The following is a 111385-nucleotide window of genomic DNA, read 5'->3' as shown; positions in this document are numbered from 1 at the left end:
GGCCACGAACGACTGGACGACGGCGTTGAAGGCCGCGCCGATGACCACGGCGATGGCGAGGTCGATGACGTTCCCGCGCATCAGGAACTTCTTGAATCCACTCATGCCAACAGAGAGTAATGGATCGCTCACTCTGTGATGGTGATCGACAGGTGTCCTCCCGCCTGGGCGCCGGCCAGGTCGGCGGCCTGGGATCGCGTGGTGGCCAGGACGACCAGGGCGCCGTGGTCGCTGGGGGCGTCGGGGATGGTGAGGACCGTCACGTCGTCGGCGACGAGCGCGGCGGGGGCGCCGTCGCGGGCGGCCAGCACGCCGATCGTGGAGCCGGGGGAGATCAGGCGCACGACGTCGGGGTCGGAGATGCGTACGGGCGTGGCGACGGCGCCGGGAGGCAGGCGGAGGGAGTGGAGCAGGCGGACGTCCGTCAGCGGCTCGCCGCGGCGCATCGCGCCGGCCAGGACCCGGCCCACCGCGCCCGAGCGCAGGGCGCCGTCGGGCGGGTGGGGGAGCGGGACCGCGCGCAGGTCGCCGGGGCGCAGCACGCCGGGGGCGAGGTCGCGGGCGGCGACCAGCACCGTGGGGCCCGGAGCGGGCCGCAGGGCGACGAAGGCGGCCAGCACGCCCGCCGCGGCCAGGGCGGCCGCGACGAGGCGGCGGCGGCGCTCGCAGCGCCGCAGCCACAGGCGGATCACGGCAGCTCGAAGGGGAGCTTGATGCCGTCGAGGGCCGCGCCGCAGGGGCAGGAGCGCTCCTCGGGCAGGGATCGGACGGCGTCGGCGACCAGCGAGCGCATGCGGGTGACGTTGCGTGCGAAGAACTCCAGGACCTCGTCGTGCGTGACGCCCTGGCCCGCCTCCACGCCGGCGTCGTGGTCGGTCACCAGGGACAGGGACGTGTAACACAGGGCCAGCTCGCGGGCCAGGACGGCCTCGGGGAAGCCGGTCATGCCGACGATGGCCCAGCCGTTGCGCTGGAACCACTGCGACTCGGCCCGGGTGGAGAAGCGCGGCCCTTCGATGACGACCAGGGTGCCGCCGTCGAGCGTCTCCCACTCGCCGGCCCGCGCGGCGGCGACGGCGACCGCGCGGCCGGCGGGGCAGTAGGGGTCGGCGAAGGAGACGTGCACGGCGCCGCCGGTGTCGTAATAGGTCTGGACGCGGCCGGAGGTGCGGTCGACCAACTGGTCGGGCACGACGATCGCGCCGGGGCCCAGCTCGGCCTGGAGCGAGCCGACGGCGCTGGGGGCGAGGACCTGGCGCACGCCGAGCGAGCGCAGCGCCCACAGGTTGGCCCGGTAGGGGATGCGGTGGGGAGGGAAGCGGTGGTCGCGGCCGTGCCGGGGGATGAACGCGACCGGGCGCGAGCCGATGCGGCCCACGGTGACGGTGTCGCTGGGCGGGCCGTAGGGGGTAGTGACCTCGACCTCCTCCGCGTCGTCGAGCAGGGAGTAGAAGCCGGAACCGCCGATGACGCCGATGTCTGCGCGAGTGACCATGGCGCAGACATTAGCGGCGCGCCGGGTGGCCGCCGAGACCCCGAATCGCGTTCTGTGGATAACCGGCAGCGGAACGTGTTCGAATCCTCACGATGAGTATGATCGCAGGCATGCGGCAACGTGGCCTGGGGCTCATCATCGTCGCGCTCATGCTCGGCATGCTGCTGGCAGCGCTCGATCAGACGATCGTGTCCACGGCGCTGCCGACGATCGTGAGCGACCTCGGCGGGCTGGAGCACCTGTCGTGGGTGGTGACGGGCTACATGCTGGCCGCCACCGTGTCGACGCCGCTGTGGGGCAAGCTGGGCGACCAGTACGGGCGCAAGAGGCTGTTCCTGGCCGCGATCGTGATCTTCCTGGCGGGGTCGGCGCTGTGCGGGCTGAGCCAGAGCATGGGGCAGCTCATCGCGTTCCGGGCGATCCAGGGGCTCGGCGGGGGCGGGCTGATGGTGCTGGCCCAGGCGATCGTCGGTGACGTGGTGTCGGCCCGCGACCGGGGGAAGTACCAGGGGTTCTTCGGGGCGGTGTTCGCGGTGTCGAGCATCGTGGGGCCGCTGCTCGGCGGGCTGTTCGTCGACCATCTGTCGTGGCACTGGGTGTTCTACGTCAACCTGCCGCTCGGCGCGGTCGCGCTGCTGGTGATCGTGGCGGCGCTGCCCGGCGACGCGAGCCGCACCCGCCACACGATCGACTACGCGGGCGTGGCGCTGCTCGGCGGGGCGACCACCTGCCTGGTGCTGATCACGACGTGGGGCGGCAACACCTACGCGTGGACCGAGCCGGTGATCATCGGCCTGGCGGTCGCGGCGGTCGTGCTGGTGGCCGGCTGGATCCGGGCGGAGCGGCGGGCCAGGGAGCCGGTGCTGCCGCTCGGGCTGTTCCGCAACAGGGCGTTCGCGATGTCGTCGGTGGTCGGGTTCGTGGTCGGGTTCGGGATGTTCGGCGCGCTCACGTACCTGCCGCTCTACCTGCAGATCGTGCACGGGGTGACGCCGACGCTGTCGGGGGTGTTCCTGCTGCCGATGATGGCGGGGACGCTGACGCTCTCCATCGTGAGCGGATTTGTCATCTCGAAGACCGGCAAATACCGATATTTCCCGATCGCTGGCACCGCGATCGCCAGCGTCGGCATGTTCCTGCTGTCCACGCTCACCGAGCACAGCGGCACCGCCGTCATGGCCGCCTACCTGCTGATCCTCGGCATCGGGCTGGGCATGACCATGCAGGTCCTGGTGATCGTCGTGCAGAACGCCGTCGACTTCAAGGATCTCGGCGTGGCCACCTCCGGGGCGACCTTCTTCCGTTCGATCGGCGGCTCGTTCGGGGTGGCGACGCTGGGCTCGGTCTTCGCGGCCACGCTGACCACCGACGTGGCCCAGGTGCTGCGCACGACCACGCTGCCGCCCGGCTTCGACCCGGCGCAGATCCAGCGCGACCCGACCGCGATCCAGCGGCTGCCGTCCGAGCCGGCCGCCGACTTCCTGCACGTCTACGCCGACGCGATCGCCGCGGTGTTCCGGGTGGCGGCGCCGATCATGCTGGTGGCGTTCGTGCTGACCTGGTTCATCCCGGAGCATCGGCTCCGGCAGACCACCCGGGCCTCCGACATCGGCGAGGGGCTCGGCGCCACGTCGGCCGAGCGGTCGTCGCTGGCCGAGGTCGAGCGGGGCCTCGTCCGGCTGGCGGACGCCGACCTGCGCAAGGGCTACTACGCGCGGATGGGCGACCTGGCCGGGCTGGAGGGCATGCGACCCGAAGGCGTGTGGATCATCGCCAGGCTGGGCGGCGAGGGCTGGGTCAAGGCCGTCGACCTGGCCGAGCGCGCCCAGGTCAGCAGGGCGCGCGGCAGACCGTACGTGGACCGGCTCGTCGCCGACGGCTACGTGGAGCGGTCGGCGGACGAGGAGTGGCTGCGGCTCACCGAGCGCGGGCAGGCGGCGGCGCTGCGGCTGCTGCGCAGCTCGCGCGAGGCCCTGGGCCGGCTGGTGGCCGACTGGGGGCCGCACCCGCAACTGGAGGAGCTCCTCGACCGGATCGCCCCGGAGCTGCTGGGCGCCGCGGGCGACAGGCCCCGCTAGCTCGTCAGTTGGACGCGGCGGCCGGAGCGGGCTTCGACTCGGCGGGCTTCGACGACGACTCGGCCGGCTTGGACTCCGCGGGCTTCGAGGAAGCCGTGGCCGGAGCGGACGTCGACGACGAGCGGTTGTCGGTCTTGTAGAAGCCGGAGCCCTTGAACACGATGCCCACGGCGGAGAACACCTTGCGCAGGTTGCCCTGGCACGCCGGGCACACGGTCAGCGCATCGTCGGTGAACTTCTGAACGACTTCGAGCTGCTCACCGCAGTCGTTGCAGGCGTACTGGTAGGTCGGCACGCGCTCCTCCTTCAGGGGTTTGGCACTCGAGCGATGCGACTGCTAATGGTAACCGATACGGCCAAACGACTATTCCACTCCCCGCTCCCCGTACCATCCGGCGAGCTTGCCGCGGCGGCTGACGGCGCGCATGCGGGTCTCGGCCTGGTCGCGGCAGGCGGCGGTGGTGACGAGCAGGATCTGGTCGTCGACGCGGACGCGGGTGTTGGCGGCCGGCACGAACGACCTGCCCTCGCGGACGATGAGCGTTACCTGGGCGCCGGCCGGGAGCCGCAGCTCGAAGATCTCCACGCCGTGCAGCTTGGAGCCGGGCGGGACCTTGATCTGGAGCAGGTCGGCGTTGAGCTCCTCCAGCGGCGCCGACTCCACCTCCAGGTCGTGCGCCTCGCCCGGCGCGGCCACCTTGAGCAGCCGGGCCGCGAACGGCAGCGTCGGCCCCTGGAGCAGCGTGAACACGATGACGATCACGAACACCTGGTTGAAGATGTCCTTGGAGCCGGGGACGTCGGCCGCCCACGGGATCGTCGCGAGCACGATGGGGATCGCGCCGCGCAGCCCGGCCCACGACAGGAACGCCTGCTCGCGCCAGGTGATCGTGGCCAGCCGGCCCACGCGGGCGACGGCCGCGCTGACCATCACCGACAGCGGCCTGGCCACCAGCGCGAGCACGGTGCCGGCGATCAGGCCGGGCACGATCGCCGACGGCATCTCCTTGGGGCTGGCCAGCATGCCGAGCATGACGAACAGCCCGATCTGCGCCAGCCAGGCCGCCGCCTCCGCGAAGCCCCTGGTCGCCGCCCGGTGGGGGAGCCGCGAGTTGCCGAGGATGAGCGCGGTCACGTACACCGCGAGGAATCCCGAGCCGTGCAGCATGACCGCGCCGCCGTAGGAGGCGAGGGAGAGCGCCAGGACGGCGATCGGGTAGAGGCCGGACACCGGCAGGGCGATGCGGCGCAGCGCGTAGGCGCCGGCGGGGCCGACGGCGAGGCCGACGCCGCCGCCGATGAGCAGCTCCAGCGTCGTCTCCAGCAGGAACGAGCCCATGCTGGGGGTCGGCTGGGCGGCGCTGCTCAGCAGCACGACGGCGATCACGGTGGGGGCGTCGTTGAAGCCGGACTCGGCCTCCAGGGTGCCGGACAGCTTCGAGGGCAGCGGCAGCCTGCGCAGCACGGAGAACACGGCCGCGGCGTCGGTGGGGGCGAGCACCGCGCCGAGGATCAGCGCGGTGGTCAGGCCGACGCCGAGCAGCGCCTGCACGGCCGCCGCGACGACGACGATGCTGACCGCGACGCCGATCGTGGCCAGGATGAGCGCCATCGGGACCGCGCGGCGTACGTGGTTCCAGTTGGTGGTCAGGCCGCCCTCGGCCAGGATCACCGCGAGCGCGATCAGGCCGATGCGCTGGGCGATCTCCGGGTCGCTGAACGGGATGCCGAACCCCGCGTCGCCCAGCAGCAGGCCGAACCCGAGGAAGAGGAGCAGGCTGGGCAGGCCGCTGCGGTGGGCGACCCGTACGGACACGACTGCGGCGATGACGATGGCAGCGCCGAGAAGGAGCCAGACATCAAGCGTCATCCAGTCCCCTCTGTGCGTGCGTAGTCACTTTAGACTAGTCAGTCCCTCCGGGGTGATCGCAAAGCGGACCCGGCGATCGTGCGGCTCGGCGGGCACGTCCTCGCGCAGCTCGCCGTCGTGGAGCAGGGCGACCGTCGGCACATTCGGCCCGACCCTGCTCAGGGCCCGGTCGTACGAGCCCCCGCCGCGCCCGAGACGTACGCCGGTGTGCCGGTCGACGGCCAGCGCGGGGACGATCACCAGCGCGGCCGTGCGGATCGCGCCGGTGCCGCGCCGCGTGTCGACCGGCTCCATCAGCCCGAACCGGCCCGGCGCCAGCGTGTCGGGCCCGTCGTACACCGCCCAGTCGAGGTCGTCGTCCTGGCGCAGGACCGGCAGCATCACGGTCGCGCCGTGCTTCCACAGCGCGAACACCAGCCCGTGCGTCTCCGGCTCGGTGCCGATCGACCAGTAGCAGGCGACGAGCCCGGCCATCTGGACCCACGGCTGGTCAAGGAGGGTTTCGCGGATCTTGATGGAGTTGGCGCGCAATTGGCCGGGAGTGAGGGAGGCACGCGCCGAAATCAGCTCACGGCGCAGGTTGAGCTTGTCCACAGGGTCCTCCACTAGGGTCTACTCATGGCTGACTTCGACCCTGTGACGAAAGCCGTGGTGCCCGCCGCGGGTCTGGGCACCCGGTTCCTTCCGGCGACCAAGGCGACACCCAAGGAGATGTTGCCCATCGTCGACAAGCCCGCCATCCAGTATGTCGTCGAGGAGGCGGCCTCCGCCGGGCTCCTCGACGTGCTGATGGTCACGGGCAAGAACAAACGGTCGATCGAGGATCACTTCGACCGCGCGTTCGAGCTGGAGGAGGTGCTCGAAGCCAAGGGCGACGAGCACCGGTTGTCCCAGGTCCGTGAGCCGGCCTCGCTGGCGACCCTGCACTACGTGCGGCAGGGCGAGCCGAAGGGGCTCGGGCACGCGGTGCTCTGCGCCAAGCAGCACGTCGGCGACCATCCGTTCGCGTGCCTGCTCGGTGACGACCTGATCGACCGGCGTGACCCGCTGTTGCAGCGCATGATCCAGGTGCGCGACACGTTCGGCGGCAGCGTCATCGCGCTGATGGAGGTGCCCAAGGAGCAGGTTTCCCTCTACGGCGTGGCGACGATCGAGGCGACCGACGAGGACGACGTCGTCCGCGTGACCGACCTGGTGGAGAAGCCGCCGGTCGACGAGGCGCCGTCCAATTGGGCGATCATCGGGCGTTATGTCATCGACCCGGCCGTGTTCGAGGTGCTGGAGAACACGCCGCCCGGGCGCGGCAACGAGATCCAGCTCACCGACGCGCTGCGCACGCTGGCCGGGCGCGACTCCAGCGAGGGCGGGCCGGTCCACGGCGTGCTGTTCCGGGGCCGCCGCTACGACACCGGTGACAAGCTCGACTATCTGCGCACCGTGGTGAAGTTCGCCGCGGACCGGCCCGACCTGGCTCCCGAGTTCCTGCCGTGGTTGCGGGAGTTCCTCGATGAAGTCGGTTGATCAGCACCTCGCTGACATCCTGTCCACCGTGCGGCCGCTCGCGCCGCTCGAGGTGGAGCTGGAGAGCGCGCTCGGCACGACACTGGCGGAGGAGATCGTCTCGCCGGTGCCGCTGCCGCCGTTCAACAACTCCGCCATGGACGGCTATGCCGTACGCGCCGTCGACGTCCAGGACGTGCCCGTCACGCTCCCGGTGATCGACGACGTGGCCGCCGGGGCCGGTGAGATGCTCGCCATCGGCCCCGGGCACGCCGCGCGGATCATGACCGGCGGGCCCATGCCCGCCGGGGCCGACGCGGTGGTGCCCGTGGAGTGGACCGACGGCGGCAAGGTCTCCGTCCGCGTCGACCGCGCCGCCGCCGTCGGCAACGCGATCCGGCTGGCGGGCGAGGACGTGCGGGCCGGCGACACGGTGCTCCGGCCGGGCACCGTGATCGGTCCCGCCCAGCTCGGGATCATCGCGGGCGTCGGCCGCCGCCGGGTTCTCGTACGTCCCCGGCCCCGCGTCGTCGTGCTGGCCACCGGGGCCGAGCTGGTCGAGCCGGGGCTGGCGCTCGGACACGGCCAGATCTGGGACTCAAACAGCTTCACGCTCACCGCCGCCGTGCGCGAGGCGGGCGGCGACGGCTTCCGCGCGCCGACCGCGGGCGACGACCCGGCCGCGTTCCTGGAGCAGCTCGACGCCCAGCTCGTCCGCGCCGACGCCGTGATCACCAGCGGCGGGGTGTCGATGGGCGCGTACGAGCCGGTCAAGGAGGCCCTGGCGCCGCTGGGCACCGTGCGGTTCGAGAAGGTCGCCATGCAGCCCGGCATGCCGCAGGGCTTCGGCGTGGTGGGCGACGACCAGGTGCCGGTGTTCGCGCTGCCCGGCAATCCGGTCTCGTCGTTCGTCTCCTTCATGCTCTTCGTACGGCCCGCGCTGCGGCGGATGCGTGGGCTGGAGGCCGGGTTCCCGGAGACGACGGCCGTCCGGCTCGGCGCCGACGTGCGCTCGCCGGAGGGCAAGAGGTCGTTCCTGCGCGGGCGGCTGGCCGGCGACGTCGTCGAGCCGGTGCGCGGGCAGGGCTCCCACCAGCTCGCGGCGCTGGCCTCGGCCGACGCGCTGATCGTGGTGCCCGAGGAGGTCACGGCGCTGACCGCCGGAGAGGAAGTGCGGGTGATCCGGCTTTGAGCGAGTTCACGCATCTGGACGAGACCGGCGCGGCGCGGATGGTCGACGTCTCGGCCAAGGACGTCAGCGTCCGCACCGCCACCGCGACCGGGCGGGTGCTGCTGTCGGGCGAGGTCGTGGAGCTGCTGCGGTCCGGCGAGGTGCCCAAGGGCGACGCGCTGGGCGTGGCCCGCATCGCCGGGATCATGGGCGCGAAGCGGACGCCCGACCTGGTGCCGCTCTGCCACCCGATCGCGCTGCACGGGGTGAAGGTCAGCCTCGACGTGGAGGACTGGGGCGTGGCGATCACCTGCAGGGTGAAGACGGCCGACCGCACCGGCGTCGAGATGGAGGCGCTGACCGCCGTCACCGTGGCGGGGCTGGCGCTGGTGGACATGGTGAAGGCCGTCGATCCGGCCGCCGTGATCAGTGACGTGCGGGTGGAGGAGAAGACCGGGGGCAAGACCGGGATCTGGAGGCGGGGATGATCCGGACACTGGTGGTGACGGTCTCGAACCGTGCCTTCACCGGCGTTTACGCCGATAAATCAGGACCTGTCCTGGTTTCCCTGCTCCAGGACGCCGGATGCGCCGTCGACGGCCCCACCGTGGTGCCCGACGGCGACGCCGTCGAGACCGCCCTGCGCGAAGGCGTCGCCTCCGGCTACGACGTGATCGTGACCACCGGCGGCACCGGCCTCACCCCCACCGACCTGACGCCCGAGATGACCGCCCGGGTGATCACCCGCGAGATCCCCGGCATCGCCGAGACCATCCGCCAGGCCAACCGCGACCAGGTCCCCACCGCCGTCCTGTCCCGCGGCCTCGCCGGGCAGGCCGGCAACACGCTGATCGTCAACCTGCCCGGCTCGACCGGCGGCGTACGCGACGGGGTGGCCGTCCTCGCGCCCATCCTGCGCCACGCCGTCGACCAGATCCGCGGCGGCGACCACCCCGGTTCCTGACCCGTGGCGGCATCGCGCCGGTTGGGGGGATGATGGTGTGGTGGATCGACTACGCGGCTGGCCTGCGGCGCTGAGCGAAGGTCCGGTCGGCCTCCGGCCGCTCCGGCTGGCGGACGTGCGCGTATGGCGCGACACCCGGGTGCGCAACGCCGACTGGCTCCGCCCCTGGGAACCCAGCAACCCGGAGACCCCGCTGTTCAAGACCGGGCTCAGCCCGTACGTCTCCATGGTCGGCACCCTGCGCCGCGAAGCCCGCCAGGGGCTCGCCCTGCCGTGGGTCGTCACGTACGGCGGCCGGTTCGCCGGACAGCTCACCATCGGCGCCATCGTCTGGGGCTCGGCCCGCTCCGCCCAGGTCGGCTACTGGATCGACGGCGCGCTCGCCGGCCGCGGCATCACCCCGACCGCCCTCGCCCTGGCCGTCGACCACTGCTTCTTCACCACCGGATTGCATCGGCTCGAAGCAAACATCCGCCCCGAGAACCAGGCAAGCCGTAGGGTGGTTGAGAAGCTCGGCTTCAGGGAAGAAGGCATACGGCGTCGCCAACTCCACATCGACGGAGCCTGGCGCGACCACATCTGCTACGCGCTGACCGTCGAGGACGTCCCCGGCGGCCTGCTGGTGCAGTGGCGTCGCGCGCGTGAGTCAGCGGCTCACGGTGGTTCTCCGGTTGAAGAGGTTTGACGATCTCGCGACACACCGCACCGAATGCTCGTCAATCAGTGACACGCGGTCTTACGGTGCGTGACGTGAGCACTTTGAAGACGCCGATGACCCACAGGCGTCTTCATGCTGCCCGGAGGTGGCCGTGAGCGGTGCCCTCCTCTACCTTGCCATCGTCATCATGTGGCTGTGCGTCCTGGTCCCCATGTGGCTGCGCCGGGACAAGACGAACCTCGCCGAACTGGCCGAACTCGAGGAACACTACACCGGCGAACACCAGCTCCCCGACCTGACCCGCTCGCCCCAGGACTCGGGCACCGGCCTGGAGGACGACGCGCCGCCGGCCGACTACGTCGACCCCCGCCAGTTCCGCGCCCGCCGCCGCGCGATCATCGTAGCGCGGCGCAGACGGTTGCTGTTCTTCACGCTGCTGCTGGTGGCGGCCTCCATCGCGACGGCCGCCTTCCAGCTCATCCCGTGGTGGGCCGTGGCCCCCTCGGGCGTGATCATGCTCGGCTACCTGGCGTTCCTGCGGATGGCCGTACAGGTCGACCGCGAACGCCGCCAGCGCGCCGCCCGAGCCCGCGAACGCGCCCGCCGCATCCGCGAACGCCGCGCCGCCGAGCTCGCCGCCCAGCAGGCGGAGGCGGAGATCATCGAGTTCGAGGCCCGGCAGGCGGACGTCCTCTTCGACCAGTACGCCGAACCGCCCCGGCGCGCGGTGGGCGACTGACGCGGTGCGCGACCGAAAGGGTGGCGCGAGGACCCTCTGGAGTTTGCTAATCTGGTCGAGTCCTTGGGGATGTAGCGCAGTCCGGTAGCGCACTTCGTTCGCATCGAAGGGGTCAGGGGTTCGAATCCCCTCATCTCCACCCAGGTCAAAGGCCGCTTCCCAGTTGTGGGAGGCGGCCTTTTGCAATGCCGGGTGACTAAGTGAGTGACTATGTGTCCCTGAAGATCTGGTCCATGGCCTCTGCGCCGTCGAGGATGACGGGGCGGAGGTGCTTGCGGTAGACGGTCTCAGTGACGGTGTGGTGCGGTGGCCGACCAGGCGTGAAATGGCCTCGATGGGCATCCCGGAATCGGAGAGCAGCGAGACGAAGCTGTGCCGCATCTCGCGGGGTGTCCAGTCCTTCGGGTTGAGACCGGCCTTTTGAGGACGGCCCGGAACGAGCGGCGGATGTTGTGAGCGTCGAGCGCTGTGCCGACCTTGGAGGCGAACACGAGGTCGTTGTCCTGCCAGCGGTCGCCTGCCGCCTTCACGGACGGAGCGCCAGACCATGATGGACGGCGGTGTGCTGTCCATGTTGACGTGCGACCAGGTGAGCGCGCGGAGCTCTTCCGTGCGGGCACCGAGGAGCAGCGACAGGACGACGTACGCGTGCAGGGCCGTGCCCTCCGATGCCTTGAGAACGGCTTCGGCCTGGGCGAGGGTCAGCGACTTGGACGGGCGGCCGCCCTTGCCCCTCGGGATCTCGCAGAGGAGCACAACGTTCCGCTTTACCTTGTCGCGCGCCTGGGCGCGTGAGTTGAATGCGTAGGTGCCTTCGGGCGGAGGGCTCGTGGTGGTCGTGGGTTTGCCGCCAGGCGAGCAGGTCTGGGCGACGCGGCCGTGGGCGAGCCGGTTCGTCGAGGTCGTCCGGGCGCAGGGTGATGGTGGTCTGGTGGCAGATGTGCGCTGGGTCACCCCTTGCCCCTGGAAGGCAGAATGGGTTCGTCTGCGGGCCCTCTGAAGGCCGCCGATGAGACCTGTCTGATCACCGCGATCAGACAGGTCGGTTCTTTGCGGCAGGAGGGTCAACGCTTCTGCCGCCCTTCGGCCGCTCCTCGGGATTAACTGATCAGGTTCCTGATCGCCGCGGTGACGGCGGCAGGTTGGGTTTCCGGCAGAAAGTGCCCACCCGGCAGCATCAGGGTGCGGACATCCGGCGCCCAGCCGTGCCAGACCGCCGAGGGGTTGAACGGCAACACCATGTCGCCGGGGTCCTGCCAGATCGCCAGGGTAGGGACCTTGACGCGGCGGCCGGCCTGCCGATCCTCGCTGTCGTGGGTCGCATCGACGAAGGCGCTGGCCCGGTAGTCCTGGCAAATGGCGTGGATCGTTTCCGGATTACGCGTTGCGGTCAGGTATGCCTCACGGACCTCGGCGTCGAACGTGCCGGCCTCGGCCCAGGCATCGAGGAAGTAGCCGAAGAACGTGTCGGGGTCAGCGCCGATCATCCGCTCGGGCAGGTCGTTGAGCTGCGCGAGGAAATACAGATGGAAACCGAAGACGCCACCCACGCCCGTCAGCGACTCCCACATGTCGACGGTAGGGATGACGTCGATCACACCGAGGTGATCGATGGCGTCGGGGTGGTCCAACGCGGCACGGAAGGCGACCAGCGCTCCACGGTCATGGCCGACCAGGCTGAAACGTTCGTGGCCGAGATGTCGCATCAGCGCCACCATGGTCGCCGCGGTCACACGCTTGGCGTATTGCTCGTGGCCACCCGCTGGCTTGGCGCTGGCCCCGTAACCGGGCAAGTCGGGGCATATGATGCGGAAGCGGTCTGCCAGCGCGGGAGCGACATGCCGCCAGGTCAGATGGGTCTGCGGGAAGCCGTGAAGCAACAGCAGCGGCGGTCCCTCTCCACCCGAAGTCACATGGAGGTCAAGACCGTCCACCCGGACCGTGTGTTCATCGAAGCCTGAGATCGTTGGGGGCATCGGCCCAGACTGTCATGAGCAACCGACAATTCTTCGCCTCCCACCGCCAGCCTCCAGCCACAGCCCTGCGGGAAACGATCACCTCCGTGCTGGGAAGCGATCTTCAAAGCCCGGCGTTCTGCAAGCTCAACTGCACTCGTGAACGCCCCACCCAGGTCAAAGGCCGCTTCTGAATGATCGGGAGCGGCCTTTTGCGTTGCTGGGTGACTACGGTTCTGATCGATTCTCCGCGCTCAGCCGGAGCGCTTGAGCCGCTTGTGTGATCTAGCGCGCTGGGACCACTCCCACTACTCTCGGCCATCTGTGATCGCCTGACTCCTCCGGCCCTCACGCAGGCGCGAGTCGGCTCAAGGACGGTGAGCGGTGTCCGATCTGAAGTGGCTGAACATGGGTGATCCCGACGCGCGCGATGGGCCCGTGGTGGATGACCGATCTGTCTCGTCCGCCTGGCCCGGCCCGACAGTTTCCCGGGATGGAGATCACGCGATGCCTGATCGCAGGGGCGCCGGAACGTCACCCGGCTTGATGCGGCCGTCATTCCTTCGTCGAAGCCTGTCGTGGATGGCCGGGCTGGCACTCTGGGGAGCGTTGGCCGTCGCTGTGTGGCCTTCCTCGGATCTGCTCGGGCATCACGATGACCCTGTCGGAGCCGTGGCGGTGGGGGAACTGGAAGGTCGGCCGGTGGCTGTGAGCGCCGGCAGCGGCTACGACGACACCACTCTACGGATGTGGGACCTGACCACAGGCGATGCCATCGGCGAACCGATTGTCGCTCACCCGGTCGGCATCGTGACGATGGCGCTCGGGGAAGTGGACGGCCACCTGGTTGCCGTCACTGGCGGCTACGACGACGCTGTACGGATCTGGGATCTGACTACACGCGAACTCATCGGCGAACCGATAAGGCTCGGCAACACCGAACCCGTCGACGCGGTTGCGGTCGGGGAAGTGGACGGCCGGGCCGTCCTCGTCACTGCGGGAGATCGGGGTGATGCCGGCCGGAGATTGCCTGTGCACGTGTGGGACCTGGCTACGCACGAAGCTTTCGGCGAACCGTTGGTCGGGCACACCGGTCTCGTCGTTACCGTGGAGCTCGGAGAGGTGAACGGCCGGGCAGTTGCCGTCACCGCCAGCGTTGACGGTACGACGCGCATGTGGGACCTGGCCACTCGTCAACCGATAGGCGATCCGATGATCAGTGGTGGCGGGGCGGGAGATGTTGTGCTCGGGCAGGTGGACGGTCGACCGGCCGCTGTCTTCGTCGGCCGGGACGAGAACCTCCGGGTATGGGACTTGACCACCCGCCAGCTCGTCGGTGAACCCATACCGACCGGCCACGCCTATGGGGCCCGGACCGTGGCGCTCGGAGAGGTGAACGGGCGGCCGGTCGCCCTCAGCGGTGGCGGTGGCGACGAAGACGGCGGCGGTGCCGTACAGGTTTGGGACCTGAGCACCCGCAAACCTCTGGGCGGACGGATGAGGTACGCCAACTGGGTCGGGGACGTGGCGGTCGCGCATGTGGATGGAAGGGTGGTCGCCGTCACCGGAGACGGTGACGGCGACGTGCGAGTACGGGACTTGAGTGCCCAAGAAAGATTGACAGCCGCGCAGGGCGGTAGGTGATTCCTGCTCGCCCTGCTGCACGTCTTCCGCCGCCTGCGCATCCGTGCCGGCGGCGTCTCACTTCATTGCGTGGCTGCTCCAAGAGCGCCCTTGAAACCGTGTTCCGGCATCGACAATGGCCACGGCCCGAATCTCCCGTTCGGTCATCCCCTGCACCTTCACCAAGTTTGCGCCTCGCAAGTCGGCGCCGCGCAGGTTTGCGTGCCACAGGTCCGCGCCTTGCAGGTCCGCGTTGCGAAGGTTCGCGCCGGCCAGGTAGGCGCCGGTCAGGTCTGCGAAGCGCAGGTCCGCACCGGTCAGGGTCGCGCGACCCAGGTATGCGCCGCGCAGGTTCGCCTCGCCCAGGTTCGTGAGGCGAAGATCCGCTTCGTTGAGGTACGCGTATTGCAGATATGCGGCGCTCAGGTTTGTACGGGGAAAGCGCGCATGGGAGAAGTCGGCTCGCCCCTCCGTGGTGCGAGCCTGAACGGCACGGCCGATGGCGGTGGATACAGTGACTCGCTCGACGGTGCGCGGAGCCAAGCTGGGAGCGATGGTCAGCGCCGCGAGCACGTCGGAATCAGGTCTGGCGAGTGGCATCATCTCGAGGGCCCGCAGGCTTGTGGCGGTGCACTGCTCGGGGAGCTTGCTTCTGCTGTCATGCGAGGTGCAGAGGTCATGGTCTCGGACATACGCGGCCAGGACATTGCGAATGGTGTCACGGTCGGTGGAGGAGTCGGCGGCCAGGCGCTGTAAGGCGTAGATGCCCCCGAGGCGCACACCCTCGGTGGGTGACCCGAGCTGTTCGACGGCCTTGGTATAGCGGTCGGTGATCTGTCCCTGTTCTGCGGTCATCTGGGCATCGCGGGAGGTTTCCAAGGATTTGGCGGTGTACCAGAGGCCCTGGGCGGTGAACACCACGCCGCCGATGACGACCAGGCCGGTGGCGGTCTGAATCAGGGTGTGACGGGCGGCGTTGACAGCCTCTACGCGCTCGTTGGGGGTCAGCTGCCTGCGTTCGGCGGCTGTCAGTGGGGTGGTCTCGCCGGCCAGGCGGCGGGCCGCCGGGCCGATGAGGAACGCGATGATCAAGCTGGCCCCTCCTGCCAAGGCCAGTCCAGCCAGGACCCAGCGCGTCCAGTCCGGGCCGCTCAGCAGCAACGCTGCCGCCGAGCAGGCGCCGATCATGACCACGGTGAGCAGCAGCGTGAGCAGTCGGCGTAGCCGGCGCCCACGGGGCGCGGGATGCGCAGGCGTGTCCTGCGGCGTAGCGCTCGCGGTGGTCTCCGGCGTGTCGCTGGCGGGAGCAGGGGTCTCGGTGGGGGCTCCGCGGCGAGCGCGAACGGCCACGACCGCGACGATGACTGCGGCTGCTGCGATGATCCCGCGCGGCAGCACTCGAGGAGATCGCGACATGCCGTCTATTGCACCAGTCTGTCAGGCAGTGCGCGGGAAAATTGCCGGACGCAACCGAGCGCAAGGGCCTCTGCGGACGACCTCGAACTCCACGCGACCGCCGATCTCCAGCGTCCGGTATTCCGGGGCAAGCATGTTCCTGAAGCGTCACGGCATCGGCTTCCCGGGGTCGCCCTCGGTGAGAACGGGTGACTGCCGCGCGAACCGTTCGCCTTGGACGCCGGGGGTCGTACCCAGTCAGGGTGATCGGAGGAACGTCAGCGCATCGGCTGCGAAGCGCGGGTCGGTGAACGTCGCGCCGTGGCTTCGGCCCGGGTAGACGATCAGCTTGGCGCCGGGGATGCCGGCCGCGGTCTGGCGGGCCAGGTCGAGGGGGTAGGCCAGGTCCTTCTGGCCCTGGATCAGCAAGGTGGGGGCGGTGATCTCCGGTAGCCGGGCGCGCAGGTCGAAGCCGATTTCGGCGTTGAGCATGGTGGCGCCGTCGGTGTGGTCCCCGCGGCCGTCGGCCAGCCAGGCCAGCGCGGCGACGAGAGTCCGGCCGATCGGCGACTCCGTCACCAGGTTGGCCAGAGGGGGGCTCGGCCGCCGGCCCCGCCTGGCGCGCTCGACGTAGGCGCGGTTGGCGCGCTCGCAGATCGGGCCCGGTGCGGCGGCCGTACCGCCCAGGACCAGGCGCGCGACCAGGCCGGGGCGGTCGGCGGCCAGTTGCAGGGCCAGGGAGCCGCCCGTCGACAGGCCCAGCACGTGCACCGGTCCGGTGAACGCGGCCTCGATCCCCTCGGCGTAGTGGGCGGCCAGTTCGGCCATGGTGGTGTCCGGCGGCAGGCCGGGACGCCGGGTGAGGGTGTGCACGGTGAAGTGGTCGGTGAAGGGCTTGGCCAGCCGCATCAGGTAGCGACGGCCCCAGCCGGCCGGCACCGCGGCCTGCGGGGTGAAGAGGAGGACGATCAGCGGCGGTCCTGTCCCGAGGGAGAGGCAGGGCAGTCCGCCCAGGGAGTGCGCAACTTCCATAATGGGGTTACTGTAATATTCGGATTATCGGAAGGGCAAGGTGCTAGCCGTTCGCCCCCAGGCCCGACTCGCGGGCGCGGACGATGGCCTGCGAACGGTCGGCGACCTGGAGCTTGGTGAAGATGGCCGAGACGTGGTTGCGGACCGTCTTCTGGCTCAGCCCGAGGCGGGCGGCGATCTGCGGATTGGTCAGGTGCCTGGCGACCAGGTCGAGGATCTCGCTCTCGCGCTGCGTCAGGCCCGGCAGCGCAGCCCCGGGCCGTTCGCCGCCGCCGCCGCCGCTGAAGTAGTCGGCCAGGCGATGGCCGAGCGCGGGACCGAAGACGGCGCCGCCCTCGGCCACCACCTGCACCGCACGGACGATCTCCGCCTTGCGCGCCCCCTTGAGGACGTAGCCGCGGGCCCCGGCCCGCACGGCCGCGAACACCGAGTCGTCGTCGTCGGACATGCTGAGCACCACCACCCTGATGTGCGGATGGTCGCGGACCAGCAGCTCGGTCGCCGCGATCCCGCCCATGCCCGGCATCTCCAGGTCCATCAGCACCACGTCCGGCTGCGCGCGGCCCGCCAGCGCGAGCGCCTGCTCCCCGCTGCCCGCCTCGTCGGCGACCTCGATCCCGTCGGCTCCCGACAGCAGCGCGCGCAGCCCCGCGCGGAACCCCGGATGGTCGTCAACCACCAAGATCCTGATCATCGCCGTTCCCCTCCCCACCTGCGGGCAGCTCGACCCGGACGCGGGTGCCGCCGCCGGGACGCTCCTCGACGGTGCAGGATCCTCCCAGCTCCAGGGCACGTTCGTGCATCGACGCCAGCCCGACTCCCGAGCCCGCCGCGGCGGACTCCCGCCGCCCGATCCCGCGGCCGTCGTCGCAGATCTCCAGGTTCAGCCTCCCGCCGGCGAGCTCGATCCGCAGGCGGGCGTACGTGGCTCCCGCGTGCCTGCGCGTGTTGGTCAGAGCCTCGCTCGCGATCCGGTACGCGGCGACCTCGGTGGCGGCGGGGAGCACGGGCACGTCGTCCGGGGCGTGCACGTCCACGCGCAGCCCTGAGGGCTGGCGGGCGGCGTGGGCGCGCAACGCCCCGGCCAGGCCCAGGGAGTCCAGCGCCGGCGGGCGGAGCCCTTCCACCAGGGTCCGCACGTCGGCCAGCGCGGCCTCGGCGTCGCCGACGATGTCGGTAAGCAGTTCCCGTACGCGCTCGTCGGCCGCCAGGTCGTGGGCGGCCTCGGCCCGCATGGTCAGCGCGGCCAGGGTCGGCCCGAGGCCGTCGTGCAGGTCGCGCCGCAGCCGGCGCCGCTCCTCCTCGCGGGCCATGACGAGCCGCTCCCGTGACCGCCGCAGGTCGGCGGAGAGCCGTGCCGCGTGCACGGCCACGGCCACCTGCCGGGCCAGGTCCGCCAGGACGCGCAGGTCACGGGGGCCGAACCCGGTCTCCCCCGGCCGGGGGCGCAGGATCAGGCCGCCGACCTGCCGGCCGTTGTGCGTCAGCGGCAGCCGGGTCAGGCCCGCGTCGTCCGTCGCGGCCGGGCCCGGCGCGGTGTAGGCGTGGCGCTCGCCTCCGGCGGTCTCCACCGCCGCGTACGGCAGGCGCAGCGCCTCGGCGATCGACCGGGCGATCCCGGACAGCCCGGCGTCGGGGCCGGCGGCGTTCTCCAGCCTGCGGCCCAGCCGGGTGAGCGCGGCGTACGGGTCGTCGGCCTCGCCGTAGGTCAGCAGGTTGACCCAGCCCTGCAGCCGCTGGCGCAGCGGGGCGAAGGCCAGCGCGACCAGCCCGGCGGCCCCCACGGAGATCGGCAGGTCCTGGGCGGGGAAGAGCGCCCCCAGATAGCCGACCACGAGGACGTACCCGCCGGTCACGCAGCCCGACAGCAGCACGTAGACGAGCGTCCGGTTGATCACCAGATCGATGTCGAAGAGCCGGTGACGCAGGATCGCCACGCCGATGGTGACCGGGACGAGGGCGGCGCCCAGGGCGGCGACCACCTCCCACACGGGGTCGTGAGCGGGCCACACGGAGCCGGGGACGTCATCGGTGAGCCCCGCCACCAGCCTGGCTCCGATCACCAGGGCCTCGATCCCGGCCCCGTAGAGCAGCCAGGCGACCTGGCGGCGTTCGGGGCCGTCGCTGCGCAGCAGCCGCCTGCCCAGCCCGGCGGCGCCTACGGCGAACACCGCCACCAGCACGCCGCCCAGCACCGGCTCAAGCACCGGCGCGACGGGGGCCAGGGCGGGCACGCCGAGCGGGTTGGGCACGCCGGCGCCGGCGCCCACCTGGGTGTCCGGTCCGGGGCGCAGCGCGCTCAGCACGGCGACGACCGCCGCGACGGCCACCGCCGCGGCCGGCCACGGGCGTAAGGAGGCGGAGGGCAGCCGCCCGCCGGGGAAGAACAGCGGCACCAGGGCCGCCGCCGTGTTGGCCGGCACCCACAGCCAGGTCTGCGGCCAGGCCAGCGGCGCGGCCAGCGGCAGCCCCGGATGGGTGATCAGCCCGAGGATCGCGTACTGGCCGGTGGCCTCGTACAGCGCGAAGCAGAACGCGGACAGCGCGAGCAGCCGGCCCACCATGTGCCCGGGCCGCCGGGCGCAGATCAGGCCGCCCACCAGGGCGCAGGCCGTCACGAACAGCAGGTGGAGCACCGGCGCCGGAGCGCTGCCGTTGGCGCCCGCCAGGGCGGAGGCCGTCGCGGCCAGGGCCAGGGTCAGCCCGCACCACCACCACGCGGCCCGGCCCGTCGCCGGCTTCACCTCGGTCGCCGTCACGATCCCTCCGATCAGGAGCCAAGGTAGCCGTTCACGAGCCCGGCGGGGAGGGACGGCGTCCCGGGACACACAGGACATTCATCCCGGCCGGGCGGTCCGGAACGCTCACCGTGCAAGGCGTCGCCGCGTCCGTGACCGTCACGATGGCGCTGGAGGCCCGCCGGGGTCTGCCGGCGGCGCGAAACGGGCCACCCTTTAAGTTGGACGCTCATCGAACTCTAGGGGAGCTGGTATGCGTGCTCTGCGGATCGACCGCTTCGGAGATCTTGACGTGCTGGCGCTGGTCGACGTGCCGGAGCCCCGGCCGGCCGAGGGCGAGGTGCTGGTGCGGGTCATCGCCTCGGCCGTGAACCCGGTTGACGACAAGACGCGGGAAGGGGCCATCGGGGAGGGCACGCCGCCGTTGCCGATGACGCTGGGCTGGGAGCTGGCGGGGATCGTCGTCGACCCGGGCACGAGCGGGCTGTCCGTGGGCGAGCGGGTGTTCGGCATGTCGCACCAGCTCGCGACCGGGCGCGGCTCATGGGCCGACCTCGTCGCCATCCCGGCTGACTCCATCGCCCAGGCGCCCACGTCGATCAGCCTGGCCGAGGCGGCGACCCTGCCCCTGCCGGGACTGACCGCGTTGCAGACCCTGGACTGGCTGGAGGTCGGCCAGGGGGACAAGCTGCTGGTGGCGGGTGCGGCGGGAGCCGTCGGCGGGCTCGCCGTGCAACTCGCGGTTGCTCGCGGAGCGCAGGTGGACGGGCTGGTGTCCAGGCAGGCGCAGGTCAAGGTGGTACGGGAACTGGGGGCCGAGCACGTCACCACCGACCGGACCACCCTGCCGGCGGGCGGCTACGACGCCGTCTTCGACACCTTCGGCGCCTTCGTCACCGACGCCGTGGCCGACGGCGGCCGGTACGCCTCGATCGCCACTCAGGCCGGGCCCGTCCCCGATCTGTCGCATCGTCGGGTGCGCACCACGGTCAACCAGGTACGCGAGGACGGCCGCGGCCTCGCCGAACTCGCCGCGGCCGTGGACGGCGGGCGACTGAGGGCGCGGGTCGACGCGCAATACGCCGTGCAGCACGTGAAAGCCGCGCACGAGCATTTCCGGCGGGGAGCCTGAACGGGAAGATCGCGCTGATCTTCTGAACGGACCACCCGGAAGGGCACGCCGCCGCCCTCTGTCCTTTCGCAGAGGCGGTGGGGTGGATGCCGGGGAGGTTCTGCCGTTCGGCGGATGGGGCGGAGCGGGGCCGGGATCGAGGCTTGAGCCATGAGGAAGGTCATGGTGAAGTGGCCCCACTGGGCCGGGTACGCGGCGGCCGTCTGGGCGCTGGGCTACGGGGCACTCGGGCTGTACTGGGCGCTCGGCGGCAGCGGGTTCCCCTTCGGCAGGAGCGATCCCGACTGGGAGCCGGGGCTGTCGGTGCTCGGGGAGGCGACCCCGGAGCGGGCGGGGCCGGTGATCGCGGTGCTCGGCGTGCTGGGGGCGGTCGCCGGGCTGGCCCTCGCACGAGGGGTGCGGCAGGGCCGTGCCGTGCTGCTGGGATTCGCCTGGGCGGCGGCGGTCGTCCTGACGGTGGTGGTCACCGACAACCGGGTGCTGATGCTGGTGGCCTATGCGCCGCTGCTGGCGGTGTTCGCCTTCACCGGGGTGCCGGGAGGGCAGCCGATGTCGGAGCTGGTGCCGTGGTCGCGGGTCAACCTGTTCATCGTCCTGGTGGGCGGGCTGCTGTGGGCGATGGCGGCGCTGGCCTACCAGCGGCGTACGGCGGCCAGGTGCGTGATGTGCGGGCGGAACGCGTACGGGCCGGCACGCTGGGCCACGCCGCAGGCGGCGCGACGCTGGGGCCGGTGGGCGGTGGTGGTCGCGGCGGCCGTCCCGGCCCTGTACGACGCCAGCCGCTTCGCCTGGGCAGCGGGCATCCCGCTGGGGATCACCGAGGAGTTCTGGCGGTGGCTGGACGAGTCGGGGCTGCGCTGGGGCGGGCTGTTCCTCAGCCTGATGGGCCTGGCCGGGGCGATTCTCACGCTGGGGCTCGTGCGGCGCTGGGGCGAGGTCTACCCGCGGTGGATCTGGTTCCGGGCGGGCCGGCCGGTGCCGCTGATGCTGGCCGTCGTTCCCGCCTCGATCGTGTCGGTGATCGTGCTGTCGGGCGGGCTCACGTACTGGCGCCTGCGCATGGTGCACGGGTTCGACGACTGGGGCATGTGGGCGACGTGGTTGCCGCCGCTGACGTGGCCCCTGTGGGGCGTCGCGCTGGCCGCCGCCGCCCTCGCCTACTACCTGCGCCGCCGCGGGGTCTGCCGGGTGTGCGGAGGCGGTGGGCTCAGGGAAGCCGAGCCGGCCGCCGAGCGTGGTTAGGCTTTCGGCATGAGGGCGTACGGCGAGGCGGCGGGCCGGCGTGGTGACGCGGCACGCCGGCTCCCGGTGGCCTGGGGAGCGGGAGCCGCCGGGGCGCTCTCGCTGGCCGTCACCCTGGCGCATCCGCTGACCGGGACGGTCAGCGGCAGCGCGCCGTTGCAGGTGGGTGAGGTGTCGGTGCTCCTGGTCCTGACCGCTGTCACCGTCCGGCGCTCCCCAGGAGGGCGGGCGGCCGTGTCCGCGGGGCTGAGCGGGCTGGCGGTGGCGCTCATCCTGCTGCGGGCCGTGTGGCAGGGGCCGCCGCAGCTCGCGTTCGGCGCCTGCGCCGGGTGGGCGCTCGGCGCTGTGGCGGCCGTGGGGGCCGGGCTCTACCTGCGTGGGCTGGACGACAAGCGGCGGCGTGCGGTCGAGGAGGCCGAGCGGGCGCAGCGGCTCGGGCTCGCCCGCGACCTGCACGACTTCGTCGCCCACGACCTCAACGGCATGCTGGTGCAGGCGCAGGCCGCCCAGGTGGTGGCCGGCACGCTGCCGGAGCCGGTCGCCGAGGCGCTGCGGCGCATCGAGGACGCCGGGCAGCGGGCGCTGGCCTCGCTGGACCGGGCCGTGCACGCGCTGGGCGAGCGGGGGCCAGGGATCGAGGAGCTGGAGCGCCTGGCGGACGCGTTCTCGCCGGCCGTGCGGGTGGAGCTGGCCGTTGAGCCCGGCATGGCGGTACGCGAGGACGTGTCGTCGCTGGCCTACCGGGTGGTGACGGAGGCGCTGACCAACGTGCGCCGGCACGCACCGCGCACCACGACCGTGCGGGTGGACATTCGTCAGGAAGGGGAGGTCCTGCGCGTACGGGTGGAGGACGACGGCGGGGGCAGGTCGCAGAGCACCAGAGCAGGCGGTTTCGGGCTGGCGAGCCTGGCCCACCTGCTGGAGGCGCGTGGCGGGAAGCTGGCGGCAGGCCCGGACCGGCGTGGCTGGCAGGTCACCGCGCGGATCCCCGCATGACGGCCGGCGGTTACGGATGACGACGCGGATTCTCATCGCGGACGACCAGGAGGACGTGCGGATCGGGTTCCGGCTGATCCTCAACGCGCAGCCGGACATGACCGTGGTGGGCGAGGCCGCCGACGGCGCGCGGGCGGTCGAGCTGGCTCGTCACCTGCGTCCCGATGTGGTGCTGGCCGACATCCGCATGCCGGGCCTGGACGGGCTGGAGGTCACCCGGCAGCTCGCCGCCGAGACCCGCGTGATCGTCGTGACCACCTTCGACCTGGACGAGTACGTCCACACCGCGCTGCGGGAAGGGGCGTGCGGCTTCCTGCTCAAACGGTCGGGCCCCGCCCTGCTGGTGGAAGCGGTCCGCGCGGCGATGGCAGGCGACACGCTGATCAGCCCGCAGGTGACCCTCCGGCTGCTCCGGGGCCTGATCCGAACGGCCCCGCCGCCGCTGAAGGACCCGCTCACCGCGCGTGAGCTGGAGATCGCCCTTCTGGTGGCGCGAGGGCGGACCAACGCCGACATCGCCGCCGAGTTGGTCATCAGCCCGGGCACGGTCAAAACGCACATTGCGCATATCCAGCGCAAGGTGGGAGCCGCCAACCGGGTCGGCATCGCCGCCTGGGCCTGGAGCAGCGGCCAGGTGCGCTGACCCCGGACCCGTCGAGCGGCTCAGGTTCGCGGGTCGTCCGCTTCAGGCGTCCCGGACATGGGTCAGTTGTGCTCTGGCCTCCGCGAACGCCTCCGCCTGCCGGATCCAGTCCCCGCCGTCGAGGCTGAGCCCCACCGTGTCGGCGCCCGCCTCCGCGTAGGCGTGGAGACGGTCGGCCACCTGCGCCGGGGTGCCGGTGACGGGTACGGCTGCCGCTTCCTCCGGGGCCATGCCGTGCACGTCCACCAGGATGCGGGTGAAGGAGGCGACGGCGGCCGGGTCGTCGACGAGGATCGCATGGCCGCCTACCGAGATCGACGGAACCGGGCGGCCCAGCTCGTCGGCGATCTCGCGCAGCCGTACCGCCTTCTTGCGCAGAGCCGCGGGGCTGATCAAGGAGGGCATCCAGCCGTCACCGAGGCGGACGGCGCGGCGCATCGCCGCCTCGGAGTTCCCGCCGACGAGGATGGGCGGGACCGGGGCGGCCGGGCCGAGGGTGACCTCGTCGTCGCCGAGTCGGGTCGCCTCACCACGGATCAGGCCGGGGAGCGCCCGCAGGGCTTCGTCGGCCCGGCGCCCCCGGCCCTGAACGGGCGCTCCGGCCGCACGCCAGAACGGCGAGCCGGGGAAGCCGCCGATCCCGACGCCCAGGGTGACCCGGTTGCCTGACAAGTGCTGAAGTGTCTGTATCTGCGCGGCGATCCAGGCGGTCGGGCGCAGCGGGAGGCTGAGCACGCCGAACTCCAGCCCGATCGTGTCGGTCACCGTTGCGGCGGCGGCCAGGACGAGCATGGCGTCGAAGCTCGGCGTCCCGTCTCCCACGATGAAGTCGGCCATGCCGATCGAGTCGTAGCCCAGGTCCTCAAGGCGCTTCGCCATCGCGACGTCGGGCACGCCGGTCTTTGTCATGGGCAAGGTGGTGCTGATCCGCATGGTGATCCTCCTGGGAGTTCGGACCGGAATCGCAGATCACGCTAGGAACTCAAGGCGGGTTGAGGTCAAATCGCGGGGCGCGTGGGGAGATCGTTCGCCGGGGGACGGAATTTCTCAAGGGAGGGAGTCCGACTGTTCCGGGAACGGCCGGAATTGTTCAGTGAGTTGAAAGCGGGCCTGGTTGGATCTCCCGCATGGCAGACAATTCCGGTGCGGTGGCGGACGTCTGGGCGGAACGCCTGCGGGCCGCGCTGGTCGGAACGTCGGCATTGAGCATCATGGGCACGCGCGTCCTACGCCACCTGTTCACGCTGATGGTGCCCACGACGGTGCTGTCGATCCCGGTCGGCCTGCTGGCGGCGGCGCTGTTGCCGATCGCGGCCGCCGGGCGGCTTCTGGTGGTCAACGGGCGGATCGAGCTGGTCGGGGACGCGGATGTGCCGCTGTTCGCCTGGCTGGGCGTGCTGGTGCTGATCGGCGTGCCCGCCGCCGCGGTCGCCGGGGGCGCGACCATGCTCATGGCCGCGGGCCGGGTGCTGGGCTGGCCGGTGCACTGGCGGTCCGCGCTCCGGGTGGCGGTACGGCGGGGGCGAGGGCTCACCGCGCTCGCCTTCGTCCAGGTCGCCTTCCTGGCACTGACGGCGGCTGCCGGGGTGGCGTTGACCGTGTTCGTGAACCCGTGGGCGGGCATCGCGGCGATCGTGGTCGTCGGGCTGGCCCTGATGCCCGGCCTGCTGGCGATGCCGGCCATGCTGCTGGAGGGACTGGGGCCGTTCGGGGCGCTGCGCCGGGCGTACCGGCTCGTGGCGACGATGCGGTTCACCTCGCCGCTCCTGCTGGCGATCAGCGTGATCATCCTGCCCGGCCTGGCCGCCGGCGGCTTCGGCTGGGTGGCCGGCCGCCTGCCCCAGCCGGTGGACGTCGCGGTGAACTCGGCCGCCGCCGTCCTGCTGTCCGCGTTCCAGGCCGCCGTGCTCGCCGTGGTCTTCCTGAACCGCGTCGCGAAGCAGTGGCACGAGGTGGGCCGTCCCGAACTGCGCGCCATCGTCGACCGGTTACCGGAGCGGGACGGAGCGCGTACCCGGACGGCACCGATCCTGGCGCTGCTCGTGCTGCCTGGCCTGGTGACCGGCGCCGTCGCCACGGTGAACCCGCTGGGGTGGGTGGAGGTCTCCGACCACGTGGCCGCGTTGTCCCCGGCGGACGAGGCGGGCGACGGCGGCGGCGGCGACCGCGGGCCTGTCGTGTGGTCGCGGGACCTCACGGCGCTGTACGTCTCTCCCGGGCCGAAGCTCGCGATGTACATGCAGGGCTTCGACGACGACGCGCCCAGGGTGCTGACCTGCCCGGACCTCACCTGCGCCGACCTGGACATCTTCTACGCGGGCGACAACCGTACCGACCGGTTCGCCGCGACCGCGGCTCTGCCCGACGGCAGGACGGTGGTCGCCTCCTGGGACTGGGACCAGGCGGAGCGCAACTACCGGCTCCGCCTGGCGGCCTGCGACCAGGCCGGCTGTTCGGCTCCCGGGAAGCCGATCGCCTGGTGGTCCCAGGACGACGGGCAGTTCCTGTGGTCGAGGCTGGCGGTGGCGGCCCACCCGGGCGGCGTGGTCCTGGTTCAGGCCGACAGGCCCGACGACGCCAAGACGCTGACCTTCACCTCGTGCCGCGACCTCGCGTGCGCCGATCCGGTGCGGCATACCCCGGTACGGCTGAGGCGTGACATCGCGGGGACCAGCGACAAGCACGCGTTGAAGGTCGCCTTCGGCCCGGACGGCCGGCCTGTCGCCGCCGTTCGCGACGGTGACACCGGCGCGGTCTCCCTGGTGACCTGCGACACAGCGGACTGCGCGTCGGCGACGGTGACCACGCCGGGACCGCCGCTGACGGCAGCCGGGGCCCGGATGCGCGGCCTGTCCCTGGCCGTACGGCGGGACGGGCGGCCGGTCATCGCCTACGGGGACCCGGCAGCCGGCGCGATCAAGCTGCTCGACTGCCAGGACCGGGCCTGTTCCAGGGCGGAGAGCGCCACGCTCGCCGGGGATCGTCACGAGGACCCGCCCGGCCTGGTGCTCTCCGGCGACCGGGCGCTGGTGGCGACGTTCGCCGACGCGCACCTGGTCGTCCATTCCTGCCGGCGCACCGCCTGCCGGGCCACGAGGATCGCCAAGGCGGGGAACGTCCCCCAGCAGCTGGCCATGTCCCTCACCGGCACCGGCCGGCCGGTGATCGCCTGGATCGACGCGAACCCGCGCGAGGACGAGTGGTCCCTGCGGGTGACCTCGCCCCTCATCTGACCAAGCCGGCGACGGTTTGCGTTTGAGCGCGCTCCAACGCCTAGCGTCCACGCCATGACAACACGGACTTGGATCATCACCGGCGCGTCCCGCGGTTTCGGGCGCGCACTGGCGGAGGCGGCGCTCAAGGCGGGCGACCGCGTGGTGGCGGCGGTACGCAGGCCCGGGAGCGTGGCCGACCTGGCGGCCGAGTACCCGGACAGTTGCCTGGTCGCGGCGTTCGACGCCCGGGACGTCGCCGGGGCCGAGGGCCTCGTACGGGACAGCCTCGACCGATTCGGTCAGATCGATGTGCTGGTCAACAACGCGGGCCGGGCCGTGGTCGGAGCGGTCGAAGAGGTCAGCGACGCGCAGCTGCGGGAGCTGATGGATCTGCACCTGTTCGGCCCTGCCGCGCTCATCCGCGCGGTGCTGCCCGCGATGCGCGAGCGGAGGACGGGGACGATCGTGCAGATGAGCAGCCAGGGCGGGCGGACGTCGTTCCCCGGCGTGTCGGCGTACTCGGCGTCGAAGTTCGCGCTCGAAGGCTGGTCGGAGGCCCTGGCCGGGGAGGTCGCGCCGTTCGGCGTCCGCGTGATGATCGTCGAGCCGAGCCGGTTCAGGACCGGATTCAACGGGGGCGACGTGCTGGAGTTCGCCGAGCCGTCCGCGACGTACCGGGACCTGCTCGCCGACGTCCGGGCGGACATGGCCGGGACCGACGGCCGCCAGGAAGGCGACCCGGTGCGGGCGGCCGAGATCATCGTGTCCCTCGCGCACGGCGACGAGGTGCCGCTGCGGCTGCCGCTCGGGCGCGAGGCGGTCGAGCGCATCTCGGGCGCGTACCGGCGCGGCCTGGACGAGGTCGAGCGGTGGGCCGAGGTCGCCCGCAGCGCCGACTTCGAGGGTGTCCCCGCATCGGTACGGCCCGTCTAGGCTCGTGGTCATGGCTACCGACGAGCTGATGGCCAGGGCGCTGGCGGCGCTCGGGGACGACGGGCCGCTGTCGGTCGAGGCGATCCACCGCCTGGCCGACCTGGGCGATCTGCCCGAGACGATGACGATCGCCGAGGTCGCCGACCTTCTCGACATCTCGCCGCACACGCTGCGCTACTACGAGCGGGCCGGGCTGGTCGAGGTGGCCCGTGACAGCAGCGGGCATCGCGTCTACGACGCCGAGGTGGTCCGGCGGCTGGTGTTCCTCACGCGGATGCGGCTGTCCGGCATGCCGATGCGCGACCTGCAGCACTACATCGCGCTCGTCGACTCCGGGGCGCACACGGTGCCGGAGCGGCTCGATGTGCTGGTCGAGCATCGCGACACCATCCGCCGCCGGATCCGTGAGCTCACCCTCTCCCTCACCGCGGTCGAGTACAAGATCGCCACGTACGGGGGCGCGACCGGGCCGGACGTCCAGGACCCCGGCCCGGCATGACCCCCTGACCAGGCATGCAGCCGACGGGATCCCGTCCGATCATCGCGATCGGGCGGGATTCGTCGTTTCAGGACCCCGGCGACGGCACCGGTGAACACTTCCGGCTCTCGTGACAAGACACAGATGACATCTCGAAGGGGGTCCCATGCTGGAAATAGATCATCTATGGTGACCGACACGTCACCAGCGGTGGTGGACTCCGAGATCATCGCAGGCTCGCTCGATGATCCGGAGAAGTTCGCCGCCCTGTTCGACCGCCATGCCGCGACGCTCTACCGGTACATCTCCTTCCGGCTCGGCCCGGAACTCGCCGAGGACCTTGTCGGGGAGACGTTCCTGATCGCCTTCCGCCGGCGCGACGCGTACGACAGCTCCTACCGCGATGCCCGGCCGTGGCTGCTGGGGATCGCGACCAGGCTCATCACCGGCCACCGCCGGACCGAGGTCAGCCGCTACCGGGCGCTGGAGCGGCAGAGCCCGGCCCGGCCCGTCGAGGGGCCGGAAGAGGCGATCACCCGCGAGCTGACCGCCCGAGGGTCGCGGACGGTCCTGCTGAACGCGCTCGCGCTGCTGTCGCGGGGCGACCGCGACGTCCTGCTGCTGGTCGCCTGGAGCGACATGACGTACGAGGAAGCGGCCCGCGCGCTCGGCATCCCGGTCGGCACGGTCAAGTCGCGGCTCAATCGGGCCCGGCGCAAGGTCCGCCACACGCTGGGCGGAGTCAACCCATTGGAGGAGAACGATCATGGATGACCTGAAGACGCTCATCAAGGAACTGGAGCACGAGCCGCCCCACTCCCTGGCCCGGCAACGGCTCCGGCTCGTCCGGGAGGCGACCGCGCCGCCGCCCCGGTTCGGTCGGCGCACCGGGCGGTGGCTCGCGATGGGCGCGGCCGTGGCTGCGGCCGTCGCGGTGGGTGTGGCCGTGCCTCCCCTGCTCGGTTCCGCCGAGCCCGCGTACGCCCTGACGAAGAACCAGGACGGATCGATCAACCTCAAGATCTACGACTTCCGGGACCCCGAGCACCTTGAGAAGGAGCTGGCCGATTGGGGGGTGCGGGCCGACATCACCTACCTGCCTCTCGGCAAGCGCTGCGGAAACAACCGGGCGCCCTTCCTCAAGGGTGACCACTTCGGCGCGACCAGGGAGGAGCTGTCGAGCAACGATGCCGCCACGCAGGCCAGGCTTCGGCAGCGACTGCAGAAGTCGATCTCGTACCAGGCGATTCGCCCGCAGGACGGCATCACCATCTACCCGCGCCACATCCAGCCGGGCCAGATCGCGATGATCGAGGTCAGCGAGAATCCGGTCACGCCCACGGTGGAGCGTCCCGGGGTCGCCTGGCAGTTCAGCGGGCGGCTGACGACCGGGCCCGTCGAGCCGTGTGAGGTCGTGGCGGACCCTTCGGCCGGCGACATCGGTGACGCCACGCCGCCGCCCGGCGGGTGATGTTCAGCTGAGGGCGGTCAGGGCGGTCTCGTCATGGACGCCCGCATGACGGCCGGCGCCGTACGTGACGGCATGCGTACCCTGCCATGTGGCTCACCAGGGGCGCCTGCCGGCCTTCTCCGGCGTGCGCGCCGAGACCACCTCGGCCGCGGGCTCCCTGCACCGGATCCGCACACAGGCTGCGCGTCGTCCGCATACGGGTCTGCTTCGATGACGCCGTGACGGTGCGGCGAAGGCCACAGGCGCGTGAGGTCTACTGGGCGTTCGGCTGCGGGCTCTCCGCGGTCATCGCCCTGGCGTGCGCGACGTTCGGGACGTTCCTCGATATTCACCTGGTGGCTCGGGCGCAGCTCTACTGCCTGGGTGACCTGGGCTCCGGCGAGAACTTCGCCGGCACGGGCTGGGCCCTGAGCCGGCCGGGGGTGCTCCTGCTCGCTCTCACCGTTGCCGGCTCTGTCGCCGGGCCCGTGGCCATGACGGTGTACGACCTGGCGGGCGAGGGCACTCCGGGTGATTGCGTGCTTCCCTGGTGGCCCACGTGGCTCCCCTCGTAGGCCACGACCGGGTCGGCCTCATCACGCCCTGGTCAGCACGCGCTGGAGGATTTCGGCGAGCCGGCTCAGGTCTTCGGGGTCGCAGTGGGCGAACGGGGTTTCGGCGAGCGTGACGTCGATGACGCGTTCGCGGGCCTGCCGGCCTTGCTCGGTCAGCACCACGACCCGCGAACGCCGGTCGCCCGGGTCCACGGCGCGTTCCGCGTATCCGCGATCGGTCAGCTGGTTGACGACGAAGCTGAGGTTGGGGGCGTTGCAGAACAGGCGTTCCGCCAGGGCCTTCATCGACGGCGCGGGCCCCGCGGGGTCGATCGCCCAGAGGGCCTGGGCCGTCGCGTAGGTGAGGCGGAGCTCGTCGAGCGCCTTGGCGATGCGGTCACCGGTCAGCATGAAGAGCTCGTGGTTGGCCCGTACCACCTGCTCCAGCTCCTGCCTCGTCATGCCGTGAGCGTACCAGTTTGTTTCGAGTCTCGAAGCTGATAGCGTCCATTTCGTTTGAGGCTCGAAGTAGATGGGAATGATCATGTACGGATACCGTGGCGTCACCGCGCTTGTCACCGGCGCGTCCAGAGGGCTCGGCACCGCCTACGCCCACGAGCTCGCGCGACGCGGGGCGAACCTCGTCCTCGTGGCCCGCTCCGGCGACGCGCTGGACCGGGTCGCCGGCGAGATCCGCCAGGCGTACCAGGTCGAGGTGACCACGGTGGCCGCCGATCTCGCCGCGCCCGGCGGCGTGACAGGGCTGGTCGAGGAGCTGGACCGGCAGGGTCGTACGGTCGACCTGCTGGTCAACAACGCGGGCGCGGGCGCCGTCGGCCCGTTCCTGAGCAGCTCGCTCCAGCGGAACGTCAGCTCGGTGGAGCTGAACGTCACCGCCCTGATGAAGCTGAGCCACGTGCTCGGCAGGCGCATGGTCGACCGGGGACACGGCGGGATCATCAACGTGGCCTCGACCGCCGCCTTCCAGTCGATGCCGTACCAGGCCAGCTATGCGGCGACGAAGGCGTTCGTGCTGTCGTTCACGGAGGCCCTCGCCGAGGAGCTGCGCGGCACGGGGGTCCGCGTCATGGGGGCCCATCCCGGGGCCACCGACACGTCGTTCTTCGACGGCACCTCCGCCACCATGAACCCGGCGTTCACCGACGCCCCCGAAGGCGTCGCGGCCAGAACCCTCGACGCCTTCGCCAAGGGCGCCGTCAACTCCTACCCGGGCCGTACGATCAACCGGGCGATGACCTGGGCGCCCCGCCTGCTGCCCCGCGTCACGGTCACCCGGCTGACCGGGCGCCTGAACCGGAGCCTGGGTCTCCACCGGGCCCAGGACCTCGGATAGCGGCTCTCAGGCCGCCCGGCGGCTCATGATGAGATCAGCGGGGACGCGTACCGGCAGGCACAGGGTCTGACCGTGCCGGTCGAACAGGTCGTCACGGGAGTCGAAGCAGCCCAGATCGGCCACGACATGCCCGGACAGGTCGCAGGAGGAGCAGGTGCTGCCGTCCCAAAGGAACTCCGGCCACGCCAGCACCACGTGCCGGGGGATCAGCGCCCGCAGCCGCGGGAACCTCGGATACCAGAACCGCCCGTCCAGCAGCAGACCCCTGACCCGGGTGGCGATCCCGTGGCCGCGTGCCACCGTGGTGCAGCCTCGTGCTGCACTGCCGCATCGTCCGGTTTCCGCAATTACGCGCTAGCCCCCCAAAAGGGGAGACCGTCTGTAAGCGCGGAAATTCAGTCAGGTGATTTCGATGTAGTCCAGTTCGGCGAACCTGTCGTGATGCTGGAAGCGCAGCGTGTTCCAGCCCTGGTTCAGCTTCACCGGGAGCGAGGCGGTCGCCCAGGTTCCCCAGCCGAGCGCCGGATATTCCAGGATTTGCCTGTCCTGGCCATTCACTGTCACGAAGTGACGCGCGTGGCCGTCGCCGGCGCGGTAGCGCACGTGCGCGGTGTAGGTGCCCGCGTGGGGCGCCTGTACGCGGATGTCCACCCAGCTGTCCGGCTCGTTCAGATAGCCCATCGAGGCGCGGTTCGACGCGCCGTCGACACCGTTGAGCGGCACTGCCTTGTGGTGCACGCCCGCCTCGGCCTCGTAGCGGGGCGGGCCGCCGGGCAGCGCGATCCAGACGACGGCCAGCACGATCAGGGCCGCGACGGCGGGGACGGCCGCGAGCAGCATGGCCGTACGACGCCGGGGGGCCGGGGTGCCCGCGGGGGAGGGGACCGTGTCGGCGGGTCGGTTCTGGAGTTGGGCGCGCAAGCCCAGGGTCGCGATGACGAGCCCGGCCGCGCCGGTGAACATGCCGATCACGCTGGCCCGTTGGTCCAGCGTCTCCAGCACGTCCTCGGGCACGTGGATCGGGTCGGCGAAGAACCAGGTCAGCGCCGAGACCCCCAGCACCGTGATCGCGGCGATCCGCACGGCCCGCCACGGCTGCGGGCCGGCCGCCCGCCTCTGCTCTGCCGGACTCTTCGACATGGTTCCAGACTGGCCCTTCGATCACTCCTGGGTGCGCGTGGGTAGGGAGAATGTCACCCCCCGTACGTGGGTGGGCGGAGGCCGGGCGTTCTGGCATGGTGGGCGGGTGCGGGCGACTGCGGGTGATCGGGCTGAGCCGATCTCGACGTGCTGGAATTACTGGATCGCGGTTCCCGCCGGTGATCAGGCCGGGGTCATGGCGATCCTGGGGTTGTCGTCGCCTCGGCCGGTCACGTTCGCCGAGGCGCGTGAGGTGATCGACGCTGATGGGCATGGCGAGCCGGGGGACCGTGAGCACCTTTCGCGGGTGTTCGTCTCTCCCGAGGTGGACGGCTGGACCCTGGTGATGGGGGCCTGGTGCGATCCTTGCGGTGAGCGGCATGCGGAGGTGCTGCGGTCGTGCCAGGAGCTCAGTGACCGGTACGGAGCGGCGCAGGCTTACTACTTCGGGGCGCAGGACGACGGGTCGGCCTGGCTGGTGGCGGAGAACGGCCAGGTGATCCGCCGGTACGCGGCAACGGGCGAGCCGGACGACGCCTCGCTCACCCTCGGCACTCCGCTGCCCTGCGAACGGGTGAAGCTGCGGGAGCTCGGGCTGCCGGCCGACGGTGATCTGCGGGCGGCGAGCGCCGAGCAGGTCGAGGAGTGGACGGTGGCGGCCTTCGAGCTGGCTCCCGAGGTCGCCGCAGCCTTCGGCGTCACGCCGTTCACGCTGGGCGGCGACACGAAGGTGCGGGGGACCGGCCTGCTCGCGGTCACGCCCGGCGGTGCTGGGCCGTGTTGAGGAGGGCGTCCAGGAGGTCCTGGGAGGTCTGGAGTGCGGCGATCGCGTCGGCGATGCGGGTGCGTTCGTGGTGCAGGGCCTCGATGAAGGCCGGGCAGCCGGCCGGCACGGGCAGGCCGGTGTCCGTGTCGTGGACGCAGTGCAGGACGCGGCCGATGACCGCGGTGGGGAGCCCGGCGGCGAGCATGGCGCGGATGTGGCGCACGGTCGCGACGTCCGCCTCGCTGTACTCGCGGTAGCCGTTGACCAGCCGGGCCGGGCTGAGGAGGCCCTGCTCCTTGTAGTAGCGCAGCAGCCGCCGGTGCACCCCGGTCCGGTGGGCGAGGTCGCCGATGCGCATCCGGCTCCTTCCGCTTGACCTTCACATCGATGTGACGCCTTACCGTCCCCCATTATCGCTGGTCACGAAAAAGGGGGAGATGTCGGTGTCGAGCGCGGTGATCATCGGGGCGGGGCCGGGGATCGGGCAGGCGGTGGCTCGCCGGTTCGCCAGGGAGGGGCTGTCGATCGCACTGGTCGCGCGGAGCGGGCGGACGTTGCGCGCGGTGGGGGAGGCGGTCGCCGCCGAGGGGGTTCCGGTCCTGCGGCTGGAGGCGGGCAGCACCGACGAGGCCGCGCTGCGCGCCGCGCTCGACGAGGCGGTCAGGGCGCATGGCGTGCCGGACGTCGTCGTGTACAACGCCGCGATCATCCGGGCCGACCGGCCGGGCGAGCTGTCGGTGCGCGGGCACATGGAGGCGTGGGCGGTGAACGTGGTCGGCGCGCTCAACGCCGCAGCCCGGCTCGCGCCCGCGATGGCGGCGCGCGGCCACGGGACGTTCCTCGTCACCGGGGGCATGCCCGAGCCCAAGCCGCAGTACGTGAGCCTCTCGCTGGGCAAGGCGGGCGTGCGGACGCTGGTCACGCTGCTCGACCAGGAGTACGGGCCCGCCGGGGTGCACGTGGCGAGCGTGACCGTGGCGGGACCGGTCGCCCCGGGCACCGACTTCGACCCGGACGACATCGCCGAGCACTACTGGCGGCTGCACGCGCAGCCACGCGCCGAGTGGGAGCGGGAAGCCCTGCACGCCGGTGGCCCCCGGTGACCGGCTCGGCGGAGGCACGGGCTCGTTGCCGTGCCGGTCACCGGAAATTTCGCCATTGTTGTCCCATTGGGGGATTTCGGTCCGTACCATAATCCGCGCGGTGATCACCGGTGAGAGTCTCCGGTGCAGCTGCCGCAGGGAGCTTCACGTGCGCAAGATCGCAGCCACCACCCTCGCCGTCCTCACCCCCCTCACCGGAGCCGCGGCCGTGGCCGGTGCCGGAGGAGCCGCCGCCGCGACCCCGGCCCCCGCCCCGACCGCGGCCGTGGCGGCGGGGAAGCCGGACCGGTCCCAGGTTGTCGTCATCGGCCACCGCGGCGCGGCGGGCCACCGCCCCGAGCACACGCAGGGCAGCTACGAGCTCGCCGTGGCACTGGGCGCCGACTGGATCGAGCCCGACCTGGTGCCGACCAAGGACCACGTGCTGGTGGCCAGGCACGAGAACGAGATCTCCGGCACCACCGACGTGTCCCTGCGCCCCGAGTTCGCCGCGCGCAGGACCACCAAGGTCATCGACGGGCGGAACGTGACCGGCTGGTTCACGGAGGACTTCACCCTGGTCGAGCTGAAGACGCTGCGCGCGGTCGAGCGGCTGCCGTCGATCCGCCAGCGCAACACCGTCTACAACGGCTACTACCAGGTGCTCACCTTCCAGGAGGTGATCGACCTGGCCGAGCGGATGTCGCGCCAGTACGGCAAGCGGGTCGGCGTGTTCCCCGAGACCAAGCACCCGACCTACTTCAGGTCCATCGGGCTGCCGCTGGAGGAGCCGCTGATCGAGACGGTCAAGCGCAACGGGCTCAACCGGCCGAACAGCCCCGTGGTGGTGCAGTCGTTCGAGCCGTCGAGCCTGAAGCGGGTGGCCAAGGACCTGCGCGTGCCGCTGTGGCAGGCGCTCGGCACCAGCGGTCAGCCGTACGACCTGAAGGCGGCCGGGGACCCGACGACGTACGCCGACATGATGAAGCCCGAGGGACTGGCGAAGATCGCCGAGTACGCGCAGTGGATCGGGCCGGACAAGTCCTCCGCCATCCCCGTCAACCCGGACGGAAGCTGGGGCAAGCCGACGACGCTGGTGTCCGACGCGCACCGGGCGGGGCTGAAGATCGGCGTCTACACCTTCCGCAGCGAGAACCAGTACCTGCCGGGGCCGCTGCGCCGGGGCCAGGTGCCGACGGACCACGGTGACGCGCTCGCCGAGTACCGCGCCCACCTGGACCTGGGCGTGGACGCCTTCGTCACCGACTACCCGGACACCGCCGCGCTGGCCAAGGCCGAGCGGGGCGGGCCGCACAAGCACGTGCAGCCGAAGCAGTTCGACAACGGCCTGCCCGAGGAGGGCCAGGAGTAGGAACGCCGGTCGAGCACGATGGAAGAAGCTGACGGAACCGCAGCCAGTGTTAGCTTGCGAAATGTCCAACTCCGCGAAGGTTGACGACTTCCTCGACAAGCTCGACCACCTGCTGAAGGCAGAGATGGCCGCCGTCAGGGCCATCATCAGCGCGCATCCGGAAATCGAGGAAGACGTGAAATGGGGCGGCCCCAGCTTCAGCTACAAGGAGGAGCTGGCCACGTTCAACCCCAGGCTCAAGGACTGCGTCGCGGTCATCTTCCACCAGGGCGCCCTGCTGACCGACGACACCGGCCTGCTGGAGCCGGGCCCCAAGGGCAAGGCCTACGCCAAGCTGCGCAGCATGGACGAGGTCACGGCCGCCAAGGCGACGCTGGAGAAGCTGGTGAACGACTGGATCGCGCTGATGGACGCCAAGTAGCGCGCCGCGCAGAACAGCAGGTTTCGAGAAGGCAGCGCCGTTGACGTGCTGCTGAGCCCGGTGGAAGCCTCGTTCCCGAGCCGGTACGAGGCCTTTCCCTGGAGAAACCATGCGCAAGATGATCTGCGGTCTTTTCATTTCCCTGGACGGCGTCGTGGAGTCGCCGGAGAAATGGCAGGGCCCCTATTTCGACGGCGAGATCGGCGCCGAGCTCGCCAGGCGGCGCGCCGGGGTCGGCGCCATGCTGCTGGGCCGCCACACCTACGAGCAGTTCGCGGCGTTCTGGCCGCACCAGACCCAGTCCGGCAACCCGATGGCCGACGCCATGAACAAGACGCCCAAGCTCGTCGCCTCCACCACCCTGGAGGCGGCCGAGTGGGAGAACTCCACGCTCATCAAGGGTGATGCCGTGGCCGAGGTGGCCGCGCTCAGGCGGGGCGACGGGCCGGACATCCTCACCACCGGCAGCCCGACCCTCGTCAGGTCGCTGCTGCGGGCCGGGCTGGTCGACGAGCTGGGCCTCCTGGTCAACCCCGTCGTCGTCGGCAGCGGGCGGCGGCTGTTCGACCAGGGGTTCGGCGAGTTGCCGCTCAAGCTCCTCGACTGCCGGACGTTCGCCACGGGGGTCGTGGCGCTCACCTATACGGCCGCATAGCGGTTCGCGATACTGGCCGCATGGGGACGGTTCCGGAGCACAGGCGCCTGCTACGCGCCAAGGACCTGATGGACAGCCGCTACGCCGAGCCGCTGGACGTGGCCGAGGTGGCGCGGGCCGCGTACATGTCGAAGGCGCATTTCAGCCGTGAGTTCCGGCGGGCCTTCGGGGAGACGCCGCACCAGTATCTGCTGACCCGCCGGATGGAGCGCGCCGCGGCGCTGCTGCTGACCACCGGCCGGACGGTCAGCGACATCTGCGGGCAGGTGGGCCTGCTCAGCGTCGGCGCGTTCACCACGAGTTTCGGGCGGACGTTCGGCATGTCGCCGACGGCCTACCGGGCGAGGTTCGCCCCCGCCGCGCACCGGGCGCGCGTCCCGGCCTGCGTGCTGCGGGCGTGGGGCCGGCCGGTGCGCGCCGAGGGGAGTGCCTGAGCGATGCGGCTGCGGCTCACGCACGCCAACCTGTGGGTGCCCGACCAGGACGAGGCGCTGGACTTCTACGTCGGCAAGCTCGGTATGGAGGTCCGCGAGGACGTCTCGATGCCCGAGATGAACGGATACCGCTGGCTCACCGTGGGGCCGCCCGGGCAGCCGGAGGTGTCGTTCATCCTGAACGTCCCCCGGCCCCCGGTCGTCGACGACGGCACCGGTGACCAGGTGCTGGAGCTGGTGGCCAAGGGGACGGCGGGCGGGTTCCACCTGGAGACCGACGACTGCCGGGGCGCGTACGAGAAGCTCAGCGGCGCCGGGGTCGAGTTCGTCGAGGAGCCGGAGGAGCGGCCGTACGGGATCGACGCCATGTTCCGCGACCCGTTCGGTCACCGCTTCCGGCTCGTGCAGACGTTCGTCACGCGCTGAGGCCGGGGCCGGACCGCAGCGCCCGGAGCTCGGCTTGGAGACGGGAGCGCAGCGCCAGGCAGAGCAGCCAGGCGGGGGACCGGAGGCGGGGTGCTGGGGTGGAGGCGGTCATGCCGGGACGCTGGAACGTTGACCCCGGCGTCAAGGTCAAGCCCGTTGGGGGAACCGGTCGGGGAGACCCAGGGAGACGGCGGCGACGCGGCGGGCCAGGAGGCGGGCCGGGTCCAGGACGGGGACGGGCACCAGGCGGCTGTCCAGGGCGAGGACGATCTCGGTGCAGGCCGCGACGACCCGTTCGGCGCCGCGATCGGCGAGGGCGCGGGCGACCTCGGCCAGGGCGCGCCGGTGCGCCGGGGTGACGGCGCCGGCCTTGACCGCGGCGATCGCCGCCGACACGCGCTCCTGCTCGTCGCCTGACGGTTCGAGAGGTGCGACGCCCCGGCCGCGCAGCGCGTCCGCGTACAGGCCGGAGTGCAGGGTGCCGGCGGTGGCGAGCAGCCCGGCGGCGGTGACGCCGTCGGCGGCGAGGGCGTCGGCGGTGACCTCGACGATGCTGACGAGCTCGAGCCCGGCCTCGTCGGCGAGGCGGGGGACGAAGGCGTGCGCGGTGTTGCACGGCACGGCCAGCACCTCGCACCCGGCGCGGCTGAGCGCCTGGATGCCCTGCCGGAGCTGCGGGGTCGGGTCCTCGCCGAGGCCGAGCAGGCTCAGCGAGCGGTCGGGGACGCGCGGGTCGCCCCAGATGACGACCGGCACGTGGCTCTGGTCGCCGCGGGCGGGGGTCTCCTCGACGAGCTTGCCGTAGAAGTCGGCGGTGGCGGCGGGGCCCATGCCGCCCAGGACGCCGACCAGGCGCGGCGGACGGGCCGGCCGGTGGTGCGACCGGGTCACGGGATGCGTCCTCTCCTTCGCGGCCGGTGGGACAGCCGCGGGCAACAGGATCGCCGGATAAGGTGACTTTTCGCGAAAAATGCGGCAATCGGTCATCCAGGGAGGCCCGGTGCAGGAATCCGGCAGACTGCTGTCCGAGGCCGAGCTGGAGCTCATCGACGCCCTCCAGATCAACCCGCGCGCGAGCTGGGTGGACATCGGCCAGGCCACCGGCTCGGACCCGGCCACGGCGGCGCGGCGCTGGCAGCGGCTGACCAGTTCGGGCGAGGCGTGGACCACTGTCGCGCTCGGCAAACGGCAGATGCACGAGATGAGCATGGCGTTCCTGGAGATCGACTGCGCGGCGGGCGCGGCCGTCGAGGTCGCGGAGACGCTGGCCGAGGCCAGGCACCTGATCACCGTGCAGCACGTCGCCGCCGGGCACGACCTGTTCGTGATCGCCGCGGCGGCCTCGATGCCGGCGCTGGCCGACTACCTGCTCACCGACCTCCCCCGGGTGCCCGGCGTCGCCAAGGTGCGCACCCACCTGGCGACGCGCGTGTTCGAGGCGTCGTGCCGCTGGCGGCTGCGGGTGCTCCCGCAGGGCGCGGCGGCCGGGCTGGCCAGGCGCAGCGGGCCGCCCGAGTCCACGCGGCGGATGGACGGGATCGACCGGCAGCTCTTCCACGCCCTGCTGGCCGACGGCCGGGCCGGCTACGCCGAGCTGGCCGCGACGGTCGGCACCTCCGAGCGGACCGTGCAGCGCAGGCTCTCCAGGCTCGTCGCCACCGAGGACATCGACTTCCGCTGCGACCTGGCCCGCTCGCACGCCGGCTGGCACTCCTCCGCCGTGCTGTGGCTGCGCCTGCCCGACCGGCTGCTGGAGGAGACCGGCACGGCGCTGCTCGGCTGGCCGGAGACCCGCACCTGCGCCGCCCTGGCCGGGACCAGCAACATGCTGCTCACCGTCGGCCTGCACGCCGTCACCGACCTGCACCCGCTGGTGATGCGCCTGGAGCGGAAGTTCCCGTACGTGACCGTCGCCGACCGGCAGGTCGTGCTGCGCCAGACCAAGCTGTACGGCAGGCTGCTCGACCCGGCGGGACGCTGCACCGGGGTCGTGCCCGTCGATCCGTGGAGCCTGGCGCCGCACCCGTGACGGGTGGGGCGGTCAGCGGGGCGGCGGGATCGCCTCGCCCAGCGACTCCCAGGCCAGCCCGGCACGCAGCACCGCCTCCTCGGACCGGGCGACCAGTTGCAGGTCGCCGATCGCCAGCGCGGGCAGCCCGAGCGCGGACACCACCGCGGTGATCCGGCCGGCCTCGCCCCGGACGGCGGCCTCGTCGCAGCCCGCCCGGGGCGCGGGCCCGCCGAGCGTGGGCATGATCAGCAGGTCCAGCCCGGCCGTGCGGTCGGCGAACCCTGCCCGCGCGGCGCCCAGCGCCTCGACGGCCGCCGCGTAACGGTCATGGCCGATCCGGCCGGCGTCGTCGAGCTTGCGGCGCACGCCGTCGCTGTAGTGATCGGCGTTCCTCGGGTAGGTGGCCTCGTGCGTGCGCCGCGCCTGCGCGCCGACGATCGTCCAGTAGGGGGCGAGGATGTCGTACGGCAGCGCGACCTCGCGGAGTCCGGCGCCGAGCGCGGCGAAGGCGGCGGCCTGCGCGCAGCCCTCGGCGACGCCGACCGTCCACCCGGCCAGGGAGGAGAGCGGGGCGACAGGGGTGCCGGACAGCACCTCCCACACCCGGGCGAGGTCGGCGACCGAGGTGGCCATCGGGCCGACCACGTCGAACATCGGCGCCAGCGGCGCGACGCCCGCGCCCGGCACCGCGCCCGCGCGGGGCCGCAGCCCGACCACGCCGCAGCAGGCCGCCGGCATCCGCACCGAGCCGCCCGTGTCGGTGCCCAGGCCGAACCTGGCGATGCCGGCCGCCAGCGCCGCCGCGGTGCCGCCGCTGGAGCCGCCGGGGGACAGGTGCGGGTGGCGCGGGTTGCGCACGTCGCCCCAGTGCGGGTTCTCGCTGGTCACGCCCCAGGCGAACTCGTGCTGGTTGGCCTTGCCGACCAGCAGCGCACCGGCCGACTCCAGCACCTCGACGCACGGCGCGGTCGTCAGCGCCTCCTCGGCGCCGTACAGGATCGAGCCCCTGGTGGTGGGGAGGCCGGCCACGTCGATCATGTCCTTGGCCACGAACGTCCAGCCGTCGAGCGGCCCGCCGGGCGGCCGGGCGGGGAGCGTGGCGAGCCTGTCGATCACGGGGGCCGGGCCGGCCTCGATGAGGATGTTGTGGTCACCGTGCCGTCTGATGGCCTCGGCCGAAGTGGCGATCGCCGCCGCGCGTTCCATGGATCTCCTGTCGAAGGTGCTGTGCGGAATTGATAGCGCTCAGACCTCCAGGGCGTCCAGGAGCGCCCGCAGCCTGGCGGTCTCGCGGTCCGGCCTGACCAGGGCGAAGATGCTGCGGCTGGTGTTCAGCCAGGGCACGTCGGCGACGACCACGCCGGGGCCGTGCCGGGCCAGCGCCAGGTCGGCGACGAACGCCGCGCCCACCCCGGCCTCGATCAGCGACATCGTGATCTTGAAGTCGTCGGAGTGGCAGGCCACCCGGGGGTGCAGGTCCCAGCGGGAGAACACGCCGTCGAAGAACGAGGCGTCGCTGCTGCCCGGGTGGTGCACGATCCACGGCAGGTCGACGAGCTGCTCGGCCCGGTACGGCGACAGGTCGGGCCAGCTCGCGGGCAGCACCAGCCGGTAGCGGTCCTCGGCGATCCACCGCCTGCTCAGCGCCGACGGCCACGACAGCCCCGAGTTGCCCACCTGGTAGACGATCGCCGCGTCCATCTCGCCGCCCGCGCCCAGGTGCGGGATGAGCTGCGACGGCTCGGCGACCGAGATCCGCACCCCGGCCAGGTCCGCCTGTTCCAGCTGCCCCAGCACCTCGGCCAGCCGGTCGGCGAAGCTCGGGAACACGCCGAGCCGGATCTGCCGCTCGCTGCCCCGGTGCACGGCCTGGACGGAGGCGATCATGCGCTCGATGTCGACGAGGACCGTCTCGGCATGCCTGGCCAGCACCTCCGCCGCGTCGGTCGGCAGCACGCTGTGCGCCGAGCGCTCGAACAGCCGCACGCCGATCTTCTTCTCCAGCGCGGCCATCTGCTGGGAGACGGCCGAGGAGGTGTAGCCGAGCCGGTTCGCCGCCGCGGCGAAGGAGCCCAGCTGGATGACCTCACGCAAAGTGCGAAGGTGTTCCGGCTTCAGCATTAGCGTTCCTTGCTCTCAGGGTTGCTAAATGCCGTGTTTATAGCGCTTCCGCGTTCTTTTAGCTACTCCTACAGTGATGCTCACCGTCACTCCAGCACCCTTGAGAGTCACTTTGAGCATCCGTGTGTACCGCAACGCCGCCATCCACACCGGGGCGGACGGCCGCCCGCCGGCCCAGGCCATGGCCGTGGACGGCGAGCACCTCGTGGCCGTCGGCACCGAGGCCGAGGTCCGCGAGGCCGCGGGCCACGGCGCCGAACTCGTCGACCTGGACGGCGCCGCCGTCCTGCCCGGCCTCTACGACGCCCACATCCACACCGCCCAGTACGCCCACAGCCTCGACGCCATCGACCTGCGCGACGTCCGCTCCCTGGCCGACGCCCTTACCCTGATCGGCGCGCACGTCGCCAGGCTGCGCCCCGGCGCCTGGCTGTTCGGCGGCCGGTGGAACAGCAACACCTGGAACCCCCCGGCCCAGCCCGACCGGTACGCGCTCGACTCCGTCAGCGGCGACCTGCCGATCGCGCTGCCGAACATCGACGGCCACACCGTGTGGGCCAACTCCGCCGCCCTGCGCCTGGCCGGCATCGACGCCACCACCCCCGACCCCGTCGGCGGCGAGATCGTCAGGGACGCGAACGGCGAGCCCACCGGCATCCTGCGCGAGTCCGCCTCCTACCCGCTGCGCGCCCTCATGGTCTCCGACGACCTGAGCGACAAGCTGCGCCGCGCCCAGGACGAACTGCTCTCCCTCGGCCTCACCAGCGTGCACGACATCGACGGCGAGGACTGCCGCGACGCCTACCTGCGGCTGCGCGACGCCGGCCAGCTCAAGATCCGCGTGCACAAGGCGATCCCGACCGTCCACCTGGAAGCGGCCATCGCCGAAGGGCGCCGCACCGGCCAGGGCGACGACTGGATCCGCACCGGGCCGGTCAAGATCTTCAGCGACGGCGCGCTCGGCTCGCACACCTGCCACATGAGCGAGGCGTTCGCCGGGGACTCGGACAACGTCGGCATCGCGGTCACCCCGTACGACGACCTCGTCAAGCTGTTCAGGACCGCGGCGGACGCCGGCATCGCGATCGCCACGCACGCCATCGGCGACCAGGCCAACCACCTCGTGCTGGACGCCTACGAGGCCATCGGCCGCACCCCCGGGCTGCGCCACCGCATCGAGCACGCCCAGCACCTGCGCCCGGCCGACCTGACCAGGATGGCCAGGCTCGGCGTCGTCGCCTCCATGCAGCCCGTCCACTGCACCAGCGACATCGACCTCGTCGACTCGCTGCTCGCCGGCCACGACCTGGCCTCCTACGCCTGGCGCGGCATGCTGAACGCCGGCGTCGCGCTGGCCTTCGGCTCCGACGCCCCCGTCGAGCACCCCGATCCGTTCGCCGCGCTGTACGCCGCGGTGACCCGTACCCGCCAGGACGGCACCCCCGTCGGCGGATGGCAGCCGGAACAGCGGCTGAGCATGGCCGAAGCGATCACCGCGCACACCCTCGGCGCGGCCTACGCGGCAGGCGAGCAGGACCGCAAGGGCCTGCTCGTCCCCGGCATGCTCGCCGACTTCATCGCGGTGGACACCGACCCCTACCAGGAGTCGCCAGACGCGGTGCTGCGCACCAAGGTCATGACCACCGTTGTCGGCGGCGAAGTCCGCTGGCAGCGAGCCTGAAGGAGAGCCACCCCCCGTGAACACCCGTATCCCCACCCTCCTCGTCAGCGGCGCCCTGCTGGCCGCCACCGCCGCCTGCGGCGCCCAGTCCCTCGACGCCGCCGCCGGTGGCGACGCGGAGCCCGCGGCGGAGGTGGTCCTCGACCAGGCCCCCGCCGAGGAGAAGGCGGCCGGCGTCATCAACGCCATCACCCCGGACAAGGAGCTCGCGGCCAAGGTCCCCGCGGACGTCAAGGCCGAGGGGCTGAAGGTCGTCTCCTCCATCGGCTACCCGCCCATGGAGCTGTGGGCGAGCGACGGCAAGACGGCCATCGGCTTCGACCCCGCGCTGGCCAGGGCCATCGCCAGGAAGCTCGGCGTCAAGTACACGCTCACGGACGAGGAGTTCAACTCCCAGATCCCCGGCGTGCTCACCGGCCGCTACGACTTCGTGATCTCCTCCATGACCGACAACGCCGAACGCCAGGCGAAGATCACCTTCGTCGACTACGTGAAGGCCGGCTCCGGCCTGCTCGTCAAGAAGGGCAACCCGGCCGGCGTCAGCACCCCCGCCGACCTGTGCGGCAAGACCGTCTCCGTCGTCGACAACGGCTCGTCCCTGGAGCTCGCCGAGAAGTACGACGCCGACTGCAAGTCCAGCGGCAAGCAGGCGCTGAACATCCTCAAGTTCCCCGGCGACACCGAGGCCATGCTCCAGGTCATCAACGGCCGCGCCCAGGCCACCATCACCGACTACGTCGTGGCCGCCTACAAGGCCGCCGACCCCAAGGTCGAGGTCGAGGCCATCGCGCTCGAAGGCACCGAAAGCCCGTGGGGAATCGGGATGAAGCCCGACAACACCGCTCTCATCGAATCGGTCAAGGGCGCGCTCGACTCCCTGATCAAGAGCGGCGAGTACGGCAAGATCCTCGCCGCATGGAACCTCGACAAGCTCGCCGTCGAGTCGGCCGTCGTCAACGGCGGGAAGTAGCGTGCGCACCGAACCGATCGCCGGCCCGTCGGGGGCCATGATCCCCGTCGCCCGCACCCGCCACTGGGGCCGCGTCCTGTCCGCCGTGGCCGCCCTGGCGATCTTCGGCTGGCTGCTCTTCCTCATCGTCGTCAACCCGCGCCTGGACTGGAGCGCGGTGGCCACGTACCTGTTCAACGAGCGGATCCTGGCCGGCGTCTGGGTCACCGTCGAACTGTCCGTCCTGGCCACGATCCTCGGCCTGGTGCTCGGCGTGGTCATCGCGATCATGCGGCTCGCGCACAACCCGGTGCTGAGCCGGCTGGCGACGCTCTACATCTGGTTCTTCCGCGGCACGCCCGTGCTGGTCCAGCTCATCTTCTGGTACAACTTGGCCTTCCTGTTCCCGGCCCTGATCATCAAGATCCCGTTCACCTCGATCGGCCTCATGTGGGACACCAACCAGGTGATGACCGGGTTCACCGCCGCCATGCTGGGACTCGGGCTCAACCTGGCCGCCTACTTCGCCGAAACCGTGCGCGCCGGCATCCAGGCCGTCGACACCGGCCAGAGCGAGGCCGCCTACGCGCTCGGCATGACCCCGGCCAAGCGCATGCGGGTGATCGTGCTGCCCCAGGCGCTGCGCATCATCATCCCGCCGACGGGCAACGAGTTCATCTCCATGCTGAAGACCACCTCACTCGTGTACGTCGTCGCCGGGCACGACCTGATGACCAACGCGAGCCAGATCTACAAGACCAACAACATGATCATGGAGCTGCTCATCGTGGCCAGCCTCTGGTACCTGCTCCTGACCACCGTCGCCACCTTCCTGCAAGGCCGGCTGGAACGCCGCTTCGGCTCCGACGCCGTCCGGCTCGTCCGCCGCGGCGGCGTCGCCGCCAAGGTCCTGCCCAAGGTGCCCGCGTGAGCCCCGTCGTGCGCGCCACGGGCGTGCGCATGAGCTACGGCGACGTCCAGGTGCTCAACGGCGTCGACTTCGAGGTCGCCGCCGGCGAGGTCAGCTGCGTCATCGGCCCGTCCGGCTCCGGCAAGTCCACGTTCCTGCGCTGCCTCAACGGCCTCGAACCGGTGCTCGGCGGCAGCCTGCGCGTGCTCGGCGAGGAGGTCGGCCACACCCTCCGCGACGGCCGCTACCACCCCTGGTCGCCCAAGGAGTACGCGGCCTTCCGCAAGAACATCGGCATGGTGTTCCAGCGCTTCAACCTGTTCGCCCACCACAGCGCGCAGGAGAACGTCGCCTGCGGGCCCGTCCACGTCCTCGGCACCCCCAAGGACCAGGCCGGCAAGCTGGCGCTCGAACTCCTCGACCGGGTCGGCCTCGCCGACCACGCGCACAAACGGCCGCACCAGCTCTCCGGCGGCCAGCAGCAGCGGGTCGCCATCGCCAGGGCGCTCGCCATGAACCCCGCCCTGATGCTCTTCGACGAGCCCACCTCGGCGCTGGACCCCGAACTGGTCGACGAGGTCCTGGAGGTCATGCGCGACCTGGCCGCCGACGGGATGACCATGGTCGTCGTCACCCACGAGATCGCCTTCGCCCGCGAGGTCGGCGACCGGCTCACCTTCTTCGCCGACGGCGTCGTCGTCGAGCAGGGCCGCCCCGCCGAGCTCCTGGCCAACCCGGCCCACGAACGGACCAGGGCGTTCCTGTCCAGCGTCCGCGGCCCCGGCGCCCCGGAGGCGGCCCTCCGATCGGACGCCTGAGGAGTGGTCAGGCCGTGAACGCCTTGACGTAGGCGCTCACGCGGTCGGTGAGCTGGGGCTCGGAGAGGTCGAGGTGTTCGAGGATGGTGTAGCGGCCCGGACGGGTGCGCGGCGCGTACGCCACGGCCTTGGCGAAGTCGGCGTCCGACAGGCCGAGGTCGGCGGGCGTGCGCGGGAGGCCGTGGCGGCGCAGGCACGCGGAGATGAGCTCGGCCTTGGCGTCGTCGCCGCGCAGGAACGTGCAGAACAGCGCGCCGACTCCGGCGAGCTCGCCGTGGCTGGCCGTGCCGGGGAACAGCTCGTTGACGGCGTGCATGATCTCGTGGTCGCCGCCGCTGGCCGGGCGGCTGGACCCCGCGACGGCCATCGACATGCCCGACATGATCAGCGACTCGGCCAGCACGGTGAGGAACTCGTCGCCGCGCGCCGGGCCCGGCTGGTGCAGCACCACCAGGGCCGCCGACCTGGCCATCGCCACCGCCAGGCCGTCGATCTGCTCGCCGACCTCCGCCGCGGCCAGCTCCCAGTCGGCCACCGCCGACAGGTCGCTGATCACGTCGCCGATCCCGGCCGTGGACAGCGCCGCCGGGGCGGACCGGACGCGGTCGAGGTCCACCAGGACGGCCGTCGGCATGACGACCCCGTAGGAGCCGGTGCCCGATTCGTGGCGCAGCGTGCTGACGGGTGAGGCGATGCCGTCGTGGCCCAGGCTCGTGGTCACCGCGACCATCGGGATGCCCGCCATGTGCGCGGCGAACTTGGCCACGTCGATCGTCTTGCCGCCGCCGATGCCCGCGATCGCCTCGAACTGGCCGGAGCGCAGCCGCTGCCCGAGCTCGACGGCCGATGCCAGGCTGCCGTCGGGGATGCGGAGCACCTCGGCGCCGTCGATGCGCAGCTCGTCGCGGATGGCGTCGCCCTGGCTGGGGCCGACGGCGACGGCCACCCGGCCGCTGCGGGCGATCTGCAGGTCGGACAGCAGCGTGCCCAGACCGGCGACCGCGCCGGCCCGTACGTCGATGAACAGCGGTGCGGCGAGCATGCGGGCCAGCAGGGGCATGGGTGTCCTTGTCGTCGGTGGCCGGGTGTCCGGCCGATCATAGGCCGGAGGTCAGGTCATGAGGCCGTGTTCCCAGGCCCAGGCGGCGATCTCGACGCGGTTGCGGGCGGGGAGCTTGGTCAGGACGGTCGAGACGTGGCCCTTGACGGTGCTGAGGGAGATGGAGAGCGAGGCGGCGATCTCGTGGTTGGTGCGGCCCCGGGCGAGCGCGCGGACGATCTCGGTCTCCCGGTCTGACAGGGGGACACGCGGGGCCGGGGCCCCGGCGGAGGTCAGGTGGTGCAGCAGCCGCGGCGTGATCGACGGGGAGATGAGCGCGTCCCCGGCGTGCGCCGCCCGGACGGCCTCCACGAGCAGGTCAGGCCCGGCGTCCTTGAGCACGAACCCGGCGGCGCCGGCGCGCAGCGCGCCGTGGACGTACTCGTCCAGGTCGAAGGTGGTGACCACGACGACGCGCAGCGGGTCGGGCACGCCGGGGCCGGCCAGGGCGCGGGTGACCTCGACGCCGTCGCGGCGCGGCATCCGCACGTCGACCAGGCACACGTCGGGGCGCAGCCGCCGGGCCAGGGTGATCGCCTCGTCGCCGTCGGCGGCCTCGGCGACGACCTCGAAGCCGGGCCGGTCCTCCAGGATGACGCGCAGGCTCGCGCGTACCATCGCCTGGTCGTCGGCCAGCAGCACGCTGACGGTCACGGCCGCTCCCCGGGCAGGGGGAGGGTGGCGCGCACTGACCAGCCGCCCGGCCCGGGGCGCGGGCCGGCGTCGAGGGTGCCGCCGAGGGCGTCGAGGCGTTCGCGCATGCCGAGCAGGCCGTAGCCGCCGCGGCGCGGGCGGCGGGCGGGGGCGGGCGGGGCGTCGTCGGTGACCTCCACGGTGAGCGTGTCGTGCCCGCGGGTGACGGTGACGTCGACGTGGCGGGCGCGCGGGGCGTGACGGGCGACGTTCGTCAGCGACTCCTGGACCACGCGGTGGACGGTGCTGCTCACCTCCGGCGGCCAGGCCGTCTCGTCACCGGGCAGGCGCAGGCGCACCGGCGGGCCTTCGTAGCGTCCGACCAGGTCGGTGAGGCTTTCGCGGGGCGGCGGGGTGGGCTCGCGCAGCAGGCCGACGAGGCGGCGGGTGGCGGCGAGCGCGTCGGAGCCGGCGTTCTCGATGCCGGTCAGCGAGCCGCTCACCCGGTCGGGCTGTTTGCGGGCGAGCACCTGGGCGGCCTGGGCCTGGAGCACGATGCCGGTGACGTGGTGGGCGACGACGTCGTGCAGCTCGCGGGCGAGCCTGAGGCGTTCGTGGCGGCGCACGTCCTCGGCCCTGGCGTGGCGGCGGGCGTGCAGCAGGCGGACGGCCAGGCCGGTCGCGGCCCCGGCGAGCCACGCGCCGAGGTTCAGCGCCAGCACGGGCGGGAGGGCGGCGGACGGCCGGGCGGTGAGCAGGGTGCAGGCGGCCACCGCCAGCCCGCCGCCCGCGACGGCGGCCGCCTGGCGGACCGGGAGCACCCGGACGGCCGAGCCGACCAGCACGGACAGCGCCAGCGCCATCGCCGGGCCCGGCTCGGCGGGCAGCCCGGCCGACCGGGAGGTCAGCGCGGCGGCCACCGCGACGGCGAACCCGGCGAACGCCGTCAGCCGCCGCGCCCGCCGGCGCGCCAGGGCGAGCCCGCACACGATCACCCCGGCCACGCAGCCGAAGGCCCAGTAGCCGGGGCCCCAGCTGGTGGCTACCTGACGGGCCCAGAAGGCCAGCAGGACGGCGAACACCGCCGCGAGCCCGGCCTCCGCCGCCGCCCGCGCACGCTCGTCCCGTCGGTCCCGGCCGTTCACGCGGTTCAGGGTAGGCCGCCGGTCCCGCCCCGCTGCACCGGCCGAAAGGACGATTCCGCCCGGTTCATGCGGTGGACGCGGTCGGCGGGGTGGCATTCTGGGAGGCGGCCGTCGTAAGGAGACCAGTGATGACGCAGCCCGCGTTCCGCCGCACCCCGCTCACCCCGGACGAAAGGGCCCGGAGTGAGGCGGGCTTCGTGCCGCTGGTCGTCGAGCACCTCACCACGCACGGGCGGTTCCGGGTGAGCGCCGACACGCCCGAGATGGTGGAGCTGTTCCAGGCGGTCGCGCGGCAGGCGGGCGAGAGGCTGGGGCGGCCCGTGGTCAGCTACGCCAACGGCCGCTACATCGTGATCACATCCGCCGGCGAACCGGCTGAACCTCGTCCAGCAGGCCCATGACCAGGGCGTTGACCTCGTCGGGCCGGTCCAGCGGGGCCAGGTGGCCCGCGCCGGGCACGACGGCGTAGCGGCCGCCGGGGGCGAGTGAGGCGGCGCGGCGGACGACGGCCTCCTTCACGGCGGTGTCGTGCTCGCCGTGCACCCACAGCGACGGCGCCGCGAGCCGGTGCAGGTGCGGCAGGTGGTTCAGCCGCATGCGGCGCGGCCCGTACGCGGTGATCTGCCAGTCGTCCAGGGCGGCCTCGCCGTGCGCGGCGCGGGCGCGAGCCTCGGCCTCGGTCATCGCCATCACCTCCGCGAAGTCGCGCGTACGCTCCCCCTCGGTGAGCGCGTCGACCATGGAACGCCGCAGGTAGGCGGAGGAGGCCAGCCACTTCATGGTCCAGCGCAGCGCGGGCCGGGAGCGCAGCGCGAGCCAGGTGACGAACTGCCAGGGGCGCACGTCGTCCAGCCCGCCCGGGTTGACCGCGACGAGCGCGCTGACCCGTTCGGGGCGGGTGAGCGCGTAGCCGGTGGCGAGGCCGCCGCCCATCGACAGGCCGACGAACGGGGCCCGGGCGACGCCGAGCCGGTCGAGCATGTCGTCGAGCACGCCTTCCAGCCGCTGCTGGTCCAGGGTGCCGGTCCAGGGGCGTGAGCCGCCGTGCCGGGGCAGGTCGGGGGCGATCACGTGCCGGGTGCCCGCCAGGGCGGGGATCAGGTGACGCCAGATGAGCGGGGCGACGTCCAGCATCGCGCCGTGCAGCAGGACCACGGGCGGGGCGGCCGGGTCTCCGCTCCGGTGCACGCTGAGCGGGCCGCCGTCGAGTCGCAGCACGGTGGTGGAGGTGGTCATGGTGCTCCCATCTGGGCGTCGAGCCGGTCGAGCAGGGTGTCGTGGGCCCGGCGCACCGCCGCCGCGTCGGCCCCGGCGGGGTCGAGCTCCCAGCCGGCGCTGATCAGCGCGCTCATCTCGCGTACGGCCCGCGCGAGCCGCTCGCGGGGCAGGTCGCCCAGCACGGGGGCGGCGTTGATCAGGCCGACGGAGAAGACGGACATCACCAGCGAGGCCGCGTCGGGGTCGACGTCGCCGCGCAGCAGCCCGGCCTCGCGCAGGTCGCTCGCGTAGCCGGTCAGCCAGTCGAGGCGCGGCCCGTACCGTTCGGGGCCCTTGTCGCGTACGTAGTCGCCGAGGACGGAGGTGTCGGCCAGGTAGAAGGCGAGCATGAGCTCGTCGGCCAGCAGCGCGTCCATGCTGATGCCGTACAGCTCGGAGAGCGTGACGGGGCCGTCGTGACGCTCGACGCGCCCGCGCACGGCGGCGGCCAGCTTCCGCATGGAGCGCGCGAGCAGGGCGTCGAGCAGCGCCTCCTTGGAGGGGAAGTCGAGGTAGACGGCGCCCTTGCCGATGCCGGCGCGCCGGGCGATGTCGGCGATGGTGGCGCGCGGGTAGCCCTTCTCCAGGATCACGGCGCGGGCGTGGTCGAGGATCACCGCGGCGCGGTCGGGGATCGTGGGGCGTGGCATGCGGCCTCCCGGGATCGAGGTAGTGACCACACTAGCAGTTCTGGTCACTACCGCCCGATCCCGGGAGGCCGGCCCGGTCAGTAGGAGCGGCCGAAGACCACCCGCTTGCCGTAGGCGGCGGGCCGGCCGCAGCGCACGCAGACCCCGGTCTCGGCGGCCCCGTCGAGCGGGACGCACCGGGGCGTCGCGCCGGTCTCGGCCTTGATGTCGTCCTCACAGGCGGGCTCGCCGCAGTGCGGGGCCAGCGCCCAGCCCGAGGCGACGGCATCGGTGAACGAGCCCCAGTCGCCGGCCGCCCGCGTGTGGGCGTCGCGGAACTCGGTGGCCCGCCGCAGCAGGAACGCCTGGAAGTCGTCCAGCACCCCCGGCAGCACCTCGGCGGCCGAGTCGAGGGGGATCTGCTGCTTGCCCTCGTCGCCGAGCCGCTTGACCATGACCACCGTGCCGGACTCCAGGTCGCGCGGCCCGAGCTCCAGCCGGACCGGCACCCCGCGCAGCTCCCAGTCGTTGAACCGGTAACCCGGCGACAGGTGGGCGCGGTCGTCGACGTGCACCCGCACCCCGGCCGCCCGGAGCCGCCCGGCGAGGTCACGGGCCGCCGCCGGCACCTCGTCGCCCCGGCCGATCGGCACGATCACCACCTGGTGCGGCGCGAGCCGGGGCGGCAGCACCAGGCCCTTGTCGTCGCCGTGCGTCATGATCACGCCGCCGATCATCCGGGTCGACATGCCCCAGGACGTCGTGTGGCAGGTCTCCTGCCTGCCCGTCTCGGCGGTGTAGCGGATGTCGAACGCCTCGGCGAAGTTCGTCCCCATGTAGTGGGAGGTGCCCGCCTGGAGCGCCTTGCCGTCACGCATCATGGCCTCGATGGTGAACGTGCGTTCCGCGCCCGCGAACCGCTCCCCGGCGGTCTTCTCGCCCGGCACCACCGGCAGCGCCGCGATGTCGCGCGCCACCTCGGCGTAGAGGTCGAGGGCCAGCATCGTCTCGCGCATCGCGTCGTCCCGGTCGGCGTGCGCCGTGTGGCCCTCCTGCCAGAGGAACTCCGTGGTGCGCAGGAACATCCGAGGCCGCATCTCCCAGCGCACCACGTTGGCCCACTGGTTGAGCAGCAGCGGCAGGTCACGGTGGGAGGAGATCCACTTGGCCATCATCTCGCCGATGATCGTCTCGGAGGTCGGCCGGACGATCAGCGGCTCCTCCAGCTCCTTGCCGCCCGCGTGGGTGACGACCGCGAGCTCCGGCGAGAAGCCCTCGACGTGCTGGGCCTCGCGCTGCAGGTAGCTCTCCGGGATCAGCAGCGGGAAGTACGCGTTCTCGTGACCGGTGTCCTTGATCCGCCGGTCCAGCTCCCCCTGGAGCAGCTCCCACAGCCGGTAGCCATACGGTCGGATGACCATGGTGCCCTTCGCCGGCCCCCGGTCCACCAGCTGGGCCTTGGCGACCAGCTCGTTGTACCAGGCAGAGAAGTCCTCGCTCTGAGGTGTCACACCGCGTTCATCACGTCCCATCCACAGAGAATATCGGGCGCTGTCCAGGGATTTTCGGCGCTCCGGCCCGCTGCTAGGGTGCGCGCCCGGCCCGAGGGTCAGGTCAGCGCGTAGCCCAGGACCTGCTCGTGGATGAGGCCCTCGCAGCCGGCCTGGTCGGTGACGAGGTGGTCGCCGCCCGCCGAACGGCACCGGTGCAGGGCGACGGAGCCGGGCACCTGGCTCGTGTGGATGTGGCCGACCGGCCCCATCGCGAACTGGCCCTCGCAGCCCGGGTCACGGGTGAGCATGGTGTGCGCGGCGACCTTGCACTCGTACAGCGGCACGGTGCCGGCCGCCTGGTTGCGCAGCAGCTTCCACACGCGCTCCTGGGTGAAGCCGGGCGGCAGCAGCCGGGAGGTGGCCACGTGCCCCTTGGCCGGGTCGTAGCCGCGCCGGAGCTGGGTGTGAGGCAGCAGCTCGAACCCGCACGACAGCCGGGGCGGCGACAGGTCGGCGCGGTTGGCCAGCGCCCAGGTCGCCCAGGCGGGCTTGGCCGAGCCGTCGGTACGGCGCAGGCCCACGCCGAGGCCGGCGGCCGTCTCGTCCGGGTGGTCGGTCATGCGGTGCCAGATGTAGCTCTCGATGCCCGGGGTGCCGAGGACGTTGCGGAAGCTGTTGCAGAGCTGCGTGGCCTGGGCGGCCTCCGACGAGGGCGACAGGGAGTTGACGCCGCTCTCGGTGAGCTGCACCTGCCAGGCCGAGGGCGTGCCGGGGAACTGCTGCCGCAGCCAGCCCACGAGCACGCCGATGTTGCCGTAGGTGACGCGGGGGAAGTCGTCGGCGGAGAACTGCGGCGCCAGCAGGTTCGGCGGGTACGGGTGGTAGGCGACGCGCCAGGCCCGGTTGCCCGCCCGGGCGGCCAGGCCCTTGAGCACGGTCATGCCCGACAGCATGGCCTCGTGCGCGGCGGGCCGGTCGTAGGCGGTGCCGAAGTAGTGGTCGAGCGAGGTGAGGACCTTGGCGGTGGGCTGCTGGGCCATGACGGCGTCGTAGGCGGCGTTGTACGTGGCGGCGATCGCGTCGAGCCAGGCGGTGGTGTCGCAGGGCGTGCCCTGGCCGCAGCCGATGTCGAACCAGATGTTGCTGTTGACCTCGTTCATGACGACGAAGTCGGCGATGCGGCCGTTGCCGTGCTGCCCGTCGTAGCGCTGGGCGAGCATGCCGGCGAAGCGGCCGTACTCGGCGGGGTCGTTCGGCACGCAGAACTTCTCGAAGCCGGGGGCGTGCGGGGTGCAGGTGCGGCCCTGCCGCGCCCAGGCGGGGGTGCCGTAGACGACGGCGGTGACGACGAGGCCGCGGGCGGTCCAGTCCTTGACGGCGGAGTCGACGGCGGCGTTGACGGTGTAGCAGCGTCCGCCGAACTCCTGGGCGCCCGTGGCGCACGGCGGGGTCCTGACGCTGGGCTCCCAGTCGGACCAGACGAGGTTCATGGCGACGCCGCCGGCGTTGTTGCCGGATATCTCGTTCTTGTCGGGCCAGAAGTCCGGCTGGAGGCCCTTGATGCGGTAGTCGGAGCGGGTCGGGTACGGCAACGCGGCTGTGGCGTCAGCGGGGACGGCGGCGACGAGGAGTAAGAGGAAGGCGACGAGCCAACGCATGGGACCTCCTGGATTTAAACGTCTCAACAATGACGCCCAGAAGGCAGCCCGACAAGACCCGTTTTGCTGCGGGGATCGGTTTTGAAACGTGCCTAGCCGCTCGTCGACGCCCTGACCATGAGCTCCGGCTGGAAGACGATCTCCTGGTGCCAGTGGCCCGAGTCGCCCCGCGCGTCGGTCAGCAGCAGCTCGGCGGCGGCCTGGCCGAGCTGGTGCTTCGGCTGGCGCACCGAGGTCAGCGCCGGCGACAGCAGCGCCGCGAACTCCACGTCGTCGTAGCCCATGACCGCCATGTCGTGCGGAACGGAGACGCCGCGCCGCTCCAGCCCGCGCAGCGCGCCCAGCGCCACCGTGTCGTTGACGCAGAACAGCGCCGTCGGCCCGCCGCGCGCCGGCAGCCGCTCCAGCGCGGCCTCACCCTCGCGTGGGGTGAGCGCGGGCAGCGTGATCTCGGTGATCACCTCGTCGGGGTCGAGCCCGGCCGCGCGCACCGCCTTGACCAGCCCTTCCCTGCGGTCGGCGCACTGCCGCACGATCGGCGGCCCGTTGAGGAACGCGATGCGCCGGTGGCCCAGCGACAGCAGGTGCGCGCCGGCCAGCTCGCCGCCCCGGACGTTGTCGACCGCCACCGCGCACAGCTGGGAGTCGGCGCCCGGCCGGTCGAGCAGCACCATGCCGATGCCGCGCCGGCGCAGCTCGACCAGGTGGGAGATGTCCTGCCCGGCGGGCGTGATGAGGATGCCGGGCACCCGGTGCTGCTCCAGGATCTGCAGGTAGTGGGCTTCCTTCTCGATCGAGTCGCCGGAGCTGCAGAGCACGAGCAGGAGCTGCTCCTGCGAGAGCCTGGTCTCGATGCCGGGCAGCACCTCGGAGAAGAACGGGTTGCCGATGTCGCGCACCATGACGCCCACCGAGCGGCCGGAGCCGCCGCGCAACTGCCGGGCGGGCGCGCTGGGCACGAAGCCGAGCGCCTTGATGGAGGCGCGCACCCGGCGCAGCGTCGGCTCGGCGACCAGCTCGGGCCGGTTGAGCACGTTGGAGACCGTGCCCACGGACACGCCGGCGTGGGCCGCGACGTCGACCATGCTGAGCCGGCGGCGCTCGGCCGGCCTGTGGATGTCGGTCACCGGGGGAAAGCCCTTCTGGTCACCTGGCTGGAAGCGTCCAGTCTACCTGTTGAAATGTTTCAGCCGACCGCACCGTCAGGTCGGACCTGGGGGAGCGGGCATTGACGCGGAGACCTCGGGCTGTTTACGGTGCGCAGATATTGAAATGTTTCAACTAGCTTGGGAGTCCAATGCATCTCGCCGTGACCGATCCGCGGGTGGAAGGGCTGAGCGAGCCCCTGGGCCTGGACGTGCGTGCGCCCGGCTTCTCCTGGCGGCTCACCGGCCCCGGCCGCGGGCGGGCGCAGAGCGCGTACCGGCTGATCGTGGCGCGCGAGGGCGACCCGGTGGACGACGGGGCCGAGCTGGTCTGGGACAGCGGCGACGTGACCTCGGCCGCGACGTACGACATCCCGTACGGCGGGACGGAGCTGCGGCCGCGGACCCGCTACCACTGGCGGGTCAGGGTGGCCGACGAGAGCGGCGCGTGGTCGGCGTGGAGCCCGGCGCACTGGTTCGAGACCGGGCTGGGCGACGCCGGCGGCTGGACGGCCGGCTGGATCGGCACACCTTCCGTGCCCGGCTCGGAGCGGCTGCCGTCGCTGGAGAACGTGCCGCGCGTCTGGGTGGCCGGGCCGCTCGGCCCGTCGCCCTCGGAGAGCGGGGCGTTCCGGACCCGGTTCACCGTGCCGGGCGGGGCCAGGCCGCTGTCGGCGTCGCTGGTGATCGGCGGCGGCACGGCGGTCGAGGCGTACCTGAACGGCGAGCCGGTCGCGGGGGAGACACGCGACGGCGCGTTCGTGGCCGAGGCCGGTGACCTGGTCGCCTCGGGCGAGAACGTGCTCGCGATCAGGGCCGCCGGGTCCGGGCTGTGCGTGCGACTGGAGGTCGTGGTCGAGGGCCGGCCGGTGCTGCCGCAGCTCGTGCCGGTGGCCGGGGAGAGCGCGGTGACCGTCACGTCCGGCGGCCGGTGGCGGGCGAGCGACGAGCCCGGCGACGGGTTCGAGCAGCCGGGCTACGACGACTCCGGATGGTCGCTGGCCGAGGAGGTGGGCCTGCACGGCGACCCGCCGCACGGCCGCGAGCCGATCGGCGACCGGCCCAGCCCCTACCTGCGCCGCGAGTTCGGCGTGCCGTCGCCGGTGCGCCGGGCCAGGCTGTACGCCACCGCGCTCGGCGTCTACGAGGTGCACCTGAACGGCACCCGGGTCGGCGCCGACCACCTGGCCCCCGGCTGGACCGACTACCGCCACCGCGTCACGTACCAGACCTATGACGTGACGGCGCTGGTGTCGGAGGGGCGCAACGCGATCGGCGCGGTCCTGGCCGACGGCTGGTACGCGGGCCACATCAGCTGGTTCGGGTCCTTCCAGTACGGCAGGCGGCTCGCCTTCCGCGCCGAGCTGGAGATCCTGCACGACGACGGCAGCGTGACGCGGCTGTGCACCGATCGCGACTGGCGGGCCGGGTCGGGCGCGATCCGCTACGCCGACCTGCAGAACGGCGAGCGGCAGGACCTGGCCGCCGAGCCGCTCGGCTGGACGGCGGCCGGGTTCGACGACTCCGGCTGGGCGCCCGCGGTGCCGGTGAGCCCGCCCTCGGGCCGCCTGACCGCCGCCGTCGCGCCGCCGATCCGGGTGCACGAGGAGCTGGAGCCCGTGGCCGTGTGGGAGCGGCGGCCGGGCGTGTGGATCGCCGACTTCGGGCAGAACCTGGTCGGCTGGGTCCGGCTGACCGGCCGCGCCGGGCGCGACCGGCCGGTGGTGCTGCGCCACGCCGAGGTGCTCGACCACGAGGGCGGGCTGCACCTGGCCAACCTGCGCTCGGCGCGGGCGACGGACGAGTTCCTGCCGCGCGGAGACGGGGCGGAGACGTTCGAGCCGCGCTTCACCTTCCACGGCTTCCGCTACGTCGAGGTGTCCGGGCTGCGCGAGGCCCCGGCGGAGCTCACCGCCCGGGTGGCCCACGCCGCGATGGAGCCCGCGGGCGAGTTCGCCTGCTCCGACGAGCGGCTGGACAAGCTGCAGCGCAACATCGTGTGGGGGCAGCGGGGCAACTTCGTGGCCGTCCCCACCGACTGCCCGCAGCGTGACGAGCGGCTGGGCTGGACCGGCGACATCTGGGCGTTCGCGCCCACCGCGCTGTTCAACTACGACGCCGCCGCCTTCCTGCGGAGCTGGCTGGCCGACGTGGTCGACGCGCAGGCCGACGACGGCGCGGTCACGCACGTGGCGCCCGACGTGCTGTCGGGGCGCGGGCTGTCGCCCAACGCCAAGGAGGCGGGCTCGCCCGGCTGGGGTGACGCGCTGGTGATGCTGCCGTGGGCGCTGCACCGGCTGCGCGGCGACGCCGGGGTGGTCGCCGCCTGTTTCGAGCCGATGCTGCGCTGGCTGGCGTACCTGGAGCAGCGCTCCGGCAACGGCGTCTTCCCCGAGGAGGGGTTCGGCGACTGGTTGTCGATCGGCGCCGAGACGCCCAAGCGGCTCGTCGGCACCGCCATCTTCGCGCTGTCGGCGCGGCAGCTCGCCGGGCTCGCCGCCGCGCTCGGCCGGGACGAGGACGAGCGGGCCTGCCTGGAGCTGTACGGGCGCGTCCGGCAGGCGTTCCGCGCGGCCTTCGTCGAGGGGCCCGGCGTGGTGGCGAGCGGGACGCAGACCGCGTACGTGCTGGCCATCACGGCCGGGCTGCTGGAGGAGCACGAGCTGCCCAGGGCCGCCGCGCGGCTGGCCGGCGACATCGAGGCGCGCGGCGGCCACCTGTCGACGGGCTTCCTCGGCACGCCGTTCCTGCTGGACGCGCTCACCTCGACCGGGCGGCTGGACGTGGCGTACCGGCTGCTGACGCAGGACACGTTCCCGTCGTGGCTCTACCCGGTCGTGCACGGCGGCGCGACGACGATGTGGGAGCGCTGGGACTCCTGGAGCCACCACCGGGGGTTGCAGGACCCGGGCATGAACTCCTTCAACCACTACGCGTACGGGGCCGTCGGCGACTGGATGTACCGCACGGTCGGCGGGCTGGCCGCCGGGTCGCCCGGCTACGCCGACGTCGTGGTGCGCCCGCGCCCGGGCGGCGGCATCACCTGGGCGCGCACCGCGCACCGCACCCGGCACGGCCGGGTGGAGGTCGCCTGGCGGCAGGGGGACGACGGCTTCGCGCTGGACGTGGTGCTGCCGCCCGGCACGCGCGCCGAGGTGCACGTGCCGGCGCCGCCCGAGCGGGTGACCGAGGGCGGGGCGCCCGTGGCGGAGTCGCCGGGCGTGCTGTTCGACCGGCCCGGCGACGAGGGCGGATCGGTGTTCCGGGTGGGCTCCGGCACGTACGCGTTCCGGACGTTTTAACGTTTCACCATGGCCGCCCGTACATCCCGAAATGTCGGGTTTTGGGCGGCCACGGTGAACAAACCGTTATCCCAGGCTATTGACACAAATAGAGGGGATCGCGAGACTCGAAACGTGTCTGAAACGTTCAAATCAACGCAGGACACGGCAAGGTGAGAGGCAGTTCCATCGTGACCAGCACAAAGGCGCGCCGCCGGCTCCCGTGGGGCGTCTATCTCGTTCTCCTCCCCACGTTCGCCCTGCTCGCGGCGTTCGCGTACTACCCCGCGCTGAACGGCATGGTCCACTCGCTCTTCGAGTGGCGGCCGGGCTTCGAGTCGCCCTTCGTCGGTTTCGAGAACTACCTCACGATGCTCGGCGACGACCTGTGGTGGGCCTCGTTCCGCAACATCGGCGTCATCTTCGTCTGGGCCGTCACGCTCATGTGGGTGTTCCCGCTGCTGGCCGCCGAGCTGGTGATGTCGCTGTCGAGCGAGCGGCTGCGCTTCGTCTTCCGCACGCTGCTCATCCTCCCGCTCGCCTTCCCCGCGGTGGTCAACGTGCTGCTGTGGCAGTTCATGTACGACCCGCGCGACGGCGTCATCAACAGCCTGCTGCGCGCGGTGGGACTGGACGGGGTGGCCGCCAACTGGATCGGCGACCCCGACACCGCGCTGGTCGCGCTGATGACGATCGGCTTCCCCTGGGTGGCGAGCCTGCCGTTCCTGGTCTTCCTGTCGGCCCTGCAGAACGTGCCCGCGGAGATCTACCAGGCCGCCGAGGTCGACGGGGCCGGGCGGCTGCGCCGCTTCTGGAGCATCGACCTGCCGATGATGCTGCGCGACGTCAAGCTGCTGTTCGTGCTGGCGGTGATCTCGGTGCTCCAGTACGGCATGCAGGCGCACATCATGACCAAGGGCGGCCCCGACAACGCCACCCAGGTGCCGGTGCTGCGCATGCTCGACGCCGCCTTCCTGGACACGAGCTGGGGCTACGCCGCCACGCTCGGCACCGTCCTGTTCGCGCTGACGCTCGGCGTGAGCCTGGTCTCGCTGGTTCTCGGCAGGAAGGCGGGAGCGTGAGCCGCACGCGCAGGACCAACCTGGTGGCCGGCGCGGCACTGTCGGTGCTCGCCTTCGCCGGGCTGTTCCCGTACCTGTTCATGCTGGCCGCCTCGGTCAAGGACAACGAGCAGTTCTTCGCCAGCTACTGGTCGCCGGCCTGGCCGGTCCACCTGGACAACTACGCGGTGGCCTGGGAGCAGGTCAGCCCGTACCTGTTCACCTCGTTCGTGGTGGCGGGGCTGGCCATCGCGGGCACGCTGGTGCTGGCCCCCGCCGCCGCGTTCGTCTTCGCCCGCTACCGCTTCCCGGGCCGCGGCGCGCTGTTCGGGCTGATCGCGGCGCTGCTCATGGTGCCGTCGATCACCAGCCTGATCCCGCTGTTCGTGCTGATGCGCGACCTGGGCATCCTGGACAGCCGGCTGGTGCTGATCATCCCGCACGTCACCGGCAACACGGTGTTCGGGATCGTCATCATGCGCACCTACATGGCGCAGATCCCCGAGGAGATCTTCGAGGCGGCGCGGGTGGACGGGGCCGGCGGCGTCCGCCTGTTCCTGGCCTTCATGCTGCCGCTGGCCCGGCCGGTCATCGGCACGGTGGCGCTGATGACCGTGCTGGGCGTGTGGAACGACTACTTCTGGCCGCTGCTCACCGTGCAGACCGACGAGTTCCGGACGATCCCGGCCGGCCTGGCGTTCTTCGCCAACCAGAACGTGCAGCAGTGGGGGCCGCTGTTCGCCGGATACGTGCTGGCCAGCCTGCCGCTGCTGGCGCTGTTCACGTTCCTGTCGAAGTGGTTCCTGGCCGGCATCCAGGGCGGCATCGTCTCCGGCAAGTGAGGTCATGCGGTTGTTTGAAACGTATCAACCACGAAAGGACCCAGCTCTCATGAGAACACCCCCCAAGAGCGGGCTGGCGGGCGCCGCCATGCTGCTCGCCCTGACAGGCTGCGGCCTGCTGGGGACCGGCGACAAGGGCGCGACCGGCGCCGACGGCAAGGTCACGATCACCCTGGCCGGCCCCAACCAGTGGAACTCCAGCGGCAGCACCTTCGGCCCCGCCTGGGAGGCGATCGTCGACTCCTTCGAGAAGCGCGAGCCCGGCATCGAGGTCAGGACCCAGGTGCTGCCCCTCGACGGCTTCTCCCAGACGATCACCACCCAGCTCGCCGCCGGAACCGCGCCCGAACTCGTCTTCAACCAGCCGCCGCACAAGGCGCACGAGGTGCACGCCCTCGACGCCGAGCTCCAGAAGCCCAACCCGTACGTGCCGGGCAACCAGCGCTGGCTCGACGTGTTCAAGAAGGACTACTTCGGCCCCGGCGTCGCCAAGGCGCTCAGCAAGGAGAGCGGGAAGCTGGAGTACATCCCGTTCAACCTGGTCGCGATCGGCCTGTTCTACAACAAGGACGCCTTCGCCAAGGCCGGCCTCGACGGGCCGCCGGCCACCTGGGAGGACTTCAGGAGCGCCTGCAAGAAGCTGAAGGACGCCGGCTACGACCCCGTCGCGCTCGACAAGGGCGGCATGGCCGTGGGCTGGACCTGGGAGTCGATCAGCACCCAGCTCGTCGACAAGTACCACGACGAGTGGAACTTCTTCGACGCCACCGGCAAGCCCGGCAAGGCCACCGTCGCGCCCCTGGTGACGGAGAAGTCGCTCAGCAAGGCGATCAAGGAGGGCACGCTCAGCACGAAGACGCCCGAGGTCGCCGAGGCGCTCAAGCTCTACAAGGAGTTCTTCGACTGCGGCACGCCCAACTGGACGGGCGTGGCCGACGGCGGCGCGACGGTCGGCTACCGCGACTTCGTGGCCGGCAAGGCGGCCATGTCGTGGGGCACCGACTTCGCCGTCGAGGCGCTGAAGGCGGACGCGAAGTTCCCGCTGGCCACGATGCCGTTCCCGACCATCACCAAGGCCACCACGCCGCTGTCGAGCGACGCCCCGGCCCGCTACGGCGCCTCGATCGGCGGCACCAGCTACATGATCCCGTCGACGGTCAAGGGCGAGAAGTACGCGGCGGCGGTCAAGTTCCTGCAGTACATGAGCTCCCCGGCGATCAAGCCGTGGCTGGACGCGACCGGCGGCCTGCCCGCGATCGAGGGCGTCGAGCCGTCGCCCGAGACCGCCGGGCTGCTGGAGGGCGAGTGGGGCAAGACGTTCCGGGTCACCGGGCTGCCCGGCGGGCCCGAGGGGACCTCGTTCCGCGACGTGTTCGACGGCTACCTGCTCGGCGAGCGGTCGCTGGAGGAGGAGCTGGACGACCTGGCGAAGTGGTGGGACCGCGGCGTCGAGGCCGGCATCAAGAAGAACGCCTGGGGCGACGAGGACTGGGCGAAGTAGGAGGAGATGGGATGCTGCGCTTATTGACGGCCTTCGCGCTGGCCGTGCCGATGCTGTTCGCCGGCCTGCCCGCGCGGGCGGCGGCTGCCGGGGTGACCGGGGTGACCGGGGTGACCGGGGTGACCGGGGTGGAGGTCGGCGAGAGCACGGTCACCGTCACCGGCACCGCCTCCGGGCCCGCCCGGCTGTACGCGCTGGACACCTGGCAGGACGGCCACGAGGGTGAGGAGCCGGTGGCGAGCGTCGAGGCGGGCGAGTTCCGCGTCGAGGTGCCCCGGATGGAGGGGGAGCAGGACCGCCTGCACGACAAGTTCGTCGCGGTGGGGGCGGACGGGCCGCTGGGCGAGGTGCGTTACGCCGACAAGCTGACGTTCCGGCCCACCAGTCAGACCCCTTATCCCGAAATTTCGTCCAAAAAGGGTCTGCAGGTGCAGATGACCGATGACGCCGAGGAGATCGGCGTCCAGCACGCGGGCATCAACCTGGCCCTCGACTCGGTCATGATGTCCGGCCCCGGCGCGCCGGGCAACACCATCGAGTTCGTCTCGCAGGGCAGGACCTACTACTTCGACCGGGGCGCCGTCGCCGGGGTGGACTCCCAGGTCAAACCGCTGTCGGACAACGGCGTCCTGGTCAACCTGATCGTGCTCGTCTACAACAGCACCGCGCCGAACTCGGCCGCCCGCACGCTCATCCACCCCGACGCCGAGCTCGGCAAGGGCACCGTCTACGCGTTCAACACCAAGACGGCCGAGGGCGAGGCGCACTTCACCGCCGCGATGGAGTTCTTCGCCCAGCGCTACAGCCGGGCCGACGGCCAGTACGGCAGGGCGTGGGGCTGGATCGTCGGCAACGAGATCGACGCCCAGCAGTTCTGGTACAACATGGGCCCGCAGGACCGTGACGTCTTCCTCGACCAGTACGCCCGCGCGATGCGGCTGACCTGGCAGGCCGTGCGCAAGTCCGACGCCGCCGCCCGCGTCTACACCTCGCTCACGCACTTCTGGACCGGCGCGGCCAACGACGACCCGAAGTACACCTACAAGGGCCGCGACGTGGTCGACGGGCTCAACGCGCTGACCAAGCGGCAGGGCGACTTCGACTGGCACATCGCCTACCACCCGTATCCGGAGAACCTGTTCAATCCGGCGTTCTGGCAGGACAAGACCGCCACGGACAGCTTCGACACGATGCGGATCACGTTCAAGAACATCGAGCTGCTGCCGCGCTACCTCGCCCAGGAGCACCTCACGTACGGCGGTGAGAGACGGCGGGTGATCCTGTCGGAGCAGGGCCTGAACTCGCAGGACTACACCGCGAAGGAGCTGAGGCTCCAGGCCGCGGCCTATGCGTACGCGTACTACAAGGTCGCCTTCGCCGACGGGATCGACTCGTTCATCCTGCACCGGCACGTCGACCACAAGCAGGAGGGCGGGCTGCGGCTCGGCCTGTGGACGTGGGACGAGGAGCACGCCTCGCCGTCCAACGCGGGCGAGCGCAAGCCGGTGCACGAGGTGTTCGCCGCCATCGACACCGCGCGGTCGCTGGAGGTGACCGAGTTCGCCAAGGAGATCATCGGGATCTCCGACTGGAAGGACGTCATCCCCGGGTTCGACCCGGCCGAGCTGGCGGTCCGCAAGCCGCCGGTGACGGTCGGCGCGCAGCTCGACGCCAAGCCGGTGGCCGAGCGGGTGGTGTCCGGCTTCGAGACCGGCACGGACGGCTGGCGGCCCTCGGACAACGCCGCCGCCGTGGAGCGGGTGGCCGCCGACGGCGGGCACGCGCTGCGCGTCCGCTTCGACCGCGACCTGCCCGGCTGGTCCCAGTACGCGAAGTCGTACAAGGGCGCCGACGTGCTGTTCGGCAAGCCGCTCGACGCCTCGCGCACCGCGCGGCTCTCGGTGTCGATCCGGGTGCCGGACAGCGCCGACGACGGCTTCAAGCCGGGCAACGCGTTCTCCGCCAAGATCCGCGTGTACGGGCGCGACGGCGCCGTGGCGGAGGGCGTGGGCGCGATCGACCCCGCGCGCGGCTGGAACAGGCTCACGCTCGACCTGTCCCGCTGGGCCGCGCGTGACGCGATCTCCCGCGTCAAGGTGTGGGTACGCGGCTCGGTGGGCTCCGACTGGGCCGGCTCGTACGAGATCGACAGGCTCAGCCTGGCCGCCGCCGCGCTGCCCGCCCCGGACCGGCGCAACGTCGAGATCACCGCCGCCACGGCCGAGCGCGGCCTGGTCGGCTCCACGGTCACCTTCACCGTGACCAACCGCGACGTGCTGCCGATGGCCGGCCAGGTCAGGCTCACGGCCTGCGACGGCGTCACCGTCGACCCGGCGGCGCTGCGCGTCACCGGCCTGCGCGCCGGCGCGAGCCGCACGTTCGACACGAAGCTGACCGCGTACGGGCCCGCCGACCGGGAGTATCCGGTCGTGTGCGCGTCCTACCTGCGGCAGGAGCACCGGGTGACGTTCCGGCTGCCGCCGGAGGCCGGTTACGTGCCGCCCGCGCCCGACGCCTTCGCCAACCAGGAGCTGGCCGACGGCTTCGACACGGCCGGCGACTACCAGGTGCACCGGGTGGAGCCGGAGAACAAGGAGCTGCCGCGGGTGAGCTACGCGGACGGCGCGCTGTCGGCGGGCAACGCGACGGCGGGCTGGTTCGGGCTGCTGTCGTCGGGCGTGTCGCCGCGCAACCCGGCGTTCAGCACGGCCATCACCATCCGGAAGTTCCAGGGCGACTCCACCGACATGGACACCGTCTACACGGGCCTCGTCAAGGACGGCAAAACGGACGTGGTGGCGTTCTACGTGAACACGCAGAAGTTCGCCGGCTTCGAGGTGCGCGGGCCGCAGGTGCCCGGCGGGCTGGCGGTGTTCGGCATCAAGCAGGGCGTGACGATCCCGGACGGCGGCCGGTTCGCGCTGTCGCTGGTGGGTGACCGGGCCGCCATGTACGCCGACACCGGATCGGGCTGGGAGCTGGTCATCGTGGCGACGCTGGAGCACCTGCCCGAGCTGTCGGACCCGGACGTGCGGGCCGGCTACCGCTACGGCTTCGGCGTCCGCGGCGACGCCGGCGCCTCACCGCTGCTGCTCGACGCCGTGGAGGGCCGCAGCATCTCCTGACCCCTTGTTCCCCCTTTTGGATAGTGCTACTGTCTAGTTCATCACTGGATAGTGCCACTATCCAAGGGGAGGATCGATCATGTTCATCGTCATCGGCGTCCTGGTCGGGGCGCTCCTGCTGTTCAGGCTGCTGGGCGCGCTCGGCGTCCGCCGCTTCGCCACCTGGAAGGTCAGCGCGGCGCACGGGCTCGCGGTCATGCTCGTCCTCACCGCCAGCGCCCACTTCGTCCCGGCGGGCGTCACGTTCATGCCCAACCACGCGTCGATGGTCGCCATGATGCCGCCGTTCGTCCCGTTCCCGAGCTTCATGGTGTACGCGACGGGCGTGCTGGAGCTGGCGGGCGCGGCCGGACTGGTGCTCGGCGCCACCCGGCGGGCCGCTGGGCTCTGCCTGGCGCTGTTCTTCCTGCTGGTGCTGCCGGCCAACGTCTACGCGGCCGTCGCCGACGTGCCGGACGCCTCACCCCTGTGGCTGCGCGTGCCGGAGCAGGTGCTCTACATCGCGGTCGCGCTGTGGGCGGCCGACGCCCATCGGCTCCCGATGGTCAGCCGGCTGCGATCAGCTTGATCAACTGCTCGCGGAACCAGTCGTAATCGTCAAGGGAGCCCATCAGGTGCTCGGAAGCGCGTTCCTCGTGGCGGGCGGCGGCCAGTGCGGCGGCGCCCGCTTCGGTGATCCGTACGAGCATGCGGCGGCGGTCGCGGTCGTCTGGGTGGCGCTCGACGTGGCCGGCCTGGCACAGGTGCTCGACGGTGCGGCTCATCGTCTGGTCGGTCACCCGGCACAGCGCCGCGATCTCCCGCTGCGAGAGCGGGCCCGCCGCCAGGTGGTGCAGGGCGATCAGCCCGGCGTGGGTCAGGCCGTGCGCCTCCAGGAACGCGTGGAAGCGCCCCTCCACGACGCGGGCCGCCACCGACAGCAGGCGCCCGGTCGGCCAGGCGGCGATGTCGCCGCGGATCGCCTCTCCCTCGTCCACCGGCACATTGTCCCGTAGTTCATAATGTTCAGCATGCTGAGCAATCGGGTCGTGCTCTGGGGAGTCGTGGCCAGCGCCGTGCTGACGGGCCTGGTCTGGGTGGCGGGGCAGCGCCTCCAGGTCGCGCTCCTGCCCGACCAGGGCGCGGCCTGGTACTACTGGAAGCTGCCCGAGCCGACCGTCTGGACCCGCCTGTCGGCCTGGCTCGGCTACGCCGGACACCAGCTCGCGCTCTGGGGCGTCATCTACTACGCGCAGACCCGCGTCCGCCGCTACACCTCCGGGCTCCACCGGGTCAACGTGGTGGCGCTGGCGGTCAACTTCGGCTTCATCGTGCTGCACCAGCTCCAGACCCAGGTGTTCTACGACGGTCTCGCCCAGGACGTGTCGATCTTCAGCTCGCAGGGCTCGGTGGTGCTGCTGCTCGTCGTGGTCCTGCTCATGGAGAACCGCCGCCGCGGCCTGTTCGCCGGCCGGCCCGCGCCGATCTCCGCCGGGGTCGTCGACTTCGCCCGCCGCTACCACGGCTACCTGTTCAGCTGGGCCGCCGTCTACACGTTCTGGTACCACCCGATGGAGACCACCAGCGGGCACCTGATCGGGTTCTTCTACATGTTCCTGCTGCTGCTCCAGGGCAGCCTCTTCCTGACCCGGGCCCACACGAACCGCTGGTGGACGCTCACCCTGGAGCTGCTGGTCGCCGCGCACGGCACGCTGGTCGCCGTCATGAGCACCGGGCCCGGCGGGCTGTGGCCGATGTTCCTGTTCGGCTTCCTCGGCGTGTTCGTCCTCACCCAGATGCACGGGCTCGGCCTCGGCGTCCCGGCCCGCTGGGCGCTCGCGGCCGGTTACGTGGCCGCCGTCGTGGCCGTCTACGCGGTGCGGGGCTGGGGCAGCCTCGACGAGGTGGTGCGCATCCCGGCCATCGAATACCTGCTCGTCGCGGTGCTCGCCGCCCTGCTCTGGGGCGGGATGCGGCTGGTCGCCGCCGTGCGCGGCTAGGGTTGAGGAATGTCCCCTTTGCACTCCGCCGGTGAGCAGCGGCGGCGCGAGGAGCTGCGCGACTTCCTCAGGTCGCGGCGGGCCCGGCTGACCCCCGAGGAGGTCGGGATGCCCGGCGGCGGCCGGCGCCGGACCCCCGGGCTGCGGCGCGAGGAGGTCGCGGTGCTCGCCGGCGTCGGCGTGTCCTGGTACACGTGGCTGGAACAGGGGCGCGACATCCAGGTGTCCGGGGACGTGCTCGACGCCGTCAGCCGGGCGCTGCGGCTGGACGCCATGGAACGCGAGCACCTCTACCTGCTGGCCGGGCTCAACCCGCCGCCCCGCGAGGCCGGCGACGACGGTCAGCCGCTGCGCGAGGAGCTGCTGCGGGTGCTGGAGGCGTGGTCGCCCCGGCCCGCGTACGTGCTCGACCGGCACTGGAACTTCGCCGCCGTCAACGACGCCGCGCGGGCCGTGTTCGGCTACGCGGACGAGGACCGCAACTGCCTGATCGCCTTCTTCACCAGCCCCCGCCACCGGGCGGCGTTCCGCGACTGGGCCGCCGGTGCGCCGGGCGTGGTGCGGCAGTTCCGGTGGGACATGGCCCGCTACCCGGACGATCCGGAGTTCGGCCGGCTGGCCGCCCACCTGTCGGAGTCCAGCCCCGAGTTCGCCGCGCTGTGGGCCGAGCACGAGGTCGGCGAGACCGCGCAGGGCGTCAAGGTGATCACCCACCCGGAGGTCGGCGAGCTGGTCTTCGAGTTCACCGGCGTCCCGGTGCCCGGACGGCCCGACCACCGGCTGCTCCTGCACAACCCGCAGCCCGGCACCGGCACCGAGGAGAAGCTGACCCTGCTCGTCCGCCAGGTGCGGCTGGCCGGTTGACTGGTGGTGCCAGACCTAGGCTGAGCCGCGTCTGGATGGGTCCGCCAGGCCGCCCGACAATCGAGCCATGACACGATTTGACGGCAAGGTCGCGCTGGTCACGGGCGCGACGAGCGGCATGGGACTGGCGACGGCGAAGCGGCTCCTGGACGAGGGGGCGAGCGTGGTCGTCACCGGCCGCGACGACGACAGGCTGGCACAGGCGGTCAAGGAGCTCGACGGCGGCGACCGGGTGCTCGCGGTACGCGGCGACGTGGCGAGCGCGGGAGACCGTGACGAGCTGATGCGCCGGATCGCCGAGCGGTTCGGGCGGCTGGACGTGGTGGTGGCCAACGCGGGCGTCGGCATCTTCGCCCCCAGCGCCGACCTCACCGAGGCGGACTTCGACACCTCCGTGGACGTCAACTTCAAGGGCGTGTTCTTCACCGTGCAGAAGGCGTTGCCGCTGATGGGCGCGGGCGCCTCCGTGGTGATCAACGCCTCGTGGACCCTCCATCGCGGGCTGGCGATCGCGTCCGTCTACTCGGCCACCAAGGCCGCCGTGCACAACCTGGCCCGCACCCTCGCGGCCGACCTCGGCGGGCGCGGCATCCGCGTCAACTCGGTCAGCCCCGGGTACATCGACACGCCCATGTTCCGGGGCGCCATGGACGACGACGCCGCCGCGGCGGCCACGGCCCAGGTGGCGCTCGGGCGGCTGGGGCGCTCGGAGGACGTGGCGGCGGCCGTGGCCTTCCTGGCCTCCGACGACGCCTCGTACATCACCGGCCAGGACCTCGTCGTGGACGGCGGGCTTGTCGGGGTCGCGGGGTAAGTTCTGGGGGCATGACTCGAAGATCACGATTATGGTGGTCGGCCGCGCTGACGGCGACGGCGGCGGGGGTCGCCTACCTGCTGTCGCTGACCGGGGAGACCTTGGCGTTCGGATACTTCTCCAGCGGGTTCTGCCCCGGCGCCGACCTGCGCTGGGAGATCCCGGACAGGGTGTGGCCGCTGGTGGAACGGGTGCCGCTGCTCTGGTACAACGCGGCGCCGCTGATCGTGGCGGCCTTCGGGGCGCACTGGCTGACGACCCGGCTGGGGCGGCCCCGGATCGGGCGGGTGCTGGCCCGGGTGACCGCGGTGGCGACCCTGCTCCTGTACGGCCACGGCCTGATCGCGTTCGGCGTGGACATGGCGATCGACCGGCAGTGCCTGGAGATGTGGGGCGGCGTCGAGGGAGCGCGCTTCTTCCTCCAGAACGACGTCGCGCCCACGATCGCCGCCCTCTGCGTGCTGGTCGCCGCGCGCGGTCCCAGGCTCCGGACGCGCAGGATGGTGCGTTCGCGGTGGTTCCGGCGGGGTGTGGCGGGAGCGACGGCCCTGGGGGCGCTGGCGTTCCTCCCCGCCGCCGACCTGACCCCGGGGCCCATCACGACCGGCGGCTGCGAGTCCGGCACGGGCGCCTACCTCTGCGGGCTGCGCCAGGACGGCAGGTTCACGAAGATGGGCGACCACCTCGCCCTCGCCTACGGACGGCAGCGGTGCGCGGCCTTCCGCGGCGAGCCCACGGAGGCGTACGCCATCGCCCCGATCTGCCCGCCGGCGGCCGACGTGCTGCGGCGTGCCCAGGCCGCCGACCAGGCCGCCTGGGAGGCGGAGGAGGCCGCCGAACAGGCCGTGTGCGACCGCGCCAGGCACCGGCCGAGGATCAGGCCGGTACGCGTGGCCCACGACCGCATGCTGACCGACTACGGCGTGATGGAGGCCGACGAGACCGAGGAGGCGCTGGACGACGACCTGCTGAACAGGGCCCAGGACGACGGGCTCGTGGCCGCCCGGCGCGGCCACCTGCTGATCACCACCCACTCCGACTACACCAACTGCCTGACCGGTGAGGCGTACGACCGCCGGCCGCCGGTCGAGACCAAGGGCTGGGACCGGGTCGTGGAGCTCGGCTACGAGAGCCCGACCGGGGTGCTGGAGCTGGTGGAGGCCATGTCCGGGGAGGGGCTGCCGAACCTGGCCGTCCGGGGCGCGGGCCGCTATCGGGTCCGGGTGCACTACCGCGAGCCCGACTGGGAGGCGTGGACCCCGCAGCACGTCCTCGTCATGGTCTACCCCGGCAGGAGCGAGCGGGTGATCGACTATCGGTGAGCGACGAAGACCGTGAGGCCGGACAGCTCCTCCCGGTCCACCCGGTCGAACACGTCGCCGAGCGCGGCCCGTACCCGGTCCAGGTCGGCGTCGGACATGCGCAGGCCGCGCGCCACCCGGGACGGCGCGGAGCCGCCGTGCCAGGCGATCAGCGCCCGGCCGCCCGGCCGGGTGACGCGGTGCAGCTCGCGCACGGCCGGGGCGAGCTCCGGCCAGATCGCCACGGTGTTGACCGAGACCACCCGGTCGAACGCCCGGTCGGGGAAGCCGGTGTCGGAGGCGGTGCCGAGCCGCAGGTCGGCGGCGGGCGCGCGGCGGGCGGCGAGCAGGCGCATGTCGGGTGACGGGTCGACGCCGCACACCCGCGCGCCGGTCGCGCAGAGCAGCCGGGCCAGGCCGCCCGCGCCGTAGCCGATCTCCAGGACCCGCTGCCCGGGCCCGGCGGCGACCAGGGGCAGGATCTCCTTCTGGTGCCGATTCGTCCAGAGCATGAACCGGCCCGCCATCCGGCCCACCCACCCCACCGGATGCGTGAAGGGCGAGTCGTAGGAACGGCCGTCGATCCAGGATGTCGTGGTTGGCATGAATTCAGCCAAGCGGTTCAAGCCGGGTTGAAGTCAAATGGGAGACATGGACCTGATCCCGATCGGTGAGGCGGCCCGGCGGCTCGGCCTGAACGCCTCCGCGCTGCGCTACTACGACGAACGCGGGCTGGTGCGGCCGGTGGGCCGCAGGCAGGGCAGGCGCGTCTACGGCGTCGAGGAGCTGCGCCGGCTGGCCTTCCTGCGGACGGCGCAGCTTCTCGGCATCCCGCTCGACACGGCGGGCGCGGTGCTGGACGCGCCGGGAGCGCGCTGGCGGGAGGAGGTCACCGGCACGCTGGCCGCGCTGGACGCGCTCGTCGCCCGCGCCCGGACCGCCCAGGAGGTGCTGCGGCACGCCCTCGACTGCCCCACCGAGCATCCGGTGCGTGAGTGCGGCTTCCTGATGGGCGAGCTCGACCGGCTGCTCGACGGCGTGTCCCCGCAGCAGCTCGCCGCCGAGCACGGCCTGCGGGGCGCGGGCGGCCCGCCCGGTTTAGCCGCCGAGCCCTCCGGGCAGCCCTGACCTGCCGACTCGGGAGCCGCGGCGGGGATGAGGGGACGATGAGCGACTGTCCGCCGATCGGCGCGTACGCCTTCCTGTCCGACTGCCACACCGGCGCCCTCGTCGGCCCGGACGGCGCCGTCGAATGGATGTGCGCGCCGCGCTTCGACGCGCCCAGCCTGTTCGCCAGGCTGCTCGACCGGCGCGGCGGCGGCGCGTGGGAGCTGACCGTCGACGGCGCATCGGTGCGCGAGCGCCGCTACCTGGACGAGACGCTGGTGCTGCGGACCCGCTGGGAGGGCCCCGACGGCGTCGTGGCCGTGCACGACTTCCTCGCCACCACCGGCGACGGCGGTCTCGAACCCGTCCACCGGCTGGTCCGGCTCGCCACCTGCGAGCGCGGCCGGGCGCTCGTCCGCTCCCGCGTGCTGGCCAGGCCCGGCTACGCCACCCGCGACGCCCGCTGGACCCGGCGCGACGACACGCTCGTGGAGGACGACGGGGCGGTCCTCACCGGCCCGCCCGAGGCGTCGCTGCGCGAGGGCGAGTCCGTGGCGTTCACGCTCGCCTACACCGGCGAGCGCGCCCCCGCCGACGCCCACGCGCTCCTCGACGAGACCGTACGGTCGTGGCGGTCCTGGTCGGCACGGTCCGGCTACTCCGGCGTCGGCGCGGCCGAGGTGCGGCAGAGCGCGGTGGTGCTGCGCGGCCTGCTGTACGACGAGACCGGGGCGCTGCTGGCCGCCCCCACCACGTCGCTGCCCGAATGGCCGGGCGGCCCGCGCAACTGGGACTACCGCTACGCCTGGCAGCGCGACTGCGCGCTCACCGTCCTCGCGCTGCTGCGCCTGGACCACCGCGAGGAGGCGGGCCGCTACCTGCGGTTCGTGCTCGACCGGTGCGCGAGCTGCCACGACCGGCTGCCGCCCATGTTCGCCGTCGACGGGGGCGAGGTCCCCGGGGAGACGACGCTCGGCCACCTCGACGGCTACGCCGGGTCGCGGCCCGTCCGCGTCGGCAACGACGGCTTCCACCAGCACCAGCTCGACGGCTACGGCCACGTGCTCGACGCCGCCCTCGCCTACCACGACGTCACCGGCGACCTCACCGGCGACGAGCTGGACAGCCTGTGGCGGCTCGTCGACCAGTGCGCGGCCCGCTGGCGCGAACCCGGCGACGGCCCCTGGGAGGTGCGCCACAACCCACGCCACTGGACCTACACCACCCTGTACGCCTGGGTGTGCTTCGACCGCGCCGTCCGGCTGGCCGAGGCCACGGGCTCGACCGGCGCCCCGATCGACGCGTGGCGGCGCGAGCGCGACGCCGCCCGCGACGAGATCCTCACGCGCGGCTTCGACCGGGAGATCGGCGCGTTCACGCAGTCGTACGGCTCGCCCGACGCCGACGCGTCGCTGCTGCGGGTGCCGCTCGTCGGCTTCCTCGACTGCCGCGACCCGCGCGTGCTCGGCACCCTCGACCACATCCAGGCCCGGCTCGGCGAAGGGGGCGCCCTGGTCCACCGCTACGACCCGGACGCCACCGGCGACGGCGTCGACGGGCCGGAGGGGGCGTTCCTGATGTGCTCGTTCGAGATGGTGTCGGCGCTCGTGCTGGCGGGCCGTACCGCCGAGGCACGCGACCGGTTCGAGACGCTGTGCGCCCGCGCCCGCCCGCTCGGCCTGTTCGCCGAGGAGATGGCCGCCGACGGCGCCATGCTCGGCAACTACCCGCAGGCGTTCACCCACCTGGCCCTCATCGAGGCCGCCCTGAACCTCGACGCCGCCGGCCACACCGACGCCCTGCACGACTGGGCCTCCCACGCACGCGACGGGTTTGTCGGTCGCCGCGCCTAGTGTGCCCGGCATGACCGAGGCGTGGGCGGCAGTAGGGTCGGCGATCGACGCCGAGGACGCGGCCGCCTCCACGCCCTGCTCACCGGTTGAGACGTTCGGGGGTGCGTCGAAAAGTCTCCGGCTCCGGGGAATGGGTCAGGGGGGCTTGTGGTTATACACCACGTAGCCGGTGTGTCCAGTGTCCCCGGGCCTCACCTATTGCCTTCGCGGACTACCGTTCGGCTGGAGCCGCGTTGTGCCTTTCGCCGAGAGGCGACCTGCACATCGGTTTACACGTCGGGACGCCCGCCTTCCTCCGGGAAGGCGGGCGTTTCGGCGTTCTCAGGTGGAGTTGACGTACTTGCGGGGCCGCAGCGCGTGGGCGCGCAGGGCGGCCAGGGCGGCGAACTGGCCGGTGCGCGTCAGGCGGACGGCCAGGTCGTCGCCGAAGGCCAGGTCGAGGGCGGTGAGCTGGCCGACGAGGGCGTTGATGGGCGCGGACACGTCGTCCAGGCCCGTCGCCGGGTGCCAGCCCTCGCCGCCGACGACCTCGGCGACCCGTTCGCGGAGCTGGGCGGGTGACATGAGGACGCCGTCGGCGAGCAGCATCAGCGCCGCCTCCCGCGCCGACACCTCGAACTCGTGCTCGCCCCGGGCCAGCAGCAGCCGGGTGACGGCCTCCCACATGGCGTCGGGGGAGGCGAGCAGGGCGCGGCCGTGGTCGGTGATGGCCAGGCGGGAGCCGTCGCGGCTGAGCGCGCCCAGGTCGCGTTCGGCGAGTTCGCGCAGGCGCAGCGCCTCGGGCGAGGGCGCCAGGCGGAGCGGCAGGTTTATGTCGGAGGCGGCCAGCGACAGCAGCTTGTGCAGGGCGGGCAGCGGCTGCGGGGTCACGGGCGCGTACAGGCGGACCTCGAAGGGCTGGGCGAGCTCGCGCCGGGCGGGGCCGCGGCCGAGGACCCAGCGGTTGAGGCGTTCGCCGTGGACGCGGTGCAGCCAGCTGTCGCCGCCGAGGTCGGCGCGCGGCTCGGTGAGCCAGCGGCGGGTCAGGGCGACGCGGTCGACGCTCTCGCCGGCGACGATGGCGAGCTCCAGGGCGGCCGAGCAGGCGACGTGGGCGCCGAGCTCCTCCGGCCCCATGATCATGCTCCAGCGCAGTTCGGGCACGTCGGGCGGCAGGACGCCGGTGGCTTCGAGCGCCTCCTGGTAGGCGGCGGTGCCTGCTTCCTCACCCTCGCGGGCGTAGGCGCGCAGGATCTGCGCGGTGGTCGGCGAGACGCACAGCGCGGCGTAGCGTTCGAGCCCGCCGAGTTGCAGCAGCCTGCCCAGCGAGGAGGCCAGGCGCTCGTGGTCGCCGCCCACCTTGAGCGGCAGCGTGTACCAGAGGAATTCGCACACGTCGAGCTGGGTCACCGTTTCCAGCGGCTCGCCGCCGGTCAGCCATTCGACGGCGGTCCTGGCGTCGTCGGCGAGGTCCGGCTGGGACCGCTCCAACTCGGCGAGAAGCGCGGTGACGTCTGGTGCACTCATGCCTCGAAGTTTGCCGTATGGACCCCAGGCCTGACGATGACCGAATCCGGTGCGTATTGGGTCTTGCACAGCGACTACCCTACGAAATCACTATGTAATGGACTGTGACCGGGTTAGATCCATAGCTTGTCGAAGAGCATCCTCGCGTTCCAGTCGCTGTAGGGAATGACTTCGGCCGACAGTACAGGATGAAGCCACCAGAAGTTGATCAAAGCGAGCAGTGCGAAGGCTCCGACGAGGGCGGCGCCGGTGGTGCGGCGCATCGGGAGGCGGCCGTCGTCGGTGCGGACCGTGGGCCCTATCAGCCATCCGGCACACAGGGTGATCGCCAGCACCATGAACGGCACCATCGGGATCGCGTAGAAAAGGAACATTGTTCGGTTCTCGGCGAAGGCGAAGTAGAACCAGGGCAGCCACCCCATCGCGTAGGCGAGAAGCACGGCCCCGGCCCGCCAGTCGCGGTTGCCCACGTACCAGGCGATGAGCGTCACCAGGGCGGCCAGCGCGCCGAACCAGATCACCGGCGTGCCCACCCCGAGCACCGCCTCCGAGCAGTCGGGAGCCCCGCACACCTGCTGCTTGCCCTCGTAGTGGAAGGCGACGGGCCGCAGCAGCAGCGGCCACGACCACGGCTCCGACATGTAGGGATGGGAGGTGGCCAGGTCGTTGTGGAAGCTGAAGACCTGCCACTGGTACTCCACCCAGGAGCGGGCCGAGTCGATGAGGAAGAAGAACGGGTTGCCCGACGAGGTGGCCTGGTCCCACTTGCGCCCGTAGCCGGTGGCGGTGGCGAACCAGCCCGTCCAGGTCGCCATGTACGTGACGAACGGCACGAGGGCGAAGGCGACGACCCCGTTGGGCACGTCCTTGGCGAACGCCCCCTGGTAGGGGTGGCGCAGGCCGACTGCCCGGCGCGCCCCGAAGTCCCACAGCAGCGACAGGATCGCGAAGGCCACCGCGAACGCCAGCCCCGACCACTTGACCCCCATCGCCGCGCCCAGGCAGACCCCGGCGGCGATGCGCCAGGGCCGCCAGCCGAGCGAGGGGCCCTGCGGGGTCAGCGGCGAGCTCTCGTACCAGTCGACGAGCTTCTCCCTGGCGCGGTCGCGGTCGACCACCAGGCAGGCGAAGGCGGCGAGCACCCAGAACATCAGGAAGATGTCGAGCAGCGCGGTGCGCGAGAGCACGAAGTGCAGCCCGTCCAGCGCCAGCAGCAGACCGGCGAAGCAGCCCAGCAGCGTCGAGCGGGTCATCCGCCGCGCCACCCGCGCCAGGATCAGGATCGACAGCGTGCCGATGACCGCGGCGGCGAAGCGCCAGCCGAACGGGGTGAGCCCGAACAGCCACTCGCCCGCGCCGATCATCCACTTGCCGAGCGGCGGATGCACGACGTAGGAGGCGCACGGCCCCAGGTCGTCGGTGCACTTCTGCCAGATGTCGGTGTTGCCGGCCAGGATCGCCTTGTCGGCGTCCTTGATCGTGACGCGCTCGACCAGCCAGGTGATCAGCGAATAGCCGTCCTTGGCGTAATAGGTCTCGTCGAAGACGACGGCGTTCGGGTGTCCCAGCCCGGTGAAGCGCAGCACGCCGCCGAAGACGGTGACGAGCAGCGGTCCGATCCAGCCCCACAGCGCCTTGCCGGGCATCGGGGGGATCATGCGCGCGCGCACGGACGAACCAGGGGGACTGCTCGCGCCAGGCTTCGGCTCGCCGCCGGAGGTCTGGTACGGGAAATCGGTCACCGCCATTCGGCCATCGTACGGTGCGGAAGCCGGTGCTTACCCAAGAAACACGGGGCAATCCGGGTGCCCTGTCACAATGGTCGGGTGACACGACAGGGCAGGTTGGTGCTGGCAGGGGCCCCGATAGGCCAGGCGGGCGACGTCTCGCCGCGGCTGCGCGAGGTGCTGGAGAGCGCCGACGTGGTGGCCGCGGAGGACACCCGCAGGCTGCGCAGGCTGGCCGGGGAGCTGGGGGTGGAGATCGGCGGCCGGGTCGTGTCCTACTACGACGCCAACGAGGCGGGCCGCGCGCAGGAGCTCGTCGAGACGCTCAAGGACGGCCGCACCGTCGTGGTGATCACCGACGCGGGCATGCCGGGCGTCTCCGATCCCGGCTACCGGCTGACCAGGCTGGCGGTCGACGCGGGCGTCACGGTGACCGCGCTGCCGGGGCCGAGCGCCGTCACGACGGCGCTGGCCGTCTCGGGGCTGCCGAGTGACCGGTTCTGCTTCGAGGGCTTCCCGCCGCGCAAGGCCGGCGACCGGGCCCGATGTCTGGCCGCGCTGGCGCGCGAGGAGCGCACGATGGTGTTCTTCGAGGCGCCGCACCGGCTGGACGACTCGCTGGCGGCGATGGCCGCCGCGTTCGGCGACGACCGGCAGGCGGCGGTCTGCCGCGAGCTGACGAAGACCTACGAGGAGGTCCGGCGCGGCGGCCTGGGCGAGCTGGCGGCCTGGGCGGCGGACGGCGTGAAGGGCGAGATCACGGTCGTGGTCGCCGGGTTCACGCCCGACGACGGGCCGCCGGACATCGACGCGCTCGTGGCCGAGGTGGACCGCCGGGTGGCCGCCGGGGAGCCGGCCAAGACCGCCGTCGCGGACGTGGCCAAGGGCGCGGGCGTGCCCAAGCGCGAGCTTTACGACGCGGTTCACAGAAGATCCTCGACGCCATAGTGTGCGGATCGTGAAGAACTGGGGGGTTTCGCGGCAGCGCTTGGTCCCGCCCATGCAGGAAGGCCCGCTGTGGGGCTGGCTGGGCCCGGTCCTCGTGGCGGTCTTCGGCGGGATCCTCCGCTTCTTCCGGCTCGGCGAGCCGCACGCCGTCGTCTTCGACGAGACGTACTACATCAAGGACGCGTACGCGCTGCTCACGTACGGCGCGGAGCGCGCGATGCTGGGCACCGCCAAGGACCCCGTCGCCGACAAGCGGCTGATCACCGGCAACCTGGACATCTTCAAGCAGTGCGCCGACGCCCATGAGTGCGCGCTCTATGTCGCGCATCCGCCGCTCGGCAAGTGGATGATCGCGGTGGGCGAGTGGCTGTTCGGCATGACGCCGTTCGGCTGGCGGTTCGCGGCGGCGCTGGTGGGGACGCTGTCGATCCTGATCCTGGCCCGGGTGGCGCGGCGGATGACCCGCTCGACGCTGCTGGGCTGCTTCGCCGGTCTGCTGCTGGCCCTGGACGGGCTGCACTTCGTGCTCTCGCGCACCGCGCTGCTCGACATCTTCCTGATGTTCTGGGTGCTCGCCGCCTTCGCCTGCCTGGTGGTCGACCGCGACCGGGCCAGGGAGAAGCTCGTCGACTGGTACGAGGGCGGTCCGGGGCCGTCGCTCGGGCTGCGGCCCTGGCGCATGGCCGCCGGGGTCTGCCTGGGCGCGGCGTGCGCGGTGAAGTGGTCGGGGATCTTCTTCCTGATCGCCTTCGCCGTCATGTCCCTCATGTGGGACCTGGGCGCCCGCCGCGCCGTCGGCATGCGGCAGCCGTACCGGGAGACCCTCGCGCTCGACGGGCCCCGCTGGCTGGCCGCGCTCGCCGCCGTGCCCGCGATCACGTACGTGCTGTCGTGGACGACCTGGTTCGTCACCGACAACGGCTGGGGCCGCAACTGGGAGCAGGCCACCTCGTCCGGGCCGCTGTTCTTCGTCGTCGACTCGGCCCGGTCGTGGCTGGAGTACCAGTTCCAGGTGCTCGGCTACCACACCGGGCTGACCGACTATCACCCGTACATGTCCGAGCCGTGGACGTGGCCGCTGCTGTTCAGGCCGGTGTCGTTCCACTACCCGACCGGCATCCCGCCGTCCGCCTGCGGCTCCGACGCCTGCTCGCAGGCCGTGCTCGGCGTCGGCACCCCCGCCCTCTGGTACGGCTCGGCGCTGGCGCTGCTCGGCCTCGTCGCCTGGTACGTCTCCAGCCGCGACTGGCGGGCCGGGGCCGTGCTGCTGGCCTACGCGGCGGGCTGGCTGCCCTGGTTCTACTACGCGCTGGCGCAGAACCGGACGATGTACCTGTTCTACATGATCCCGCTGGTGCCGTTCATGGCCCTGGCGGCCACGCTCGTCGCCGGGCTCGCGCTCGGCAAGGCGGACGCCGCCCCGGCGCGGCGAGCGGCCGGGGCCGCGGCCGTGGGGGCGTTCGCGCTCATCGTCCTGATCAACTTCGGCTGGCTCTATCCGGTGCTGTCGGCCGAGACGATCACGCAGGCGGAGTGGTGGTCGCGGATGCTCGTCGACTCCTGGGTGAAGACGGCGCCCAAGTGACGCCCCGCCGCAGCGTGATCGCCGCCGCGATGCAGGCCAGCGGCACGGCGGGCAGCACGTAGCGGTAGTCGAACTCGGCCGTCGCCGCCGGAGCCAGCAGCAGCCCGAACGCGCCCAGCCACGGCAGCACCACCGGCCCGCCCAGCGTCCGCCAGCGCACCGCGATGCCGTAGAGGCCGATCAGCATGATCCCGGCGAGCATGATGCCGCGCAGGTAGAACACCTTCTGGTAGCCGCTCATGATGTCGGCCCAGGGCGAGACGATCTTGGTCTCGGGCGGCCCCTGCTCGTAGGCGAACGCGTCGGTGTGGGTCCAGCCCTGGTAGGACGGCCAGTTGGGCAGCCGCTTGGGATTGCCGGTGCTGTCGAGCTCGTAGTAGGGCTTGAACTCGTACATGTTGTAGGTCGCGGCGTCGGGGAAGACCGGCCGGCCCCAGTGGAAGGAGCGCAGGAAGTCGCGCGCCACCACGCCCAGGTAGTCGCCGGGCTGCGACATGATCGCCCGCATGGCGAACGCGCTGGCCGCCTCGTTGGTGACGTCGGTGAACTTCTTGCCGGTGCCCCAGCGGTGCAGCACCTCGCCGGTGCCCTCGCCGTCGCCGCTGCCCTGGCCCCACAGATACCACTGCGCGTAGTCCTTGCGCTCGTGCACCGGGTCGTTGATGCACAGCAGGACGAGCTCGACCTCCTTGTAGGGGTCGATGTTCATCTTGTCGCAGTCGGCGAAGATCGCGGTGCGCATGTAGAGGATGAGGCCGTCGCTGTTGGTCATCGCGAATTTGCCGAAACTTGCCGCGAACCACCCCATGTAGGCGGCGACCGGCAGCGCGCAGGCCGTCACCACGGCCGCGACCGGCTTCCAACCGGTGCGCTTGACCAGCAGGTAGAGCACGACGAGCGCGAGGATCGGCAGCCCGATCGAGCGGGTCAGCCAGGTCAGCGCCAGCAGCAGTCCGACGACCGCGCCGACCTTCCACGACATGCGCCGGTTCCACAGCACGAGCGTGATCACGCCCACGACCAGCAGCGTGAACATGGAGTCCGACATGATCAGCTGTTCGAGCTGGATCTGGTAGGCGTCGAACAGCACCGGCGCGGCGGCCAGCGTCGCCCCCCACTTCGGCAGCGCGAACTTGCGCCGCAGCAGCGCGTAGATCAGCGCCGCCGTGGCCAGGCCCATCAGGTGCTGGGTCAGCGTCACCAGCGTGAAGCTGTGGAACGGCTTGAGCAGCAGCAGCCAGAACCCGTAGCCGTCGGGCCGGATCGGGTGCGGCCGGGGGTGCAGCGCCACCGACACGTACTCGTAGGAGTCGTTGAACCACATCGCCGGGCCGTAGCCGAGCATGGTGATCAGCCGCAGCACCGCACCCGCGGCGAACGCTGCGGCGAACACCCGATGACGGCCCAGGAAAGCCCGCGCACGAGCCGTCCGGCCTGGGGCGGAGTGGTCCACAGGGGTAATCTCCGCGACGCTCACCATGCTGTAAAGAATGCCAGTCGTTTCGGTGACTTGCCCCGACCATGGACGGGCACACGGCATGATGGTGTGCTGGAAGAGCCTTAACTGAAGGGTTGAGACGTGGAACTGACGGTGGTCATGCCCTGCCTCAACGAGGCGGAGACCGTGGAAGTCTGTGTGCGCAAGGCACTGGCGTGCATGGAGGAGCACGGCATCGAGGGCGAGGTCCTGATCGCCGACAACGGCAGCACGGACGGCTCGCAGCAGCTCGCCCGTGACGCCGGCGCCCGCGTCGTCCACGTGGACGAGAAGGGCTACGGCAACGCCCTGATGGGTGGCATCCGCGCCGCGCGCGGCCGCTACGTGATCATGGGTGACGCCGACGACTCCTACGACTTCACCTCGTTGCTCCCGTTCGTCGAGCAGTTGCGCGACGGCGCCGACCTCGTGATGGGCAACCGGTTCAAGGGAGGCATCGCCCCGGGCGCGATGCCGCCGCTGCATCGCTACCTGGGCAACCCGGTGCTCTCGTTCATCGGCCGGCTGTTCTTCCCGTCGGCGATCGGCGACTTCCACTGCGGGCTGCGCGGCTTCCGCCGCGACTCCATCCTCAAGCTGCACCTGCAGACCGGGGGCATGGAGTTCGCCAGCGAGATGGTCGTGCGCTCGACGCTGTCGGGGCTCGACGTGCGCGAGGTGCCGACCACGCTCTCGCCCGACGGCCGCTCCCGCCCGCCCCACCTGCGCTCCTGGCGCGACGGCTGGCGTCACCTGCGCTTCCTGCTGCTCTACAGCCCCAAGTGGCTGTTCTTCTACCCGGGCATCCTGCTCATGGTGCTGGGGCTGGTCGCGGGCACCGCGCTGACGTTCGGGCCGGTCGAGATCGGCGAGCTGGCCTTCGACGTCGACACGCTGGTCGGCGCGTCGGCCGCGGTGGTGATCGGCTTCCAGGCGGCCCTGTTCGCGCTGTTCACCAAGGTCTACGCGGCCGAGGAGGGCTTCCTGCCGGAGTCGTCCCGGGTGCGCAGGCTCATCGACATCGTCAGCCTGGAGAAGGGCCTGATCGTCGGCGGCCTGCTGGCCCTGGCCGGTCTGGTCGGCCTGGTGGCCTCGCTGGTCCACTGGCAGGTGCGCGACTTCGGCGAGCTCGACCCGCGCGAGTCGCTGCGCCTGGTCGTGCCGTCGGCGACGGCGCTCATCATGAGCTTCCAGACGATCTTCGCCTCGCTGTTCATCAGCATCCTCGGCATCCGCCGCACCCGCGAGTCGTCCATCGACGTCGCCGCCAAGGCCGCCGAAGAGGCCGCCGAGGCCGTCACACGTGAGGAAAGTTCGGCAACCTCGCGCTAGCAATTCGTTCGAGGCGCGCGGCGTCGGCCCGTAGGCTTGGACCCATGTCCCAGCACATTCTGACCGCCGTCGCGTGGCCGTACGCTAACGGCCCCCGCCACATCGGGCACGTCTCCGGGTTCGGCGTGCCGTCCGACATCTTCAGCCGCTACCAGCGGATGGCGGGCAACAAGGTGCTGATGGTCTCCGGCACCGACGAGCACGGCACCCCGATCCAGGTGCAGGCCGACAAGGAAGGCGTCACGGCCAGGGAGCTGGCCGACCGCTACAACCGCGTCATCGCCGAGGACCTGACCGGGCTGGGGCTGTCCTACGACCTGTTCACCCGCACGACGACGAAGAACCACTACGCCGTCACGCAGCAGATCTTCAAGGGTCTCTACGACAACGGCTACATCTTCCCCAAGACCACGATGGGCGCCATCTCCCCGTCGACCGGGCGCACCCTGCCCGACCGCTACATCGAGGGCACCTGCCCCATCTGCGGCTACGACGGCGCGCGCGGCGACCAGTGCGACAACTGCGGCAACCAGCTCGACCCGATCGACCTGATCAACCCGGTCAGCCGCATCAACGGCGAGACCCCGGTCTTCGCCGAGACCGAGCACTTCATGCTCGACCTGCCCGCCTTCGCCGAGGTGCTCGGCACCTACCTGCAGTCCAAGCAGGGCGAGTGGCGGCCCAACGTGCTCAAGTTCGCCCTCAACCTGCTCGGCGACCTGCAGCCGCGGGCGATCAGCCGCGACCTCGACTGGGGCGTGCCCATCCCGCTCGACGGCTGGCGCGACCAGCCCAACAAGCGGCTGTACGTGTGGTTCGACGCGGTCATCGGCTACCTGTCGGCCTCCATTGAGTGGGCCAGGCGCTCCGGCGACCCCGACGCCTGGCGCCAGTGGTGGCAGAACCCCGACGCGCGCGGCTACTACTTCATGGGCAAGGACAACATCGTCTTCCACGCCGAGATCTGGCCGGCGATGCTGTTCGGCTACAGCGGCATCGGCGCCCGCGACGGCCGCCCGGGCGAGCTCGGCAAGCTCGACGTGCCGTCCGAGGTGGTCTCCAGCGAGTTCCTGACGATGGAGGGCAAGAAGTTCTCCTCCTCCCGCCAGGTCGTCATCTACGTGCGCGACTTCCTGGCCCGCTACGACGCCGACGCGCTGCGCTACTACATCGCCGTGGCCGGGCCCGAAAACCAGGACACCGACTTCACCTGGCAGGAGTTCGTCAACCGCAACAACGGCGAGCTGGTCGCCGCGTGGGGCAACCTGGTCAACCGGTCGATCTCCATGGCGTCGAAGAACTTCGGCGTGGTGCCCGAGGCCGGCGACCTGACCGACGCCGACCGGGCGCTGCTGGAGCGCTCGCGCGGCGCGTTCGCCCCGGTGGGCGCCGAGCTGGGCCGCTCCCGGTTCAAGAACGCCATCACCGAGGCGCTCGACGTGGTCCGCGAGGCCAACAAATACCTGGCCGAGCAGGAGCCGTGGAAGCTCAAGGACGACCCGGAGCGGCAGAAGTCGATCCTGCACGTCGCCCTCCAGGTGGTCGACGACGCCAAGACGATGCTGACGCCGTTCCTGCCGAGCTCGTCCAACAAGGTCCACGCCATGCTGGGCGGCCAGGGCGTCTGGTCCGGCATGCCGGAGATCCGCGAGGTCGACGAGGACGGCGGCCAGTCCTACCCGATCATCACCGGCGACTACGACGGCGCCGCCCGCTGGGAGCACCGGCCGATCAAGCCGGGCACCCCGCTCGCGCCGCCGGTGCCGCTGTTCAAGAAGCTCGACCCTAAGGTCGTGGACGAGGAGCTCGCGCGGCTGGGCGAGTGACGCCGTAGTCGGGCAGGGAGACGGCCTCGGCCGTCTTCCGCACCGACCTGGCGATCGCCTTCTTCCACGGCATGTAGGGCAGCAGCTTGTAGTTCTGGTTGATCAGCCAGGCCATGAGCCTGCTGTCGGGCACCATGAACTTGCTGACGCCCTCGCCGGACTTCTGGCAGGCGGTGGCGTAGCCGCGCATGACCCGCTCGTAGCGGGCGAACGCGGCCGGGTGGTCGGCCCCGGCCGCGGCGATCTCGCCCGCCAGCACGTACGCGCCGACGACGGCCAGCCCGGTGCCCATGCCCGACAGCGGCGACGGGCACCAGGCGGCGTCGCCGAGCAGCGCCACCCGCCCCCGTGACCAGCGGTCGAGCCTGACCTGGCTGGCGGAGTCGAAGTAGAAGTCGGGCGCCCCGTCCATCGCGGCCAGCAGCCGGGGCGTCTCCCAGCCGACGCCGGCGTAGACCTCCGCCAGCAGCCGCCGTTGCGCGGCCACGTCCCGCCGGTCATGATCCAGCGGCTGCGAGGCGAACCAGAACATGGCCTTGGCCTCGGCGTTGTGCCTGGCGCTGTAGACGCCGACCGTCCGGCCCGGCACGTTGTAGGCCAGGCCGCTGTGGTCGAGCCCCAGGTAGTTGTCCAGGGTGAACACCGCGCAGTAGAGGCCCAGGTGGTGGACGAGGCTCCGCTCCGGGCCGAACGTCAGCGCCCGCACGTTGGAGTGCAGGCCGTCGGCGCCGATCACCAGGTCGAACCGCCGAGCCGCGCCGCTCTCGAACGTCACCTCCCCGGCCTCGGAGATCGAGGTGATGGAGTCGCCGAACACGTACTCGGTGTCGTCCCTGGTCGCCTCGTGCAGGATCGCGGCCAGGTCGCCGCGCAGGATCTCCACGTCCCCGGCGAACAGGTCCTCGGGCATGCGGGTCAGCTTCCTGCCCGCCTCGTTGACGTTCCAGGTGGCGCCCATCCGGGTCCGTTCGCGTTCGACGGCGTCGAGCAGGCCCATCCGGCGCAGCACCGTCAGGTGCGCCTCGCCCCGGAAGTCGACGGCGTAGCCGCCCGCGCGCAGGGCGGGCGCGCGTTCGACGATCGTGGCGCGGTGGCCGTGGCGGGTGAGCCAGAAGGCGAGGGCGGGGCCGGCGACGCTCGCGCCGGAGATCAGGATGTCCATGCGGCCGAGCCTGCCCGGCGGCGCTCACCGGCCGCTCACCGGTGAGTCACCGGCCTCAGCGGCTGATCGAGCGCAGGGGTGAGGCCGCCACGGCCGCCGGGGCGACCCCGGCGAGCAGGCACGCCTCGGCGATGCCCAGGCCCGCCCCCTCGCCCCTGACGCGCGCGTACTCAGGCTCGCCGAGCAGGTCGCGCACGGCCGCGGCGGCGCGCGCCACCTCGGGGTCGGCGGACTCGGCGCCGCGGATCCCGGCCGCGGCCCCCAGCAGCCTCGCGGCCCGCCCGGCGTCCGGGACGGTGGCGTACGTCTCCAGCACGGCCAGCGCCTCGATCGGCCGGGCGCACTCGGGGATCGCCCCCACCGTCAGCGACACCTCCACGGCCTGCACGAACGCGGCCCTGGCCGCCGTAAGGTCGCCCTCGGCCCGTGCGAGCCTGCCCATGCCCACCAGCAGCCGCGCCCTGCTGCCCGAGCTCTTGAGCCACTGCGGGTCGGCCAGCCGCACCGCCTGCTCGTAGAGGCCGCGTGCCCCGGCCAGGTCGCCCTCCTGGTAGGCGGCGTCGCCGAGCCCGCGCAGCGCCGTGCCGACGTACGTGGGCAGCCCGACCCGCCGCGCCACCTCGGCGGCCCGCTCGTAGTCGGCCCTGGCGCCGGCCAGGTCGTGGCGGATGCGGTAGTCGCCCCGGTTGCACAGCAGGTCGGCCAGGTCCTCGGCGGCCCCCAGCCGTTCGGCCAGCGCCACCGCCTCCTCGACGCGGGCCAGCGCCGTCGCGTCGTCGCCGCGCACACTCGCCATCCAGGCGAGCGCGTCGAGCACCAGCGCCGCCCCCCACCGGTCGCCCAGCGCCCGGAAGCCGGCCAGCGCCGTGTCCAGCCCGCGCTCGGCCGCGCCGAAGTCGGCCTCCGCCATCTGCGGGTAGGCCCACACCAGCCGGGAGACGGCCCGCTCCCACGGGTCGGGGCTGGCGGCGGCCTGCCGGATCACCCGGATCGTGATCTGCGGGTGGTCGCCCCCGGCGGTGACCATCGGCCACAGGAACGCCAGCAACGGCCTGCGCCGACCCCGCTCGCCGCGCGTCACCAGCGTCTCGGCGGCCCGGGTCCACGGCTCGCGGACGGCCGGGGTGAGGCCGCCGCTCACCGCCGTCAGCAGGCACAGCACGTAGTCGTCGCCCAGCTCGGGGTCGGGCACGTCACCGGCGGCCTCCAGCAGCGCGAGCGCCGGTCCGGCGGCGGCGCTCCGCATGCCGCGCATCCACAGATAGGACGACATCGCCCCCAGCAGCCGCATCCCGGTCGCCACCTCGCCCGCCTCGACGGCCCACCCCAGGGCCGCCATCAGGTTGTCGTGCTCGGCAGCCAGCCGCTCCAGCCGGTCGAGCTGCCCCTCGCGCCGCAGGTGGGCGTCGGCCTCCTCGGCCAGGGCCAGGAAGTGCTCCGCGTGCGCGCGGCGTACGGCGGGCTCCTCGGCGGCGAGGTGTTCGGCGCAGAAGGCGCGGATGGTCTCCAGCATCCGGTAGCGGCCGCCGGAGACCTCCACGAACGACTTGTCCGCCAGCGAGTCGAGCAGCTCCTCCGCCCCCGGCAGCGCGCACACCCGGGCAGCCGCCGAGGCCGTCGCCCCGCCGGGGAACACCGTCAGCCGGCGGGCCATCGCCTGCTCGCCGGCAGTCAGCAGGTCCCAGCTCCAGGCGACCACGGCACGCAGCGTCCGGTGGCGGGCGTCGGCGGTGCGGCTGCCCCGCGACAGCAGGCGGAACCGGTCGTCGTGGGCCAGCCGCCCGGCGAGCTCCGCGGGCTCGTGCGTACGGGTGCGGGCCGCGGCCAGCTCGATCGCCAGCGGCAGCCCGTCGAGCGTGGCGCAGATCCGCGCCACCGCCTCACCGGCCGCGAACCCCGGCCGGACCGCCGACGCCCGGTCGCTGAACAGCCGGACGGCGTCGTCCGGGGCGAGGGGCCGCACCGGCCACAGGTGCTCGCCTGTGACGTTCAGCGGCTCGCGGCTGGTGGCCAGCACCCGCAGGCCGGGACAGGCCGCCAGCAGCCGTTCGGCCAGCGCGGCGGCCTCGCAGACCAGGTGCTCGCAGTTGTCGAGCACGAGCAGTAACGCCCGCTCGCCGATCACCTGGACCAGGCGGGTCTCGTCGGCGGCGCCGCCCGGCCGCACCGGGCCGAGCAGGCCGTTCTCGCGGACGCCGAGCGCGGCCAGCACCGTGCGCAGGATCGCGCCGCCGCCCGCCACCGGGGCCAGCGCCGCCAGGCACACGTCCGCGTACGGCCGGGCGACCTCCACCGCCAGCCGGGTCTTGCCCGCGCCTCCCGGGCCGAGCAGCGTCACCAGCCTCGCCTCGCCGAGCAGCGACCGCACCGCCGCGACGTCACGCTCGCGGCCGACGAAGCTGGTCAGCGGGGCGGGCAGGGCAGGCCCGGCGGGCGCGGGCTCGCCGTGGAGCAGCGACCGGTGCAGCCCGGTCAGGGCGGGCGACGGGTCGGCGCCGAGCTCGTCGGCCAGCACCCGCCGGGCCCGCTCGAACGCCACCAGCGCCTCGGCCTGCCTGCCCACGGCCTGGAGGGCGCGCATGAGCTGCCCGCGCAGCCGCTCGCGCAGCGGGTGGCGGTCGATCAGCTCGCCCAGCTCCGGAATCACCTCACGCGGGCGGCCCCGCAGCAGGTCGGCCTCGATCCGGTCCTCCAGCGCCTCCAGGCGGCGCTCCTCCAGCGCCGCGCCGAAGGCGGGATCCAGGTCGGCCACGGCCGGCCCGCGCCAGAGCGCCAGCGCCTCCCGCAGCAGCCTCGCCGACAGCCCGGGATCGCCCGGCAGGGCGTCACGCCCCTCGGCGGCCAGGCGCAGGAAGCGGTGGGCGTCCACGTCGTCGCGGGCGACGGCCAGCAGGTAGCCGGCGGCCGACAGCTCCACCGCCACGCCGTCGCGCCGCAGCCTCGACACCTGCGACTGCAGCGCGTGCCGCACGTCGCCCGGCGGGCGGTCCCCGTACAGGACGTCGATCAGCCGCTCGCGCGGCACGACCTGGCCCGGGGTGAGCAGCAGGCAGGCCAGCAGCGCGCGCCGGGCCGGCCCGCCGAGCGCCACCTCGGAGCCGTCCGCGCGCCACGCGCGGGTGCTGCCGAGGATGCCGAAACGCATGGAAGCTACCTTAGGAGGCGTGAGCAAGATTCCCGCCGCCCCGGAGCCGCTGTCCGCGCAGGTGTTCGACAGCCACTGCCACCTCGACATCATGGTGGGCGACCGGCAGGCGTCGTCCGGCGACCCCGTGGCGCTGGCCGCGCAGGCCGCAGAGGCGAGCGTGCGGAGCATCCTCGACGACGCCCGCGCCGTGGGCGTCACCCGGCTGGTGACGATCGGCTACGACCTGCCGTCGTCGCGGTGGAACGCCGAGGTGGCCGCCGCGCACGACGGCGTCTACGCCGGGGTCGCGGTGCACCCGAACGAGGCCCACGACGCGACTCCCGAGGTGCTGGCCGAGATCGAGGCGCTGGCCGGGCGGCCCGAGGTGCGGGCCGTGGGGGAGACCGGGCTCGACTACTACCGCGACTGGGCGTCCAAGGAGGATCAGCACGCGAGCTTCCGCGCGCACGTCGAGATCGCCAGGCGCACCGGCAAGGCGCTGGTCATCCACGACCGCGAGGCGCACGACGACGTGCTGAAGGTGCTCGCGGAGGCAGGGCCGCCGCCGGTGGTGGTGTTCCACAGCTTCTCCGGCGACGCCGACCTGGCCAAGAAATGCGCCGACGCCGGATATTTCATGTCCTTCTCCGGGCCGGTCACGTACAAGAACGCCGGCTACCTGCGCGAGGCCGCGCAGGTCGCGCCCGCCGAGCTGATGCTCGTCGAGACCGACGCCCCCTACCTGCCGCCGGTCCCGCACCGGGGCAAACCCAACGCGCCCTACCTCATCCCGCTCACCCTGCGCTGCCTCGCCGAGGTCAAGGGCGTCCATCCTGACGCGCTGTGCGAGACCATCAGCGCCAACGGAATCACGGTCTTCGGCGAGTGGTAGCCATGATTCGGTGAAGCCGCGGCGGCGGAGGTTCCGCCGTCACTACCGTCGGGCGCCTGAAGCTCAACCGGAGGTCGCCCGTGCGAGGAAAGCGGCGTGCCCCGCGTCCCAAGATCCCCTGGCGCTCGCCGTGGACGCCTGTGGTGTGCCTGGCGGGCGTGGTGACCGTGACCGCCATCGCGGTCATCGGCAGCCTGGCCAAGGACGTGGTGCTGGTGGTCGACGGCGAGCCGAGGGCCGTGCGGAGCTTCGCCTCCTCGGTCCTCGAACTGCTCGGCGACCAGGGAGTCAAGCTCGGCAGGGACGACGTCGTACGTCCCGCCGCCCATGCGCAGGTCATCGACGGCGCCCGCATCGAGATCCGGCGCGCTCGGCCGATCACGCTGACGGTCGACGGCCGCACCACGCGGCGGGTCGTCACCGCCACCACCGTGCGCGGCGCGCTGGCCGAACTCGACATCCCGGCCGGCCGCCTGTCGGCGCCGCGCCACCGCCACGTGCCGCTGACCGGCATGTCGCTGACCGTCTACACCAAGCGCACCGTGTACGTGTTCGCCAACGGCAGCACCCGCCGGACCCGCACCACCGCGAGGACCGTGCGCGAAGCGCTCCGGCAGAGCGGGATCCCGCTCCAGCCGGGCCAGCAGGTGCGGCCTGCCGCGCACACGTTCCCGGCGGAAGGCACCGTGATCACCGTGCTGCCGCCGCGCACCGTGCCCGTCGGGCTGGAGGTCATGCGGCTCAACTGGGCGGCGCTGGCCCACTGCGAGTCACGCGGCAACCCCAAGGCCGTCAACCTGCACGGGCCCTACTACGGGCTCTACCAGTTCAGCCTGCCGATGTGGCAGCTCGTCGGCGGCACCGGCATGCCGCACGCCTGGCCCGCCGAGGAGCAGACGTACCGGGCGCAACTGCTCTACCAGAAGGTCGCCGGCAAGTGGGAGGGCCAGTGGCCGAACTGCGGGGCACACCTGTTCGGCACGCCTGCCGTCTCGTCGGCCAGCGCCTCAACCGGCCAGTGAGACGCCGAAGTCCGCCCCCTTCCGAGGCTGGACCGCGCGCAGGCCGTCGGCGTTGCGCGCGGCGACCGACACCGAGCCGTACGGGGCCGCGTCCGGCCGGCCCGCGTACAGCTTGTTGCCGCTGAAGGCCAGCGCCCAGCCGGTCAGCCCGCCGGCCGGCGCGAACCGCCGGTCGTCGGCGCCGTCGGCGGCGTCGACCACGCGCACCTCGCCGCCGTACGGGGCGCCGATCGCCAGCCTGCCGTCGTCCGAGGCGGCCAGCGCGAACCCGAACGCCTCCCCGCCGCCCTGCCGCACCTGGACCTTCGGGGCCAGCTTCTCGTCGTAGAGCTGCACGTACCCCGCCCCCGGAACCCCCACGGCCGGCCCGGCGCCCGCCACCCACGCCACCGCGTAGCCGTAGCGGTCACCCGAGGCGTCGGTGGGGGAGTCGAGCTTGACCGTGGACAGCCGCGCCGCCAGCGCGTCCGCGACGACCACCACCGAGCCCGAGTCGACCTTGCCCTCGGCCACCTGCCGGCCCGCGCCGTCGTCGTTCTCGTACGGCACGCCGACCACCAGGCCGTTGCCCGGCCCCATCGCCAGCGACCAGCCGAACTGGTCACCCACCTCGCTGTTGCCCCGCACGTCCACCGACTGCTGGCTGATCCGGCGCAGTGCCCCGGCGCCCTTGCGGACGTAGACGGCGCCCGCGTCGGCGAGCGTCCCGTCGTCCTCGTACGGCGCGCCGATCGCCACCAGGTCGTCCCGGGCCGCCAGCGACCAGCCGAGCCGCGCGCCGCGCTGCGGCCCCGGCGCCACCAGCCGCTGCGGCTCCGCCGCCCCGCCGCCGTGAATCACGTACGCGGCGCCCGCGTCGGCCGTGCCCGCCACATCCGTGTAGGGAGCGCCCACGACCAGGTCGGCGCAGGCGTCGCCGTCGACCTTGGCCAGCGCCACCGACCAGCCGAACCCGTCGCCCTCCGCCAGCCCCGGCACCTCGACCGGGACGACCTTGTCGCCCGAGATCACGTATGCGGCGCCGCGCCGATCGTCCGCGAACGGGTCGCCCACCGCCACGTCGTCCACCCCGTCGCCGTCGAAGTCGGCGGTCCCGCCGCACGCCGACCCGACCGTCTGGACGGACAGCGGGCTCAGCGCCAGCAAGAGAACCAGCAGGATCTTCACAGCCTGACCTCGATCTGGTCGCCGTCCTTGAGCATCGTCGCCGACAGCGCCACCGGCTTGCGGTAGAGCGGCAGGTCGAACACGAACACGCCGTCGATCCGGTCACCCGGCCCGAGCGCCGCCACCCGCGGCCCGCCCTCCAGGGGGCCGTGGCTGCCGCCCTGGTCGTCGCGGAGCGTCACGGCCGGGTCGCCGAGCTCGCGTGACGTGCCGCCGGGGTTCAGCACGGTCCAGCGCAGCACACAGAGCTGGCCCTGCGTCTGCGTCCGGCCGTCGTACTCCTTGAGGCCGCACTCGGGCGCGCTCGGCACGATCAGCATCGGGTCGTCGAACCCCGCGCCCAGCGTGAACCGGCGGCCCACGTCCCCGGCGGGCTGCCCGGCGGCCACCGGCGACGCGCTCGCCCCCGGGCCGCCCCCGTCGCGGCCGGAGGTCGCGATCAGCACCGCGCCGGTGACGGCGATGGCCAGCAGGGCGGCCGCGCCGGCGATCAGCCACCGCGTGCCGCGAGGCCGCTGGTGACCGGGGTCGGTGGCGCTGTCGGGAGGAGGCAGCGTGTGGTGGGCGGCTTCCTTCTTCTGCGGGTCGGGCGCGGCGGGGCGCACGGCGGTCGTGTCGCCGGGCGGGGCGGGGCGTACGGCGGTCGTGTCGCCGGGCGGGGGCGTCGTGAAGGTGGCCGTGATGTCTGGTTCGTCCACCACGTTCTGCGGCGCCCGCCAGTCGCTCAGCACCTCGGTCGCGACCAGCGTGGGCGGGTTCGCCGACGTCGGCGCGGCCCCTCCGACCAGGGCGAGCACCAGCTCCTGCGCCGTGGGCCGCCGCGCGGGCTCCATGTCGGTCGCGCGCCGTACCAGCTCGTCCAGCGGCGCGGGCAGCACCCCCAGGTCCGGCTGCAGGTGCAGGACCCGGGTGGCGAGCGTGATCGGGTCGCCCCGCCCGAACGGATGCCGCCCGTTGCCCGCGTACGCCACCAGGCACCCCCACGCGAAGATGTCCGCCGCCGGGGTCACACTCTGCCCGCGCACCTGCTCCGGCGCCCACCACCCCGGGCTGCCCAGCAGCTCACCGGAGAGCGTGAACCCGGTCTCCCGGTCGAGCGCCCGCGCGATGCCGAAGTCGATCACCCGGGGCCCCGACAGCGACAGGATGACGTTCGCCGGCTTGAGGTCGCGGTGCACCAGCTCGGCGACGTGGATCGCGGCCAGCGCCGCCGCCACGCCCAGCGCCACGCCGTGCAGCGGCCCGGGGTCCAGGGCCCCGTACGTGGCGATCTGGTCGGAGAGCGGGGTGCCGGCGATGTACTCGGTCACCATGTACGGCCTGCCGTCGCCGGTGTCGCCGTTGTCCAGCACCTGGGCCGTGCAGAACGACGCGACGCGCCGGGCGTTGTCGACCTCCGCGTGGAACCGGGCCGCGAACCCCTCCTGGTTGGCGAACTCGGCCTTGACCACCTTGACGGCCACGAACCGCCCCGTCGGCGCCCGGGCGAGGAACACGGTCCCCATGCCGCCTTCGCCGAGCCGCCCGAGCAGCCGGTACGGTCCGATCTCCCGCAGATCCGTGGGGCGAAGCGGGGCGGCGCCCGTTGGCTCCATGAGGGACGTCCCTTCCTGTTCCACCCATCCTCCCCTCACCGGCCCCCGTTCGCCACCGCAGGTTCTTCGATGCGGGAGACTGTATGGATGATGAGGCTGCTGGGCCCCGCAGAAATACGTATTTTGGCGAACAAGCTAGATCTGCGGCCCACCAAAAAGCTAGGCCAGAACTTCGTGATCGACGCGGGGACCGTCCGGCGGATCGTCCGCGTGGCAGAGGTGACGGCCGACGACGTGGTCATCGAGGTGGGTCCCGGCCTCGGCTCCCTCACGCTCGCGCTGCTGCCCGAGGCCCGTCACGTGGTGGCCGTCGAGATCGACCCGGTCCTGGCCGGGCAGCTTCCGCTCACCGTCGCCGAACGCGACCTCTCGGACAAGCTCACCGTCGTGGGCGCCGACGCCATGAAGATCACCGAAGCCGACCTCGCCGGACACGCCCCGACCGCGCTGGTCGCCAACCTGCCCTACAACGTGGCAGTCCCGGTGGTGCTCCACCTGCTGGAGGTGCTGCCCTCGCTGCGCAAGGGGCTGGTCATGGTGCAACTGGAGGTCGCCGACCGGCTCGCCGCCGCGCCGGGCTCCAAGGTGTACGGGGTGCCGTCGGTCAAGGCGGCCTGGTACGCCGACGTGCGGCGGGCCGGGCCGGTGGGGCGCTCGGTGTTCTGGCCGGTGCCGAACGTGGATTCCGGCCTGGTCTCCCTCACCCGCCGCGAACCGCCGTCCACCACGGCGTCGCGGGAAGAGGTGTTCGCGGTGATCGACGCGGCCTTCGCCCAGCGCCGCAAGACGCTCCGCGCGGCCCTGGCCGGCTGGGCGGGCAGCCCGCCGCAGGCGGAGGCGGCGCTGCGCGCGGCAGGCGTGGACCCCTCGGCCCGGGGCGAACAGCTCGACGTCGAGGCGTTCGCCCGGATCGCCGAGAACCGCCCTTAGCCTCTAGGCGTCGTGCGCCGGGTTGTCCACAGAACCTGGTTCGGGTCGATGAGGCCCGGGTTCACCGGACGATCCTGGGGCCTCCCGTTTCAACGACAGGAGGCCGACCATGACCGTCCACCAGACCATCCCCGCCGCTGTGTTCGCGGCTGCCCTCACCACCGCGCTCGCCCTCCCCATGTCCCCAGCGGCGGCGTCCGCGCCGGGAGACCCGTGCCCCGCGTCCGCCTCCGCCGCCGTCGCCTGCGCGGTCATCCGCCTGAAACCCGGCGCCCCCACCACCAAGGGCGCCGTCGCCGCGGCCGCCGCCCTGGCCCGGCTCGGCACCCCCTTCTCCTGGGGCGGCGGCTCCCCGTCCGGCCCCACCCGGGGCATCGGCAGAGGCGCGTCCACGGTGGGCTTCGACTGCAGCGGCCTGACCCTGTACTCCTGGGCCCGCGCGGGCGTCCGGCTCGGCCACTACACGGGCGCCCAGTTCCGCCAGGGCCGCCGCGTCCCGCTGACGGCCCTGCGCGAGGGTGACCTGGTCTTCTTCGGCGGCGGCTCCGGCGACCCCACCCACGTGGGCCTCTACGTACGCGGCGGCGTCATGGTGCACGCCCCGAAGACCGGCGACGTGGTCAGGACGACCCGCTTCCTCGACAACCCCTACTTCCGCGCCACCTACCGGGGCGCCGTCCGCCCGGGCTGACCCGCCTCCCGCCCAGCGCAGGTCTCGACCAGCGCCTTCACCAGGGGCGCCAGCAGCTCCCGGTCCTCCTCCCGCGCGGGCTCGTACTCGGTGATCCCCAGCCCCGCCACCGGGTGCCGCTCCGCGAGCGCCCGCACCATGCCCAGCAGCTCCTCGGGCAGCAACCCGCCGGGCACCGGCGCCCCGACGCTCCCGAACACCCCCGGATCCAGCACATCGAGGTCCACATGCACGTACACCACCTTGCCCGCCGCCCCGTCCCCTCCGACACCCGCCCCGACGCCATCCCCGCCGCCCGCCCCGCCGTCCGCCCGGCCGGCCGCCTCGACGGCGTCGAGCAGCGCACCCACGTCGGCCCGCCGCACGTGCCCCACGCCCGCCGCCCGGACGAACTCCACCTCCCCGGTGTCCAGATCCCGCACCCCCGCGAGCACGATCCGCCCCGGGTCCAGCGGTGGCGCCGCCACGAGCCCCACCGGCCCCTCCCCGGTGAGCGCCCGCAGCACCATCCCGTGATACGCCCCCGACGGCGACGACTCAGGAGTGTTCAGGTCGCCGTGCGCGTCGAACCACACCACCACCAGCCGCTCGCCGTACTCCCGCAGCGCCGCCTCGACCGGCGCCAGCTCCACCCCGCAATCGCCCCCCACGACCACCACCAGCCCGGACCCGTCCGCCGTGGCGAGGGCCGCCCGCACCCGCCCGGCGGTCACGGCCAGATCGTCGTCCACCACGTCCACCCGCACCCGCGTGCCGGCCGGGACCATCCCGGCCAGCAACCGCGCCCCCTCACGCAGCCGTTCCGCCGTCGGCGCCCCGGACCCCCGCCACTGCGGCACCTCGACAACGGTCACTTCACCCATGACCCCCACCCCTCCCACAAACATCGCGAACCGCCCCATCATCCCGCCCAGCGCCCGCCGCCACACCCCCCGCCCGCGCGGGCGGCCCGCACCCTCGACCTGCGCGGACGCCCTTCCACAGCCCCCGAATCCCGGACGGCGCCTTCCCACGCCCCCGGTCCCGCTACCATCGAGTGTCCTCGCCCCGTCGGCAGTGAAAGTGGCAGCAGAATCCATGAGTTCGGTGACCGTACGGGTGCCCGCCAAGGTCAACGTGCAGCTTTCCGTCGGCCCGCTCCGGGATGACGGCTACCACGACCTCGTCAACGTCTTCCACGCCGTCTCGATCTTCGACGACGTGGTGGCCAGCGAGTCGGAGACCATCGGCGTCTCGGTGACCGGCGAATGGGCCGACCGGGTCCCGGTCGACGACAGCAACCTCGCCGTCCGCGCCGCCCGCGCCCTCGCCAAGCACGCGGGCCGCACCTACGGCGTCGACCTCGTCATCCGCAAGGCCATCCCGGTGGCGGGCGGCATGGCGGGCGGTAGCGCCGACGCGGCCGGGGCGCTGCTGGCCTGCAACGAGCTGTGGGGCCTCGGCCTGCCGCGCGAAGACCTCATGGAGATCGGCGCCGACCTGGGCAGCGACGTGCCGTTCGCCCTCATGGGCGGCACCGCCGTCGGCACCGGCCGGGGCGAACGCCTCGCCCCGCTCACCACCCGCGGCGCCTTCCACTGGACGTTCGCGATCGCCGACGGCGGCCTGTCGACCCCCACGGTCTACGCCGAGTGCGACCGCCTCCGCGCCGCCACGTCGTCGAAGATCCCCTGGCCGGAGGTCGACCCCGACCTCATGGAGGCGCTGCGCGCCGGCGACCCGCACGGCCTCGCCCTCCACCTCGCCAACGACCTCCAGCCCGCCGCCCTGGCGCTGCGCCCCTCCCTGGCCACCACCCTGGCCGCGGGCCGCGCCGCCGGCGCCCTGGCCGCCCTGGTCTCCGGCTCCGGCCCCACCTGCGCCTTCCTCGCCGCCGACGCCGCCCACGCAACCCGCCTGGCCCAAGCCCTAGCCCAGACCCAAGGCACCTACACGGCCATCCCCACCTCCGGCCCCGCCCCCGGCGCCACCCTCCTCTAACCCCCAGCCAACACCCCAGCCCGCCCGGCCCGCGCGTTGAGGCCGCCCGCTCGGGCCGCGCGTTGGGGCCGCGCGGCTGGCCTGCCCGCTCGGCCTGCCCGTTCCGGTCGCACGTTGGGGCCCGCCCGCTCGGGCGGCGCGTTGGGGCCGCCCGGCTGGCCCACCCACTTGGCCTGCCCGTTCAGGCCGCATGTTGGGGCCCGCCCGCTCGGGCGGCGCGTTGGGGCCGCGCGGCTGGCCCACCCACTTGGCCTGCCCGTTCAGGCCGCATGTTGGGGCCCGCCCGCTCGGGCGGCGCGTTGGGGCCGCGCGGCTGGCTTGTCCGCTCGGCCTCCCCGCTCGGCCTGCCCGTTCTGGCTGCACGTGGGGACCGGCGGGGCGATCACCCGACGGCGTACGGGCGTGCGAGTGTGCGTGCGTACGACTGCACGGGCGTGTGGGCGTACGGGTGCATGGGTGTGCGGGCGTGGGGTGTACTCGCGCGGGCCTCCGGGCCTCCGGGCCTCCGGGCCTCCGGGCCTCCGGGCCTCCGGGCGTACGGGTGTGCGGGGGAATGGGCGCGCGGGGGTGTCTGGTGTTGCGGTTCGGCGGGCCCGGGGCGGGGGCGTTCACGTTGGGGCGGGCGTATGTGCGGGGCTGAAGGCGGATGCGGCGGGTCCTAAGCCCACTGGGGGGAGTTTCGTGCTCTCCGTGAGCCGATACGCTTGGAGAACGATGAACCTGGTCAATCTCGAGTCAGTCTCCCACGCCTACGGGCCCAAGCCGCTGCTCAGCGACGTCTCCCTCGGGGTCGAGATGGGTGAGCGCATCGGTGTCGTGGGCCGCAACGGCGGTGGCAAGACCACGCTGCTGAGCGTGATCGCCGGAGACGTCCGGCCCGACAGCGGGCGCGTGACGCACACGCGGGGCCTGCGCGTCGGCTTCCTGTCGCAGCAGGACCTGCTCGACCCGTCACACAGCGTGCGCGAGACCGTGCTGGGCGAGCTGGCCGAGCACGAGTGGGCGGGCGACCAGCGGGTCCGCGAGATCCTCGGCAACCTGATCGGCGACCTCGACCTCGACGCCAAGGCGGGCGACCTGTCGGGCGGCGAGCGCAGGCGTACGGCGCTGGCCCGGCTGCTGATCGGCGAGCACGACCTGATCATGCTGGACGAGCCCACCAACCACCTCGACATCGAGGCGATCGCCTGGCTGGCCGCCCATCTGGCGGGCCGGAAGGGCGCGCTGGTGGTGGTCACGCACGACCGCTGGTTCCTCGACGCGGTGTCCACCCGTACGTGGGAGGTCGTCGACGGCCGGGTGGAGCGCTACGAGGGCGGATATGCCGCGTACGTGCTGGCCAAGGCCGAGCGGGCGCGCATCGCCCAGGCCGCCGAGGAGCGCCGCCAGAACCTCATGCGCAAGGAGATCGCCTGGCTGCGTCGTGGCCCGCCCGCGCGTACGTCCAAGCCGAAGTTCCGGATCGAGGCCGCGCAGGCGCTGATCGCGAACGAGCCGCCGCCGCGCGAGACCGTCGAGCTGATGCGCTTCGCCGCCGCGCGCCTGGGCAAGACCGTGTACGACCTCGAAGACGTCACGCTGCACGCCGGTGGTCCCGGCGCGGGCCCGCTGGTGCTCGATGACTGCACCTGGCAGTTCGGCCCCGGCGACCGCATCGGCCTGATCGGCGTCAACGGGTCCGGCAAGTCGTCGGTGCTGCGCCTGCTCGCCGACACGATCAAGCCCGACTCGGGCCGGGTCGTGCGCGGCAAGACCGTACGCCTCGCGCACCTGTCGCAGGAGCTCGCCGAGCTCGACCCCACGCGGCGGGTCCTGGAGACGGTCGAGTCGGTGCGCAAGTACATCCAGGTCGGCAAGAAGGAGTGGACGGCCTCCCAGCTGCTCGAACGCCTCGGGTTCAAGGGCGAGGCGCAGTGGAAGGTCGTCGGCGACCTGTCCGGTGGCGAGCGCAGGCGGTTGCAGTTGCTGCGCCTGCTCATGGACGACCCGAACGTGCTGCTGCTCGACGAGCCGACCAACGACCTCGACATCGAGACGCTGAACGAGCTGGAGGACCTGCTCGACGCCTGGCCCGGCACGCTGATCCTGGTCACGCACGACCGCTACTTCCTGGAGCGGGTCACCGACCGGTGCGTGGCGCTGCTCGGCGACGGCCGGCTGTCGTTCCTGCCGGGCGGGGTGGACGACTACCTCGAACGCCGCGCCGCCGGCACCGCCGTGACGGCTCGCGTCGCCGGCACCCCGGCCGGGCAGCCCGCCGCTCAGTCGGCCAACTCGGCGGCCCAGCCCGCGCCTCCCACCGGCGAGGTCGCCGGCCTCTCGGCCAAGGAGGAACGCGAGCTGCGCAAGGAGCTCAACCGGCTCGAACGGCAGCTCGACAAGCTCAGCGGCCAGGAGGCCAAGCTGCATGCCGCGATGGCCGACGCGGCCAGCGACTACGCCAAGCTCGGCTCCCTCGACGCCCAGCTCCGTGACCTGCACGCGCAGAAGGAGACCGTCGAGGCGGAGTGGCTGGAGCTCGCCGACCGCCTGGGCGACTGACACCGCCGACCCCGCCCCGGGTGAACGCCGTACGGGGCCCTCGGGCATCAAGCGTGACCGGGGGTGCGACAGGGCCTTTCGGGCGCGCGGGTGGCGGCTGCCCCCTGGGCATCCGTGCCGGGTGGCCTGTGCGGGCCCGTATGCGGTCGCCCCCATGTGGGGGAGGGGCGTGGAGCTCAGCCGGCGGTCAGCTGTCGAAGGGCGCGAGGAGGGTGCGGAGGAGGGCGGCGAGGGTTCGCTGGTCGTCCGGGGCGAGGGAGGACAGGAGCTCGTGCTCGCGCCGCAGCAGGTCGGAGAAGGCGGCGTCGACGCGGGCGAGCCCGGTGTCGGTGAGGGAGACGAGGACGCCGCGCCGGTCCTCGGGGTCGGGGCGGCGGCGGACGAGGCCGGCCTGGGCGAGGCGGTCGATGCGGTTGGTCATGGTGCCGGAGGTGACGAGGGTGGCGCGCAGGAGGGCGCCGGGGCTGAGCTCGTACGGCTTGCCGGCGCGCCGGAGGGCGGTGAGCACGTCGAACTCCCAGGGTTCGAGGTCGTGTTCGCCGAAGGCGGCCCGCCGGGCCCGATCGAGGTGCTTGGCCAGCCTGGACACCCGCGAGAGCACCTGGAGCGGTTCGACGTCGAGGTCGGGGCGTTCGGCCCGCCACGCCGCGACGAGCCTGTCGACCTCGTCCTGCGCATCGTGCGTCATGGCATGAGTGTACTGTCTTGACATCGAGATACATATCTCGATACCAATTATCTTCATGTCAAGAGATATGTGGGACCCGGCCACGTACGACAGGTACGCCGACGAGCGGTCGCGGCCGTTCTTTGAGCTCCTCGCCCGGGTGCGGGCCGACAGCCCCGATTATGTCGTGGACGCGGGCTGCGGCACCGGCGAACTGACCACGGAGCTGGCCCGCCGCTGGCCGGAGGCGACGGTGGACGGCTTCGACTCCTCCCCGAACATGATCACCAGAGCCCGCTCGATCGACGGCGCCACGCCGAGGTTCGCCGTCGCCGACGTGACCACCTGGCACCCCGACCGCCCCGTGGACGTGCTGGTCAGCAACGCCGTCCTCCAGTGGGTCCCCGAGCACCGCGACCTGATCGAACGCTGGGTCGAGGCGCTGAGCCCAGGCGGCTGGCTGGCCTTCCAGGTCCCCGGCAACCATCGCGCCCCCAGCCACGCGGCCATCCGCGAGCTGTGCGCGTCGCGGGAATGGTCGGACCGGCTCGGCGACCTCGACAGGGGCGACCCGGTCGGCACGCCGGTGGACTACGCGGACCTGCTGAGCGGCTGCCGGGTGGACGCCTGGGAGACCACGTACGTGCACATCCTCCAGGGCGAGAGGCCGGTGCTCGACTGGGTGTCCGGCACCGCGCTGCGCCCGGTCCTCGACCGGCTGCGCCCGGACGAGGCCGAGCGGTTCACCGCCGAGCTGGCCGGGCTGCTCGCCGACGCCTATCCCGCGAGGGAGTACGGCACCCCGTTCCCGTTCCGCCGGATCTTCGTGGTGGCCCAGAAATGATCACAGCGCTGCACCATGTCCAGCTCGCCGCGCCGGCGGGCAGCGAGCCCGAGCTGCGGGCGTTCTACACGGGCGTGCTCGGGCTCACGGAGGTGCCCAAGCCGCCGGAGCTGGCCAGGCGGGGCGGCGCCTGGTTCCGGGGCGACGGCGTGGAGGTGCACCTCGGCATCGAGGAGGACTTCAGGCCGGCCCGCAAGGCGCATCCGGCGTTCCTGGTGTCGGACCTGGACGCGCTGGTGGCCAGGCTGCCCGACGCGGTGCCGGACGAGCTGTTCCCCGGCTACCGGCGCGTGTACGTGTCGGACCCGGTGGGCAACAGGATCGAGCTGCTTCAGCCCGTGTGATGTTCGTCCCGGGGTGACATCATTGTCCGGAGAACCGGACTCTTGCGAGGTGTCGTGGGCATCGAGATCGAGGACAAGTTCGACGTTCCCCCCGGCTTCGAGGTGCCGGACCTGACCGGTCTGGCGGAGGTCGTCGGCCCCAAATCCTTCCGGCTCGTCGCCCTTTATTACGACACACCCGATCTGCGGCTGGCGTCCAGGGGCGTCACGCTCCGGCGCAGGCGCGGCGGCGCCGATCCCGGCTGGCATCTGAAGCTGCCCAAGGCCAAGGGCGTGCGCCAGGAGATCACCCACCCGCTCACCCGCAGCACCAGGATCGTCCCCGCCGAGCTGGCCGAGCTGGTCCGCGCCTACACGCGGGGAGCCGAGCTCCAGGTGGTCGCCGAGCTCGACACGCGCCGCAGCATCACGGTCCTGCGCGACGGCGACACGAAGCTCGTGGAGATCGCCGACGACCGCGTCAAAGGCACGGTGTTCGGCAAGAACGGCGAAACCGGCGGCGATGCGGTCACCCGCTGGCGCGAGGTCGAGGCCGAGCTGCTGGAGGGCGACGCCAAGCTGCTGGCCAAGGTGGGCAAGCGGCTGACGAAGGCGGGCGCCGCGCCGTCGGCGGCGGCCAGCAAGCTGGCCAAACTTCTCGGCCCGCCACCGGTCCCGCGCGCCGAGCTGGAGCCGGGCACCGCGGGTCACGCCGTCGCCGGCTACCTGGCGGGCCACGTGGCCGCCCTCCTCACCCAGGATCCCCGGGTACGGAGGGCCGAGCACGACGCGGTGCACCAGATGCGCGTGGCCGCCCGCAGGCTGCGCAGCGCGCTCAAGGCGTTCAAGCCGATCGTCCGGGGTACGGCCGAGCTGCAGGAGGAGCTGCGATGGCTCGGCGAGGTGCTGGGCGAGGCCCGCGACCTGGAGGTGACCAGGGCCAGGTTCGCCGCCGAGCTGGACCGGCTGGCGCCCGAGCTCGTCACCGGCCCCATCCGCGCCCGCCTCGGTGACGACCTGCTCAAACGCGAACAGGAGGCCTACGGGCGCATCCGCGAGGAGCTCAGCGGCGAGCGCTACTACCGGCTGCTGGACGCGCTCGACGGGCTGGTGGCCGAGCCCCGGCTGACGAAGGCGGCGGCCGAGCCCGCCGCGAGCACCCTCCAGGACGTGGCGGAGGCGGGCTGGGCCCGGGTGACCGGGGCGTACGAGACCGCGCGGGCGATCGCCGACCCGCAGGCGCGCGAGCTGGCCATGCACGACGTGCGCAAGGCCGCCAAGCGCGCCCGCTACACCGCCGAGGCGCTCCAGGGGCCGCTGGGCAAGCCGATGGCCAGGCTCGCCGAGCTGGCGGAGGACGTACAGGAAGTGCTGGGGGCGCACCAGGACGGGGTGGTCGCGCAGGAGACGCTGGCCCGTGAGGCGCAGGCGGCCAGGGAGGCCGGCGAGGACACGTTCACGTACGGGCTGCTGGTCGGGCTCGAACGGGCGGCGGCCGAGCGGGCGCACGCGGAGTTCCCCCGGGTGTGGGCGGAGACGACACGGGCCGCGGCGAAGCTCACGTCTCGTGGTGCTCCACGCTGACAATCCGCCCGCCCACCCGGTGCAGCACGGCGAACGCGCCCTTGCGCAGGTGCAGGTCAGTTCCGCCGAGCGCGGCGATCAGCTCGGGCAGCACCTTGCCGTGGCTGCACACGACGGCGGGCCCGGTCAGCTCGCCGACCAGCGCCGGGGTCTTGCGCGGGTCCTGGCTCTCCTCGGCCAGCAGCGCGTCGCGGGTGATGTCGCGGGTGTACGGCTCCAGCGTCTGGACGCAGCGCAGGCTGGGTGAGCTCAGCACGGTCCTGGGCCGGAAGGCGGGCAGGACGGCGGCCAGCGTCGCGGCCTGGGCCCTTCCCTCGGCGTCGAGCGGGCGCAGGGCGTCGTCGCCCTGCCACTCCTGGCGGGAGCCCGCCGAGCCGTGCCGCACCAGGACGAGCGGGACCGTGTCCAGCGGCGCGGCGGGCAGCGCGCGCAGCAGGCCCGCGTCCCACTCGTAGGTCAGCAGGTCGCGCGCCCGTTCCGGGGACAGCCAGCGCAGCTCGTCGACCTCGTCGCCGGGCGTGAACGGGTCCTCGGCCGCCACCCGCCCGGCCCAGTAGTCGACCCGCTTGGGCCGCGTGCCGAGCAGGTAGTGGACCGGGGGCAGGGCGCGGCCGAGCGTCACGGTCAGGCCGGTCTCCTCGCGCACCTCGCGCAGCGCGGCGGCGATCACGTGCTCGCCGGGCTCCAGCTTGCCCTTGGGAAAGGTCCAGTCGTCGTAGCGCGGCCGGTGGACGACGGCCACCTCGGGGGAGCCCTCCTCGCCGCGCCACACGACGGCGCCGGCGGCCCGGATCGGGTCAGTCGTCAATGGTCCTCCAGCGGCGCGTGCCGATCAGGTGGCTCTGCAGGTCCTCGCCCTGGTGGCGCACCCACGCGCCGTCGGAGCCGAGCCACCACGTGCTCGTGGTCTCGGCCATCGCCTGGTCCATCAGCTCGATCAGGTACGCCTTGTGCTGCGGCGAGGTGACCTTGACCAGGGCTTCCACCCGGCGGTCGAGGTTGCGCCGCATCAGGTCCGCGCTGCCGATCCACACCTCGGGCCGCCTGCCGAGGCCGAACTCGTACACCCGGGAGTGCTCCAGGAAGCGCCCCAGCACCGAGCGGACGCGGATCGTCTCCGACAGGCCGGGGATGCCGGGCCGCAGCGTGCACACGCCGCGCACCCACAGGTCCACCGGCACACCGGCCCGTGACGCGCGGTAGAGCGCGTCGATGATCGGCTCGTCGACCAGCGAGTTCGTCTTGATCCTGATCCGCGCCGGGCGGCCCGCCTGCTGGTGGGCGATCTCCCGCTCGATCCTGGCCAGCAGCCCGCCGCGCAGCGAGTGCGGCGCGACCAGCAGCCGGCGGTAGGCCGAGTGGTTGGAGTAGCCGGTCAGGTGGATGAACAGGTCGGTGACGTCCTCGCCGACCAGCGGGTCGGCGGTGAGCAGGCCGAAGTCCTCGTACTGCCGGGCGGTCTTGGGGTTGTAGTTGCCGGTGCCGATGTGGCAGTAGCGGCGCAGCTCGCCGGAGGCCTCCTGGCGGACGACCAGCGCGAGCTTGCAGTGCGTCTTGAGCCCGACGACGCCGTAGACGACGTGGCAGCCGGCCCGTTCCAGCTTGCGGGCCCAGGAGATGTTGGCGTGCTCGTCGAACCTGGCCTTGATCTCCACCACGACCACGACCTGCTTGCCCGCCTCGGCGGCGTCGATGAGCGCATCGACGATGGGGGAGTCGCCGCTGGTCCGGTAGAGGGTCTGCTTGATCGCCAGCACCCTCGGGTCGGCGGAGGCCACCTCGATGAAGCGCTGCACGCTGGTGGCGAACGAGTCGTACGGGTGGTGCAGCAGCACGTCGCGCTCGCGCAGCACCGCGAACAGGTCGTCGGCCGAGCTGATCGCCTCGGCGGGCACGAACGGCCGGTAGCCGAGCTCGCCCCGGTCCAGGTCGGCGATCGCGTGCAGCCCGGTCAGGTCGAGCGGCCCGGCGATCCGGTAGATCTCGTGCGGGGCCAGCTCCAGCTCCTCCACGAGCAGGTCGAGCACCTCCTGGGTGATGGTGTCCTCGACCTCCAGCCGCACCGGCGGCCCGAACCTGCGCCGCCGCAGCTCCTTCTCCAGGGCCTGCATGAGGTTCTCGGTGACGTCCTCGTCGACCTCCAGGTCCTCGTTCCTGGTGACCCGGAAGACGTGGTGCTGGACGATCTCCATGCCCTTGAAGAGCTGGCCCAGGTGCGCGGCGATGACGTCTTCCAGCGGTACGAACCGGTCCTTGGACGCGGTCACGAACCGGGGCAGCTGCGAGGGCACCTTGACCCGGGCGAACACGGTGTGGTCGGTGGCCGGGTTGCGCACCACGACAGCCAGATTCAGGCTCAACCCTGAAATGTACGGAAACGGGTGGGCGGGGTCGACGGCCAGCGGCGTCAGGACCGGCCGGATCCGCTCACGGAAGAGCTTGCGCAGCTCGGTGCGTTCCTCGCGGCCCAGGTCGTCCCAGCGGACGATCTCGATGCCCTCGGTCGCGAGCTGCGGGCGGATCCGCTGGTGGAAGGCCGCCGCGTGCCGCCGGGCCAGATCGTCGGCGACGGTCGCGATCCTGGCCAGCTCCTCGCTCGGCTTGAGCCCGCTCTTGGTGCGCAGCAGCAGGCCGGTCGCCATGCGCCGCTTGAGCCCGGCCACCCGGACGCGGAAGAACTCGTCGAGGTTGCTGGCGAAGATCGCCAGGAACCGGACCCGTTCCAGCAGCGGCAGTGAGGCGTCCTCGGCCAGCTCCAGCACGCGCTCGTTGAACTGCAGCCAGCTCTCCTCGCGATTGAGGAACCTCTCCTGTGGCAGGGGTAGATCGTTACCGGAATGCAGCAGTTCAGCGGACATACGTGGAATATGCCCGGTCCGGTTGAACAGAACGTTAACTTCCCCGCAACGACTTATTCGCCTGGCGAGACGCCCGGCTCTCAGTCGCCCGGCTCGCCCTGTCCCAGGCGGGCGGCCCGCTCGGCCAGCCGGGCCTCACGCTGGCGCAGCTTGTCCTCGCGCTCGCGGACCTTCTCGGCTTCCTTCATGAGCCGCTCGCGCTCCTTCTCGGCCTCTTTGAGCAGGCGCTCGCGCTCCTTCAGCTCGCGCACCCTGGCCTTCTCGGCCTCCTTCAACTCGCGCTGGCGGATCTTCTCCGCCTCCTTCTGCTCCCGCTCGCGGGCCTTCTCCAGCTCGCGCAGCTCCTTGTCGCTGGTGCGCGGCGCGACGGCGGGCTGCGGGACGGCGGGCTGCGGCACGGCGACGGGCTGCGGCCGGGTGGCCAGGGTGATCGTGGGCTGCGGGTTGAGCCCGGTCAGGCCGTTCCAGGCCAGGTTGACCAGGTGGGCCGCGACCTCCTCGCGGCCGGGCTTGCGCACGTCCAGCCACCACTGGCCGGTCAGCGCCACCATGCCGACCAGCATCTGGGCGTACATGGGGGCGAGCTTCGGGTCGTAGCCCCGGCCGACGAACTCGTCGGCCAGGACGTCCTCCACCTGGCTCGCGATCTCGCTGATCAGGCTGGCGAACGTGCCGGTGCCCGACGCGGCGTGCGAGTCGCGGACCAGGATGCGGAACCCCTCGCTGCTCTCCTCGATGTAGCGGAGCAGGGCCAGCGCGGCCCGCTCCAGCTTGACCAGCGAGTGGGTGGCCGACAGCGCCTCGGTGATCATGGCGAGGAGTTTCTGCATCTCGCGGTCGACGACCACCGCGTAGACGCCCTCCTTGCCGCCGAAGTGCTCGTAGACCACCGGCTTGGAGACCTGGGCGGTCGCGGCGATCTCCTCGATGGAGGTCCCGTCGAACCCCTTCTCAGCGAACAGGGTGCGACTGATCAGTATCAGTTGCTCTCTTCGTTCTCTTCCGGTCATACGCCTGCGAGATCGGGATTCGGTCACGGTTCCCATAATGGCGTGCTGTCAGGAGATTCTCTTGGCCGCCAGGCGTTCCGGAGTGGGCCAGCGCACGTCGTGCACCCAGCCGAGCCGCTCGAAGATGCGGATGACGCCGGCGCTCAGGTCGATCTGGCCCTTGAGGGCGCCGTGCCTGGCGCAGGTGGGGTCGGAGTGGTGCAGGTTGTGCCACGACTCGCCGAACGACGGGATGGCCAGCCACCACACGTTGCGCGACTTGTCGCGGACCTGGAAGTCCTCCTCGCCGAACACGTGGCAGATGGAGTTGATCGACCAGGTGACGTGGTGCAGCAGGCCGATGCGCACCAGCGAGCCCCAGAACAGCGCGGTCAGCGCGCCCTGCCAGGACCAGGTGACGAGGCCGCCGATGACGCCGGGCAGCAGGATCGAGGTGAGCGCGAGGGCGCCGAACCAGCGGTGGAGCTTCATCACGTCCGGGTCCCTGACCAGGTCCGGGGCGTACTTCTCACGGTTGACCCGGTCGGCGTCGAACAGCCAGCCCATGTGGGCGTACAGCAGGCCCTTGGTCATGGACTTGAATCCGGGGCCGAAGCGCCACGGCGAGTGCGGGTCGCCCTCCTTGTCGGAGAACTTGTGGTGCTTGCGGTGGGTGGCGACCCAGTCGAGCACCGACATCTCCAGGGAGAGGCTGCCCGCGATCCCCAGAGCGATCTTGAGCGGGCGCTTGGCCTTGAACGAGCCGTGGGTGAAGTAGCGGTGCAGGCCGACCGTGACGCCGAGACCGGAGATGACGTAGAAGACCGCCGCGATCACCACGTCGCTCCAGCCGATGAGCCCCCATCCCCACGCGATCGGCACGGCGGCGCCGATAGCGATCAGGGGGAGCCCGACGACCAGCGCGAACGTGATCAGTTCGGCCTTGGTGCGCGGTTCGGGTTCGAAGTCGGGCTTCGGTCCTGGGGTCGAGCGTTCGGCGAGTACGGTCATCGGCTGCCTCTCACGAGCTGTTTGCGGTGATTGTCCTGGCTACGCAAACGTAACCTACGCCATCGTAAGTTAGGAAGCCCTAAGCGGCGATGTGTGTTTCGCAACGGGCTTGCCAACGACATGGGTGGGTTTCATGGCTTGCGGCTTTTGGGACGGTCTGTTATGCCGTCTCCCTGCCCAGAGAAGGCGCTGACACTCAGATGGGGGCGAAGGTGGGCGCGGAATCGGTATCGTAGGGGGTGTGTCGGACGCCACGGTGTCCGATTAATCCCGGATCGTCTAATCGGCAGGACAAGTGGTTTTGGTCCACTTTGTAGGGGTTCGAGTCCTCTTCCGGGAGCCTTTCGGGCGTCCCCCCTCGCGAGAGAGCCCAGGACGGGCAGGTATCCTCACGATGTCGGGAGGGTAGCGGTGCGGTAGCCACTGCCCTGAACCGTCCAGCCACAGGGAGCCTCAGTCCGTGAGTGTGCCGCGCCCGGCAGCCGTCGTCGTCCTCGCCGCCGGCGAGGGGACCCGGATGAAGAGCCAGACCCCGAAAGTCCTGCACGAGCTGTGCGGCCGAGCCTTGGTCGACCACATGCTCTCCGCCGCCCGTGACCTCGGTCCCGAGCGGCTCATCGTCGTCATCGGCCACGCGCTCGAACGCGTCGGCGCCCACCTCGCCGAGACCAGCCCCGACGCGCGCGCCGTCGTCCAGCGCGAGCAGCGCGGCACCGGCCACGCGGTCCGGACCGTGCTGGAGGAGGTCGGCGCCATCACCGGCACCGTCCTGGTCACCTACGGCGACGTGCCGCTGCTGCGCGCCGAGACCATGGCCGAGCTGCTGCGCAAGCACGAGGCCGACGGCAACGCGGTCACCGTGCTCACCGCCGAGGTGCCCGACCCCACCGGCTACGGCCGCATCGTCCGCGATCCGGACGGCGCCGTGCTGGAGATCGTCGAGGAGAAGGACGCCACCCCCGAGCAGCGCGCCATCAAGGAGATGAACTCCGGCATCTACGCCTTCGACGGCGCGCTCCTGGCCGACGCCGTCAAGCGGGTGTCCACCGACAACGCCCAGGGCGAGGAGTACCTCACCGACGTGCTGTCGATCCTGCGCGGCGACGGCCACCGGGTCGGCGCGCACGTCGCCGCCGACCACGCCGAGGTCGAGGGCGTCAACGACCGCGTCCAGCTCGCCCACGCCCGCAGGGTGCTCAACCAGCGCCTGCTGGAGCGCCACATGCGCGCCGGCGCCACCATCGTGGACCCGGCCAGCACCTGGATCGACGTCGGCGTCACCATCGAGCCCGACGCCGTCATCCACCCCGGCACCCAGCTCCACGGCAGCACGGTCATCGAGGCCGGCGCCGAGGTCGGGCCCGCCACCACGCTCACCGACACCCGGGTCGGCGCCGGCGCGGTCGTCCGCAACGCCGTCGCCGACAGCGCCGAGATCGGCCCAGAGGCCAGCGTCGGCCCCTACTGCTACCTGCGTCCCGGCACCGTCCTGGGCCGCAAGTCCAAGGCCGGCACCTTCGTCGAGATGAAGAACTCCCAGGTCGGCGAACGCTCCAAGGTCCCACACCTGACCTACGCGGGCGACGCCACGATCGGCGACGACGTCAACGTCGGCGCGGCCGTGGTCTTCGTCAACTACGACGGCGTCAACAAGAGCCGCACCACCGTGGGCGACGGCGCGTTCGTCGGCTGCGACACCATGCTCATCGCCCCGGTGACGATCGGCGACGGCGCCTACACGGCCGCCGGCTCCGTCATCGACGGCGATGTGCCGCCCGGCGCGATCGGGGTGGCGAGAGCGCGTCAGCGCAACATCGAGAAATGGGTCTTGCGCAGGCGCGCGGGCACGAAGTCGGCAGCCGCGGCCGAGCGGGCGCTGGCCGAGCAGCAACAGCAGGAGAGCAGCAGTGACCAGCATTAAACAGCCGGGCGAGAAGAACCTCATGCTCTTCTCCGGCCGCGCGTATCCGGAGCTGGCCGAGGAGGTCGCCGAGCACGTGGGCGTCTCCCTTACCCCCACCAAGTTGATCGACTTCGCCAACGGCGAGATCTACGCCCGCTACCTCGAATCCGTCCGGGGCTGCGACGCCTTCGTGATCCAGAGCCACACCGGCCCGATCAACCAGTGGATCATGGAACAGCTCATCATGGTCGACGCGCTCAAGCGGGCCTCCGCCAAGCGCATCACCGTGGTCATGCCGTTCTTCGGCTACGCCAGGCAGGACAAGAAGGGCCGCGGCCGCGAGCCCATCACCGCCCGGCTGATCGCCGACATCTTCAAGACCGCGGGCGCCGACCGGCTCATGTCGATCGACCTGCACACCTCGCAGATCCAGGGCTTCTTCGACGGCCCGGTGGACCACCTGTTCGCCATGCCGGTGCTGGAGAGCTACCTGAAGAACAAGCTCGACCTGGCCAACACCACGATCGTCTCCCCCGACACCGGCCGGGTGCGGCTGTCGGAGCGCTGGGCCGACACGCTCGGCACCCCGCTGGCCTTCATCCACAAGCGGCGCGACCTCGACGTCGCCAACTCGGTGAAGGTCAACGAGGTCGTCGGCAAGGTACGCGGCCGGACCTGCGTGCTCATCGACGACATGATCGACACCGCCGGCACGATCTGCAAGGCCGCCGACGCCCTCTACGAGCAGGGCGCCACCAACGTGATCACCGCCGCCACCCACGCGGTGTTCTCCGACCCCGCGGTCGACCGGCTGAAGAACTCGCGCATCTCCGAGGTCATCGTCACCAACACGCTGCCGCTGTCGCAGGAGAGCCGCTTCGACAAGCTGACCGTGCTGTCCATCGCCCCGCTGATCGCCCGCGCCATCACCGAGGTGTTCACCGACGGCTCCGTCACCAGTCTGTTCGAGGGAGACACCTGAGCCCGGTAGGCTGAGAGGGTTGCGCTCGTAACGCCTTCCGCTAGGGCGGGTGAGGGGGAGCGCAAAACCCATTCGCACTCTGCATCCCTAGGAGATGTCGTGTCTGAAGTCCGTATCGCCGCCGAACAGCGCACCACGTTCGGCAAGGGCGCCGCCCGCAAGATCCGCCGCGCCGACAAGGTGCCCGCCGTCCTCTACGGGCACGGCATCGACCCCAAGCACCTGACCCTGCCGGGCCACGAGGTGCTCCTCGCGCTCCGCACGCCCAACGTGCTGATCCGCCTCCACGGCGAGGGCGTCGACGAGCTCGCGCTGCCCAAGGGCGTCCAGCGTGACCCGATCAAGGGCTTCGTCGAGCACGTCGACCTGCTCCTGGTCAAGCGCGGCGAGAAGGTCACCGTCGAGATCCCCGTCACCGCCGTCGGTGACGTCAACTCCGAGGGCCTGTTCGACCAGCAGCTCATGAGCATCGCCGTCGAGGCCGAGGCCACGCACATCCCGACCGGCGTCGAGGTGAACGTCGAGGGCCTGGAGGTCGGCGCTTCGATCACCGCCGGCCAGCTCGACCTGCCCAAGGGCACCACGCTGACCGCCGACCCGGAGACCGTGGTCATCCAGGTCATCGCCAAGCCGACCGAGGCTCCCGCCGAGGAGGAGGGCGCCGAGGGCGAGGCTCCCGCCGCCGAGGGCGAGACCGCCGAGGCCGCTGCCGCCGAGTAACCATCCCGGTCACGGGGCAGCCGGCATGCCGGCTGCCCCTTTCCGCTTGAGGGGAAGCACATGGACCGCTGGCTGATCGTCGGGCTCGGCAACCCCGGCCCCGAATACGCGGGCAACAGGCACAACGCGGGCTTCATGACGCTCGACGAGCTGGCCGCCAGGGCCGGCGGGCGGTTCAAGGCGCACCGCAGCCGGGCCGAGGTGCTGGAGACGCGGGCCGCCGTGCTCGCCAAGCCGCTCACGTACATGAACCTCTCCGGCGGGCCGACCAAGGCGCTCGCCGACTTCTACAAGATCGGCCCCGACCGGCTCATCGTGGTCCACGACGAGCTCGACGTCCCGTACGGGGCGCTGCGCGCCAAGCTGGGCGGCGGCGACAACGGGCACAACGGGCTCAAGTCGATCACCAAGGTCCTCGGCACCCGCGACTACCTGCGCGTACGGTTCGGCATCGGCAGGCCGCCCGGCCGGATGGACCCCGCCTCGTTCGTGCTGAAGGACTTCGCCACGGCCGAGCGCAAGGACCTGCCGTTCCTGGTCGACCGGGCGGCCGACGTGGTGGAGTCGCTCATGGAACGCGGCCTCGACGTCACGCAGAACGAGTTTCACCGCGCCGATCTGAACATTTCCGGCCCTCCACGCTGATCCGCTCATAACGCCGTTCCCGCCTGGGCAGCCTGCACGCAGGGCTACGATCTAGTGACATTCCGTTGACGAACGTCACCTGGAGGCGTGCGTGCAGGACGGGTTGCTGACCGTCGCCGGAGCCGAGCCCAGCGTCGCCTGGCGCGCCGGGCCGCGCGTGCCCGGCTGGGTGCGCGCCTACCAGCTCCGGGCGATGGGCGCCGACCTGCTCGCCGCCGGCGCCGGGTCGGCCGCCGCGTTCTGCTTCCGGTTCGGCCACGTCAGCGCCCACGCGCTCCCCTACCTGCTGGTCAGCGTCGCGCTGCCCGCCGTGTGGCTGGGCGCCGTCGCGCTCAACCGGGCCTACGAGCCGCGCCTCATCGGCGAGGGCTCGGAGGAGTTCCGCCGCATCGTGCGCTGCGGGGCCGCGCTCACCGCCCTGCTCGCCATCGGCTCCTACCTGACCAAGGCCGACGTCGCCCGGGGTTACGTGGTGCTCGCGCTGCCGCTGGTCACGTTGCTGACGCTGGCGCTGCGCCATGCCCTGCGGCGCGCCCTGCACCGCCGCCGGGCGCGCGGGGAGT

105 protein-coding genes and 2 tRNA genes (2 of these 107 running past the window's edge) are annotated in these 111385 nt (G+C 72.1%); 64 read left to right on the top strand and 43 right to left on the bottom strand.

Going from position 1 to position 111385, the window contains the following annotated elements; translation table 11 throughout:
* The 3 genes in view from mscL to ACWDXC_RS32180 are tightly spaced (at most 23 nt apart) and all read right to left on the bottom strand, a layout consistent with a single transcriptional unit that may run on beyond the window.
* Nucleotides 1-105 carry the beginning of a large conductance mechanosensitive channel protein MscL gene (gene mscL / locus ACWDXC_RS32190; protein ID WP_449988021.1) on the bottom strand. The gene continues 297 nt to the left of window position 1, outside the view, so only the first 105 of its 402 coding nucleotides appear in the window; its start codon is at nt 103-105; the stop codon falls past the left edge of the window.
* 23 nt (nt 106-128) lie between these two features.
* Nucleotides 129-692, bottom strand: coding sequence for an SAF domain-containing protein (locus ACWDXC_RS32185; protein WP_357586107.1), 564 nt, complete (start codon nt 690-692; stop codon nt 129-131).
* Nucleotides 689-1495: an S-methyl-5'-thioadenosine phosphorylase gene (locus tag ACWDXC_RS32180; RefSeq protein ID WP_449988017.1), complete on the bottom strand. Its 807-nt coding sequence runs from the start codon at nt 1493-1495 to the stop codon at nt 689-691. Before ACWDXC_RS32180 ends, ACWDXC_RS32185 begins: the two co-directional genes overlap by 4 nt.
* Before the next feature lie 110 nt (nt 1496-1605).
* On the opposite strand from ACWDXC_RS32180, the gene ACWDXC_RS32175 reads away from it, so the two are divergent.
* Nucleotides 1606-3573 (top strand): MFS transporter, encoded by a 1968-nt coding sequence (locus ACWDXC_RS32175; RefSeq protein ID WP_449988016.1) that lies wholly within the window; start codon nt 1606-1608, stop codon nt 3571-3573.
* Nucleotides 3574-3577: 4 nt separating this feature from the next.
* Here ACWDXC_RS32175 and ACWDXC_RS32170 read toward each other — a convergent pair whose 3' ends face one another.
* The 3 genes from ACWDXC_RS32170 to ACWDXC_RS32160 all read right to left on the bottom strand — a co-directional run bounded on the left by ACWDXC_RS32170 (nt 3578) and on the right by ACWDXC_RS32160 (nt 6037).
* Nucleotides 3578-3868 (bottom strand): FmdB family zinc ribbon protein, encoded by a 291-nt coding sequence (locus tag ACWDXC_RS32170; protein WP_449988013.1) that lies wholly within the window; start codon nt 3866-3868, stop codon nt 3578-3580.
* Nucleotides 3869-3937: 69 nt separating this feature from the next.
* Nucleotides 3938-5443, bottom strand: a complete 1506-nt coding sequence (locus ACWDXC_RS32165) for a potassium/proton antiporter (protein WP_449988010.1) — start codon at nt 5441-5443, stop codon at nt 3938-3940.
* 24 nt (nt 5444-5467) lie between these two features.
* Nucleotides 5468-6037: a 5-formyltetrahydrofolate cyclo-ligase gene (locus ACWDXC_RS32160; RefSeq protein WP_449988007.1), complete on the bottom strand. Its 570-nt coding sequence runs from the start codon at nt 6035-6037 to the stop codon at nt 5468-5470.
* A 24-nt stretch (nt 6038-6061) separates the two neighbouring features.
* Between ACWDXC_RS32160 and galU the strand changes: the two genes are divergently transcribed.
* The 7 genes from galU (at nt 6062) to ACWDXC_RS32125 (ending at nt 10614) form a co-directional block, all read left to right on the top strand.
* Nucleotides 6062-6964, top strand: a complete 903-nt coding sequence (gene galU, locus ACWDXC_RS32155) for a UTP--glucose-1-phosphate uridylyltransferase GalU (protein ID WP_219500178.1) — start codon at nt 6062-6064, stop codon at nt 6962-6964.
* Nucleotides 6951-8135, top strand: coding sequence for a molybdotransferase-like divisome protein Glp (glp, locus tag ACWDXC_RS32150; protein WP_449988004.1), 1185 nt, complete (start codon nt 6951-6953; stop codon nt 8133-8135). Before galU ends, glp begins: the two co-directional genes overlap by 14 nt.
* Nucleotides 8132-8602, top strand: coding sequence for a cyclic pyranopterin monophosphate synthase MoaC (moaC, locus tag ACWDXC_RS32145; protein ID WP_219500182.1), 471 nt, complete (start codon nt 8132-8134; stop codon nt 8600-8602). The genes glp and moaC overlap by 4 nt, the downstream gene beginning before the upstream one ends.
* A complete protein-coding gene (locus tag ACWDXC_RS32140) occupies nt 8599-9078 on the top strand; it encodes a MogA/MoaB family molybdenum cofactor biosynthesis protein (RefSeq protein WP_364177240.1) in 480 nt (159 codons plus the stop codon). Before moaC ends, ACWDXC_RS32140 begins: the two co-directional genes overlap by 4 nt.
* A gap of 40 nt (nt 9079-9118) precedes the next feature.
* Nucleotides 9119-9763 carry a GNAT family N-acetyltransferase gene (locus ACWDXC_RS32135; RefSeq protein ID WP_219500184.1) on the top strand — a complete coding sequence of 215 codons (645 nt, stop codon included), beginning with the start codon at nt 9119-9121 and terminating at the stop codon, nt 9761-9763.
* A 124-nt stretch (nt 9764-9887) separates the two neighbouring features.
* Nucleotides 9888-10475, top strand: a complete 588-nt coding sequence (gene sepX / locus ACWDXC_RS32130; RefSeq protein WP_375074616.1) for a divisome protein SepX/GlpR — start codon at nt 9888-9890, stop codon at nt 10473-10475.
* A 65-nt stretch (nt 10476-10540) separates the two neighbouring features.
* Nucleotides 10541-10614, top strand: a tRNA-Ala gene (locus ACWDXC_RS32125).
* A gap of 961 nt (nt 10615-11575) precedes the next feature.
* Here the strand turns inward: ACWDXC_RS32125 and ACWDXC_RS32120 are convergent.
* A complete protein-coding gene (locus ACWDXC_RS32120) occupies nt 11576-12451 on the bottom strand; it encodes an alpha/beta fold hydrolase (protein WP_449987999.1) in 876 nt (291 codons plus the stop codon).
* Between the two features lie 561 nt (nt 12452-13012).
* Here ACWDXC_RS32120 and ACWDXC_RS32115 point away from each other — a divergent pair.
* On the top strand, nt 13013-14074 hold the full coding sequence (locus tag ACWDXC_RS32115; protein WP_449987997.1) for a WD40 repeat domain-containing protein: 1062 nt from the start codon (nt 13013-13015) through the stop codon (nt 14072-14074).
* A 57-nt stretch (nt 14075-14131) separates the two neighbouring features.
* Here ACWDXC_RS32115 and ACWDXC_RS32110 read toward each other — a convergent pair whose 3' ends face one another.
* The 4 genes from ACWDXC_RS32110 to ACWDXC_RS32095 all read right to left on the bottom strand — a co-directional run bounded on the left by ACWDXC_RS32110 (nt 14132) and on the right by ACWDXC_RS32095 (nt 19239).
* Complete coding sequence (locus ACWDXC_RS32110; RefSeq protein WP_449987994.1) at nt 14132-15469, bottom strand: pentapeptide repeat-containing protein; 1338 nt, start codon at nt 15467-15469, stop codon at nt 14132-14134.
* A 237-nt stretch (nt 15470-15706) separates the two neighbouring features.
* Nucleotides 15707-16480, bottom strand: coding sequence for an alpha/beta fold hydrolase (locus ACWDXC_RS32105; RefSeq protein ID WP_449987992.1), 774 nt, complete (start codon nt 16478-16480; stop codon nt 15707-15709).
* Nucleotides 16481-16523: 43 nt separating this feature from the next.
* The gene (locus ACWDXC_RS32100) at nt 16524-17174 is read right to left on the bottom strand and encodes a response regulator (RefSeq protein ID WP_449987989.1); all 651 of its coding nucleotides are present in this window, start codon (nt 17172-17174) and stop codon (nt 16524-16526) included.
* Nucleotides 17152-19239: a histidine kinase gene (locus tag ACWDXC_RS32095; protein ID WP_449987986.1), complete on the bottom strand. Its 2088-nt coding sequence runs from the start codon at nt 19237-19239 to the stop codon at nt 17152-17154. The genes ACWDXC_RS32100 and ACWDXC_RS32095 overlap by 23 nt, the downstream gene beginning before the upstream one ends.
* Before the next feature lie 232 nt (nt 19240-19471).
* Between ACWDXC_RS32095 and ACWDXC_RS32090 the strand changes: the two genes are divergently transcribed.
* The 4 genes from ACWDXC_RS32090 (at nt 19472) to ACWDXC_RS32075 (ending at nt 23231) form a co-directional block, all read left to right on the top strand.
* A complete protein-coding gene (locus tag ACWDXC_RS32090) occupies nt 19472-20350 on the top strand; it encodes an NADP-dependent oxidoreductase (protein WP_449987984.1) in 879 nt (292 codons plus the stop codon).
* A gap of 150 nt (nt 20351-20500) precedes the next feature.
* Complete coding sequence (locus ACWDXC_RS32085) at nt 20501-21592, top strand: hypothetical protein (protein WP_449987981.1); 1092 nt, start codon at nt 20501-20503, stop codon at nt 21590-21592.
* Nucleotides 21593-21601: 9 nt separating this feature from the next.
* Nucleotides 21602-22588 carry a sensor histidine kinase gene (locus ACWDXC_RS32080; protein WP_449987979.1) on the top strand — a complete coding sequence of 329 codons (987 nt, stop codon included), beginning with the start codon at nt 21602-21604 and terminating at the stop codon, nt 22586-22588.
* 16 nt (nt 22589-22604) lie between these two features.
* Nucleotides 22605-23231, top strand: a complete 627-nt coding sequence (locus ACWDXC_RS32075) for a response regulator (protein WP_449987977.1) — start codon at nt 22605-22607, stop codon at nt 23229-23231.
* A 42-nt stretch (nt 23232-23273) separates the two neighbouring features.
* On the opposite strand, the gene ACWDXC_RS32070 is transcribed toward ACWDXC_RS32075, so the two are convergent.
* On the bottom strand, nt 23274-24140 hold the full coding sequence (locus ACWDXC_RS32070) for an LLM class flavin-dependent oxidoreductase (protein ID WP_449987974.1): 867 nt from the start codon (nt 24138-24140) through the stop codon (nt 23274-23276).
* A 218-nt stretch (nt 24141-24358) separates the two neighbouring features.
* Between ACWDXC_RS32070 and ACWDXC_RS32065 the strand changes: the two genes are divergently transcribed.
* From ACWDXC_RS32065 to ACWDXC_RS32040, 6 genes are all read left to right on the top strand, one after another.
* Nucleotides 24359-26464, top strand: a complete 2106-nt coding sequence (locus ACWDXC_RS32065; RefSeq protein ID WP_449987971.1) for a hypothetical protein — start codon at nt 24359-24361, stop codon at nt 26462-26464.
* A gap of 54 nt (nt 26465-26518) precedes the next feature.
* The gene (locus tag ACWDXC_RS32060; RefSeq protein ID WP_449987969.1) at nt 26519-27379 is read left to right on the top strand and encodes an SDR family NAD(P)-dependent oxidoreductase; all 861 of its coding nucleotides are present in this window, start codon (nt 26519-26521) and stop codon (nt 27377-27379) included.
* Nucleotides 27380-27389: 10 nt separating this feature from the next.
* A complete protein-coding gene (locus tag ACWDXC_RS32055; protein WP_449987966.1) occupies nt 27390-27878 on the top strand; it encodes a MerR family transcriptional regulator in 489 nt (162 codons plus the stop codon).
* Between the two features lie 165 nt (nt 27879-28043).
* Nucleotides 28044-28631, top strand: a complete 588-nt coding sequence (locus ACWDXC_RS32050; protein ID WP_449987963.1) for an RNA polymerase sigma factor — start codon at nt 28044-28046, stop codon at nt 28629-28631.
* Nucleotides 28624-29328, top strand: coding sequence for a hypothetical protein (locus ACWDXC_RS32045; protein ID WP_449987960.1), 705 nt, complete (start codon nt 28624-28626; stop codon nt 29326-29328). The genes ACWDXC_RS32050 and ACWDXC_RS32045 overlap by 8 nt, the downstream gene beginning before the upstream one ends.
* Nucleotides 29329-29546: 218 nt before the next feature.
* Complete coding sequence (locus ACWDXC_RS32040) at nt 29547-29882, top strand: hypothetical protein (RefSeq protein WP_449987957.1); 336 nt, start codon at nt 29547-29549, stop codon at nt 29880-29882.
* Between the two features lie 21 nt (nt 29883-29903).
* Here ACWDXC_RS32040 and ACWDXC_RS32035 read toward each other — a convergent pair whose 3' ends face one another.
* Nucleotides 29904-30323 (bottom strand): MarR family winged helix-turn-helix transcriptional regulator, encoded by a 420-nt coding sequence (locus tag ACWDXC_RS32035; protein ID WP_449987954.1) that lies wholly within the window; start codon nt 30321-30323, stop codon nt 29904-29906.
* Between the two features lie 82 nt (nt 30324-30405).
* Between ACWDXC_RS32035 and ACWDXC_RS32030 the strand changes: the two genes are divergently transcribed.
* Entirely contained in the window at nt 30406-31215 is an 810-nt protein-coding gene (locus tag ACWDXC_RS32030) for an SDR family NAD(P)-dependent oxidoreductase (RefSeq protein WP_449987952.1), read from the top strand.
* Between the two features lie 6 nt (nt 31216-31221).
* Here ACWDXC_RS32030 and ACWDXC_RS32025 read toward each other — a convergent pair whose 3' ends face one another.
* Complete coding sequence (locus tag ACWDXC_RS32025; RefSeq protein ID WP_449987949.1) at nt 31222-31515, bottom strand: hypothetical protein; 294 nt, start codon at nt 31513-31515, stop codon at nt 31222-31224.
* A gap of 99 nt (nt 31516-31614) precedes the next feature.
* Nucleotides 31615-32355 carry a hypothetical protein gene (locus ACWDXC_RS32020; RefSeq protein WP_449987947.1) on the bottom strand — a complete coding sequence of 247 codons (741 nt, stop codon included), beginning with the start codon at nt 32353-32355 and terminating at the stop codon, nt 31615-31617.
* Nucleotides 32356-32551: 196 nt separating this feature from the next.
* Here ACWDXC_RS32020 and ACWDXC_RS32015 point away from each other — a divergent pair, with 196 nt between their 5' ends.
* Nucleotides 32552-33139: a hypothetical protein gene (locus tag ACWDXC_RS32015; protein ID WP_449987944.1), complete on the top strand. Its 588-nt coding sequence runs from the start codon at nt 32552-32554 to the stop codon at nt 33137-33139.
* Here the strand turns inward: ACWDXC_RS32015 and ACWDXC_RS32010 are convergent.
* A complete protein-coding gene (locus ACWDXC_RS32010; protein WP_449987941.1) occupies nt 33111-33479 on the bottom strand; it encodes a MerR family transcriptional regulator in 369 nt (122 codons plus the stop codon). The two genes, ACWDXC_RS32015 and ACWDXC_RS32010, sit on opposite strands and share 29 nt — an antisense overlap.
* Nucleotides 33480-33558: 79 nt before the next feature.
* Between ACWDXC_RS32010 and ACWDXC_RS32005 the strand changes: the two genes are divergently transcribed.
* The 6 genes from ACWDXC_RS32005 to ACWDXC_RS31980 all read left to right on the top strand — a co-directional run bounded on the left by ACWDXC_RS32005 (nt 33559) and on the right by ACWDXC_RS31980 (nt 37511).
* Nucleotides 33559-34224 (top strand): SDR family NAD(P)-dependent oxidoreductase, encoded by a 666-nt coding sequence (locus tag ACWDXC_RS32005; RefSeq protein ID WP_449987938.1) that lies wholly within the window; start codon nt 33559-33561, stop codon nt 34222-34224.
* Between the two features lie 148 nt (nt 34225-34372).
* Nucleotides 34373-35575: a glycerophosphodiester phosphodiesterase gene (locus ACWDXC_RS32000; protein WP_449987935.1), complete on the top strand. Its 1203-nt coding sequence runs from the start codon at nt 34373-34375 to the stop codon at nt 35573-35575.
* A 61-nt stretch (nt 35576-35636) separates the two neighbouring features.
* A complete protein-coding gene (locus ACWDXC_RS31995) occupies nt 35637-35996 on the top strand; it encodes a DUF1801 domain-containing protein (RefSeq protein ID WP_449987932.1) in 360 nt (119 codons plus the stop codon).
* 109 nt (nt 35997-36105) lie between these two features.
* Nucleotides 36106-36651 carry a dihydrofolate reductase family protein gene (locus tag ACWDXC_RS31990; RefSeq protein ID WP_449987929.1) on the top strand — a complete coding sequence of 182 codons (546 nt, stop codon included), beginning with the start codon at nt 36106-36108 and terminating at the stop codon, nt 36649-36651.
* A 20-nt stretch (nt 36652-36671) separates the two neighbouring features.
* Entirely contained in the window at nt 36672-37085 is a 414-nt protein-coding gene (locus tag ACWDXC_RS31985; protein ID WP_449987926.1) for a helix-turn-helix domain-containing protein, read from the top strand.
* Between the two features lie 3 nt (nt 37086-37088).
* The gene (locus ACWDXC_RS31980) at nt 37089-37511 is read left to right on the top strand and encodes a VOC family protein (protein WP_449987924.1); all 423 of its coding nucleotides are present in this window, start codon (nt 37089-37091) and stop codon (nt 37509-37511) included.
* Here the strand turns inward: ACWDXC_RS31980 and ACWDXC_RS31975 are convergent.
* Entirely contained in the window at nt 37501-37623 is a 123-nt protein-coding gene (locus tag ACWDXC_RS31975; protein ID WP_449987921.1) for a hypothetical protein, read from the bottom strand. The genes ACWDXC_RS31980 and ACWDXC_RS31975 overlap by 11 nt on opposite strands.
* Nucleotides 37624-37658: 35 nt before the next feature.
* Nucleotides 37659-38402 (bottom strand): aspartate/glutamate racemase family protein, encoded by a 744-nt coding sequence (locus ACWDXC_RS31970; protein ID WP_449987918.1) that lies wholly within the window; start codon nt 38400-38402, stop codon nt 37659-37661.
* A 109-nt stretch (nt 38403-38511) separates the two neighbouring features.
* On the opposite strand from ACWDXC_RS31970, the gene ACWDXC_RS31965 reads away from it, so the two are divergent.
* Entirely contained in the window at nt 38512-39540 is a 1029-nt protein-coding gene (locus ACWDXC_RS31965; RefSeq protein WP_449987915.1) for an AsnC family transcriptional regulator, read from the top strand.
* Between the two features lie 12 nt (nt 39541-39552).
* On the opposite strand, the gene ACWDXC_RS31960 is transcribed toward ACWDXC_RS31965, so the two are convergent.
* Nucleotides 39553-40728 (bottom strand): amidase, encoded by a 1176-nt coding sequence (locus ACWDXC_RS31960; protein WP_449987912.1) that lies wholly within the window; start codon nt 40726-40728, stop codon nt 39553-39555.
* Nucleotides 40729-40767: 39 nt separating this feature from the next.
* Nucleotides 40768-41643 carry a LysR family transcriptional regulator gene (locus tag ACWDXC_RS31955; RefSeq protein ID WP_364177149.1) on the bottom strand — a complete coding sequence of 292 codons (876 nt, stop codon included), beginning with the start codon at nt 41641-41643 and terminating at the stop codon, nt 40768-40770.
* A gap of 112 nt (nt 41644-41755) precedes the next feature.
* Here ACWDXC_RS31955 and ACWDXC_RS31950 point away from each other — a divergent pair, with 112 nt between their 5' ends.
* From ACWDXC_RS31950 to ACWDXC_RS31935, 4 genes are read left to right on the top strand one after another with little or no spacing between them, the layout of a single operon-like run.
* Nucleotides 41756-43324, top strand: a complete 1569-nt coding sequence (locus ACWDXC_RS31950; protein WP_449987909.1) for an amidohydrolase — start codon at nt 41756-41758, stop codon at nt 43322-43324.
* Between the two features lie 16 nt (nt 43325-43340).
* Nucleotides 43341-44294: an ABC transporter substrate-binding protein gene (locus ACWDXC_RS31945; protein ID WP_449987906.1), complete on the top strand. Its 954-nt coding sequence runs from the start codon at nt 43341-43343 to the stop codon at nt 44292-44294.
* A gap of 1 nt (nt 44295) precedes the next feature.
* Nucleotides 44296-45204, top strand: a complete 909-nt coding sequence (locus ACWDXC_RS31940; protein WP_308125603.1) for an amino acid ABC transporter permease — start codon at nt 44296-44298, stop codon at nt 45202-45204.
* 29 nt (nt 45205-45233) lie between these two features.
* Nucleotides 45234-46001 carry an amino acid ABC transporter ATP-binding protein gene (locus ACWDXC_RS31935; RefSeq protein WP_219500383.1) on the top strand — a complete coding sequence of 256 codons (768 nt, stop codon included), beginning with the start codon at nt 45234-45236 and terminating at the stop codon, nt 45999-46001.
* 7 nt (nt 46002-46008) lie between these two features.
* On the opposite strand, the gene ACWDXC_RS31930 is transcribed toward ACWDXC_RS31935, so the two are convergent.
* From ACWDXC_RS31930 to ACWDXC_RS31920, 3 genes are all read right to left on the bottom strand, one after another.
* On the bottom strand, nt 46009-47043 hold the full coding sequence (locus tag ACWDXC_RS31930) for an iron-containing alcohol dehydrogenase family protein (protein ID WP_449988051.1): 1035 nt from the start codon (nt 47041-47043) through the stop codon (nt 46009-46011).
* A gap of 69 nt (nt 47044-47112) precedes the next feature.
* Nucleotides 47113-47754 (bottom strand): response regulator transcription factor, encoded by a 642-nt coding sequence (locus tag ACWDXC_RS31925; protein ID WP_364177141.1) that lies wholly within the window; start codon nt 47752-47754, stop codon nt 47113-47115.
* Nucleotides 47751-48878, bottom strand: coding sequence for a sensor histidine kinase (locus ACWDXC_RS31920; protein WP_449987902.1), 1128 nt, complete (start codon nt 48876-48878; stop codon nt 47751-47753). Before ACWDXC_RS31920 ends, ACWDXC_RS31925 begins: the two co-directional genes overlap by 4 nt.
* A gap of 128 nt (nt 48879-49006) precedes the next feature.
* On the opposite strand from ACWDXC_RS31920, the gene ACWDXC_RS31915 reads away from it, so the two are divergent.
* Nucleotides 49007-49279, top strand: coding sequence for a hypothetical protein (locus tag ACWDXC_RS31915; protein ID WP_449987899.1), 273 nt, complete (start codon nt 49007-49009; stop codon nt 49277-49279).
* Here ACWDXC_RS31915 and ACWDXC_RS31910 read toward each other — a convergent pair.
* From ACWDXC_RS31910 to ACWDXC_RS31890, 5 genes are all read right to left on the bottom strand, one after another.
* On the bottom strand, nt 49233-50114 hold the full coding sequence (locus tag ACWDXC_RS31910; RefSeq protein WP_449987896.1) for an alpha/beta fold hydrolase: 882 nt from the start codon (nt 50112-50114) through the stop codon (nt 49233-49235). The genes ACWDXC_RS31915 and ACWDXC_RS31910 overlap by 47 nt on opposite strands.
* A complete protein-coding gene (locus ACWDXC_RS31905) occupies nt 50111-50785 on the bottom strand; it encodes a TetR/AcrR family transcriptional regulator (protein WP_449987894.1) in 675 nt (224 codons plus the stop codon). Before ACWDXC_RS31905 ends, ACWDXC_RS31910 begins: the two co-directional genes overlap by 4 nt.
* Nucleotides 50786-50862: 77 nt before the next feature.
* The gene (proS, locus tag ACWDXC_RS31900; protein ID WP_449987892.1) at nt 50863-52296 is read right to left on the bottom strand and encodes a proline--tRNA ligase; all 1434 of its coding nucleotides are present in this window, start codon (nt 52294-52296) and stop codon (nt 50863-50865) included.
* Between the two features lie 77 nt (nt 52297-52373).
* Nucleotides 52374-53915 (bottom strand): DUF5722 domain-containing protein, encoded by a 1542-nt coding sequence (locus ACWDXC_RS31895; protein WP_449987890.1) that lies wholly within the window; start codon nt 53913-53915, stop codon nt 52374-52376.
* A gap of 92 nt (nt 53916-54007) precedes the next feature.
* Nucleotides 54008-55042, bottom strand: a complete 1035-nt coding sequence (locus ACWDXC_RS31890; protein ID WP_308125604.1) for a LacI family DNA-binding transcriptional regulator — start codon at nt 55040-55042, stop codon at nt 54008-54010.
* A gap of 182 nt (nt 55043-55224) precedes the next feature.
* Here ACWDXC_RS31890 and ACWDXC_RS31885 point away from each other — a divergent pair, with 182 nt between their 5' ends.
* The 6 genes from ACWDXC_RS31885 (at nt 55225) to ACWDXC_RS31860 (ending at nt 65438) form a co-directional block, all read left to right on the top strand.
* Nucleotides 55225-58362: a family 78 glycoside hydrolase catalytic domain gene (locus tag ACWDXC_RS31885; protein ID WP_449987887.1), complete on the top strand. Its 3138-nt coding sequence runs from the start codon at nt 55225-55227 to the stop codon at nt 58360-58362.
* A 170-nt stretch (nt 58363-58532) separates the two neighbouring features.
* Nucleotides 58533-59423, top strand: coding sequence for a carbohydrate ABC transporter permease (locus ACWDXC_RS31880; protein WP_308125605.1), 891 nt, complete (start codon nt 58533-58535; stop codon nt 59421-59423).
* Nucleotides 59420-60244 carry a carbohydrate ABC transporter permease gene (locus tag ACWDXC_RS31875; RefSeq protein ID WP_219500261.1) on the top strand — a complete coding sequence of 275 codons (825 nt, stop codon included), beginning with the start codon at nt 59420-59422 and terminating at the stop codon, nt 60242-60244. Before ACWDXC_RS31880 ends, ACWDXC_RS31875 begins: the two co-directional genes overlap by 4 nt.
* A gap of 49 nt (nt 60245-60293) precedes the next feature.
* Nucleotides 60294-61745, top strand: a complete 1452-nt coding sequence (locus ACWDXC_RS31870) for an ABC transporter substrate-binding protein (protein WP_219500263.1) — start codon at nt 60294-60296, stop codon at nt 61743-61745.
* Between the two features lie 11 nt (nt 61746-61756).
* Nucleotides 61757-64870 (top strand): DUF5722 domain-containing protein, encoded by a 3114-nt coding sequence (locus ACWDXC_RS31865; protein WP_449987883.1) that lies wholly within the window; start codon nt 61757-61759, stop codon nt 64868-64870.
* Between the two features lie 79 nt (nt 64871-64949).
* Nucleotides 64950-65438, top strand: a complete 489-nt coding sequence (locus ACWDXC_RS31860) for a DoxX family protein (protein WP_449987881.1) — start codon at nt 64950-64952, stop codon at nt 65436-65438.
* Here ACWDXC_RS31860 and ACWDXC_RS31855 read toward each other — a convergent pair.
* Entirely contained in the window at nt 65416-65847 is a 432-nt protein-coding gene (locus ACWDXC_RS31855; protein ID WP_364177106.1) for a MarR family winged helix-turn-helix transcriptional regulator, read from the bottom strand. The two genes, ACWDXC_RS31860 and ACWDXC_RS31855, sit on opposite strands and share 23 nt — an antisense overlap.
* A gap of 33 nt (nt 65848-65880) precedes the next feature.
* On the opposite strand from ACWDXC_RS31855, the gene ACWDXC_RS31850 reads away from it, so the two are divergent.
* The 4 genes from ACWDXC_RS31850 (at nt 65881) to ACWDXC_RS31835 (ending at nt 69849) form a co-directional block, all read left to right on the top strand.
* Entirely contained in the window at nt 65881-66849 is a 969-nt protein-coding gene (locus ACWDXC_RS31850; protein WP_449987878.1) for a hypothetical protein, read from the top strand.
* Between the two features lie 9 nt (nt 66850-66858).
* Nucleotides 66859-67713 (top strand): helix-turn-helix transcriptional regulator, encoded by an 855-nt coding sequence (locus tag ACWDXC_RS31845; protein ID WP_449987875.1) that lies wholly within the window; start codon nt 66859-66861, stop codon nt 67711-67713.
* Nucleotides 67714-67780: 67 nt separating this feature from the next.
* Nucleotides 67781-68527: an SDR family NAD(P)-dependent oxidoreductase gene (locus tag ACWDXC_RS31840; protein WP_219500276.1), complete on the top strand. Its 747-nt coding sequence runs from the start codon at nt 67781-67783 to the stop codon at nt 68525-68527.
* Nucleotides 68528-68538: 11 nt separating this feature from the next.
* Nucleotides 68539-69849, top strand: coding sequence for a hypothetical protein (locus ACWDXC_RS31835; protein WP_449987872.1), 1311 nt, complete (start codon nt 68539-68541; stop codon nt 69847-69849).
* Here the strand turns inward: ACWDXC_RS31835 and ACWDXC_RS31830 are convergent.
* The gene (locus ACWDXC_RS31830; RefSeq protein WP_449987869.1) at nt 69840-70433 is read right to left on the bottom strand and encodes a class I SAM-dependent methyltransferase; all 594 of its coding nucleotides are present in this window, start codon (nt 70431-70433) and stop codon (nt 69840-69842) included. The two genes, ACWDXC_RS31835 and ACWDXC_RS31830, sit on opposite strands and share 10 nt — an antisense overlap.
* Nucleotides 70434-70479: 46 nt before the next feature.
* On the opposite strand from ACWDXC_RS31830, the gene ACWDXC_RS31825 reads away from it, so the two are divergent.
* Both ACWDXC_RS31825 and ACWDXC_RS31820 read left to right on the top strand, forming a co-directional pair.
* Nucleotides 70480-70956, top strand: coding sequence for a MerR family transcriptional regulator (locus ACWDXC_RS31825; RefSeq protein ID WP_449987867.1), 477 nt, complete (start codon nt 70480-70482; stop codon nt 70954-70956).
* A gap of 38 nt (nt 70957-70994) precedes the next feature.
* Entirely contained in the window at nt 70995-72788 is a 1794-nt protein-coding gene (locus tag ACWDXC_RS31820; protein WP_449987864.1) for a glycoside hydrolase family 15 protein, read from the top strand.
* A gap of 321 nt (nt 72789-73109) precedes the next feature.
* Here the strand turns inward: ACWDXC_RS31820 and ACWDXC_RS31815 are convergent, their stop codons facing one another.
* Together ACWDXC_RS31815 and ACWDXC_RS31810 are read right to left on the bottom strand one after the other, a co-directional pair.
* Nucleotides 73110-74294: a hypothetical protein gene (locus ACWDXC_RS31815; protein WP_219500282.1), complete on the bottom strand. Its 1185-nt coding sequence runs from the start codon at nt 74292-74294 to the stop codon at nt 73110-73112.
* A gap of 113 nt (nt 74295-74407) precedes the next feature.
* Nucleotides 74408-76042 (bottom strand): dolichyl-phosphate-mannose--protein mannosyltransferase, encoded by a 1635-nt coding sequence (locus ACWDXC_RS31810; RefSeq protein WP_219500285.1) that lies wholly within the window; start codon nt 76040-76042, stop codon nt 74408-74410.
* 78 nt (nt 76043-76120) lie between these two features.
* Between ACWDXC_RS31810 and rsmI the strand changes: the two genes are divergently transcribed.
* Together rsmI and ACWDXC_RS31800 are read left to right on the top strand one after the other, a co-directional pair.
* Nucleotides 76121-76969: a 16S rRNA (cytidine(1402)-2'-O)-methyltransferase gene (gene rsmI / locus ACWDXC_RS31805; RefSeq protein ID WP_449987861.1), complete on the top strand. Its 849-nt coding sequence runs from the start codon at nt 76121-76123 to the stop codon at nt 76967-76969.
* A 52-nt stretch (nt 76970-77021) separates the two neighbouring features.
* Nucleotides 77022-78554, top strand: a complete 1533-nt coding sequence (locus ACWDXC_RS31800) for a dolichyl-phosphate-mannose--protein mannosyltransferase (protein WP_449987858.1) — start codon at nt 77022-77024, stop codon at nt 78552-78554.
* Here ACWDXC_RS31800 and ACWDXC_RS31795 read toward each other — a convergent pair.
* Nucleotides 78490-79947: a hypothetical protein gene (locus ACWDXC_RS31795; RefSeq protein ID WP_364177081.1), complete on the bottom strand. Its 1458-nt coding sequence runs from the start codon at nt 79945-79947 to the stop codon at nt 78490-78492. The two genes, ACWDXC_RS31800 and ACWDXC_RS31795, sit on opposite strands and share 65 nt — an antisense overlap.
* Before the next feature lie 186 nt (nt 79948-80133).
* Here ACWDXC_RS31795 and ACWDXC_RS31790 point away from each other — a divergent pair, with 186 nt between their 5' ends.
* Together ACWDXC_RS31790 and metG are read left to right on the top strand one after the other, a co-directional pair.
* A complete protein-coding gene (locus ACWDXC_RS31790) occupies nt 80134-81363 on the top strand; it encodes a glycosyltransferase (protein ID WP_364177078.1) in 1230 nt (409 codons plus the stop codon).
* Between the two features lie 44 nt (nt 81364-81407).
* The gene (gene metG, locus ACWDXC_RS31785) at nt 81408-83189 is read left to right on the top strand and encodes a methionine--tRNA ligase (RefSeq protein WP_219500293.1); all 1782 of its coding nucleotides are present in this window, start codon (nt 81408-81410) and stop codon (nt 83187-83189) included.
* Here metG and ACWDXC_RS31780 read toward each other — a convergent pair.
* The gene (locus ACWDXC_RS31780) at nt 83149-84351 is read right to left on the bottom strand and encodes an FAD-dependent monooxygenase (protein WP_449987854.1); all 1203 of its coding nucleotides are present in this window, start codon (nt 84349-84351) and stop codon (nt 83149-83151) included. The two genes, metG and ACWDXC_RS31780, sit on opposite strands and share 41 nt — an antisense overlap.
* 55 nt (nt 84352-84406) lie before the next feature.
* Entirely contained in the window at nt 84407-87496 is a 3090-nt protein-coding gene (locus ACWDXC_RS31775; RefSeq protein WP_449987852.1) for a BTAD domain-containing putative transcriptional regulator, read from the bottom strand.
* Nucleotides 87497-87515: 19 nt separating this feature from the next.
* On the opposite strand from ACWDXC_RS31775, the gene ACWDXC_RS31770 reads away from it, so the two are divergent.
* A complete protein-coding gene (locus ACWDXC_RS31770) occupies nt 87516-88370 on the top strand; it encodes a TatD family hydrolase (RefSeq protein WP_449987849.1) in 855 nt (284 codons plus the stop codon).
* Nucleotides 88371-88450: 80 nt separating this feature from the next.
* Nucleotides 88451-89392, top strand: coding sequence for a ubiquitin-like domain-containing protein (locus ACWDXC_RS31765; RefSeq protein WP_449987846.1), 942 nt, complete (start codon nt 88451-88453; stop codon nt 89390-89392).
* Here ACWDXC_RS31765 and ACWDXC_RS31760 read toward each other — a convergent pair.
* Nucleotides 89378-90559, bottom strand: a complete 1182-nt coding sequence (locus ACWDXC_RS31760; RefSeq protein WP_449987843.1) for a hypothetical protein — start codon at nt 90557-90559, stop codon at nt 89378-89380. The genes ACWDXC_RS31765 and ACWDXC_RS31760 overlap by 15 nt on opposite strands.
* Nucleotides 90556-92154 (bottom strand): protein kinase domain-containing protein, encoded by a 1599-nt coding sequence (locus ACWDXC_RS31755; RefSeq protein ID WP_449987840.1) that lies wholly within the window; start codon nt 92152-92154, stop codon nt 90556-90558. Before ACWDXC_RS31755 ends, ACWDXC_RS31760 begins: the two co-directional genes overlap by 4 nt.
* A 90-nt stretch (nt 92155-92244) precedes the next feature.
* Here ACWDXC_RS31755 and rsmA point away from each other — a divergent pair, with 90 nt between their 5' ends.
* Both rsmA and ACWDXC_RS31745 read left to right on the top strand, forming a co-directional pair.
* Nucleotides 92245-93084 (top strand): 16S rRNA (adenine(1518)-N(6)/adenine(1519)-N(6))-dimethyltransferase RsmA, encoded by an 840-nt coding sequence (gene rsmA, locus ACWDXC_RS31750; RefSeq protein ID WP_449988048.1) that lies wholly within the window; start codon nt 92245-92247, stop codon nt 93082-93084.
* Between the two features lie 109 nt (nt 93085-93193).
* Complete coding sequence (locus tag ACWDXC_RS31745; protein WP_449987837.1) at nt 93194-93775, top strand: NlpC/P60 family protein; 582 nt, start codon at nt 93194-93196, stop codon at nt 93773-93775.
* Here ACWDXC_RS31745 and ACWDXC_RS31740 read toward each other — a convergent pair.
* Nucleotides 93748-94638, bottom strand: coding sequence for an arginase family protein (locus ACWDXC_RS31740; RefSeq protein WP_449987834.1), 891 nt, complete (start codon nt 94636-94638; stop codon nt 93748-93750). The genes ACWDXC_RS31745 and ACWDXC_RS31740 overlap by 28 nt on opposite strands.
* 214 nt (nt 94639-94852) lie before the next feature.
* Here ACWDXC_RS31740 and ACWDXC_RS31735 point away from each other — a divergent pair, with 214 nt between their 5' ends.
* Both ACWDXC_RS31735 and ACWDXC_RS31730 read left to right on the top strand, forming a co-directional pair.
* Entirely contained in the window at nt 94853-95755 is a 903-nt protein-coding gene (locus tag ACWDXC_RS31735; RefSeq protein ID WP_449987832.1) for a 4-(cytidine 5'-diphospho)-2-C-methyl-D-erythritol kinase, read from the top strand.
* Nucleotides 95756-96469: 714 nt separating this feature from the next.
* Nucleotides 96470-98296, top strand: coding sequence for an ABC-F family ATP-binding cassette domain-containing protein (locus ACWDXC_RS31730; RefSeq protein WP_449987829.1), 1827 nt, complete (start codon nt 96470-96472; stop codon nt 98294-98296).
* Between the two features lie 187 nt (nt 98297-98483).
* Here ACWDXC_RS31730 and ACWDXC_RS31725 read toward each other — a convergent pair whose 3' ends face one another.
* Nucleotides 98484-98984, bottom strand: a complete 501-nt coding sequence (locus ACWDXC_RS31725) for a MarR family winged helix-turn-helix transcriptional regulator (protein ID WP_219500316.1) — start codon at nt 98982-98984, stop codon at nt 98484-98486.
* A 55-nt stretch (nt 98985-99039) separates the two neighbouring features.
* On the opposite strand from ACWDXC_RS31725, the gene ACWDXC_RS31720 reads away from it, so the two are divergent.
* The 3 genes from ACWDXC_RS31720 to ACWDXC_RS31710 are packed head-to-tail and all read left to right on the top strand — an operon-like array spanning nt 99040 to nt 101714.
* Complete coding sequence (locus ACWDXC_RS31720) at nt 99040-99807, top strand: trans-aconitate 2-methyltransferase (RefSeq protein ID WP_449987826.1); 768 nt, start codon at nt 99040-99042, stop codon at nt 99805-99807.
* Nucleotides 99804-100151, top strand: coding sequence for a VOC family protein (locus ACWDXC_RS31715; protein ID WP_449987823.1), 348 nt, complete (start codon nt 99804-99806; stop codon nt 100149-100151). The genes ACWDXC_RS31720 and ACWDXC_RS31715 overlap by 4 nt, the downstream gene beginning before the upstream one ends.
* 54 nt (nt 100152-100205) lie before the next feature.
* Nucleotides 100206-101714, top strand: a complete 1509-nt coding sequence (locus ACWDXC_RS31710; RefSeq protein WP_449987820.1) for a CYTH and CHAD domain-containing protein — start codon at nt 100206-100208, stop codon at nt 101712-101714.
* Here ACWDXC_RS31710 and ACWDXC_RS31705 read toward each other — a convergent pair.
* The 4 genes from ACWDXC_RS31705 to ACWDXC_RS31690 form a co-directional block, all read right to left on the bottom strand.
* Nucleotides 101689-102522, bottom strand: coding sequence for an NUDIX hydrolase (locus ACWDXC_RS31705; RefSeq protein ID WP_449987817.1), 834 nt, complete (start codon nt 102520-102522; stop codon nt 101689-101691). The genes ACWDXC_RS31710 and ACWDXC_RS31705 overlap by 26 nt on opposite strands.
* Nucleotides 102512-104572, bottom strand: a complete 2061-nt coding sequence (locus ACWDXC_RS31700; protein ID WP_219500324.1) for an RNA degradosome polyphosphate kinase — start codon at nt 104570-104572, stop codon at nt 102512-102514. The genes ACWDXC_RS31705 and ACWDXC_RS31700 overlap by 11 nt, the downstream gene beginning before the upstream one ends.
* Nucleotides 104573-104652: 80 nt before the next feature.
* Entirely contained in the window at nt 104653-105582 is a 930-nt protein-coding gene (locus ACWDXC_RS31695; protein WP_219500326.1) for a TetR/AcrR family transcriptional regulator, read from the bottom strand.
* A 48-nt stretch (nt 105583-105630) separates the two neighbouring features.
* On the bottom strand, nt 105631-106572 hold the full coding sequence (locus tag ACWDXC_RS31690) for an acyl-CoA desaturase (RefSeq protein WP_449987813.1): 942 nt from the start codon (nt 106570-106572) through the stop codon (nt 105631-105633).
* Nucleotides 106573-106840: 268 nt separating this feature from the next.
* Between ACWDXC_RS31690 and ACWDXC_RS31685 the strand changes: the two genes are divergently transcribed.
* The 6 genes from ACWDXC_RS31685 to ACWDXC_RS31660 all read left to right on the top strand — a co-directional run.
* Nucleotides 106841-106912 (top strand) — tRNA-Gln (locus ACWDXC_RS31685).
* 120 nt (nt 106913-107032) lie between these two features.
* Nucleotides 107033-108493, top strand: coding sequence for a bifunctional UDP-N-acetylglucosamine diphosphorylase/glucosamine-1-phosphate N-acetyltransferase GlmU (gene glmU / locus ACWDXC_RS31680; protein ID WP_449987810.1), 1461 nt, complete (start codon nt 107033-107035; stop codon nt 108491-108493).
* Nucleotides 108494-108515: 22 nt separating this feature from the next.
* A complete protein-coding gene (locus ACWDXC_RS31675; RefSeq protein ID WP_246643989.1) occupies nt 108516-109457 on the top strand; it encodes a ribose-phosphate diphosphokinase in 942 nt (313 codons plus the stop codon).
* A 99-nt stretch (nt 109458-109556) separates the two neighbouring features.
* Nucleotides 109557-110177, top strand: coding sequence for a 50S ribosomal protein L25/general stress protein Ctc (locus ACWDXC_RS31670; RefSeq protein ID WP_449987807.1), 621 nt, complete (start codon nt 109557-109559; stop codon nt 110175-110177).
* 60 nt (nt 110178-110237) lie between these two features.
* Nucleotides 110238-110822 (top strand): aminoacyl-tRNA hydrolase, encoded by a 585-nt coding sequence (gene pth, locus ACWDXC_RS31665; protein WP_219500348.1) that lies wholly within the window; start codon nt 110238-110240, stop codon nt 110820-110822.
* Between the two features lie 193 nt (nt 110823-111015).
* Nucleotides 111016-111385, top strand: partial view of a sugar transferase gene (locus ACWDXC_RS31660; protein ID WP_219500396.1) — the 5' portion only. The gene runs 983 nt beyond the window's last position; the window shows 370 of its 1353 coding nt (coding positions 1-370); the start codon lies at nt 111016-111018; its stop codon lies beyond the right edge, outside the window.

Source organism: Nonomuraea sp. NPDC003214 (assembly GCF_053590035.1).
This window is presented reverse-complemented; position numbering and strand designations above follow the sequence as displayed.

What these genes read in the sequence shown, in the direction of transcription:
- pth (WP_219500348.1), top strand. Translation starts at nt 110,238, where the DNA reads ATGGACCGCTGGCTGATCGTCGGGCTCGGCAACCCCGGCCCCGAATAC.
- ACWDXC_RS32060 (WP_449987969.1), top strand. Translation starts at nt 26,519, where the DNA reads ATGACAACACGGACTTGGATCATCACCGGCGCGTCCCGCGGTTTCGGG.
- ACWDXC_RS31810 (WP_219500285.1), bottom strand. Translation starts at nt 76,042, where the DNA reads ATGGCGGTGACCGATTTCCCGTACCAGACCTCCGGCGGCGAGCCGAAG.
- ACWDXC_RS31975 (WP_449987921.1), bottom strand. Translation starts at nt 37,623, where the DNA reads ATGACCGCCTCCACCCCAGCACCCCGCCTCCGGTCCCCCGCCTGGCTG.
- ACWDXC_RS31870 (WP_219500263.1), top strand. Translation starts at nt 60,294, where the DNA reads ATGAGAACACCCCCCAAGAGCGGGCTGGCGGGCGCCGCCATGCTGCTC.
- ACWDXC_RS31745 (WP_449987837.1), top strand. Translation starts at nt 93,194, where the DNA reads ATGACCGTCCACCAGACCATCCCCGCCGCTGTGTTCGCGGCTGCCCTC.
- ACWDXC_RS32120 (WP_449987999.1), bottom strand. Translation starts at nt 12,451, where the DNA reads ATGCCCCCAACGATCTCAGGCTTCGATGAACACACGGTCCGGGTGGAC.
- ACWDXC_RS31720 (WP_449987826.1), top strand. Translation starts at nt 99,040, where the DNA reads ATGTCAAGAGATATGTGGGACCCGGCCACGTACGACAGGTACGCCGAC.
- ACWDXC_RS31800 (WP_449987858.1), top strand. Translation starts at nt 77,022, where the DNA reads ATGCAGGAAGGCCCGCTGTGGGGCTGGCTGGGCCCGGTCCTCGTGGCG.
- ACWDXC_RS31935 (WP_219500383.1), top strand. Translation starts at nt 45,234, where the DNA reads ATGAGCTACGGCGACGTCCAGGTGCTCAACGGCGTCGACTTCGAGGTC.
- ACWDXC_RS32015 (WP_449987944.1), top strand. Translation starts at nt 32,552, where the DNA reads ATGGCGATCCTGGGGTTGTCGTCGCCTCGGCCGGTCACGTTCGCCGAG.
- ACWDXC_RS31850 (WP_449987878.1), top strand. Translation starts at nt 65,881, where the DNA reads ATGCTGAGCAATCGGGTCGTGCTCTGGGGAGTCGTGGCCAGCGCCGTG.
- ACWDXC_RS32110 (WP_449987994.1), bottom strand. Translation starts at nt 15,469, where the DNA reads ATGTCGCGATCTCCTCGAGTGCTGCCGCGCGGGATCATCGCAGCAGCC.
- ACWDXC_RS32140 (WP_364177240.1), top strand. Translation starts at nt 8,599, where the DNA reads ATGATCCGGACACTGGTGGTGACGGTCTCGAACCGTGCCTTCACCGGC.
- ACWDXC_RS32065 (WP_449987971.1), top strand. Translation starts at nt 24,359, where the DNA reads ATGGCAGACAATTCCGGTGCGGTGGCGGACGTCTGGGCGGAACGCCTG.
- ACWDXC_RS31955 (WP_364177149.1), bottom strand. Translation starts at nt 41,643, where the DNA reads ATGCTGAAGCCGGAACACCTTCGCACTTTGCGTGAGGTCATCCAGCTG.
- ACWDXC_RS31825 (WP_449987867.1), top strand. Translation starts at nt 70,480, where the DNA reads ATGGACCTGATCCCGATCGGTGAGGCGGCCCGGCGGCTCGGCCTGAAC.
- ACWDXC_RS31820 (WP_449987864.1), top strand. Translation starts at nt 70,995, where the DNA reads ATGAGCGACTGTCCGCCGATCGGCGCGTACGCCTTCCTGTCCGACTGC.
- ACWDXC_RS31980 (WP_449987924.1), top strand. Translation starts at nt 37,089, where the DNA reads ATGCGGCTGCGGCTCACGCACGCCAACCTGTGGGTGCCCGACCAGGAC.
- ACWDXC_RS31815 (WP_219500282.1), bottom strand. Translation starts at nt 74,294, where the DNA reads ATGAGTGCACCAGACGTCACCGCGCTTCTCGCCGAGTTGGAGCGGTCC.
- ACWDXC_RS31895 (WP_449987890.1), bottom strand. Translation starts at nt 53,915, where the DNA reads ATGCGTTGGCTCGTCGCCTTCCTCTTACTCCTCGTCGCCGCCGTCCCC.
- ACWDXC_RS31960 (WP_449987912.1), bottom strand. Translation starts at nt 40,728, where the DNA reads ATGGAACGCGCGGCGGCGATCGCCACTTCGGCCGAGGCCATCAGACGG.
- ACWDXC_RS31775 (WP_449987852.1), bottom strand. Translation starts at nt 87,496, where the DNA reads ATGCGTTTCGGCATCCTCGGCAGCACCCGCGCGTGGCGCGCGGACGGC.
- ACWDXC_RS31755 (WP_449987840.1), bottom strand. Translation starts at nt 92,154, where the DNA reads ATGGAGCCAACGGGCGCCGCCCCGCTTCGCCCCACGGATCTGCGGGAG.
- ACWDXC_RS31905 (WP_449987894.1), bottom strand. Translation starts at nt 50,785, where the DNA reads ATGCCACGCCCCACGATCCCCGACCGCGCCGCGGTGATCCTCGACCAC.
- ACWDXC_RS31985 (WP_449987926.1), top strand. Translation starts at nt 36,672, where the DNA reads ATGGGGACGGTTCCGGAGCACAGGCGCCTGCTACGCGCCAAGGACCTG.
- ACWDXC_RS32030 (WP_449987952.1), top strand. Translation starts at nt 30,406, where the DNA reads ATGTACGGATACCGTGGCGTCACCGCGCTTGTCACCGGCGCGTCCAGA.
- metG (WP_219500293.1), top strand. Translation starts at nt 81,408, where the DNA reads ATGTCCCAGCACATTCTGACCGCCGTCGCGTGGCCGTACGCTAACGGC.
- ACWDXC_RS32055 (WP_449987966.1), top strand. Translation starts at nt 27,390, where the DNA reads ATGGCTACCGACGAGCTGATGGCCAGGGCGCTGGCGGCGCTCGGGGAC.
- ACWDXC_RS31990 (WP_449987929.1), top strand. Translation starts at nt 36,106, where the DNA reads ATGCGCAAGATGATCTGCGGTCTTTTCATTTCCCTGGACGGCGTCGTG.
- ACWDXC_RS31910 (WP_449987896.1), bottom strand. Translation starts at nt 50,114, where the DNA reads ATGACCACCTCCACCACCGTGCTGCGACTCGACGGCGGCCCGCTCAGC.
- ACWDXC_RS32070 (WP_449987974.1), bottom strand. Translation starts at nt 24,140, where the DNA reads ATGACAAAGACCGGCGTGCCCGACGTCGCGATGGCGAAGCGCCTTGAG.
- ACWDXC_RS31695 (WP_219500326.1), bottom strand. Translation starts at nt 105,582, where the DNA reads ATGACCGGAAGAGAACGAAGAGAGCAACTGATACTGATCAGTCGCACC.
- ACWDXC_RS32035 (WP_449987954.1), bottom strand. Translation starts at nt 30,323, where the DNA reads ATGACGAGGCAGGAGCTGGAGCAGGTGGTACGGGCCAACCACGAGCTC.
- ACWDXC_RS32115 (WP_449987997.1), top strand. Translation starts at nt 13,013, where the DNA reads ATGGCCGGGCTGGCACTCTGGGGAGCGTTGGCCGTCGCTGTGTGGCCT.
- ACWDXC_RS31730 (WP_449987829.1), top strand. Translation starts at nt 96,470, where the DNA reads ATGAACCTGGTCAATCTCGAGTCAGTCTCCCACGCCTACGGGCCCAAG.
- ACWDXC_RS32180 (WP_449988017.1), bottom strand. Translation starts at nt 1,495, where the DNA reads ATGGTCACTCGCGCAGACATCGGCGTCATCGGCGGTTCCGGCTTCTAC.
- rsmA (WP_449988048.1), top strand. Translation starts at nt 92,245, where the DNA reads ATGAGGCTGCTGGGCCCCGCAGAAATACGTATTTTGGCGAACAAGCTA.
- ACWDXC_RS32045 (WP_449987960.1), top strand. Translation starts at nt 28,624, where the DNA reads ATGGATGACCTGAAGACGCTCATCAAGGAACTGGAGCACGAGCCGCCC.
- ACWDXC_RS31915 (WP_449987899.1), top strand. Translation starts at nt 49,007, where the DNA reads ATGACGCAGCCCGCGTTCCGCCGCACCCCGCTCACCCCGGACGAAAGG.
- ACWDXC_RS31675 (WP_246643989.1), top strand. Translation starts at nt 108,516, where the DNA reads ATGCTCTTCTCCGGCCGCGCGTATCCGGAGCTGGCCGAGGAGGTCGCC.
- ACWDXC_RS31860 (WP_449987881.1), top strand. Translation starts at nt 64,950, where the DNA reads ATGTTCATCGTCATCGGCGTCCTGGTCGGGGCGCTCCTGCTGTTCAGG.
- ACWDXC_RS32010 (WP_449987941.1), bottom strand. Translation starts at nt 33,479, where the DNA reads ATGCGCATCGGCGACCTCGCCCACCGGACCGGGGTGCACCGGCGGCTG.
- ACWDXC_RS31845 (WP_449987875.1), top strand. Translation starts at nt 66,859, where the DNA reads ATGTCCCCTTTGCACTCCGCCGGTGAGCAGCGGCGGCGCGAGGAGCTG.
- ACWDXC_RS32020 (WP_449987947.1), bottom strand. Translation starts at nt 32,355, where the DNA reads ATGTCGAAGAGTCCGGCAGAGCAGAGGCGGGCGGCCGGCCCGCAGCCG.
- ACWDXC_RS31715 (WP_449987823.1), top strand. Translation starts at nt 99,804, where the DNA reads ATGATCACAGCGCTGCACCATGTCCAGCTCGCCGCGCCGGCGGGCAGC.
- ACWDXC_RS31740 (WP_449987834.1), bottom strand. Translation starts at nt 94,638, where the DNA reads ATGGGTGAAGTGACCGTTGTCGAGGTGCCGCAGTGGCGGGGGTCCGGG.
- ACWDXC_RS32050 (WP_449987963.1), top strand. Translation starts at nt 28,044, where the DNA reads ATGGTGACCGACACGTCACCAGCGGTGGTGGACTCCGAGATCATCGCA.
- ACWDXC_RS32080 (WP_449987979.1), top strand. Translation starts at nt 21,602, where the DNA reads ATGAGGGCGTACGGCGAGGCGGCGGGCCGGCGTGGTGACGCGGCACGC.
- ACWDXC_RS32075 (WP_449987977.1), top strand. Translation starts at nt 22,605, where the DNA reads ATGACGACGCGGATTCTCATCGCGGACGACCAGGAGGACGTGCGGATC.
- ACWDXC_RS31780 (WP_449987854.1), bottom strand. Translation starts at nt 84,351, where the DNA reads ATGGACATCCTGATCTCCGGCGCGAGCGTCGCCGGCCCCGCCCTCGCC.
- ACWDXC_RS31735 (WP_449987832.1), top strand. Translation starts at nt 94,853, where the DNA reads ATGAGTTCGGTGACCGTACGGGTGCCCGCCAAGGTCAACGTGCAGCTT.
- ACWDXC_RS31725 (WP_219500316.1), bottom strand. Translation starts at nt 98,984, where the DNA reads ATGACGCACGATGCGCAGGACGAGGTCGACAGGCTCGTCGCGGCGTGG.
- ACWDXC_RS32105 (WP_449987992.1), bottom strand. Translation starts at nt 16,480, where the DNA reads ATGGAAGTTGCGCACTCCCTGGGCGGACTGCCCTGCCTCTCCCTCGGG.
- ACWDXC_RS32165 (WP_449988010.1), bottom strand. Translation starts at nt 5,443, where the DNA reads ATGACGCTTGATGTCTGGCTCCTTCTCGGCGCTGCCATCGTCATCGCC.
- galU (WP_219500178.1), top strand. Translation starts at nt 6,062, where the DNA reads ATGGCTGACTTCGACCCTGTGACGAAAGCCGTGGTGCCCGCCGCGGGT.
- glp (WP_449988004.1), top strand. Translation starts at nt 6,951, where the DNA reads ATGAAGTCGGTTGATCAGCACCTCGCTGACATCCTGTCCACCGTGCGG.
- ACWDXC_RS31865 (WP_449987883.1), top strand. Translation starts at nt 61,757, where the DNA reads ATGCTGCGCTTATTGACGGCCTTCGCGCTGGCCGTGCCGATGCTGTTC.
- ACWDXC_RS31690 (WP_449987813.1), bottom strand. Translation starts at nt 106,572, where the DNA reads ATGACCGTACTCGCCGAACGCTCGACCCCAGGACCGAAGCCCGACTTC.
- ACWDXC_RS31930 (WP_449988051.1), bottom strand. Translation starts at nt 47,043, where the DNA reads ATGCTCGCCGCACCGCTGTTCATCGACGTACGGGCCGGCGCGGTCGCC.
- proS (WP_449987892.1), bottom strand. Translation starts at nt 52,296, where the DNA reads ATGGGACGTGATGAACGCGGTGTGACACCTCAGAGCGAGGACTTCTCT.
- ACWDXC_RS31995 (WP_449987932.1), top strand. Translation starts at nt 35,637, where the DNA reads ATGTCCAACTCCGCGAAGGTTGACGACTTCCTCGACAAGCTCGACCAC.
- ACWDXC_RS32175 (WP_449988016.1), top strand. Translation starts at nt 1,606, where the DNA reads ATGCGGCAACGTGGCCTGGGGCTCATCATCGTCGCGCTCATGCTCGGC.
- ACWDXC_RS32085 (WP_449987981.1), top strand. Translation starts at nt 20,501, where the DNA reads ATGAGGAAGGTCATGGTGAAGTGGCCCCACTGGGCCGGGTACGCGGCG.
- ACWDXC_RS32005 (WP_449987938.1), top strand. Translation starts at nt 33,559, where the DNA reads ATGTCGGTGTCGAGCGCGGTGATCATCGGGGCGGGGCCGGGGATCGGG.
- ACWDXC_RS31835 (WP_449987872.1), top strand. Translation starts at nt 68,539, where the DNA reads ATGACTCGAAGATCACGATTATGGTGGTCGGCCGCGCTGACGGCGACG.
- ACWDXC_RS32090 (WP_449987984.1), top strand. Translation starts at nt 19,472, where the DNA reads ATGCGTGCTCTGCGGATCGACCGCTTCGGAGATCTTGACGTGCTGGCG.
- ACWDXC_RS31700 (WP_219500324.1), bottom strand. Translation starts at nt 104,572, where the DNA reads ATGTCCGCTGAACTGCTGCATTCCGGTAACGATCTACCCCTGCCACAG.
- ACWDXC_RS31840 (WP_219500276.1), top strand. Translation starts at nt 67,781, where the DNA reads ATGACACGATTTGACGGCAAGGTCGCGCTGGTCACGGGCGCGACGAGC.
- ACWDXC_RS31830 (WP_449987869.1), bottom strand. Translation starts at nt 70,433, where the DNA reads ATGCCAACCACGACATCCTGGATCGACGGCCGTTCCTACGACTCGCCC.
- ACWDXC_RS32100 (WP_449987989.1), bottom strand. Translation starts at nt 17,174, where the DNA reads ATGATCAGGATCTTGGTGGTTGACGACCATCCGGGGTTCCGCGCGGGG.